The following is a 115,343-nucleotide window of genomic DNA, read 5'->3' as shown; positions in this document are numbered from 1 at the left end:
CCCCGGTGCTCGGCGCCGGGCCGGGGGCGGGCGGCTACTGGCCGCCGCCCTTCGCCTTCTTCTCCTCGGAGTCCTGGATCACGGCCTCCGCCACCTGCTGCATCGAAAGGCGCCGGTCCATCGACGTCTTCTGGATCCACCGGAAGGCCGCCGGCTCGGTGAGCCCGTACTCCGTCTGCAGAATCGACTTCGCCCGGTCCACCAGCTTGCGGGTCTCCAGACGCTGCGTCAGGTCCGCGACCTCCGCCTCCAGCGTCTTCAGCTCCGTGAACCGGGAGACGGCCATCTCGATCGCCGGCACCACGTCCGACTTGCTGAACGGCTTCACCAGGTACGCCATCGCGCCCGCGTCCCGCGCCCGCTCCACCAGGTCGCGCTGCGAGAACGCGGTCAGCATGAGCACCGGCGCGATCGACTCCTCGGCGATCTTCTCGGCCGCCGAAATCCCGTCGAGCTTCGGCATCTTGACATCGAGGATCACCAGGTCGGGCCGGTGCTCCCGGGCGAGCTCCACCGCCTTGGCCCCGTCCCCGGCCTCACCGACGACGGTGTAGCCCTCCTCCTCGAGCATCTCCTTGAGGTCGAGACGGATGAGCGCCTCGTCCTCGGCGATGACGACACGCGTGGTGAGCGGAGGCACATGCGACTTGTCGTCGTCATTGACGGGCTGGGGCGACTCGGGGGCGGTCACGGGAGCTCCTTGGTGCTGGCAGATACTGCTGCCATGAGGGTACCCAGCTGCGGTATGGTGATCGGGCAACGGGTACCCGTTGAACTTCGTTTCACAGGATGCCCCGGTAGTCCAGCGGTAGAGACACGGTGCTCAAACCACCGACAGCGTGGGTTCGAATCCCACCCGGGGCACTTTTTCCTTGAATTCCAAGGTCGCAACATCAACGGATGTTGATCACTCGTTCGTGTTAATCGACTGAGATCAGCCGGGCACGTCGGTAATTCTTTCCCGCACAGTCGCCCCCATGTACGACCTGGAAACCCGGCGTCGCGCCCTGGCACTCATAGGCCAGGGCCAGAGCCGCAATGCGGTGAGCGGGCAGACGGGAATCTCCCGCTCGACTCTGCGCGCCTGGACCGTGCGCGCCGAGCCTCTCCTGCGCGGGGGTCTCCCCTGCGCGGCGGTCTCCCCTGCCCGAGATGCCGCCCGCACCCCGGCCCGCCCGAGGAGGCCGGTACGTACGTCTGCCTTCTCGGCCTCTACCTCGGCGACGGCTGCATCAGCTCCACGCACCGCGGCGGTGTCCCCGCTCCGCGGATCATGTGTGCCGACGCCCGGCCCGGGCTGATCGACCTCTGCGAAGCGGCGATGCGGGACCTGCGGCCGGACGACAACGTGTTCCGGGTGCGGGCACCCTCGACCGGCTGGGTGTCGAGGGGAGGTACGCCCACGCGCGCGATGTCTCGATCGCCCGCCGAGCCTCCGTAGCCCTCATGGACCGGCACATCGGCCCCACGTGCTGAGCCCCAGGGGCGAATCGCGGGCCCCCGCCTACTTCGGGCTGTCGTCCTCGCCGATGTGGTGGACGCGGACCAGGTTGGTCGAGCCGGAGACGCCGGGGGGTGAGCCCGCGGTGATGACGACGATGTCGCCGCGCTTGCACAGGCCGAGGCGGAGGAGCTGTTCGTCGACCTGGTCGACCATGGCGTCGGTGGAGTCGACCTGGGGGCCGAGCAGGGTCTGCACGCCCCAGCTGAGGCCGAGTTGGGCGCGGGTGGCCGGGTCGGGGGTGAAGGCGAGCAGCGGGATGGGCGAGCGGTAGCGGGACAGGCGCCGGACGGTGTCGCCGGACTGGGTGAAGGCGACGAGGTAGCGGGCGTCGAGGAAGTCCCCGATCTCGGCGGCGGCGCGGGCCACGGCGCCGCCCTGGGTGCGGGGCTTGCTGCCGGTGGTGAGCGGCGGGAGGCCCTTGGCGAGGAGGTCTTCCTCGGCGGAGGCGACGATGCGGGACATGGTCTTGACGGTCTGGGCGGGGAAGCGCCCGATGCTGGTCTCGCCGGAGAGCATGACGGCGTCGGTGCCGTCGATGATGGCGTTGGCGACGTCGCTGGCCTCGGCGCGGGTGGGGCGCGGGTTGTCGATCATCGAGTCGAGCATCTGGGTGGCGACGATGACGGGTTTGGCGTTGCGCTGGGCGAGTTTGATGGCGCGTTTCTGCACCAAGGGGACCTGTTCCAGGGGCATTTCGACGCCGAGGTCGCCGCGGGCGATGAGGAGTCCGTCGAAGGCGGCCACGATGTCGTCGAGGTGCTCGACGGCCTGGGGCTTCTCCAGTTTGGCGAGGACGGGCAGGGTGCGTCCTTCCTCGCGCATGAGGCGGTGAACCTCGTCGATGTCCTCGCCGGTGCGGACGAAGGAGAGGGCGATGAGGTCGCAGCCGGTGCGCAGGGCCCAGCGCAGGTCGCTGCGGTCCTTGGCGGAGAGGGCGGGGACGGTGACGGCGGTGCCGGGGAGGTTGAGGCCCTTGTGGTCGGAGAGGAGGCCGCCGTCGGTGCACAGGGTGCGGATGCGGGGGCCGTCGATCTCGGTGACCTGGAGGGTGACCTTGCCGTCGTCGATGAGGATGTGGTCGCCGTGGTGCAGGTCGTTGGCGAGGTGGGGGTGGGTGGTGGCGCACTGGTGGTGGTCGCCGGGGGTGTGGGGGTCGGTGCTGAGGGTGAAGGTGTCGCCGGGTTCGAGGAGTACGGGGCCTTCGGTGAAGGTGCCGAGGCGGATCTTCGGGCCTTGAAGGTCGGCGAGGATGCCGATGCTGCGGCCGGTCTCCTCGGCGGCCTTGCGTACGTGGTGGTAGCGCTGTTCGTGGTCGTGGAGGGTGCCGTGGCTGAGGTTGAGCCGGGCGATGTTCATGCCGGCTTCGGCGAGGGCTTTGATCTGCTCGTATGTATCGGTGGCAGGGCCCAGGGTGCAGACGATTTTTGCTCGGCGCATGGTCCGAGCCTAGGCCTTACTTGTGGGTAGACATTCTTTTCCTCGTGACCGCCGAACGACCTTTGTCCGAAGGGCTGTTGACAAGACTTGAATATGTGAGGGGTGCCGCTCTTCTGAGCGGCCGATCTCCGCCGCCGGGGGTTTTCGCCGCGGTTTCCCGGCCATTCGCCGGAAGGAATGGCCGGGCGGTGCCGGATTCCCGGCGTACGGCGCTCGTCTGTGCTTTATCCGGCTCGTTTGCCGAGTTCATTCTTTTCTCCGGCCCGGTGCGGATGTGGCGCGGATGCGGAGTGGGGGCGGCTCGGCGCGCGGGGCGAGGCCGGGTCCTGGCTGCACCGGCCCTCCCGGGCCCTCGGTTTCACAGCCGGGGCGGGTGGAGGGTGAAGCGGGCGTTGACCTGGGCGTGGACGGTCTGGCGCTGGGGTTCGAGGTCGAGCGGGGCGGGTTCCTCCTCCGCGTTGCCGCCGAGGGCGCGGCGGGCTCCGCGGGCGGCGCGGCCGAAGCCGGGCTGGGGCGCGGGGGTTTCGGCGCCGATGTCGGCGAGTTCGAGCAGGGAGTCGAGGGTGGTGCCGAGGGCCTCGGCGTATTCGCGGGCGCGCTGGACGGCCTCGTGGACGGCCTGCCGGCGGGCCTCGCGGTGGGCGGGCGAGTCGGGGTGGAGGTCCCACCAGGGTCCGCCGAGGCGGGTGAGTTCGTTCTCGGCGAGGCGGGTGGTGAGGTCGCCGAGGGCGGTGAAGTCGGTGAGGTGGGCGGTGAGATGGACGCGGCCGTGGTAGGCGCGGACGCGTTCGGTGCGGCCGTGGCGGCTCAGTTCGGGGGTGAGGGAGAAGGCGCCGGTCTCCAGTTTGTGGACGGCGTCCTCATAGCTCCGGACGAGTTCGAGGGTGGCGTTGTTGCGGCGGGTGAGCTGGGCGAGGGCGTCGTGCCGGTCGGTGCCGCGGGCGCTGACGGTGATGTCGAGGCGGGCGACCTCGGGGTCGACTTCGAGCCGCGCCTCACCGCGGACGGCGAGGCGGGGTGCTTCGGGTGTGCCGTGCGGGGGGTGGGTCATGGCGGGCCCTTCTGCCGGTGGGGAGTCGGCGGTCACAGGTGGTGGCGGGGTGGGTCCACTGTGCATCGGCGGGGCGGCGGGGGAGGTCTCCGGCCGGGGATGGTTGCCTGTTCGGTATCGGGAGGGGGTGTTGCGGCGGGTGGGATTGCGCCAGAATCTACGCGCGTTGTGTCCTCGGTGGACGCGGCTGCGTGGTCCGTCGGTACGACTGGGAGTGGAAATGGCGCTCGGCAGAAGGAAGTTCCTGGGCAGTTCGGTCGCGGCAGGCGCGGGGGCGGGCCTGGTGGCCGCCGGCGCCCCGGCGGCGGAGGCGGCAGCGGGGAGCGCGGCGGGCCGCCACGGGCGCGAGCGGCGCTACTCCTTCACCGTGATGGGCACCACGGACCTGCACGGAAACGCCCTGAACTGGGACTACTTCACGGACAAGGAGTACGACGACAAGGACCACAACGACGTGGGCCTGGCGAAGATCTCCACGCTGGTCTCGCAGGTGCGCCGCGAGAAGGGCGCCCGCAACACCCTCCTCATCGACGCGGGCGACACCATCCAGGGCACCCAGCTCTCGTACTACTACGCGCGGGTCGACCCGATCACCGCGCAGCACGGCCCGGTGCATCCGATGGCCAAGGCGATGAACGCGATCGGCTATGACGCGGCGGCGCTCGGCAACCATGAGTTCAACTACGGGATTCCGGTGCTGCGGAAGTTCGAGGAGCAGTGCGATTTCCCGCTGCTCGGCGCCAACGCGCTGGACGCGCGGACCGAGCGGCCCGCTTTCCGGCCGTATGTGATGAAGCGGCTGCGGACGCCCTGCGGCCGGGATGTGCGGGTGGCGGTGCTCGGTCTGACGAATCCGGGGATCGCGATCTGGGACAAGGCCAATGTGCAGGGCAAGATGACCTTTCCCGGTCTGGAGGAGCAGGCGGCGAAATGGGTGCCGAGGCTGCGTTCGATGGGCGCGGACGTGGTGATCGTCTCGGCGCATTCGGGGGCGAGCGGGACCTCGTCGTGGGGTGACCAACTGCCGTATGTGGAGAACGCGGCGGGTCTGGTGGCCGAGCAGGTGCCGGGGATCGACGCGATTCTGGTGGGGCACGCGCACCTCGAGGTACCCGAGTATTTCGTGACGAACAAGGAGACCGGGAAGCAGGTCGTCCTCTCGGAGCCCGCGAAGTGGGGGCAGCGGCTGACGCTCTTCGATTTCGAGGTGGTGTGGTCGCGGGGCCGCTGGGTCGTGGAGAGCGCGGGCGCGAAGGTCCTCAACTCGAACACGGTTCCTGAGGACAAGCGGATCTCCGGGATGCTCACGAAGGAGCACAAGAAGGTCGTCGCCTATGTGAACCAGGTGATCGGCACGAACAAGACGGAGATGTCCTCGGCCGAGGCCCCGTACAAGGATGTGCCGATCATCGATCTGATCAACCACATCCAGGCGGCCACGGTGAAGGAGGCGCTGGCCGGTACGGAGTACGCCGAGCTGCCGGTGCTCTCGCAGGCGGCGTGCTTCTCGCGGGCGGCGGTGATTCCGGGCGGCGAGGTGACGATCCGGGACGTGGCCGGTCTCTACACCTTCGAGAACACCCTGGAGGCGCGGCTGATGACGGGCGCCCAGCTCCGCGCCTATCTGGAGTTCTCCGCGAACTATTTCGTGCAGACCGCCGCCGACGCCCCGGTGGACCCGGCGAAGCTGACGAACGCCGACAACATCCCGGACTACAACTACGACGTGGTGGGCGGCCTCTCGTACGAGATCGACGTGGCGAAGGCCGCGGGGTCGCGGGTGGCGAAGCTGATGTTCGACGGGAAGCCGCTGGACGACAAGGCGGAGTTCGTGCTCGCGGTGAACAACTACCGGGCGAGCGGGGGCGGGAACTTCCCGGGTGTGGCCGGCGCGAAGCAGCTGTGGGCCAATTCGGAGGAGATCCGCAACACGATGATCACCTGGGTGAAGGAGAAGGGCGAGATCGACCCCGCGGAGTTCGCCGCGGTGGAGTGGAAGCTGACCCGGAACGGAACTCCGGTGTTCTGAGCGGGGATCGCGGAATGCGGGGTCGCTGAGTTTCGCGATCGCTGACTTTCGGGGGCGGTGGCTTTCGGGGCGGTGGCTTTCGGGGGGCGGTGGCTCCTCAAGGTCGCCGGCTTGCGAGGGCCGGTCGGCTCTCGGAGGTCTGCGGGTCCCCGGGTTTCGTGTTCCTTCGGATCGCGCGGGTTTCCGGGCGTCCGGTGCTTCGGGTTCTCTCCGGCTCGCGTCCGGCGCGGCAGGCCTCCGGGCTTGCGGCGCGGGGTGGCGAGGCGGGGTGGTGCGGCCGCGGCCGGCAGTTGGGTGGACTGCCGGTCGCGGTCTTTTGTGTGCCCGGACGGAGGCCGGTCGGGGCGGGGGCCGGGAGCCGGTGGCGGGGTGCCGGAGGGGGAGTTGTCCACAGGTGGGTGGGAGCGCACGGGGCGCAGGTATAGGCTTGGCAAAGGCCGGGTAATGACGGCTTCTGCTTGCCTCATCGGCGGGTCGGGGGCCGTGCCTGCGGCACCGGTCCGGTCCGGGCGGGGGCCGGTACGGGGTCACGACCGGGTGCAGGGGCGGGTGCGGTGCAGCGGTTGCCGCTGCCCTGGCGGGAACCATCGGAAGGGTACGACGAGCCGTATGACCGAGCAGAGCAGTCTGACGGGTCCCCCGCCGGGGGGCGGTGAGCAGATCGGCCGACAGGTCGACGAGGCCGAGGAGGTCGCGCTGGCCGTGACCGCGGTCTCCCGCCTCTTCGTGGAGATATCGGCTCGTTCGCTGGCCTCGGTCGACGGGACCCTGACCCTGCCGCAGCTGCGGGCGCTGGTGGTCCTGGAGCGCTGCGGACCGGTGAAGCTGGCGGCGCTGGCCTCGGTCCTCGGGGTCAATCCCTCGACGGCGCTCAGGATGGTGGAGCGGCTGGAGGCCCAGGACCTCGCGCACCGCGCGCCCAATCCGGGCAACCGCCGCGAGGTGGTGCTGCGGATGAGCGCCAAGGGCCAGTCCCTGGTCGACCGGGTGCTGCGGCACCGGCAGCGGGAGATACGCGCCCTGGTGGACCGGCTCCCGGCCGGAGACCGCCCCCAGTTGCTCGCCTCGCTGCATGTGCTGGCGCGGGCGGCGGGCGGGCAGGTGGACGAGGACCCGCTGGACGAGGTGCGCCGGGTCGCCGGTCTCGTCGACGATCCGCTCAATCCCTCGCCGCGGGCGGGGGGTCGGCTGCGTCCCGCGGAGTCCTGAGCGCGGATCCCGCCGACTCGGGCGGGGGGATGGTGACGCCCGGCGGGGCGGTGGGGCTCCCGGCGGACTCGGGCGCGGGCGCGGGCGCGGGTACGGATCCAGGCGCGGGTACGGACCCGGGCGCGGACCCCGTTCCGGTCCCGGAAGCGGATGCGGTCCCAGGCGGCGTCCCGGGCGTCCCGGGTGCGGATGCCGTCGGCTGGTGCAGGCCGAAGCGGGTGAAGGCGGTGCGCTGCGGCAGCGGGTAGGCGGTGGTGCCGGTGAGGGCGTTGAGGATGGTGGCGCTGCGCCAGGCGGCGAGCCCGAGGTCGGGTGCGCCGACGCCGTGGGTGTGCCGTTCGGCGTTCTGTACGTAGATGTTGCTGCCGCCGCGGGTGAGCGCGGGGTCGAGGGCGAGCCGGTAGTGGGCGTCCACGGCGAGGCGCCCCGAGCTGTCGCGTCTCAGGTGGGGTTCGAGGGCGCCGAGGAGCTGGTCGAGGGGGCGTTCGCGGTAGCCGGTGGCGAGGACGACAGCGTCGGTGGTGTGGCGGGTGCGGGTGCCCTGGCGGCCGTGTTCCAGGTGGAGTTCGATGCGGCCGTCGCCGACGCGGCCCGCGGTGCGGACGGTGACGCCGGGGGTGAGGGTGGCGTCCGGCCAGTGGCCGTCGAGGGTGCGCCGGTACAGCTCGTCGTGGATGGCGCCGAGGGTGCCGCTGTCGATGCCCTTGTGGAGTTGCCACTGCCGGGGCAGGAGGCTGTCGCGGGCGGTCTCGGAAAGCTGGTGGAAGTAGCGGGTGTAGTCGGGCGTGAAGTGTTCGAGCCCGAGCTTGGAGTACTCCATGGGCGCGAAGGCCTCGGTGCGGGCCAGCCAGTGGAGTTGTTCGCAGCCGGTGGGCCTGCGTCTGAGGAGGTCGAGGAAGACCTCGGCGCCGGACTGCCCGGAGCCGATGACGGTGACATGGCCCGCGGCGAGGAGCCGGTCGCGGTGGCGGAGGTAGTCCGCGGAGTGCAGCACCAGGGTCCCCGGGGAGTCGGCGAGGGGCCGCAGGGCGCCGGGCAGATTGGGTGCGGTGCCGATGCCGAGGGCGAGGTTCCTGGCGTGGGTGCGGCCGAGCGACTCGGTCTCGCCGTCGGCGCCGAGGCGGGAGTAGTCGACCTCGAAGTGGGCGTGGGCGCTGTCCCAGCGGACGGACTCGACGCGGTGGCCGAAGTGCAGCGCGGGCAGGTGCTCGCTGACCCAGCGGCAGTAGGCGGCGTACTCGGCGCGGTCGATGTGGAAGCGCTCGGCGAAGTAGAAGGGGAACAGCCGCTCGCGGTGGCGCAGATGGCTGAGGAAGCTCCACCGGCTGGCGGGGTCGGCGAGGGTCACCAGGTCGGCGAGGAAGGGGACTTGGAGGGTGGTGCCCTCGATGAGCAGCCCGGGGTGCCAGGCGAAGGCCGGGTTCTGGTCGTAGAAGGCGGTGCTGAGGGTGGTGAGGGGCTGGGCGAGGGCGGCCAGGGAGAGGTTGAAGGGGCCGATGCCGATGCCGACCAGGTCGTGGGGGGCGGTTTCGCTGGTGCTCGTCACGGGAGGTTTCCTTCCACCAGTTTGAGGAGTGCGGCGAGGTCGCCCGGCTGGGTGTGCGGGTTGAGGAGGGTGGCCTTGAGCCAGAGGCGGCCGCCGTGGCGGGCGCGGCCGAGGACGGCGTGCCCCGCGCCGAGCAGGTCCCTGCGTACGGCGGCGAGGGTGCGGTCGTCGATGCCGGTCGGGCGGAACAGGACGGTGCTGAGGGCGGGCTCCGCGCAGAGGGTGAAGCGGGGGTGGGCGGCCACCAGGCGGGCCAGTTCGCGGGCCTGGGCGCAGACGTGGTCGGTGAGGGCGCCGAGTCCTTCGCGGCCGAGCGCGCGCAGGGTGACGGCGATCTTGAGGATGTCGGGGCGGCGGGTGGTGCGCAGCGAGCGCCCGAGGAGGTCGGGCAGCCCGGCCTCGGTGTCGTCGTCGGCGTTGAGGTAGTCGGCGCGGTGGTCGAGGGCGGCGAGCTCGGCGGGGTCGCGGCTGGTGAAGAGTCCGGCGGCGACCGGCTGCCAGCCGAGTTTGTGCAGGTCGAGTGCGGTGGTGTGGGCGCGGTCGAGGCCGGTGAGGAGTCCGCGGTGGCGGGCGCTGAACAGGAGGGCGCCGCCGTAGGCCGCGTCGATGTGCAGGCGGGCGCCGTGCCGGGCGGCGGTGTCGGCGAGCGCGCCGAGGGGGTCGATGAGCCCGGCGTCGGTGGTGCCCGCGGTGGCGGCGGCGAGGAGGTTCGGGTGGCCGTCGAGTCCGGCGAGCGCGGCGCCGAGGGCTTCGGGGCGCAGGGTGCCGTCCGGGGTGGGGACGGTCACCGGCGGGGGCTGGCCGAGGAGCCAGGCGGCGCGGTGCAGGGAGTGGTGGGCGTTGGCGCCGCAGACGAGCTGGACAGGGCCGGGGCCGAGCTCCCGGGCGAGCAGCACGGCGAGTTGGTTGGCCTCGGTGGCGCCGGTGGTGACCAGGGCGTCGGCGGCGGGGTGGACCTCGGCGGCGAGGGCCCGGGTGACGAGGGCTTCGAGGGCGGAGGCGGCGGGGGCCTGGTCCCAGGAGTCCATCGAGGGGTTGAGCGCCGAGGCGGCCAGGTCGGCGGCGGTGGCCACGGCGAGCGGGGGGCAGTGCAGATGGGCGGCGCACAGCGGGTCGGCGGGGTCGGCGGCGCCCTCGGCGACGGCGGTGACGAGGCTGTGCAGGGCGGGGTGGGCGCCGATGCCCTGCTCGGGCAGGACGGTGCCGAGGGCCCGGCGGACGCGGGCGGCCACCGCCTCGGGTCCGCCCGCGGGCAGCGGGCCCTGGCGCCGCAGGGCGCCTTCCTGGAGGGCGGCGAGGACGGTGTCGAGCATCGGGCGCAGGGCGGTCGGGCCTGCGGCCCCTCCGGCGAGAGGCGGCGGGGTGCTCAATGGCGGTCCTTCAGGTGGGGTGCGGGCAGCGGCGCACCAAGCCTGTAGGACCGCCTCGCGGCGCAGGCGCCAAGCGGCGCCGATGCGACCCGAAAGAGGGAAGCGGGAGGGGAGTTGGGGGCGCGGGGGCGGGCGGGCTGCGAGGAGGGCGGTCCGTTCGCGGCGGACGCGACGGCACCCGGCGGCCGACCCGGACGGGACGCCGGGGCCGGGGTCGGAACCGGCCGTACGTCCGAGACGGGCCCGGGCCAGGGCCCGGACCAGGGCCCGGACCAGGGCCCGCACGTCCCGGCCACGGCCGCCTCACCCCAGGTCGGCTCCCCTAGGCCTACGCCGCCTGCCCGCCCCCCTACGCCGCCTGCCCGCCCCCCTACGCCGCCTGCCGCCCCGGCGCCTCCTGGCCGCCCCGGCGCCTCCTGCCGCGGACCGCGCCCCGGACGCCGAAACGACGGACGCCGGAGGCGACTTGCCTACCGCTCCCCCGCAGCCTCCTCCTGCCCTTCTTGCCCCGCCTGCCCTTCCTGCCCCTCCTGCCCCGCCTGCACCCGCAGCGCCCGGTGCAGGTCGTCGAGGCGGTCGGCCAGTTCGCGGCGGAGGGCGGGCAGCAGGTCGTCCGCGCGCAGGCACTGCTCGGCGAGTTCGGCGGTGCGGGGGTCGGCGCGGTGGCCGGGGAAGCCGTGGCGGCCCGCGGCGGAGGCGATGGCCGCGCCGCGGCGGGCGGCGAGGGCGGGCACCTCGGTGAAGTAGCGGGGGACGAAGTCGCGTACCAGATCGGCCTGCTCGGGCTGCCAGAAGCCCTGGGCGGTGGCGGTGAAGAGGTAGTTGGAGAGGGTGTCGTCCTCGAACAGGGCCCGCCAGGCCTCCTGTTTGGCGACCGGGTCGGGCAGTGCGGCGCGGCAGCGGGCGGCGCCCTCCTGGCCGGTGGCGCTCGGGTCCTGGACGAGTTCGGCCTCGATGACGGCGTCGTCCACGGCGCCGAGGACGCACAGGCGGCCGAGGATGCGCCAGCGCAGTTCGGGGTCGAGTTCGGGGCCGCCGGGGACGTTTCCGGAGTCGTACCAGTCGCGGATCACATCGGGCTGGGTGGCGGAGTCGATGGCGTGGCGCACGGCCAGCAGGCGCAGCCCGGGGTGGTCGCCGGTCTCGGTGCGGCGCAGCAGGTCGCGGCAGAGTTCGCCGAGGGTGGCGAGGGCCGCGGGGCGGCGTTCGGCGGGCAGGTAGCGGTCGGCGACCAGACGGCTGAAGGTGAGGACGCCGCTGACGACGGCGAGGTCGCGCTCGTGCGGGAGGTGGGTGCGGGCGGCGTCGAGGTAGGCGGCGGGCGGGAGTTCGCCGTCGCGTACGGCCTCGCGCAGCGCGTTCCACACCACGGCGCGGGTGAGCGGGTCGGGCAGTCCGGCCAGGGCGTCCAGGGCGGTGCGGGCGGAGGCCGGGTCGAAGCGGATCTTGGCGTAGCCGTAGTCCTGGTCGTTGAGGACGAGGAGGGCGGGCGGGGCGCCGAGGTCGCGGGGGGCGCCGGGGATGTCGCTGTCGAAGCGTTCGCGGAGCACCAGGCGGCTGCCGTCGCCGGGGTCGCGGTCGTAGACGCCGACGGCGATGCGGTGCGGGCGGCTGCCCTCGCGGCTGACGGTGAGGGTGGTGCTGCGGGCGTCGACGGGGGTCAGTTCGGGGGTGAGGGTGTCGACGCCGGTGGTGCGCAGCCACTGGGCGGCCCAGCCGTGGATGTCGCGGTCGGTGTGGCCGGCGAGGGAGTCGAGGAAGTCGGCGAGCGAGGCGTTGGCGAACTTGTGCCGGGCGAAGTGGGTGTTGATCCCGGCGAGGAAGTCCTTCTCGCCCATCCAGTGGACGAGTTGGCGCAGGGCGCTGGCGCCCTTGGCGTAGGAGATGCCGTCGAAGTTGAGCAGGGCGGCGGCGCTGTCGTCGACGGCCTCGGGGGCGACGGGGTGGGTGGAGGGGCGCTGGTCGGCGTCGTAGCCCCAGCCCTTGCGGGCGATGGCGAAGTCGGTCCAGGTGCCGGTGTGGCGGGTGGCCTCGGCGAGGACCTGGTAGCCCATGTACTCGGCGAAGGACTCGTTCAGCCAGATGTCGTCCCACCAGGTGAGGGTGACGAGGTCGCCGAACCACATATGGGCCATCTCGTGGGCGATGACCATGCCGCGGGTCTGGCGTTCGGTGTCGGTGACGGCGGAGCGGTAGAGGAACTCGTCGCGGAAGGTGACGAGTCCGGGGTTCTCCATGGCGCCCGCGTTGAACTCGGGGACGAAGGCCTGGTCGTAGGAGTCGAAGGGGTAGGGCTCCTCGAACTTCTCGTGGTAGCGGTCGAAGCAGGCGCGGGTGATGTCGAAGAGCTCGCCGGTGTCGGCGTCGAGGGCGGGGGCCAGGGAGCGGCGGCAGTGCAGTCCGAAGGGGATGCCGCGGTGCTCGGTGCGCACCGAGTGCCAGGGGCCGGCGGCGACGGCGACGAGGTAGCAGGAGAGCGGCAGGGTGGGCGCGGCCTGCCAGCGGCCCTGTTCGTCGCGGGTGGTGAGGGTGTTGCTGAGGACGGTCCAGCCCTCGGGGGCGTTGACCCGCAGCTCGAAGACGGATTTCAGGTCGGGCTGGTCGAAGGCGGCGAAGACGCGCTGTATGTCGTCGAGGAAGAGCTGGCTGTAGACGTAGGTCTCGCCGTCGGCGGGGTCGGTGAAGCGGTGCAGTCCCTCGCCGGTGCGGGAGTAGCGCATCTCGGCGTCGACGGTGAGTTCGTGGGGGCCCGCGGTGAGGGTCAGCGGGAGGCGGTTGCCGTCGAGGGCGGCGGGGTCGAGGGGCTGTCCGTCGAGGGTGGCGGCGCGCAGGGTGACGGGCTTCAGCTCGACGAACGTGTCCGCGTCCGATTGTGCGGTGAAGCGGATGACGGTGCGGGAGTCGAAGGTCTCCTCGCCGCGGTCGAGGTCGAGGTCGACCGTGTACCGGTGGACTTCGAGGAGTTGTGCTCGGGTCTGCGCTTCGTCGCGCGTCAGTACGGACATGGTGGCCATGCTGCCTGATGGTCCCGGCGCGGGAACAGGGGGTTTCACCCGGCGTGCGCGGCGGTGAAGGGACGGGGCCGGGCCGCGGCGGCGGCGCGCGGGGTCAGACGCCGCCCAGGGCTTCGGATCCGGCGGCCCGGCCCGGCCGGGCGGGCGACTCGCGCTGGACGGGGACGCGGGTGTCGGGCCCGGTGGCGAGTTGACCGCGGCGGCGGCGCGGCGGGGCGGTGGGCCGGGTCTCGGGATCGGCGCGCAGCTCGCGCAGTTCCGCTTCGAGGGCGCGGGTGCGCTGGTGGGCCTCGTAGAGGTAGCGGACCTTGGTGCGCAGGGCGAGCGGGTCGATCGGCTTGAGGACGAGGTCGGCGACGCCGAGTTCGTAGGCGTCGGCGGTGAGCGCGGCGTCGGCGCCGAATCCGGTGAGCAGCAGGACGGGGATGTGCTGGGTCTGCTCCAGGCGCCGCAGGTAGCGGACCACGTCGACTCCGCTGACGCCGGGCATGCGGACGTCGAGGACGAGGAGGCCGATGCTGCCGCGCAGGACGTCCTTGAGGGCGGCGTCGCCGCTGGTGGCGCTCCGCACCGGATAGCCGAGCGGGGCGAGGGCGCATTCGAGCGCGTACAGCGTGTCCTCGTGGTCGTCGACGATCAGGATGCTCGCTTGTGTCGGCAAGGCCCGCGTCCCCTCGCTTGGGTGTCCGGCGCCCGGCCGGACGGACGGTGAGTGGGAGAGCACTCAGCGTAGGATGCCCTATTTCCCGGCGTACGCCGAGGGGGTACGGAGGTGAAGGTGCGCGGCCCGGCGCGACGCGCGCCGTGTGCGCCCCTTCTCAACGGGGCCTGGATCACGGGCGGTTGGCGCCCCGACCTGCGGGCGAGGGCCTGAGCGGGGGCCCCGGGGCGGGTCCGCGCGCGGGGCGCACGCCGGGTCCGGGCTCCCCCGGATCCCGGCCCGGTTCGGGTACTGGACCCCGGGGGCCGGGGGCGCTCGGGGACCGCGGGCGTGGGTCCGGTGGGTCCGGTGAGTCCGGTGGATCCGGTCAGTCCGCGGTGGCGGCCGTACGGGAGGCCCCGTTGCCGCGGGCGGGCTCCGCCGACTCGGCGTCCGCGATCTGCTCGTGGTGGCGGATGACCTCGGCGACGATGAAGCCGAGGAGCTTCTCGGCGAAGGAGGGGTCGAGCTTCGCGGTCTCGGCGAGCTGGCGCAGGCGCTCGATCTGGCGGGCCTCGCGGGCCGGGTCGGCGGGCGGCAGCTGGTGCAGGGCCTTGAGGCGGCCGACCTGCTGGGTGCATTTGAAGCGCTCGGCCAGTATGTGGACGACCGCCGCGTCGATGTTGTCGATGCTGTCGCGCAGCCGGGTCAGCTCGGCGCGCACCGAGGCGTCGGCCCCGGCCACCGTGTCGAGGGCCCCGGCGCTTTCGGCCTGCTGCGGGTCACGGGAGGTCATGGCCCGACACCCTACGTCGCCCCGGGCGCGGCGTCCGGGGCGTCCGGCTGCTGGACCAGCGGCGGATCGTCCGGGTCGGGAACGGCGTTGCTCCAGCCGCCGGGGACGCTGCGGCCCTGCTGGGCGCGGAAGCGGACCGGGGCCATGCCGACGCGGCGGGTGAAGAGCCGGGAGAAGTAGGCGGGGTCGTCGTAGCCGACCCGGCGGGCGACCGCGGCGACCGGCAGATCGGTGACGGCGAGGAGTTCCTTGGCGCGGCCGAGGCGGATGCCGAGCAGGTAGTCCTTGGGGCTGCACCCGGCGCCGCGCCGTACCGCGGTGCGCAGTTCGGCGGGGGTCATGCCGTGCCGGGCGGCGTGCTCGGCGACCGACAGCGGCTGGAAGGCGTCCGCGGCGAGGGCGGCGAGCACCGGGTCCCCGTCCGGGCCGAGGTCGGCGCGGGCCCGGCGCAGCGCGACGAGGAGTTCGTGCACGGCGGCCGCGGTCTCCACCTCCAGGAGCGGGTTGTCGCGGCGGGCGGCCCGGGTCATCCGGCCGACGACGGCGCGGGCGGCGGCGGGATCGGAGAGGGGGACCACGGGCCGGTCGGGCTCGATGTAGCCGAGTTCGGTGTACGTGGCGGTGGCGGGCCCGGTGAAGTCGACGAAGCACTCGTCCCAGCCGGTGCCGGAGTCCGGGGCGTAGTGGTGGCGGACGCCGGGGGTGAGCCAGAGCAGGGCGGGGGCCTGGACCGGGACGCGGCGGCCGTCGGCGCCCTCGAACCAGCCGCGGCCGGAGCTGAGGACGACGGCGACATGGTGGTCGAGGGTGCGCGGGCCCACCGTGGGCAGGGTGCCGTGCTGGAGGCCTACGCCGAGGCAGACGAGCCCGAGCCGGTAGTGGGCCGGGCTCGGAGTGAAATACCGCATCCAGGTGTGGTACATCCCGCTTCCTCCCTCTCCGGTGCGCGGCCCCGCCGGGTCCATTCTCGCGTGGTGTCCGCTCTGATGGATGGCCGGATTCCGCCGGGGGTTCGCCCGGACGGGCGGCGCCCGGGCCGGAAGCGGAGAACCCGGCACGGAGGCGGGCGGGAAAGCGGGCGGAAGGCGGGCAGGGCCCGGGTCTCCCCGCGCTCCGCCACTGCGCGGAATCCATGTCCCGCCGATCTTTGTCCATGGACCGAGTCGCCGCCAGGGGTGAGGGTGTCCGGTGCGGGACTGCGAGCGAAAGGCGCCAGATGCACGAGTTCAGGGTGGGCGAGGACGACTTCGAGCTGGACGGCCGCCCGCTGCGGCTGCTCTCCGGCGCCCTCCACTACTTCCGGGTCCACGAGAGCCAGTGGGGGCACCGCCTGGCGACGCTGCGGGCCATGGGCCTGAACTGCGTCGAGACCTATGTGCCGTGGAACCTGCACGAGCCGCGCCCCGGCGAGTACCGCGACCTGGACGCGCTCGGCCGCTTCCTGGACGCCGCCCGTCGGGCGGGCCTGTGGGCGATCGTGCGCCCCGGCCCGTACATCTGCGCCGAGTGGGAGAACGGCGGGCTGCCGCACTGGATCACCGGCCCGCTCGGCCCGCGCGCCCGCACCCGGGACGCCGTCTACGGGGCGGCGGTGGCCCGCTGGTTCACCGCGCTGCTCCCGCAGGTCGTCACCCGGCAGGTGGACCGCGGCGGCCCGGTCCTGATGGTCCAGGTCGAGAACGAGTACGGCTCCTACGGCTCGGACGCCCGGTACCTGGCGCAGCTGCGGGACCTGCTCCTGGACCTCGGGGTGAGCGTGCCGCTGTTCACCTCCGACGGCCCCGAGGACCACATGCTCACCGGGGGCAGCGTCCCCGGGGTGCTGGCCACCGCGAACTTCGGCTCCGGGGCGCGCGCCGCCTTCGCGACCCTGCGCAGGCACCGGCCGAAGGGGCCGCTGATGTGCATGGAGTTCTGGTGCGGCTGGTTCGACCACTGGGGCGCCGGACATGCCGTACGCGAACCGGGAGACGCGGCGAAGGCGCTGCGGGAGATCCTGGAGTGCGGCGCCTCGGTGAACCTGTACATGGCGCACGGCGGCACCAGCTTCGGCGGCTGGGCCGGCGCCAACCGGGCGGGCGAGCTGCACGACGGCCGCCTGCTCCCGGACGTCACCTCCTACGACTACGACGCCCCGATCGACGAGTACGGCCGCCCCACCCCGAAGTTCTTCGCCTTCCGCGAGGTGCTCGCCGCGTACGCCGAGGAGCCGCCGCCCGGGCTGCCCCCGGCACCCCCGTCCCTCGGCGCCCCGGTCTCCGTCCCGGTCCGGGAGCGGGTGCCGCTCGCCGAGGTGCTGGCCACGCTCGGCGGCCCCGAGACCGAGGGTCCGCTGCCGCCGAGCTTCGAGGAGCTGGACGTGGACCGCGGACTGGTCCGCTACACGGTACGGGTGCCGGGTCCGCGGCAGCCGTACCCGCTGAGCGCGCCCGGGCTGCGGGACCGCGCGGTGGTGTACGTGGACGGGCGGCGCGCCGGGGTGCTCACCGAGGAGCAGCCGGTGCTGCCGGAGCCGGTCGCGGGCCCCGCCGAGGTGGAGCTGTGGACCGAGTCGCTCGGCCGGGTCGGCTACGGCCCGCGCACCGGCGAGCCCAAGGGCGCCACCGGCGGCCTTCGGCACGAGCGCCAGTTCCTGCACGGGGTGCGGGCCCGCGGGCTGCGTCTGGACGCCTTCGACGCCGCCGAGCGGGTGCGCGCCCTGCCCTTCACGGCGGCACCCGGGGACGGCGCCGCGGGCCTGTACCGGGCGAGCGCCGAGATCCGCGGCGCGGGCGACGCGAGCCTGCGGCTGCCCGGCTGGACCCGCGGCTTCGTCTGGGTCAACGGCTTCTGCCTGGGCCGCTACTGGTCCCTCGGCCCGCAGGACTCCCTGTACGTACCCGGCCCGGTGCTGCGCGAGGGCCCCTGCGAGGTGTGGATCCTCGAACTCGAAGAGGCGGGCGGGGCGGTGGAGTTGAGCGGGGTGAGCGGCCCCGGGAGGTGAACGGGGTCCTCTCCACGGCGAGTAACGGGGTCCTCGGCACGGCGAGTTAGGCGGCGAAGCCGGATCGGCGCGTGAACAGGGTCGCCCGCTCGGCGAGTTGAGGAGGGCGCGGGGCCCGGCAAGGTGAACGAGGCTGTCGGCAGGGCGAGTTGATCGAGCCGCGGGCCGCCCCGCTCACCCGCGGGCCACGCCCGGAGCGCAGTCCCGCTCCACGCACGGGGCCCGGTTCCGACGTACGGAACCGGGCCCTGTCATGGCCTGTGCGGACCGCCCGCGCCGGTTGGTCGGGCCCGGCGCGGGCGGTTTCCCCCGGCGCCCCGGTGGGGCGCCCGAGCGGGGGACCGGCCGGGGCACGGGGCCCCGGCCGGTCCGGGGCGGAGAGCGCCCGAGGAGGTGGGCGCTCTCCGCCGAGGGGGACCGCCGCCGCGGTCCCTCGCGCGGGGCGGGCGGTTGCGGGTCCGCCCGCCCCTGCCGAAGGGTCAGACCTCCCGGACCTCGAAGGCGTCCAGGACGAACTCGGCCGTGCCGTCCTTGCCGGTCTTGCGCAGCCCGACCCAGGCCTCGCCCTTCTCCGGAGCCGTGAACTCGTAGCGGAGCACGGTCGGTTCCGTGGCGGCCGGCAGCTTCCTGCGGTCGAGTTCACGGGCGCCGGGCTCGTCGACGCCGGTGATCCAGGCGTACTGGTCCGCCTTCTCGTTCTCGTAGCGGAAGGAGACCCGGTACCTCCTGCCCGGCTCGAAGCGGACGGTGTGCGGCACCGTGCGGTAGACCAGTCCCTCGTTCTCGCCGCGGGACTTCAGGGACTCGCTGCCCTCGATGACATCGTCGATCGCCTTCCCGTTCCAGCCGCGCTGGGTGTACGGGGCGTGCTTCTGCGCGATATGGGTGCGCGGGTCGGTGCTGTCCCCGGCGTCGCCCTTGACGAAGGGGCCCCAGCCCTGCGGCACCTGCTCGAAGTCCTCGAAGACCAGGGCGCCTTCCTTGGCGGACCGCTGCGCGGGCACCACCCGCACCGCGTCGAAGCGGACCCGGGCCTTGCCCTCCCCCGCGGTCAGGGCGAGTTCGACGGGCCCGCCGCCCTCGGGGACGGTGAACCAGGTGAACAGGCGCTGGAAGCGGGTCTTCTGCTTGCGGTCGGAGGCGACGTAGTTCCCGGCCGTGGAGGTCTCGGTGAAGTTGACCGCGCGCTCGCCGTCCGCGGTGCGCACCTCCAGGGCCGCCCGGCGCCGCTCCCCCGCCTTCTCGCCGACCTCGACCTGTACGGAGGCCGCGTAGCTCCCCGGGGCTAGGCGGCCGAGGGTCTGCGAGACGCTGGCCGCGCCGCCCGCGCCGATGACGAGTTCGTGGTCGCCGCGCTCGCTGCGCACCACCCGGGCCGGGCCCTTCGCGCGCCAGCCGGACAGGTCGCCGGAGTGGAAGCCGGGGTTGCGCACCGGGGTGTGCTGGCCCCAGTCGGCCTCGGCGCCCTCGCGGACCCGGCGCGGGTGCACCACGTAGGGCTGCTTCGCCTCGGCGTCCAGGGTGATCTTCCCGCCGCGCACCCGGGCGTCGGTGACATGGACGCGGCCCTGGTCGGTCAGCCGGTAGACGCTGACGGTGGAGCGGTGCGCCCAGCCGCGGGGCAGCTGCCAGGTGCTGCGGCCGCCCTTCGGGTGGTAGTGGTACAGCTTCTCCGGGTCGGTGGCCCGGCGCGGCTGCCAGGGCAGCAGATAGCTGCCGCCGTCGTAGACGAGACGGCCGTCGGTGGTGATCTTCCGGGTGCCGTCCGCGTCGGAGACGGCGGTGCGGGTGGCGCCGAAGAAGGTGACCTCGTGCGCGCTCCACTTCTTGATCGGCTGCGCCTGGAGGTACTTGGCCGGGAGGGCGTCGGTCCAGATGATCTCGTAGAACTCCGACCAGTCGGTCTTGCCGACCCAGCCCTCGTAGTTGCCCATCCGGCCGTGGCCGAGCAGCGTCGGCCACTTGTCGGCGAAGACGTCCTTCTGGTGGTGGCGTACGAAGCGGATCAGCTGGGAGTTGAGGCCGCGGGAGGTGTCGGCGCCGTAGTCGGGCTCATTGGCCCAGTGCGACCAGACCGAGGAGCGCTCCAGGCCGTGGCCCCACTCGGTGGTGACGATCCAGCCCTGCTCGGCGAGGGCCCGCTGGAGCCGGTCGGAGTTCCAGCCGGACTCGCGGAAGACGTCGATGTAGAGGGTGTTGAGCGCCGGGTCGGTCTGGGCGCGCAGGTCGGCGAAGCGCTTGACGATGTCGCCGGAGACCAGATCGCGGCGGGGGTCGATCCGGTAGGACTGGTCGAGCCAGTCCCACTGCTTGTCCTCCTTGTCGACCAGGGTCTCCGAGAAGGACTCGGCCACCGGGTACGACTCGGTGGCGTTGACGTGCACCGAGAAGTCGCTGTTCCACCTGCGGCCCTCGCGGACCAGGGCGTTCAGCTCGTCGAGTCCGCCCGCGCGCTTGTTGTAGTTGCCCGCGTAGTCGGGGTGCGCCGAGTCGTGGCCCTCGGAGGCGTACCCCTTGATCAGGGTGTACTGCCGCAGCCCGTCGGTGGCCAGGTTGATCCGCTTGACCTCGTCGAGGGTGGCGAGGAAGGGGTTGGTGGCCTGGGAGGCGAAGTTGAAGGGGATGTGGGCGACGACGCGCAGATGCTGGTCCTCGGCGCCGCGCGGGTTGACCATCACGTCCCGGAAGGCGATCGCGGCGTCCTGCCAGTCGACCTTGCCGTCGTCGTTGCGGTCCCCGGTGACGATCACCGCGGCGTAGGGCAGCGGCTCGGTGGCGTCCACCGGCGAGGTGGCCGCGCGGTGCGTCCACTGGCCGGGGGCGAGCTGGGCCTTCACATAGCCCTCGGCGCGGACGGTGCTGTGCCACAGCCGCCCGTTCTCCCAGCTGGTCTTCTCGTCCGTCCGGTCCCAGACGGTGTTGGTCTCGAAGGCGCCGCCGAGCCTGTCGTGGGCGAGCACCGCGTAGGCGCACCCGGCGGGCGCCGCGGCCGGGGTGTCCTTTACGGGCCGTACGAAGGTGTCGCCGCTCCTGGCCTTGTCCAGCTGCACCTTGGCCGCGAGGAGGGTCGCCCCGGGCTGGTCGCTGCGGACGGAGAGCAGGGCGAGCCCGGGGATCTGGAGCGTGCCCACCCGCAGGGCCTCGGTGTCGGCGATCCGGGTCACCCGCCAGTCGACGCGGCGGCCCTCGACCGAGATGCGGACCTCGATCCGGGTGCCGCCCTCGAAGTCGAGCCGGTAGTCGGCGTGGTCGCCGCGCAGCCGGGAGCCGACCTTCGGGGTGTGCTCCTCGCCGTCGACGAGGACGGTGGTGACCTCGTCCTCCTGGCCGTGCAGCACGGCGCGGTCCGCGCGGTCGGTGTAGCTGATGACGCGGGGGAAGCCGGTGGCCACCCGCACCTCCAGCTCACGGGAGCGGATGACACCGTCCGCGGGCGCCGCGGCGGCGGTGCCCCCGAGGCCCCCGAGGGCGACTCCGGCTCCGGCCAGGGCTCCCGCCGCGACCACGGTCCTTCTCCTCGGCGCAAACGTGTCTGACTGCAAGGCACACCCTCCTGAGGATCAACTTCCGTGGCCGTAACCATGCTGCTGACCGGCCGGTCAGGCCCATGGACAAAGGAGGCGCAGGTCTTGGACTAACGTCCGCACCCGCGCGGCGGACCCCGCGGTGAACGGGCGGGGAACGGCACGCGGGCGAAGGGGGCCGGACACGGAACAGGACCCGGAGCGGCACAGCGGCTCCGGGTCCTGCTCGTCGTACGGGTACTGCGGTGCACCAGTGCTGCGGTGGTGCGCGTCCGGTCGAGCGGGTGCTCAGTTCAGCGTGGGCGCCCGCCGGTGGGGGGACGGTGGTGCTGCCGGGTCACAGACCCTGGGCGGCCTCGGCGATGTCCGCGGCGAAGGTCGAGACCTCGGTGTAGACGCCGGGGTAGCCGGGCTGGGCGCAGCCCTGGCCCCAGGAGACGATGCCGACCTGGATGAAGGCGCCGGAGTCGTCCTTGCGGAACATGGGACCGCCGGAGTCGCCCTGGCAGGTGTCGACGCCGCCCTCCTCGATGAGGCCGGCGCAGATCTCCTCGTCCGGGGTCAGGTCGTCGCCGTAGGCGTTGCCGCAGGCGGCGTCGTCCACGAAGGGGACCTCGGCCTTGAGCAGGTAGCGCTGCTGGTCGCCACCCTCCTTGTCGGCACCCCAGCCGGCGACGGTGAAGTCACCCTCGTTGTAGCTGGCGTCGGTGGCGATCTTCAGGGTGGGCTGGTCGATCGGCTTGTCCAGCTTGATCAGGGCCCAGTCCTTGCCCTTGCCGTTGTAGCCGGGGGCCTGCAGGACCTCGGTGGACTGCGCGGTGATCGCGTCGCTGCTCTCCAGGTCCACGACACCACCGGTGGCGGTGATGCTGGTGTCCGGGCCGGAGCCGTCCACACAGTGGGCCGCGGTCAGGACGATGTCCTGCTCGTAGAGTGCGCCACCACAGCCCATCGACAGCCGGACCATGAAGGGGAATTCGCCCTGCTCGGCCGGGGTTCCGCCGACGACGGGCGCCGGAGCGGCCTGGGCGGCGGGCTGAAGGGAGAAGGCGGCGAGCGTGACGGCGCCGGCGGCGAGAAGTCTCTTCGTCGTGCTGATCTTCGTAGAGCGCTTCAACGTTCTTCCTTTCGTGGGGGGTTGAACGCGCCAACAGGCCACGGGCCGCCCGCCTGTGCGTGGGGGTGGCATGGGCCCGTCAAAGCGTTGTTGGATTATGGGGACGCGCGTCACCAAACGACAAGAGGGCAAAAACCAGCCAGCGGCCGGAAAGTGCTCTCGGATACCGTCCCGAATCGGGACGGCTTCGACTCCTGACCGGGGGTGTGTGCATGGCGGACAGCGGACCGGTGGCTCGCGGTTTTCCGCATCTGGACACCGTCCACGCGGCACTGACCGCGCTCTATCGGCGACTTTCGGCCAGCGGCATCCAGGCTTTCGGCCTGAGCGTCGCGCCCTCGGACGTCGCCTTCGACGAGGAGGAGGACCTGCACCTCGGCGCGCAGCGGATCGCGGGCGCGCTGGTGCGGCACTACCGGCTGCCGGACGCCCGCGCCGTGGTGAGCTTCCGGGAGATGACCCACGCCGCCACCGTCGAACTGACCGCGGGGCCCGAGTACTTCATCGAGCTGAACAACCGCTTCCGCGGCCACCGCAGGGACATCGGCGCCGCCCTCGCGCACGAGATCGCGCATGTCCTGCTGCACCGCCTGGACCTGTCCTTCCCGGGCACCCGGGACAACGAGATCCTCACCGACACCGTGACCGCCTACCTCGGCGCGGGCTGGCTGCTGCTCGACGCCTTCCGCGCGGACGCCCTCTCCTCGCAGAAGCTCGGCTACCTCACCCCCGAGGAGTTCGGCTACGTACTCGCCCTGCGCGCCCGGCACTTCGACGAGGACCCCGCGCCCTGGTTCACCAGCCCCCAGGCGTACCCGGCCTACCAGGAGGGCCTGGCCATGGCCCGGCACGAAGGACGCCGCCCCCCGCTCGCGGCGGCCGGCTGGGCCGATCGCCGCCGCTACGCCAGGGACCGCCGCCAGGCCCGGGCGGGCGACCAGCTCACCACCGCCCCCTACCGCTTCGAGGGCCTTGGCCCCGCCTCGGTCTCCTTCGCCTGCCCGGCCTGCTTCCAGCGGATCCGGGTGCCGGTACGGGGCAGGCTGCGCGCCCGGTGCTCCCTGTGCGGCACCGTGCACGACTGCGAGACCTGACCGCGGGCGGCGCCGCTCACCGGGCCCGGGCGGCGGCGCTCACCCGCCCCGGGGCGCCGCCGCTCACTCCCCGCGGGTGGTGCCGCGTTCCAGCTGCCGCTTGAGCGTCGCGAGGGTGTGCCGGATGTTGCCCCGCTGGAAGTCGGCGAAGACCTTGCCGCGGGTGACCGCCTTGTCGAAGCCGTTGGCGAGGAAATCCGGCCAGGAGCGGCGGTCGTCGGTCCAGGTCTCGGTCACCTGGGTGCCGCCGTCCACCGCCTCGAAGCGGTACTCCCAGCTCGCGATCCTGGAGGGCAGCGCGAGGCGCCGGGGCCCGAACGCCCGCACCCGGAAGGCGAACCGCTCCCCCGGCTCGGCGGCGGTGACCACGCACTGGGTCGTCCACTTCACGCCACCGCGCTTGTTGTGCCCGGCGAAACGCAGCCCGACCCTGGTGCCCTGGCCCCATCCCTCGCCCAGCGTGGCGCCCTGGTTCTCCGGGCTCCAGCTCGCCATCCGGCGCGGATCGCTGATCTGCTCGTAGACCTCCTCCGGGTCGAGGGCGATGACGATGCTGTCCGAGACGGTGAAGGTACGCGGCATGTGCGGGGCTCCGATCGTAGGCTGCCGACGTTAGACGGCGGCCCCCACCAGGGGGAGAGCGGAACGGCGAGAGTCACATCACGGAGTGCGGCCAAGGAACGCGGGCACACTGCTGAGGGACATCGGCCCCCAGGACCCGGACGCCTGCGTACGGATGCGCCGCGCTCCGCCGATGACAACCCGCCTCGGCGGCCCGCCGCCCTGGGAGCGGGTGGAGGCGGGTGGAGAGCGGAAGGACCGGGGCGGCCGAGGCGTAGCCGGGACGGCGGCCCGATCCGGCCGTCTCCACCCGCCCGCTCCACCCGGCGCAGCGGCGGGACTTCGGCCCTACTCATCCCGTTCGCTACATTGTTCGCCGCGCCGCCCCACCGGCTCCCGGCCCTGCCCGCCCCGCGAGGCGCAGCGCCCGTCCCGTCCCCGACCCCCGAGGAGCCGCGCGTGGATGCCACAGTCTCCACCTGCTTCCGCCACCCCGAGGTGGAGACCCCTGTCCACTGTGCCCGGTGCCGGCGGCCCGTCTGCCCGGACTGCGTACGGGAGGCCGCGGACGGCCCCCGGTGCGTGGAGTGCTCCGCCGAGGACGAGGGGGCGGCACAGCGGCAGCCGGGTACCGCCTTCGGAGGCGGCGGCCTGCCCGTGGCCGTGGTCACGTACGCGCTGATCGGGCTCAATCTGCTCTTCTTCCTCGGGGAGTTGGTGCGCCCGGAGATCCTGGACCAGTTCGGGATGCTGGGCGCGGGCATGCGGGGTCCGGACGGGGAGCACTACGTGCACCAGGACCCGGTGCCGCCCGGCTTCACGGCGGAGGGCGTGGTCGCGGGCGAGTGGTACCGGCTGCTGACCGGGGCCTTCCTGCACCTCTCCCCCACCGAGGGCCTCTTCGGGATCCTGCACATCGGGCTGAACATGTTCTCGCTGTGGAACATCGGCCGGGTGGTGGAGCTCCAGCTCGGCCGGGTCCGCTATCTCGCCCTGTATCTGCTCTCCGCGCTCGGCAGCTCGGTGCTCGTACTGCTGCTCGCCCCGGACACCGACACGGTGGGCGCCTCGGGCGCGATCTTCGGCCTCGGCGCCGCCTGCTACGTGGTGGGCCGCCGCCTCGGCGCACCCCGCGAGGCGGTGAACCGGATGCTCGGCGGACTCCTGGTGTGGATGCTGGTCTCCGCCGGATTCGCCTCCTGGCAGGGGCACTTGGGCGGGCTGCTGACCGGCGCCCTGGTCGCGGCCGCCTTCGCCTGGGCACCGCGCGCCCGCCGCCTCCCGGTCCAGGGCGCGGCCTGCGCGATCGTCCTCCTCGTCCTCCTCGTCCTGGCCGCCGTGAAGGTGTCCTCGCTGACCGGGTCGGGTGCCGCATGAGACGCACCGGCTGGGCCCTGTTCGCGGTGGCGCCCGTGGCGACGGCGCTGGTCTTCCTCTTCACCCCGGGCTCCGAGGACGGCTCCTCGGGCGGCGGCGCGCACTCCGCCGCGGCCGAACGCGCCCGGGACGACGCCCAGATCGCGAAGCTGCCGCCCGGGCTCGCGGCGCCCGCCAAGAAGGAGATCGCCCAGCAGCTGGTGGCCAGCGCGGAGAACTCCACCCTCGACTGGCGCGGCCAGTACGGCTATATCGAGGACATCGGCGACGGCCGCGGCTACACCGCCGGGATCATCGGCTTCTGCAGCGGCACCCACGATCTGCTCACCCTGGTCGCGCGCTACAGCGAGGACCACCCGGACAACCGGCTCGCCCGCTTCCTGCCCGCCCTGCGCGCGGTCGACGGCAGCGACGCGCACACCGGCCTCGGCCCCGCCTTCACCGCGGCCTGGCGCGCGGAGGCCGCCCGCCCCGCCTTCCGCGCCGCCCAGGACGCCGAACGCGACCGCGTCTACTTCGAGCCCGCCGTCCGCCTCGCCAAACTCGACGGCCTCGGCACGCTGGGCCAGTTCGCCTACTACGACGCCATGGTGCTGCACGGCCCCGGCACCGGCCCGGACGGCTTCTACGGCATCCGCGAGGCCACCCTGGACGAGACCGACCTCCCCTCCCAGGGCGGCAGGGAGAAGGCGTACCTCGACATCTTCCTCGACAAGCGCCGCGCGGCGATGAAGAAGCACCGCTCCGACCGCGACACCAGCCGCATCGACACCGCCGAGCGCCAGTTCCTCTACGACGGCAACCTGGAGCTGCGTACGCCGCTGACCTGGCGGGTGTACGGGGAGGAGTACCGGATTCCCTGACCCGGCGGGCAGGGGCGCGCCGAGTGGCCGAACCGCACCTCCTCACGCCCCAACTCCCCTTTCCCGCACCGGACTTCTGGGATGGTGTCCGCCTGTTTCCGGGCGGGATAGGAGGCGGTGCGGAGGGGGCCGGACGCTCCGCACCGCCCGCCGCCCCCGGAACCTCCACGGCGCCCGCCGTCCGGTCGGGGACGAGGCGGGCGCCGTGGTCGTGGTCCGTACTTCCTTGTACGGCACGTGTGATGCGCGCTGGTGGAGCGGGCCGGGGGCCTCAGACCACCAGCGAGCGGTCGGTGGGGCGGACCGGGCGGGGCAGCGAGCTGACGCCGGTGAGGAACTTGTCGACGCCGCGGGCGGCCGAGCGGCCCTCTGCGATCGCCCACACGATGAGGGACTGGCCGCGGCCCGCGTCACCGGCGACGAAGACGCCGGGGACATTGGTCTCGTAGTCGGCGTCGCGGGCGATGTTGCCGCGCTCGTCGAGGTCGAGGCCGAACTGGGCGACCATGCCGTTGTCCTGGTCGGTGCCGGTGAAGCCCATGGCGAGGGTGACCAGCTGGGCGGGGATGACGCGCTCGGTGCCCGGCTTCTGGGTCGGCTTGCCGTCGACGAACTCGACCTCGATCAGGTGCAGGGACTGCACCTTGCCGTCCTCGTCGCCCTCGAAGTGGGTGGTGGAGACGGAGTAGACCCGCTCGCCGCCCTCCTCGTGCGCGGAGGTGACCTTGTACAGCATCGGGAAGGTCGGCCACGGCTGGTGCGGGGCGCGGTCCTCGCCGGGCCGCGGCATGATCTCCAGCTGGGTGACCGAGGCGGCGCCCTGGCGGTGGGCGGTGCCCACGCAGTCGGCGCCGGTGTCGCCGCCGCCGATGACGACGACGTGCTTGCCCTCGGCGGTGATCGGCGGGGCGACGTAGTCGCCCTCCTGCACCTTGTTGGAGAGCGGCAGGTACTCCATGGCCTGGTGGATGCCGTCCAGGTCCCGGCCCGGCACCGGCAGGTCGCGGGCGGTGGTGGCCCCGGCGGCGACGACCACGGCGTCGTAGCGCTTGCGCAGCTTGGCGGCGTCGAGGTCCCGGCCGATCTCCACCCCGGTACGGAACTTGGTGCCCTCCGCGCGCATCTGCTCGATACGGCGGTTGATGTGCCGCTTCTCCATCTTGAACTCGGGGATGCCGTAGCGCAGGAGCCCGCCGATGCGGTCGGCGCGCTCGAAGACCGCGACGGTGTGCCCGGCCCGGGTGAGCTGCTGGGCGGCGGCGAGGCCGGCCGGTCCGGAGCCGATGACGGCGACCGTCTTGCCGGAGAGGCGCTCCGGGGCCTGCGGGACGACCGAGCCGGTCTCCCAGGCCTTGTCGATGATGGAGACCTCGACGTTCTTGATGGTCACCGCGGGCTGGTTGATGCCGAGCACGCAGGCCGACTCGCAGGGCGCGGGACACAGCCGCCCGGTGAACTCCGGGAAGTTGTTGGTGGCGTGCAGCCGCTCGCCGGCGGCCTCCCAGTCCTCGCGGTAGGCGAAGTCGTTCCACTCGGGGATCAGGTTCCCGAGCGGGCAGCCGTTGTGGCAGAAGGGGATGCCGCAGTCCATGCAGCGGCTGGCCTGCTTCGAGATGATCGGCAGCAGCGAGCCGGGGACGTAGACCTCGTTCCAGTCCTTGACGCGCTCCTCGACCGGACGGGACTGGGCGACCTCGCGGCCGTGGTTCAGAAAGCCCTTGGGATCAGCCATTGGTCGCCGCCTCCATCATCTTCTCGGTGATCTCGGACTCGGAGAGCCCGGCCTGCTCGGCGGCGTCCTTGGCGGCGAGCACTGCCTTGTACGTACTGGGGATGATCTTGGAGAACCGGGCCAGGCTCGCGTCCCAGTCGGCGAGCAGTTTCTCGGCGACGGTGGAGCCGGTCTCCTCCTGGTGGCGCCGCACGGCCTCGTGCAGCCACTGGCGGTCGGTCTCGTCCAGCTCCTCGATCGCGGACTGGTTGCCGGCGTTGACGTTGTCCGGGTCGAGGTCGATGACGTACGCGATGCCGCCGGACATGCCGGCCGCGAAGTTGCGCCCGGTCTGACCGAGGACGACCGCGTGGCCGCCGGTCATGTACTCGCAGCCGTGGTCGCCCACGCCCTCGGAGACGACGGTCGCCCCGGAGTTGCGGACGCAGAAGCGCTCGCCGGTGCGGCCGCGCAGGTACAGCTCGCCGCCGGTGGCGCCGTAGGCGATGGTGTTGCCCGCGATGGTGGAGAACTCCGCGAGGTGGTCGGCGCCGCGGTCCGGGCGGACCACGATCCGGCCGCCGGACAGGCCCTTGCCGACGTAGTCGTTGGCGTCGCCCTCCAGGCGCAGGGTGATGCCGCGCGGCACGAAGGCGCCGAAGGACTGGCCCGCGCTGCCGGTGAAGGTGATGTCGATGGTGTCGTCGGGCAGTCCGCCGCCGCCGAACTTCTTGGTCACCTCGTGGCCGAGCATGGTGCCGACGGTGCGGTTGATGTTGCGGATGGCGATCTGCGCGCGCACCGGCTGGGCGTCGCCCGCGGACTCGGCGGACAGGGCGTCGGCGGCCAGCTTGATCAGCTGGTTGTCGAGCGCCTTCTCCAGGCCGTGGTCCTGGTCGACGAGCTGGTGGCGTACGGCGCCCTCGGGCAGGTCCGGGACGTGGAACAGCGGGGCGAGGTCCAGGCCCTGGGCCTTCCAGTGGTCCACGGCGCGGCTGGTGTCCAGGTGCTCGGCGTGGCCGATGGCCTCGTCGAGGCTGCGGAAGCCCAGCTCGGCGAGGAGTTCGCGGACCTCCTCGGCGATGAACTCGAAGAAGTTGACCACGTACTCGGCCTTGCCGGAGTAGCGCTCGCGCAGCGTCGGGTTCTGGGTGGCGATGCCGACCGGGCAGGTGTCCAGGTGGCAGACGCGCATCATGATGCAGCCGGAGACCACGAGCGGCGCGGTGGCGAAGCAGTACTCCTCGGCGCCGAGCAGGGCGGCGATGACCACGTCGCGGCCGGTCTTGAGCTGGCCGTCGGTCTGCACGGTGATGCGGTCGCGCAGCCCGTTGAGCAGCAGGGTCTGCTGGGTCTCGGCGAGGCCCAGCTCCCAGGGACCGCCCGCGTGCTTGAGGGAGGTCAGCGGGGAGGCGCCGGTGCCGCCGTCGTGGCCGGAGATGAGGACCACGTCCGCGTGCGCCTTGGAGACGCCCGCGGCGACCGTGCCGACGCCGACCTCGGAGACCAGCTTCACGTGGATGCGGGCCTCGGGGTTGGCGTTCTTCAGGTCGTGGATGAGCTGGGCGAGGTCCTCGATGGAGTAGATGTCGTGGTGCGGCGGCGGCGAGATCAGGCCCACGCCCGGCGTGGAGTGCCGGGTCTTGGCGACCCAGGGGTAGACCTTGTGGCCGGGCAGCTGGCCGCCCTCGCCGGGCTTGGCGCCCTGGGCCATCTTGATCTGGATGTCGTCGGCGTTGACCAGGTACTCGCTGGTCACGCCGAAGCGGCCGGAGGCGACCTGCTTGATCGCCGAGCGGCGCGCGGGGTCGTAGAGCCGGTCCGCGTCCTCGCCGCCCTCGCCGGTGTTGGACTTGCCGCCCAGCTGGTTCATGGCGATGGCGAGGGTCTCGTGCGCCTCCTGGGAGATGGAGCCGTACGACATGGCGCCGGTGGAGAAGCGCTTGACGATCGCGCTGACCGGCTCGACCTCCTCGATCGGCACCGAGGGGCGGTCGGAGGCGAAGCCGAAGAGTCCGCGCAGCGTCATCAGGCGCTCGGACTGCTCGTTGACCCGGTCCGTGTACTGCTTGAAGACGTCGTAGCGGCCGCTGCGCGCCGAGTGCTGGAGGCGGAAGACCGTCTCCGGGTCGAAGAGGTGCGGCTCGCCCTCGCGGCGCCACTGGTACTCGCCGCCGATCTCCAGGGCGCGGTGCGCCGGGGCGATGCCGGTGGCCGGGTAGGCCTTGGCGTGCCGGGCGGCGACCTCCTTGGCGACGACGTCGATGCCGACTCCGCCGATCTTGGTGGCGGTGCCGTCGAAGTACTTGGCGACGAACTCCTCGTCCAGGCCGACCGCCTCGAAGACCTGCGCGCCCCGGTAGGAGGCGACGGTGGAGATGCCCATCTTGGACATCACCTTCAGGACGCCCTTGCCGAGGGCGTGGATGAGGTTGCGGATGGCCTGCTCGGGCTCGGTGCCCGGCAGGAAGGTGCCGGCCCGCACCAGGTCCTCGACGGACTCCATCGCCAGGTACGGGTTGACGGCGGCGGCGCCGAAGCCGATGAGCAGCGCGATGTGGTGCACCTCGCGCACGTCGCCCGCCTCGACGAGCAGGCCGACCTGGGTGCGCTGCTTGGTGCGGATCAGATGGTGGTGGACGGCCGAGGTGAGCAGCAGCGAGGGGATCGGCGCGTGCTCGGCGTCGGAGTGCCGGTCGGAGAGCACGATCAGCCGGGCGCCGGCCTCGATGGCGGCGTCGGCCTCGGCGCAGATCTCGTCCAGGCGGGCGGCGAGGGCGTCCCCGCCGCCGCCGACGCGGTAGAGGCCGGAGAGGGTCGCGGCCTTCATGCCGGGCATGTCGCCGTCGGCGTTGATGTGGATGAGCTTGGCCAGCTCGTCGTTGTCGATCACCGGGAAGGGCAGGGTGACGCTACGGCAGGAGGCCGCGGTCGGCTCCAGGAGGTTGCCCTGCGGACCGAGCGAGGAGTAGAGCGAGGTGACCAGTTCCTCGCGGATGGCGTCCAGCGGCGGGTTGGTGACCTGCGCGAAGAGCTGGGTGAAGTAGTCGAAGAGCAGCCGGGGGCGCTTGGAGAGGGCGGCGATGGGGGTGTCGGTGCCCATCGAGCCGATCGGTTCGGCACCGGCCTTGGCCATCGGGGCGAGCAGCACGCGCAGCTCTTCCTCGGTGTAGCCGAAGGTCTGCTGGCGGCGGGTGACCGAGGCGTGGGTGTGCACGATGTGCTCCCGCTCGGGCAGGTCCTCCAGCTCGATCTCGCCGGTCTCCAGCCAGTCCTCGTAGGGCTGCTCGGCGGCGAGGGCGGCCTTGATCTCGTCGTCCTCGATGATGCGGTGCTCGGCGGTGTCCACCAGGAACATCCGGCCGGGCTGGAGGCGGCCCTTGCGGACGACCTTGGCCGGGTCGATGTCGAGGACGCCGACCTCGGAGCCGAGCACGACCAGGCCCTCGTCGGTGACCCAGTAGCGGCCGGGGCGCAGTCCGTTGCGGTCGAGGACGGCGCCGACCTGGGTGCCGTCGGTGAAGGTGACGCAGGCCGGGCCGTCCCAGGGCTCCATCAGGGTGGCGTGGTACTGGTAGAAGGCCCGCCGGGCCGGCTCCATGGAGGCGTGGTTCTCCCAGGCCTCCGGGATCATCATGAGCACGCTGTGCGGCAGCGAGCGTCCGCCGAGGTGGAGCAGTTCCAGGACCTCGTCGAAGGAGGCCGAGTCGGAGGCGTCCGGCGTGCAGACCGGGAAGGTCCGGGAGAAGTCCTTGCCCTCGCCGAACAGCTCGGAGGCGAGCTGCGACTCGCGGGCCCGCATCCAGTTGCGGTTGCCCTTGACGGTGTTGATCTCACCGTTGTGCGCGACGAAGCGGTACGGGTGGGCCAGCGGCCAGCTCGGGAAGGTGTTGGTGGAGAAGCGGGAGTGGACCAGGGCGATGGCGCTGCCGAAGCGGCGGTCGGACAGGTCCGGGAAGAAGGGCTCCAGCTGACCGGTGGTGAGCATGCCCTTGTAGACGATGGTCCGCGCGGACAGCGAGGGGAAGTACACCCCGGCCTCGCGCTCGGCGCGCTTGCGCAGCGCGAAGGCCTTGCGGTCCAGGGCGATGCCGGTGTTCTCGCCGTCGCCGACGAAGAGCTGCCGGAAGGCGGGCATGGTCGCGTGGGCGATGCTGCCGAGCAGCTCGGGGGCGACCGGCACCTCGCGCCAGCCGAGGACGGTCAGCTCCTCCTCGGCGGCGATGGCCTCGATACGGGCGAGGGCCTCGGCGTTCTCGGCGCGCGGCAGGAAGGCGATGCCGACGGCGTAGGCGCCCTGCTCGGGCAGCTCGAAGTCGGTGACCTCGCGCAGGAAGGCGTCCGGGACCTGGGTGAGGATGCCCGCGCCGTCGCCGGAGTCGGGCTCGGAGCCGGTGGCGCCGCGGTGCTCCAGATTCCGCAGCACCGTGAGCGCCTGCTCGACCAGCTGATGCTCCGCCTTGCCCGTGAGGGTGGCGACGAAGCCGACACCGCAGGCGTCGTGCTCGTTGCGCGGGTCGTACATACCCTGCGCGGCAGGGCGAGCATCCATGTGCGACCAGGCGGTGGCGGCCTGGGGCGAGGAGTGCTGGGACGGCTGGCGCGGCGAACGCATCGGCTCTCCCGTCGTCGTCGTGGCAATGTGCGTGCCGAGGGACGACGTTGGCCCTCTGCGAAATTTCGTGCAGGTTACATGATGGAACGCTTCTCGAAAACCGGATAGTTCATTCCAGCATGCGGACATCGCGCGTGCCATCGCTCGTGCGACCGAGAGGTGTGAGAGGGGCCGGACGGATGGCTGAGCCGACGCGGACCCGGGTGCGGCGCGAGCTTCATTGCCCGCGGTGCTTACGGCTCATGCCCCCGGTTCCCGCGTTCGAAACCGCCTGGTAACAACTACTTATGCAGGGGTCCGTATAGCTCCGCAGCCCCTCATCCTACGGCCGCACCGATCAGATGGCCCAGGGCGTACGTCACACCGGCCGCAGCCCCGCCGAGCGCCAGCTGCCGCAGCCCGCTGTACCACCAGCTGCGCGCGGTCACCGCGGCCACCGCCGCACCGCAGGCGAAGAGACCGGCCAGCGCGAGCAGCAGGGCGGGCCACAGCGAGGTGGCGCCGAGCAGATAGGGCAGCACGGGCAGCAGCGCGCCCAGCGCGAAGGCGCCGAAGGAGGAGAAGGCCGCCACCAGCGGGGAGGGCAGCTCGCCGGGGTCGACGCCGAGTTCCTCGCGGGCGTGGATCTCCAGGGCCTGCTCGGGGTCCTTCGACAGCTGCCGGGCGACCTGCCGCGCCACCGCGGGCTCCACGCCGCGGCCCACGTACAGCGCGGCGAGCTCGGCCTCCTCGTCCTCGGGAAAGGCGCGCAGCTCCCGGCGCTCCACCGCGAGCTCCGCCTCGACCAGCTCCCGCTGCGAGGCCACCGAGGTGTACTCGCCGGCCGCCATGGAGAACGCCCCGGCGGCCAGTCCCGCGAGCCCGGTCAGCGCGATGGCGCCCGGGCCCACGCTGCCGCCCGCGACACCGGTCATCAGCGCCAGATTGGACACCAGGCCGTCCATCGCGCCGAACACCGCGGGCCGCAGCCAGCCGCCGTTGACCTCGCGGTGGGTGTGGTTGTCGCGGTGCGCCGCGTGCGGCGTGGCACCGGTCTCGACGACGGCCATGTGACTTCCCCTTCCGCGCCGGGGCGCTCCCGGTACCACTTCCGGTGGCCCGGCACCCCCGCGACGTCTTCGAAAGTACGCGCGAAAAATCGCTCTCGCCAGCAAGGAAGGCCGTGCTTACCGGGGTGGCGCCCGCCCCCGAAGGCCCCCTCGGGCGGCGGCCGTGCGCGGTACGCGGCGTGCCTGTGCCCTTGATCACGCCGCCGCGGGGCAGTCTTCCCCTGGCGGCGCTCCCGGCACCGGCCGCGCCGCCCCGCCCGACCCCGGCTCCAGGAAGGCCTGACCGTATGACCGCCGTCGTCGTACTCGGCAGCATCAACATGGACCTGACGACCTACGTGGCGCGCGCCCCGCGCCGCGGCGAGACCGTGACGGGGCACGAACTGCGCACCCTGCCCGGCGGCAAGGGCGCCAACCAGGCGGTGGCGGCGGCCCGGGCCGGGGCCTCCGAGGTGGCCATGATCGGGGCGGTCGGCACCGACGCCTACGGGCCCGCGCTCCTCGCCGAGCTCGCGCACAACGGCGTGGACACCGACCTGATGCGCACCGTGGAGGGACCGAGCGGGACCGCGCACATCGTGGTCGACGCGCAGGGCTCCAACGCGATCGTGGTGATCCCCGGCGCGAACGGCACCCTCACCCACCTCCCCCCGGGCGACGAGGCGCTGATCGCCACCGCCGACACCCTGCTGCTCCAGCTGGAGATCCCGATGAGCGGGGTGCTCGCCGCCGCGAAGGCCGCGCACCGGCACACCGTCCGTACCGTGCTGACGCCCTCCCCCGCCCGTGAACTGCCCGCCGAGCTGCTCGCGGTGACCGACCTCCTCGTCCTCAACGAGCGCGAGGCGGCGGCCCTGACCGGCCAGGAGAACCACCGCACCGCCCTGGCCGCCCTGCTGGAGAAGGTCCCCGAGGCGGTGCTCACCCTCGGCGCGGAGGGCTGCCTGTACGCGAGCCGGGAGCACGAGCCGCTGCATGTGCCCGCGCCGAAGGTGGAGGCCGTGGACACCACCGGGGCCGGGGACACCTTCGTGGGCGCGCTGGCGGTGGCGCTCGGCGAGGGGCGGACCATGCCGCAGGCGCTGAGCTGGGCGGTCTGCGCGGCGGCGCTCGCGGTCACCAAGCCGGGGGCGATCGCCGCCATGCCCTTCCGCAGCGAAATCGAGGACGGCGACCTGGGCGGCAGCTGAGCTGCCCGCCAGATCGCCGTCGGCGGCTGCGGCCGGGGCTCAGCCCTTGCCGGAGGAGCCTGCCTTGTCGCCGTTCTTGTCGGTGCTGCCGGTACCGCGCGTGCCGCCGGACGCGCCGGTGCCGTCCCGGCCGGGCTTCTCCCCGGTGGCGGCGGCCTCGGCGGCCCCGGACTTCGCGGTGCCGGGCTCCCCGGTGGCCGACTTCGCGGTGGCGTCGTCGCCCTCCGCCGGAGCGGCGCCCGGCTCGACGATCTCCTCGCGGCCGGGGCGCAGCCGGGCGGAGACCACGATGTAGGCGACCGCGGCGGCGAAGACGAGGATCGCGGTCCAGACGTTCAGGCGCAGGCCGAGGACGTGGTGCGCCTCGTCGACCCGCATGTACTCGATCCAGCCGCGGCCCGCGCAGTAGGCGGCGACGTACAGCGCGAAGGCGCGGCCGTGGCCCAGCTTGAAGCGGCGGTCCGCCCAGATGACCAGCAGTGCGACGCCGATGCACCACAGCGATTCGTAGAGGAAGGTCGGGTGGTAGGTGCCGGGGACGCGGCCGTCGTCGGAGCTGGTGATCTTCAGCGCCCAGGGCAGGTCGGTGGCCTTGCCGTACAGCTCCTGGTTGAACCAGTTGCCCCAGCGGCCCGCGGCCTGCGCGAGGGCGATGCCGGGGGCGACCGCGTCGGCGTAGGCGGGCAGCGGGATGCCCCGGCGGCGGGCGCCGATCCAGGCGCCGACGGCGCCGAGCGAGATGGCTCCCCAGATGCCGAGCCCGCCCTCCCAGATCTTGAAGGCGTCGACCCAGTCACGGCCCTCGCTGAAGTACAGCTGGTAGTCCGTGATCACGTGGTAGAGGCGCCCGCCGACCAGGCCGAAGGGCACCGCCCAGACCGCGATGTCGGCGACGGTTCCGGCGCGCCCGCCCCGGGCGATCCAGCGGCGGTTTCCGATCCAGACGGCGAGGAAGACGCCGAGGATGATGCAGAAGGCGTAGCCGCGCAGCGGGATGGGGCCGAGGTTCAGCACTCCGCGCGAGGGGCTGGGGATGAAGGCAATGTCCATGGCAGGGTCGACGCTACCCTGCCGGGCCGCGGGCACGGGCGCCCACCCGGCAACGGGTCCGTAACGGGCGGCGCCGCGCGGTCGCGGCACCCCCCGCGGGTCTCACGCCTTGTCGGCCTCCTCCACCATCTGCTTGAGCTTGGCCGGGGTCAGCGGGTTGCTCTGGTCGCCGTAGATGTTCCTGCCGTCGAGCAGGATGGTCGGGGTGCCCTGGAAGCCGCTGTCCGTGAAGGCCTGCTGGGACTTCTGCACCCAGCTGTTGTGGCGGCCCTGCTCGACGCAGGCGCGGAAGGCGGGCGTGTCGAGGCCCTCGGCCTTGCCCGCGAGGGTGACGAGGCGGGCGTCGTCGCCGTAGGCGTCCTCGGTCTCGGGGGGCTGGTTCTCGAAGAGGACGTCGTGGTACGCGGCGAACTTCCCGGCGTCCTGGGCGCAGACCGCGGCGTTGGCCGAGCGCCGGGAGCCGCTGCCGCCCATGTTCTTGTCGATGAGCGTGACCAGGTGGTACTCGACCTTGAGCTTTCCGCTCTCCGTCAGCTCGTGCACGGTCCCCCGGAAGGTGTCCTCGAACTGCTTGCAGGCCGGGCAGCGGAAGTCCTCCCAGACCGTCAGTGTGGCCTTCGCCCCGGGCTTGCCGACCGGCACCGCGAGGTTGTCCTTGCCCGCCGCGCCCTTGGGCGCCACCACGGGACCGCTGCTCTCCTCCTTGTCGCCGCCCGCGTTGGCGGCGATCACGCCGATGACCGCGGCCAGCGCGAGGACGCAGATGACGGCGCCGCCGACGATCGTCGTCCGCCGCCGCTTGTCCTGCGCCTTCTGCCGCTCTCGCTCGACGGCCAGCCGCTCGCGGGCGGCGCGCTTTCCCTCAGGCTTGTTCTCGCTCACACCCCGCAAACGAACCGGGGAGGCACCAGCGTGCCTCCCCGGTCCCTGATCCACCCGTACGAGTTACCCGGGCCCGGTGCCGCGCCGGACCCCCGCGGCCAGCTCGGCGGCGAGTTCGCGGACCGCCGCCAGTCCGGCCGCCTCGTCGGGGGCGTCGAGCATCCGCTTGACGAAGGCCGAGCCGACGATGACCCCGTCCGCGAAGCCCGCGACCTCGGCGGCCTGCTCCGCGTTGGAGACGCCGAGGCCGACGCAGACCGGCAGCTCCGTGGTCGCCCGGGTGCGCCGCACCAGCTCCTTCGCCTCGGCGCCGACCGAGGCGCGGGTTCCGGTGACGCCCATCAGCGAGGCCGCGTAGACGAAGCCGGAACCGGCCGCCGTGATGGTGGCGAGCCGGGCGTCCCGGCTGCTCGGGGCGACCACGAAGACGGTGGCGAGGCCGTGCTTGGCGGCGTGCTCCCGCCAGTGCGCCGACTCCTGCACCGGCAGGTCGGGCAGGATGCAGCCCGCGCCGCCCGCCTCGGCCAGCTCGGCGGTGAAGCGCGCGACGCCGTAGCGGTCGACCGGATTCCAGTACGTCATGACGAGGACCGGCTTGCCGGTGGCCGCGTGCGCCTCGCGCACCGTGCGCAGCACATCGGCGATCCGCACCCCGCCGCGCAGCGCGATGTCGTCGGCGGTCTGGATGACCGGGCCGTCGAGCACCGGGTCGCTGTGCGGCAGGCCGACCTCGACGACGTCCGCGCCGCCCGCGAAGGCCGCCTTGACCGCCTCGATGCCGCCGTCCACCGTCGGGAAGCCCGCCGGGAGGTAGGCGATCAGGGCGGACCTGTCCTCGGCCTTCGCCGCCGCGAGGGTCTCCTCCAGGAGTCCGATGGTGCCGCTCACTTCACGTCCCCCTGGATCTCGGCGGGCTCGCTGCCCGCGTCGGCCTCGACCGCCGCGTCGGCGCCCTCGTCGTACAGCCCGAAGTAGCGGGCCGCGGTGTCCATGTCCTTGTCGCCGCGTCCGGAGAGGTTGACGACGAGCAGGGCGTCCGGGCCCAGCTCCCGGCCGACATCCAGCGCCCCGGCGAGGGCGTGCGCGCTCTCGATGGCCGGGATGATGCCCTCGGTCCGGGAGAGCAGCCGCAGTGCCTGCATGGCCGCGTCGTCGGTGACCGCCCGGTACTGGCCCCGCCCGCTGTCCTTGAGGTAGGCGTGCTCGGGTCCGATGCCCGGGTAGTCCAGACCCGCCGAGATCGAGTACGGCTCGGTGATCTGGCCCTCGTCGTCCTGGAGCACGTACGAGCGCGAGCCGTGCAGGATGCCGGGCTCGCCCGCGGTCAGGGTGGCCGCGTGCTCCCCGGTGTCCAGTCCGTGCCCGGCGGGCTCGCAGCCGATCAGGCGCACCGAGGCGTCGGCGAGGAAGGCGTGGAAGAGGCCGATGGCGTTGGAGCCGCCGCCGACGCAGGCGAGCGCGGCGTCCGGCAGCCGCCCGGTGCGCTCCAGGAGCTGGCGGCGGGCCTCGACACCGATCACCCGGTGGAAGTCGCGGACCATGGCGGGGAAGGGGTGCGGGCCCGCGACCGTACCGAAGAGGTAGTGGGTGCGGTCGACGTTGGCGACCCAGTCGCGGAAGGCCTCGTTGATGGCGTCCTTGAGGGTGCGGCTGCCGGACTTCACCGCGACGACCTCGGCGCCGAGCATCCGCATCCGGGCGACGTTGAGGGCCTGGCGCTCGGTGTCGATCTCGCCCATGTAGATGGTGCAGTCGAGGCCGAACAGGGCGCAGGCGGTGGCGGTGGCGACGCCGTGCTGGCCGGCCCCGGTCTCCGCGATGACCCGGGTCTTGCCCATCCGCTTGGTGAGCAGGGCCTGGCCCAGGACGTTGTTGATCTTGTGCGAGCCGGTGTGGTTGAGGTCCTCGCGCTTGAGGAACACCCGGGCGCCGCCCGCCTGTTCGGCGAAGCGCGGCACCTCGGTGAGCGCGCTGGGGCGCCCGGTGTAGTGGACGAGCAGGTCCTCCAGCTCGGCGGCGAAGGCGGGGTCGCCCTTGGCCTTGTCGTACTCGGCGGCCACCTCGTCCACGGCGGCGACCAGCGCCTCCGGGATGAACTTGCCGCCGAAGGCGCCGAAGTAGCCCTCGGCGCTGGGCACTCGGCCCTCGGGATCGGGAAGGAAGAACTCGCTGGGCATGCGCATGCTCCTCGCGGGGCGCACGGCGCCCCGGGATGCTCGGTCGGTCGGTGATCACCGTATGCGCGCACCGGACCGCCCGCGGGGACCTCGGCCGCGCGGGCGCGGGGGCTCGCGGGCGAGGCGGATCACGGGGGCGGACTCAGGGGCGCGCGGGGCGCCCGTGCCATCGCATGCCGTTGACCTGGCCGGGCTCGTCGCCGATCACATAGCGCACCCGGCGGCCGTGCACCCGGCGGGCGGGGGCGCGGCAGCCGCGCGGACGGCAGCCGCGGGCCAGCCGGGCGTACCGGTCGAGGGCGGCCCGACCCGCGCCGGGGCAGGCGAGGGCCATCGGGCCCGCGCTGCCGCGGACCTCTCCCGTGCACCGCCCCGCATCGCGCATCGGCCGGTCAACTCCGCCCGTGGCGCAGCGCCGGGTGGGCGCCCGCGGCGACCAGGTCGGAGACCGCGGCCTTCGGGTCGCGGCCGGTGACCAGGGATTCGCCGACGAGGACGGCGCCCGCCCCGGCGTTGGCGTAGGCGATCAGGTCGTGCGGGCCGCGCACACCCGATTCGGCGATCTTGACGAGCTCGTCCGGGATCTCGGGGGCGACCCGTTCGAAGGTCGACCTGTCGACCTCCAGGGTCTTCAGATTGCGGGCGTTGACGCCGATGACGCGGGCCCCGGCGGCGACCGCGCGCTCGACCTCCTCCTCGTCGTGCACCTCGACGAGCGGGGTGAGGCCGATGGAGCGGGCGCGCTCGACGAGGGAGACCAGCGCCTCCTGGTCGAGGGCGGCCACGATCAGCAGGGCGAGGTCGGCGCCGTGCGCCCGGGCCTCCCACAGCTGGTAGGAGGTGACGATGAAGTCCTTGCGCAGGACCGGGATCTGCACCCGGGCGCGGACCGCCTCCAGGTCGGCGAGCGAGCCGCCGAAGCGGCGCTGCTCGGTGAGGACGGAGATGACGGCGGCGCCGCCCGCCTCGTAGTCGGCGGCGAGGGCGGCCGGGTCGGCGATGGCCGCGAGCGCGCCCTTGGACGGGCTGGAGCGCTTGACCTCGCAGATCACCTGGACGCCCTCGCCGCGCAGCGCGGCCTCGGCGTCCTTGGCCGGCGGGGCGGCCGCGGCGCGCTCCTTGAGCTCATCGAGGCTGACCGCCGCCTGCCGTTCGGCGAGGTCGGCGAGGACTCCTTCGATGATCTCGTCGAGCACACTCACGCGAGCGTTCCCCTCTTCCTGCCGTTCCTGCCGTTGCGGCTGTGCCTGTGCGGGCGCGCAAAGGCCCCTGGTCACTGCGATGGTAGCCGCAGGGAGGCGATGCTCCCGCATTCACCCGGGCGCGGTCCCACTACCTGGACGTCCGCCGCCGCTTCAAGGATGCAGCCAGCCGCCGAAGGGCGAATTCCGGACAACCGTGAACACCAGGGCGAGGGCGCCCACCACCCACATCTGCGCCGGGCGCAGGACGAGGCTGAAGGGGCGCCCGCGGGCCGCGCGGATCATCCACACCACCCAGAGCACGGCGAAGGCCCCGTAGCCGAGGACCGCCAGGGCGTTGTCGGTGAGGGCGGCGCCGAGGTCGCCGTGGGCGAAGGCGTGGGCGCTGCGCAGCCCGCCGCAGCCGGGGCAGTAGACACCGGTGAGGCGCAGCAGCGGGCAGACCGGGTAGTGGCCGGGGTCGTTCGGGTCGACGCGTGCCACATAGCCGAAGGCCGCCACCACCGCCGCGAGCACGCCCGCGGGCACCAGCATGCGCTTCAGGGCGGCGCCGGGCGCCGGGGCGAGGGCGGGCTCGGGTTCAGCGTTCACCCGTGCATTGTGTCCTCTGCGGGGAGCCCGCGCGCGGGGCGGGGCCGCCGGGTGCGCGCGGACGGGCGCCGGGGGCGGGGTGCCCCCGGCCCGCGGGTGTCAGACGGCGGCCTCGGCCTGCGGCTCGGCGGTGGCCTTGGCGGCGGGGGCGGCCGCGGGGGCGTTCTTCGGCTTCGCGCCCAGGCCCATCAGGCTCATGAGGCCGCCGACCACGCCGCCGAGGACGGTGAGCACCATCCCGGCCCAGAAGCCGACGGGCTCCGCCATGACCATGAAGGCACCCGCGACGCAGAAACCGATGAAGGTGATGATGACACCGGTCCAGGCGGCCGGGGTGTGTCCGTGTCCGTGGCTGCTCGCCGACATGACGTGCTCCTTGTTGCTGGGGCGGGGCGGGGCGGGGTGCGTGGTCGTGGTCGAACCCTCGCCGCCCATTGTCCCGTACGCCGGACGCCGATCCGGCGCGGGGTGGCGAAGAGCACGTGCGGCGGGGCGGGTTCAGCCGCTCCGGGTGCCGCGGGTGGGGTCCTCGCCGCGGTCGAGCGCCTTCCACAGCTCCCCCGGGTGGTCCGGGTCGGCGGGGGCGGACCGGCGCGGACGCGGGGCCCCGGAGCGCTCGTACCGGCCGGACATGGCGGGCCAGCCGCTGCCCCAGCGCAGCGCGATCACTCCGGCGAGCAGGATCAGCGCCCCGCCCGCGACCGCGACATAGGGCCAGGCGGTGTGGCTGAGCGACTCGACGGTGGCGGAGGTGTTGCCCGAGGCCTCGGCGGCCTTCTCGTCCAGGGCGCCGCTGTCGGAGGCGCCGAGCAGCGAGGCCGCCACGATGCCGGCGCCGGCGAGCGCGAGCAGCCCGGAGACCAGGTACCGGCCGGTGCGGCGCACGGCGAAGACGGCGACCAGGGCGGCGAGCCCGACGACGGCGAGCGCCGCGGGGAGTCCGGTGACATCGCCGCCCTTCGCGGAGAGCGGGAAGTCGCCGCCCGCGACGGCGGCCGTGCCCTCGGCCCAGCGCTGACGCGAGGCGAGCAGCGTCACGGCGGCACCTCCGGCGCCCGCGAGCAGGGCGACGGCCAGGCTGCGGCGACCGGAGCGGGCGCGCGCCGCGGCTTCGGTTCGGGGGTGGGGTACAGCAGTCACCCCCCCACTATCGCCCCAAGCCGCCCCCGGGCGTCACCCGGGGCGGGCCGGGGGACGCAGATCACTGCGGCGATTTCGTCACATCATGGCCGGAAATCGCGGGTGCCGCCGCGCCTGGGAAGGGCTGGCCGCGCCGGACATACGGAAAGAACCGAACATACGGGAAGAAGGGGACGGCTGTACGTACGGGACCGCGGCCCGAACCCCCGCTACCCGCCGAGCCGTTCCGCGGTGTGCACCGCGCGCAGGACCGCCGCCGCCTTGTTGCGGCACTCGGTGTCCTCGGCGACCGGGTCCGAGTCGGCGACCACCCCGGCGCCCGCCTGGACGTAGGCGGTGCCCTCCCGCAGGACGGCGGTGCGGATCGCGATGGCGGTGTCCGAGTCGCCCGCGAAGTCGAGGTAGCCGACGCAGCCGCCGTACAGTCCGCGGCGGGAGGGCTCCAGCTCGTCGATGATCTGCATGGCGCGCGGCTTGGGGGCGCCGGAGAGGGTGCCCGCGGGGAAGCAGGCGGTGAGGACGTCGAAGGCGGTGCGGCCCTCGGCGACCTGGCCGGTGACGGTCGAGACGATGTGCATCACGTGCGAGTACTTCTCGATCGACATGAAGTCGACCACCTCAACGCTGCCCGGCTCGCAGACCCGGCCGAGGTCGTTGCGCCCGAGGTCGACCAGCATCAGGTGCTCGGCGCGCTCCTTGGGGTCGGCGAGCAGTTCCTCGGCGAGCTGCTGGTCCTCCTGGGGGCTCGCCCCGCGCGGCCGGGTGCCCGCGATGGGGTGCACCATGGCGTGCCCATCCTCGACCTTGACCAGGGCCTCCGGCGAGGAGCCGACCACGTCGAAGCCGTCGAAGCGGAAGAGGTACATGTACGGCGAGGGGTTGGTGGCCCGCAGCACCCGGTAGACGTCGAGCGCGCTCGCCGCGCAGGGCGTCTCGAAGCGCTGCGAGGGCACCACCTGGAAGGCCTCGCCCGCGCGGATGCGCTCCTTGATGTCCTCGACGGCCGCCTGGTAGTCGGTGCCGCCCCAGAGCGCCTGGTACGGGGGCAGTTCGGCGGGCGGCAGGGCCGCGGGCGGCTGCGCGAGCGGGCGGCAGAGGTCGGCCTGCATGGCGTCGAGCCGGGCCACGGCGTCCGCGTACGCCTCGTCCACGCCGGTGTCGAGGTCGTTGTGGTTGATGGCGTTGGCGATCAGCAGGACGGTGCCGTCCCAGTGGTCGAGCACCGCGAGGTCGCTGGTGAGCAGCATGGTCAGCTCGGGCAGCTTCAGGTCGTCGCGCTCGCCGGGGCCGATCTTCTCCAGGCGGCGCACGATGTCGTAGCCGAGGTAGCCGACCATCCCGCCGGTGAAGGGCGGCATGCCGGAGGCGAGGTCGCGCGGGGTGTGCAGCGCCTCGACGGTGGCGCGCAGGGCGGCGAGCGGATCGCCCTCGGCGGGGACGCCGACCGGCGGCACGCCCTCCCAGTGGACCCGGCCGCCGCGCTCGGTGAGCGTGGCGGAGGAGCGCACCCCGACGAAGGAGTAGCGGGACCAGGAGCGGCCGTTCTCCGCGGACTCCAGGAGGAAGGTGCCGGGCCGCTCGGCGGCGAGCTTGCGGTAGAGCGCGAGGGGGGTGTCCCCGTCGGCCAGGAGCTTGCGGCTGACCGGGATGACGCGGCGGTCGGCCGCCAGCTTGCGGAAGGTGTCGAGGTCCATGGCCGCCGACCCTACTGACCGAGCGGCAGGACGTCGGCATCGAAACAGGTGCGGTCGCCGGTGTGGCAGGCGGCGCCCACCTGGTCGACCCGCACCAGGACGGTGTCCGCGTCGCAGTCCAGGGCCACCGACTTCACGTGCTGGACGTGGCCGGAGGTGTCGCCCTTGACCCAGTACTCCCGGCGGCTGCGGGACCAGTAGGTGGCGCGGCCGGTGGTGAGCGTGCGGTGCAGCGCCTCGTCGTCCATCCAGCCGAGCATGAGCACCTCGCCGGTGTCGTACTGCTGGGTGACGGCGGGGACGAGCCCGTCGGCGCCGCGCTTGAGGCGCGCGGCGATCTCCGGGTCGAGCTGGCTGGGCTGCCTGGACGTGGTCATGGGTGCCATTGTGCGCGATCCGCCGGGCCCTTCGGGCGGGCGTCCGCCCGGTGGAACACCCTCGCCGTCCGGGGACGTGGCCGTCTCCCCCGGGCGGCCGTAGGGTTAACGCATGTCCACTCATGCCAAGCGTGAACGACTCCTGCTCGCCGATCTCCTGGAGGCGGCCGGACCCGAGGCGCCGACCCTGTGCGGCGGCTGGCTCACCCGCGACCTCGCCGCCCATGTGGTGGTGCGCGAGCGCCGCCCGGACGCCGCGGGCGGCATCCTGATCAAGCCGCTCGCCGGCCGCCTCGAACGCGTCGAGGGCGAGTTCGCCGGCAAGCCCTACGAGGAGCTGCTGCGGCTGATCCGCAGCGGCCCGCCGCGCTTCTCGCCCTTCGCCCTCAAGCAGGTCGACGAGGCCACCAACATCGTCGAGTTCTATGTCCACGCCGAGGACGTCCGCCGCGCCCAGCCGGACTGGACCGCGCGCAGGCTCGACCCGGTCTTCTCCGACGTCCTCTGGTCGCGTCTGGAGCGCACCGCCCGGGTGGTCGGCCGCAAGGCGCCGACGGGCGTGGTGCTCCGCCGCCCCGACGGCCGGACCGTGGTCGCGCGCAAGGGCGCCCCGGTGGTGACGGTCACCGGCGAGCCAAGCGAGCTGCTGATGTACGTCTACGGGCGCCAGTCCGTGGCGGACGTCCAGCTCGACGGCGAGCCGGAGGCGGTCACCCAGCTGAACGGCGCCAAGGAACTGGGCATCTGAGCCGACCGGCCCGCCGCGCGGGGGTCCCGGCGGCGGGGGCTCAGGACCGGCCGCCCTCGCCCTCGGTGTCCAGGCGCGGGAGCACCCGGTCCAGCCACCGCGGTGTCCACCAGGCCGCCCGGCCCAGCAGGGTCATCACCGCCGGGACCAGCAGGAGCCGTACCACGGTGGCGTCGATCAGCACGCTGACGGCGAGGCCGAGGCCGAGCATCTTGACCACGACGCTGTCGCTGACCAGGAAGGCGGCGAAGACGCTCACCATGATGAGCGCGGCGCAGCTGATCACCCGGGCGGTGATCTCCAGGGCGTGCGCCACGCTCGCCCGCGCCTCGCCGGTGCGCCGCCAGGCCTCGTGGACCCGGGAGAGCAGGAAGATCTCGTAGTCCATGCTCAGGCCGAAGACGATCGCGAACATCATCATCGGCACATAGCTCTCGATCGGCACCTTGCCCGAGACGCCGAGGGCGCCGCCGCCCCAGCCCCACTGGAAGACGGCGACCACCACGCCGTACGAGGCGGCGATCGAGAAGATGTTGAGCACGGCGGCCTTCAGGGCGACCAGGGGCCCCCGGAAGACGAGCAGGATGATCAGGAAGGCCAGCGCCACCACCACCGCGACGATCAGCGGCAGCCGGGCGGCGACCACATCGCGGAAGTCCACCTGGGCGGCGGTGGTCCCGGTGACATAGCCCTGGGCGGGGGTGCCGGAGACCGCCTGCGGCAGGGTCTCGTCGACCAGGCGGTTGACCAGGTCGGTGGTGGTGGCGCTCTGCGGGGAGGCCGTGGAGTACGCGGTCGCGAGGAGGATGTCGCCGTCCCCGGCCGGTTGCGGCTTGGTGATGCTCCGGGCGCCGGGTACGCCGGTGAGCGCCTGCTGCGCCTGGGAGGCCAGCGCCGAACGGTCCCCGGAGGAGACCGCGCTCTGGTCGACGACCACCGTCAGCGGGCCGTTGGAGCCGGGTCCGAAGGCCTCGGACATCAGGTCGTAGGCGCGGCGGTCGGTGAAGGAGGTGGGGTCGGCGCCGTCCCCGATGTGCCCGAGCCGCAGCGAGAACACCGGGACGGCCAGCACCACGACGACCGCGGCACCGGCGGCCAGGAACCACCAGGGGCGGCGCTCCACCCGCCGGGCGTAGCGGTGCCAGGTGCCGTGGCCCTCCGCGGGCCCGCCTTCCGTACGGCCGCCCGCCGCCCCGTCTTCCGTACGGTCACTTGCCATCCCCGTACGGCCGCCCGCCCCGTCTTCCGTACGGTCACCCGCCGCTCCGTCTTCCGTACCGCCCGCCGCCCCCGGTTCGACCTCGGCGATCGGGCGCCGCACCCGGTAGCGGTCGAGGCGCCGCCCGGCGAGGCCGAGGACCGCGGGCACCAGGGTGAGCGCGCCCGCCACGGCGGTCACCACGGTGAGGGCGGCCGCCGCCCCGAGCTTGGCGATGAAGCCGACGCCGGAGACGGCGAGCCCGGTCAGGGCGACGATCACGGTGCAGCCGGAGACCAGGACCGCCCGGCCGCTGGTGGCCACGGCCCGCCCGGCGGCGGTCACCGGGTCCGCGCCGTCCATCAGGTGCTGGCGGTGCCGGGTGAGCAGGAAGAGCGCGTAGTCGATGCCGACGCCCAGGCCGATCATGGTGGCCAGGGTCGGGGAGACGGTGGCGAAGTCGAAGGCGGCGGCGAGCAGTCCGAGGCAGGCGAGCCCGCAGACCACCGCGAGCAGCGCGGTCAGCAGCGGCACCCCGGCGGCGAGCACGCTGCCGAAGCCGACGAGCAGCACCACGATCGCGACCCCGAAGCCGATCAGCTCCGAGACCCGGTCGTCGGCGGCCGGCCGGGCCAGCTCCCCGAGCGGTCCCCCGTACTCGACCTGGGCGCCCGCCTGGCGCAGCGGCTTGACCGCGCTGTCCACGCCGTCGAGGTAGGAGTCGCCGAGGGTGGACGGCTGCACCGCGAAGAGGACGGTGATGTACGCGGTCTTCTTGTCCCCGGAGAGGGGGCCGGTGGAGGAACTGCCGTTCGCGGTGAGCGGGTTCTGCGCGGAGAGCACCTGCGGCAGCTTCGCGAGGGCGCCGACCGCGGTGGACATCTGCGAGCCGAGGCCGGTCAGCGGCGTGCCGGAGTCGTGGACGACGACCTGGCTGCTGTACCCGGCGGCCTGCTTGTCGTGCTTCTGCAGGACGTCGAGGCCCTTCTCCGACTGGACGCCCGGCAGCGTGAAGTTATCCGAGAACTCCCCGCCGAAGGCCCGGTCGAGGGCCCCGAGCGCGAGCAGGGCGAGGAGCCAGGCCACCAGGACGCGCACGAAGTGCCGGGCGCACCACTCGCCGAGGCGCCGCAGCAGTCCCTTCACCGGGCGGTCCGGCGAGGCGCCGCCGCGGGGCGCGGTCGCCTTCACCGCGCCGCTCCGGCCCGGACTCCCGCCCGGGGCAGGCGTGTTCGCCCCCGGCACCGCGGGGTGCGCACCGTCGTCGTCCGTACCATCGCTGCCTCCTCGGCCTGGTGCCGCGCCCGGCCGGTCCGGCGCCCGGGCGCTCGGCCGGGCAGCCGGCCACCCGGGCAACAGATCACCCGATAAAGGGAGATACCGGACGATACAGCGGGTGCGGTGCACCGGCCGCCGACACGAGGGCCCGGGCGGCGGCATCCTGCGGGGCGGTCCGCATCCGCGAGTACGGCGGGGGGCGGGGCGCCGGACGCTCGGGGGCAGGGCGCGGGACGCGGGACGCGCGGGTGCAGGGCGCGCGCGGGCGCGGGACGCGGAAGCCGGAACCGCGGCGCCCGGCCGGAGCCGGATCACCGCGGTTCTGTGGCGGGCGCGTACGAACGGGGTGCGCGGCGGCCCTACCGCGTACGGACGGGTGCCAGGAGGCCCCACCGCGTACGGACGGGTGCGCGGAAGCCCCACCGCGTACGGACGGGTGCCAGGAGGCCCCACCGCGTACGGACGGGTGCGCGGAAGCCCCACCGCGTACGGACGGCTGCGCGGAAGCCCCACCACGTACGGACAGGGACGGCGTACGGGACGCGGGGGTCGCGCCCTAGGCGGACTGCCGCACCGGGGCCCCCGACTCCCGGAGGGCGGATTTCACCTCGCCGATGCGCAGGTCGCCGAAGTGGAAGACGGAGGCGGCGAGCACCGCGTCCGCGCCCGCGTCGACGGCGGGCGGGAAGTCGCCGAGGCGGCCCGCGCCGCCGGAGGCGATGACCGGGATGCCGACGCGGGCGCGGACGGCGCGGATCATCTCCAGGTCGTAGCCGTCCTTGGTGCCGTCCGCGTCCATCGAGTTGAGCAGGATCTCCCCGGCGCCCAACTCGGCCGCCCGGTGGGCCCATTCGACCGCGTCCAGGCCGGTGCCGCGGCGGCCGCCGTGGGTGGTGACCTCGAAGCCGCCGTCCGGGGTCCGGCGGGCGTCCACCGACAGGACGAGGACCTGGCGGCCGAAGCGCTCGGCGATCTCCCGGATGAGTGCGGGGCGGGCGATGGCCGCCGTGTTGACGCCCACCTTGTCGGCGCCCGCGCGCAGCAGCTTGTCCACGTCCTCGGCGGTGCGCACCCCGCCGCCGACGGTGAGCGGGATGAAGACCTGCTCGGCGGTGCGGCGGACCACGTCGTAGGTGGTCTCGCGGTCGCCGGAGGAGGCGGTGATGTCGAGGAAGGTGAGCTCGTCGGCGCCCTCGGCGTCGTAGACCTTGGCCATCTCGACCGGGTCGCCCGCGTCGCGCAGGTTCTGGAAGTTGACGCCCTTGACGACCCGGCCGCCGTCCACGTCCAGGCAGGGGATGACTCGGACCGCCAGCGTCATGGGCGCGGCGCTCCTCGGTCCTCGCGGGCGGCGGGGCGGTAGGCCTCCAGCTCGACCTCGACCAGGACCCGGGAGTCGACGAAGCCCGAGACGACGAAGAGGCTCGCGGCCGGGAGCACCGCCTCGAAGAGCTCCCGGTGGGCGCGGCCGACCGGGTCCACGTCGCGGGCGTGGGTGAGGTACATCCGGGTGCGCACCACGGAGTCGGCGCCGAGGCCGAACTCCGCGAGGGCGTCGAGGGCGTTGGTGAAGGCCGCCTTGGCCTGTTCGTAGGGGTCGCCCTCGCCGTGCAGGACGGTGCCGCTGAAGGCGGTGGTGCCCGCGACCAGGACCCGGTCGCCCGCCTCCACGGCCCGTGCCGAGCCGAAGATCTGCTCCCAGGAGGAGCCGCTGCGTACCCGCCGTGCTGTGCCGGCCATCAGGCCACCGCCTCCAGTGCCTCTTCGAGGGTGAACGCCTTGGCGTAGAGCGCCTTGCCGACGATCGCGCCCTCGACCCCCTGCGGGACGAGTGCGGCGAGCGCCTTCAGGTCCGCGAGCGAGGAGACCCCGCCGGAGGCGACGACGGGGCGGTCGGTCGCGGCGCAGACGTCTTTGAGCAGGTCCAGGTTGGGGCCCTGGAGGGTGCCGTCCTTGGCGATGTCGGTGACGACGTAGCGGGCGCAGCCCTCGGAGTCCAGGCGGGCCAGCGTCCGGTAGAGGTCGCCGCCGTCGCGGGTCCAGCCGCGGCCGCGCAGGGTGGTGCCGCGCACGTCGAGGCCGACGGCGATCTTCTCGCCGTAGGCGGCGATGATCTCGGCGACCCACTCGGGGCGCTCCAGGGCGGCGGTGCCGAGGTTGACCCGGGTGCAGCCGGTGGCGAGGGCCGCGGCGAGCGAGTCGTCGTCGCGGATGCCGCCGGACAGCTCCACCTTGACCCCGTCGGCGGCGAGGCTCTCGGCGACCTCGGCGATCAGGGCGCGGTTGTCGCCGGTGCCGAACGCCGCGTCCAGGTCGACCAGATGGAGCCACTCCGCGCCCGCGCGCTGCCAGGCCTTGGCGGCCTCCAGGGGGGCGCCGTAGGAGGTCTCCGTACCGGACTCGCCGTGTACGAGCCGGACGGCCTGGCCGTCGCGGACGTCGACGGCGGGGAGGAGTTCGAGCGTGGAAGCCATGATCAGAGCGTCTCGATCCAGTTGGTGAGGAGCTGGGCACCGGCGTCGCCGGACTTCTCGGGGTGGAACTGGGTGGCCCACAGGGCGCCGTTCTCGACCGCGGCCACGAAGCGCTCGCCGTGGGTCGCCCAGCTGACCAGGGGCGCGCGGATCGCGGGGTTGCCGGTCTCCAGGGTCCAGTCGTGGACGGCGTAGGAGTGGACGAAGTAGTAGCGGGTCTCGGGGTCGAGCCCGGCGAAGAGCCGGGAGTCGGCGGGCGCCTCGACGGTGTTCCAGCCCATGTGCGGGACGACCTCGGCCTTGAGCGGGCCGACGGTGCCGGGCCACTCGTCGAGGCCCGCGCACTCCTCGCCGTGCTCCACGCCGCGGCTGAAGAGGATCTGCATCCCGACGCAGATGCCGAGGACGGGGCGCCCGCCGGACAGGCGGCGGTCGATGATCCAGTCGCCGCGGGCCGCGGTGAGGCCCTTCATACAGGCGGCGAAGGCGCCGACGCCGGGCACGAGCAGCCCGTCGGCGTTCATCGCGGCCTCGTAGTCGCGGGTGATCTCGACCTCGGCGCCGGCCCGGGCGAGGGCGCGCTCGGCGGAGCGGATGTTGCCGAAGCCGTAGTCGAAGACGACGACCTTGGGTGGCCTCGCGGTGCTCAATTCCATACCTCCAGCCTCATCACCCCGGCGAGCAGGCACATGCCGGCGCCGATCGAGAGCAGGACGATCAGGCTCTTCGGCATCTCCTGCTTGACGAAGGAGTAGATCCCGCCGAGCAGGAACAGACCGACGACGATCAGCAGCGTGGAAAGACCGTTCACAGCGCACCCTTTGTGGAAGGAAGGATTCCGGCGGCGCGCGCGTCGCGCTCGCTGGCGTAGCGCAGGGCCCGTGCCAGGGCCTTGAACTGGCACTCCACGATGTGGTGCGCGTTGCGTCCGTAGGGCACGTGCACATGCAGGGCGACCTGCGCCCGGGCGACGAAGGACTCCAGGATGTGCCGGGTCATGGTGGTGTCGTAGGAGCCGATCATCGGCGCCATGTTCTCAGGCTCGGTGTGCACCAGGTACGGCCGCCCCGAGAGGTCCACGGTGACCTGGGCGAGGGACTCGTCCAGCGGGACCGTGCAGTTACCGAAGCGGTAGATGCCCACCTTGTCGCCGAGGGCCTGCTTGAAGGCGGCGCCGAGCGCGAGGGAGGTGTCCTCGATGGTGTGGTGGGTGTCGATGTGCAGGTCGCCCTCGGTCTTCACGGTGAGGTCGAAGAGGCCGTGGCGGCCGAGCTGGTCGAGCATGTGGTCGAAGAAGCCGACGCCCGTGGAGATCTCGGTGCGCCCGGTGCCGTCGAGGTCGATCTCGACGAGGACGGAGGTCTCCTTCGTGGTCCGCTCGGTGCGTCCGGTGCGGCTCATGCTGTTCCTGCCTCGTCTTCCTTGATCAGTGCGCGCGCCGCGTCGAGGAACGCGTCGTTCTCCTTCGGGGTTCCGGCGCTGACCCGCAGCCTGCCGGGGACGCCGTTGTCCCGCACGAGCACCCCGCGCGCCAGGAAACCCTCCCAGAGCGCGTGCGCCTCCCGCGGCTCGCCGCCCGGGGCGGGGATGCCGAACTGGACGAAGTTGGCGTCCGAGGCGGTGACCTCGTACCCCGCGGCGCGCAGTTCGGTGATCAGGCGGTCCCGCTCGGCCTTCAGCTGCTCGACGTAGCCGAGCAGGGTGTCGGTGTGTTCGAGCGCCGCGAGCGCGGTGGCCTGGGTGATCGCCGAGAGGTGGTACGGCAGCCGCACCAGCTGGACCGCGTCGACGACCGCCGGGTCGGCGGCGAGGTAGCCGAGGCGCAGCCCGGCCGCGCCGAAGGCCTTCGACATGGTCCGGGAGATCACCAGGTGCGGGCGCCCGGCGAGCAGCGGCAGCAGCGAGTCCCCGTGGCTGAACTCCACATAGGCCTCGTCCACGATCACCATCGAGGGCTTCGCGGACTGCGCCGCCTCGTAGAGCGCGAGGACGGTCTCGGCCGGGACCGCGTTGCCGGTCGGGTTGTTGGGCGTGGTCACGAAGACCACGTCCGGCTGGTTCTCGGCGATGGTGCGGGCGGCGCTCTCCGGGTCCAGGGTGAAGTCCCCGGCGCGCGGCCCGGAGATCCAGCCGGTGCCGGTGCCCCGGGCGATCAGCCCGTGCATGGAGTACGAGGGCTCGAAGCCGAGCGCGGTGCGGCCGGGGCCGCCGAAGGCCTGGAGCAGCTGCTGGATGACCTCGTTGGAGCCGTTGGCGGCCCAGACGTTCTCCAGGGCGACCGGGTGCCCGCCGGTGCGGCTGAGGTAGGCGGCGAGCCGGGTGCGCAGCTCCACCGCGTCCCGGTCCGGGTAGCGGTTGAGTCCGCGCGCCGCCTCCCGCACCCGCTCCGCGATCCGCTCGACGAGGGGCTCGGGCAGCGGGTACGGGTTCTCGTTGGTGTTGAGGCGCACTGCTACGTCCAACTGCGGTGCGCCGTAAGGGGACTTGCCGCGCAGCTCGGCGCGGATGGGCAGCGCGTCGATACGGCTGGTGGACTCGCTCACTGGCCCGGCACCTTCCAGTCGCCGTGCTGATCCGGTTCGGCTCCGCCGAAACGCGCCTTGATGGCGGCGCCGTGCGCGGGCAGGTCCTCGGCCTCGGCGAGGGTGACCACGTGGTGCGCCACCTCGGCGAGCGCGTCCCGGCTGTAGTCGACCAGGTGGATGCCGCGTAGGAAGGACTGCACGGACAGGCCCGAGGAGTGGCAGGCGCAGCCGCCGGTGGGCAGCACGTGGTTGGAGCCGGCGCAGTAGTCGCCGAGCGAGACCGGCGACCAGGGGCCGAGGAAGACGGCGCCCGCGTTGCGCACCTTTTCGGCCACCGCGGCGGGCTCGGCGGTCTGGATCTCCAGGTGCTCGGCCCCGTAGGCGTTGACGACCCGGAGGCCCTCCTCGATCCCGTCGACGAGGACGATCGCGGACTGCCGGCCGGCCAGCGCCGGGGCGATCCGGTCCTCGATGTGCTTGCTCGCGGCGACCTGCGGGGCGAGTTCCTTCTCGACCCGGTCCGCGAGCTCGGTGGAGTCGGTGACCAGGACGGCGGCGGCCAGCGGGTCGTGCTCGGCCTGGCTGATCAGGTCGGCGGCCACGTGCACCGGGTCGGCGGTGGCGTCCGCGAGGATCGCGATCTCGGTCGGGCCCGCCTCGGCGTCGATGCCGATCCGGCCGGTGAAGTAGCGCTTGGCGGCGGCGACCCAGATGTTGCCGGGTCCGGTGACCATGTCCGCGGGCGCGCAGCCGTCGTCCTCGCCGGGGCGCTCGGTGCCGTAGGCGAACATCGCGACCGCCTGGGCGCCGCCCGCCGCGTAGACCTCGTCGATGCCGAGCAGCGCGCAGGCCGCGAGGATCGTCGGGTGCGGCAGTCCGCCGAACTCCCGCTGCGGCGGGCTGGCCAGCGCCATCGAGGGCACCCCGGCCTCCTGCGCCGGGACCGCGTTCATGATCACGGAGGAGGGGTACACGGAGCGTCCGCCCGGCGCGTACAGGCCGACGCGGTCCACCGGCACCCACTTCTCGGTCACCGTGCCGCCGGGGACCACCTGGGTGGTGTGGGCCGGGCGGCGCTGGGCGCGGTGCACCAGGCGGGCGCGGCGGATCGACTCCTCCAGGGCGGCGCGGACGGCGGGTTCGAGTCCGGCCACCGCCTCGGTGAGCGCCTCGGCGGGCACCCGGATCCGCTCCAGGCGCACGCCGTCGAATTTCTCCGCGTAGTCGATCAGCGCCGCGTTCCCCCGATGGTGCACGTCCTCGCAGAGGGGCCGCACCTTGTCCAGGGCGGCCGCGACGTCGAAGTCGGCACGGGGCAGCAGGTCGCGCAGGGCGGCGCCCTCCAGGAGGGCCTCGCCGCGCAGATCGATTCGGGAGATCACGTGGCCAATTCTCTCAGACCCGCGAGACCGCCCGTCGCGCCGTTCCACTGGCTGATACACCGCGCCCCGGCAGGTACCGGCACGCTTCGGACAGTGGCCGGAACTCATCCCCCAAAGGTCCCGGAAGATCCCCTTCACCACTAGCGTTCGGCGTTCAAGCGGTCACCGAGCGGGCATGACGCTGGTGGGCCGTACATGTGCGCGGGGCCGCAGCGCGGGAGCCGCCGGACCTCAACCGCCGCACAGCATGGGGGAAGGGACGAGGGTACGTGGTCGACGTCACCGAGGTCGGAGATCCGCCGGACTGGCTGACCGCGGCGGAGATCGGCATGTGGCAGGCCTTCCGCAACGGCAGCGTCTACGACCTGCGCACCCACGACACGGTCGTCGACGACCCGCACGGCGGCCACCCCTGGGGCCCCGAACGCACCGTCCGCGCCCGCATCCTGTGCATGCTGCTGCTCGACGGCCCGCCCCCGCTCTCCGGCCGGGTCTCCTCCCTCAAGCTCCAGGGCCTGCAGATCATCGGCGTCATGGACCTCGCGGGCGGCGTGGTCGATCCGTACGTGGAGATGAAGGGCTGCCGCTTCGAGAAGGAGATCCTGCTGCCCGAGGCGCGGTTCTCCACCCTGCGCATGGTCGACTGCTCGATCCCGCGCCTGGAGGGCGCCCGGCTGCACACCGAGGGCGATCTGCACCTGCCGCGCTGCCGCCTGCACAACGGCATGCGCCTGAGCGACGCCCATATCGGCACCGACCTGCTGCTCAACCAGGCGATCGTCTACCGGGACCGGCGCGGCCGCTCGATCATGGGCGACGGGCTCAACGTCGGCCAGGACCTCCAGGCCGAGATGATGGAGTCGCACGGCGAGCTGAGCCTGCGCGGCGCCCAGGTCGGCGTCTCGCTCAGCCTGCGCGGCAGCCACCTCGCCAACCCCTACGGCCGCCGGGCGCTCAACGCCCCCCAGCTGACCGTGGAACGCAGCCTCTACCTGACCCCGGCCAGCCTCGGCAACACCCTGCAGACCGGCGGCACCCCGGCCCGCGGCACCCGCATCCAGCGCTTCGAGTGCCAGGGCGGACTGCGCCTGGACGACGGCCGGTTCGGCGACGCCGTCGACCTCGACCAGGCCCGCTTCACCCTGGAGAACGACCAGGAACTCTCGCTGCGCCGCATCCAGACCCCCGAGCTGCGCTTCACCTGCGAGCGCCCGCGCCGCGGCCAGGTGGTGCTCTCCGGCGCCAAGGTCGTCAACCTGGTCGACAAGTCGACCAGTTGGCCCGGCGTCGGCGGCCTCCGCCTCGGCGGCTTCACCTACGAGAACCTCGTACCGCGCGGCTCCTTCCCGCTCAGCCGCCGCATCGAGTGGGTCTCCGCGGCCACCGCCGAGTACAACCCCGAGCCCTACGAGAAGCTCGCCACCGTCCTGCGCACCACCGGCGAGGACGCCGACGCCCGCGAGGTGCTCCTCGCCAAGCAGCGCAGACGCCGGGAGACCCTGCCGCTGGCCGGAAAGCTCTGGGGCTACGCCCAGGACTGGACGGTCGCCTACGGATACCGGCCCGGCCGCGCCGCGGTGTGGATGGCGGTGCTCTGGGCGGTCAGCGCCTTCGCCTTCGCGCACGCCCCGCACCCCTCGCTCAAGGGCGAGGAGCACCCGGAGTGGAACGCCGCCCTCTTCGCCCTGGACCTGCTGCTCCCGGTGATCGATCTGGGCCAGGACGGCTACTGGCGGATGAGCGGGGCCTGGCAGTGGGCCTCCACCACGCTGATCCTGCTCGGCTGGATCCTCGCCACGACGGTCGCGGCGGGGGCGACGCGGATGCTGCGGCGGGGCTGACACCCTCCGCAGGGATCGACCGCGTCCGGGCCGACAGCGCGTCCGGGCCGGTCGCCGCCCCCGGTGTCAGGCGCCCGGCGGCGCCGGGGGTGTCTTCACCGTCCTGTGTGGTGTCCGCGGTGTCCGGTGCGTGCTCGCTGGGGGTACCCCCTGCTCGAAGAGCTCGGGGGAGCGCCGGGCGAAGGCTCTCGTAGCGGAGCTGCTCGGGCCTTAGTCCGGTGCGGCGAGAGTGCGTGCCGGGCGCCGCGGGCGCCGTGCGGAACGGTGACGGCACCCCCTAGACCCCGGCCTCCCTGGCGAGTGCCGCGGCCTCGCCCCGGGAGGCGGCGCCCAGCTTGCCCAGGATGTTGGCGACGTGGAACTTCACCGTCGACTCGCTGATGTGCAGCTCGGCGGCGATGGCCCGGTTGCGCAGCCCGCGGGTGAGCAGGCCGAGGACCTCCAGCTCCCGGGGGTGCAGTTCCGCGAGCGGTCCCGGGGCGGGGGCGGTGAGCGGACCGAGCGGGAGCGCTGCGGTGACGGTGGTGCCCCAGCCGGGCTCGGCGTCCACGGTGAGCGTGCCGCCGAGCGCGTCGAGCAGTTCGCCCACCCGGTGCGCGCCGAGCGAGTCCGCGTCGAGCGTGCCGGGCCCGTCGTCGCGGACCACCACCCGCAGCCGGTCCGCCGCGGTGTGCCAGCGCAGGCGGAGGCGGCGCACCCCGTCCTGCTCCAGCATCGCGAGGACGGTGGCCCGGGTGGCGGCGCCCGCGGTGTGGGCGAGGTCGGAGGGGACCGTACGGTCCGGTTCGGGGGCCCGCAGCTCCAGGCGGACGTTGCCGAAGCGCAGCAGCGGACGCAGTTCGGCGGCGCTGCGGGCGAAGGCCTCGCCGAGGCTCTCCTCGGACAGGCCCCGGTCCCACTCGGCGTAGGAGCGCAGGGCGAGCAGCGCGGAGAGGGCGAGTTCGGTGGCGGCCGCGCGGGCCTGGCCGTCCCCGAGTGCGGGCGCGCGCAGGGTGGTGAGCAGACCGGTGAGGGTGGCGGAGTGCGCGGCGGCGAGTTCGGCCATCACCCGGCCGCGCTCGCTGGCGGCGGCCCTGGACCGGCCGAGCTGGGCGGGCTCCGGCGCCAGGGCGCGGCCCAGCTCCCTGGCGGTCACCAGGTCCCAGAGCCGCTGGACCAGCCGGAGGACGGGCGCGGGCAGCGGCTCCCCGGAGACCTCGGCGAGCACCAGCAGGGCACCCGCGCCGCCGGCCTCCCGGGAGGCCACCGCGAGCACCCGGCGCTCCTCGCCCGCCAGCTGTGCGGCGCCCTGCCACGGCCGGTCGACCGGCACGGTGGCGGCCAGCCGCCCCAGCTCGGAGCCGGTGACCCGCGCGGCGAGCTCCCGGTCCCCGGCGGTCTTCAGCGGGGAGTGCGCGCAGTAGCCGCTGAGTGCGGCGGCGGCGCGGTGCGGCACAAGGGCGCCCAGTTCCGACGACAGCCGCCCGAGCGTCCCGCCCAGCGGCGCCCTGAGCACCCGGGTGGCGGCGGCGAGCACGGCGGCCGGGTCGGTCCAGTCGGGGACGGGGACGCGCCCGGTCCCGGCGCCCTCAGGCCCCGCGGCCGGCTCCTCCGCGTGGGCGGCCGACTCCTCCGCATGGTCCATGCCGTCCACCGTAGCCAGGCGCCCCGGGCGGCCGCCTGGCCTTCCGGCCGGGTGGAACCGGCCGTACGACGGGGCGGCCCGCGTCCCGGGCGGGAGCAGGCTGGGTGGCGCAGGCTGGAGAACGGACCCGGCCCCGACCGACCCAGGAGCCCGTCATGCCCGAGGCCATCGCCTTCGCCGAGTACGGCCCGCCCGAGGTACTCGAAGCCGTCTCCCTCCCCCGGCCGGAGCCCGGCCCCGGCCAGGTCCTGGTGGCGGTGCGCGCCGCCGGGGTCAACCCGCTGGACTGGAAGCTCCGCGGCGGCGCCATGGCCGCGGTGATGCCCCTCGCGCTGCCGCATGTGCCCGGACTGGAGCTGGCGGGCACCGTGGACGCGCTCGGCGAGGGCGTCGAGGGCCTCGCCGTCGGCGAGGAGGTCTTCGGCAAGGCGCGGGGTGCCTACGCCGCGTACGCCCTCGCCGAGGCGGACCGGCTCGTCCGGCGCCCGGAGGACCTGGACCCGGTACCGGCCGCGGGCCTGCCCGTCGCCGCCGAGGCCGCCTACCGCGCCCTGGAGCAGCTGCGCCTGACCGGCGGCGAGACCCTGCTGGTGCACGGGGCCGCGGGCGCGGTCGGCAGCATGGCCGCGCAGTTCGCGCGGGCCCGCGGCGCCCGGGTCCTCGGCACCGCGAGCGCTCAGGCGCAGGACCGGGTACGGGAGCTCGGCGCCGAGGCGGTGGTCTACGGCGAGGGCGTGGCCGAGCGGCTGCGGGCCGCGGCACCGGAGGGGGTCGACGCCGCCCTGGACACGTCGGGCGCCGATGTCCTCGGGCTCTCCGCCGCCCTCGCGGGCGGCACCGGGCGCGTGCTGAGCCTCGTCGACCCGGTGGCCGCGGAGCGGCACGGGGTGCGCTTCTCCGCCGGTACCCCCGGGGAGGACCGCACCGCCGCGGCTCTGGAGCAGGTGCTCGTCCTGCACCGCGCGGGCACCCTCGCCCTGCCGGTGCCCGCGACCCTGCCGCTCGCCGAGGCCGCCGAGGCCCACCGCTGGGGCGAACGCGGCGGCTCGGGCGGAAAGCTCCTGCTGCTCGTCGGCTGAGGTCCCGGCCCGCCGGTCGGGTGGGCGTCCGGCGCGCTCGGCGTCCGGGGCCCGGACCTCCTCGTCGGTACGTGCACGACCCGGCCGGGCACACCGCGGAGTCCTGACGCGCGGTCACCCGGACACCTTCCCGGCCGCACGGGCGGGCAGCGGCGCACCGGCGCCGGAAAACCCCTGACCACGAGCGTCCCGCCGCGCCTGCCCCGACCGGCCGCGGGGCATGCCGCGGCCGGGCGTGAGGAAATCGACACCCGGTGCCCTCTGGCACCCCGGCGCCACCGGCTCTTCAATGGTCCACACCATGGCTCTGTTCCGTACGCTGCGCCGCTTGGCACGCACGGTGGCGCCCGCATCGGCGGGACGCGCCGGGCGCCGGTCGCCGGGGCCTCCCCCGGACGAGGAGGTACTCCTCGACGCGCCCGACGCGCTGCTCGGACCCGCGCTCGTCCAGGCCGCCGCGGGCGCCTGGGAGGAGGCGGCGAAACTCCTCGCCACCACCCGGGAGCGGGCCGACTGGGAGCGCCGCGACCGGGTCACCCTGCGCCTCGCCGCCTTCGCGCGCAGCCGCCCGGAGTGGTTCGCCGACTGGCAGGCGGCCGCCCCGCACGACCCGGACATGCTCCTGGTCAAGGCCCAACTCGCCCTGGACCAGGGCTGGCGGTCCCCGGCCAGGGCCGAACTCCTGCGCGCCGTCGGCCCGTTGATCTCCGCCGCCGCCGAGGGGGACGTACGCGATCCGGTGCCCTGGCGGCTCGCCCTCGACCAGGCCCGGGGCAGCAACGACTCGCACACCGCCTTCGAGCTGCTCTGGGAGCAGGCCCTGCGCCGCGCCCCGCACCACTACGGCAGCCATGTGGCGGCCCTGCAGTACCTCTCGGCCGCCTGGTACGGCTCGCACCGCGAGTGCTTCGACTTCGCCGAGCGCGCCGCGCAGGACGCCCACCAGGGCTCGCTGCTGCGCGCCCTCCCGGCCCGTGCCGCCCTCGCCTATCTGACCGGGCCCCCGCCCGGACCGGTGGCGGGACTCTCCTCCCTGGTGCCCCGGGAACGCCTCGACCTCGCGGCCGACCTCGGCATCGAGCTGTCGGCGACCTTCCCGCCGCACGACCCCTGGCACGCCGAGATCCGCAACGTCCTGCTCTGTGTGCTCACCCGGCTCGGCCGCCACCAGGACGCCGCCGAGCAGCTGCGCCTGATCGGCCCGTACGCCACCTCCTTCCCCTGGGACCGGTTCTCCGAGGACCCGCTCGGCCACTTCCTGGGGGTGCGCGAGGCGGCCCTCCGCGAGGCGGCGCGGGAGCGGTCCGGGGGCCGGGGCCGCGGCGCCGGGGGCACCCGCACCGGCCGCCCCTGACCGGGCCGCGGGCGGCGGCGCCGGGGCAGGTCCGCGCGGGAGCGCGCCGGGGCGGGCCAGGTGGGGCAGGTCCTCGTCTAGGCTTGCCCGTCGTGACCACCGTCCGACTGCCGCTCTTCCCGCTCAACTCGGTACTGTTCCCCGGGCTCGTGCTGCCGCTGAACGTCTTCGAGGCGCGCTATCGCGCCATGATGCACGAGCTGGTGAAGATCCCCGAGGACGAGCCGCGCCGCTTCGCCGTCGTCGCCATCCGCGACGGCCACGAGGTCGCCCCGAGCGCCCCCGGCCTGCCCGACCAGACCTCCCCGCCCGAGCGCGGGCCCGCCGCGGGCTTCGGCGCGGAACCGCTCAAGGCCTTCCACTCGGTGGGCTGCATCGCGGACGCGGCGAACGTACGCGAACGCCCGGACGGCAGCTTCGAGGTGCTCGCCACCGGCACCACCCGGGTCCGGATCGACGCGGTGGACGCCTCCGGTCCCTTCCTCATGGCCGACCTGGAGGAGCTTCCCGAGGAGCCGGGCGAGGAGGCGGGCGCGCTGGCTGCCGGGGTGCTGCGCTCCTTCCGCAACTACCAGAAGCAGCTGGCCGGGGCCCGCGAGCGCTCGCTCTCCTCGGCCGCGGAGCTGCCCGACGACCCCTCGGTGGTCTCCTATCTGGTGGCCGCGGCGGCGGTGCTCGACACCCCCACCAAGCAGCGGCTCCTGGAGACCGGGGACATCGCCTCCCGGCTGCGCGCCGAGCTGAAGCTGCTGCGCCGCGAGACGGCGGTCATCCGCCATCTGCCCTCGCTCCCCGCGATCGACCTGACCCGCAACCCGACCAGCCTCAACTGACGAGCAGCCCCGACCGACGAGCAGCGCCGACTCGGGGCGCCGGGAGGACCCGGCCCCGTGCCCGCGAGTGCGGCCCGGAGAGCCATGGCGAAGAAGCCGAAGAAGCAGCAGGGCGGAACCCCGGCCACGGTGGCGCTCACCGAGGCGGGCACCGCCTTCACCGTGCACGCCTACGCCCACGACCCGGCCCACCCCTCCTACGGCGAGGAGGCGGCCGAGGCGATGGGCGTGGCCCCCGAGCGGGTGTTCAAGACCCTGGTGGCCGAGGTGGACGGGGAGCTGACGGTGGCCGTGGTGCCGGTCGCGGGCAGCCTCGACCTGAAGGCGCTCGCCGCCGCGGTCGGCGGCAAGCGCGCCGCGATGGCGGACCCGGCCCTCGCCGAGCGCACCACCGGGTACGTACGCGGCGGCATCTCCCCACTGGGCCAGCGCAAGCGCCTGCGCACCGTCCTCGACGCCTCTGCCGCCGGGCACCCCACGGTCTGCGTCTCGGCGGGACGGCGCGGCCTGGAGGTCGAACTGAGCCCCGGCGACCTGGCGGCGCTGACCGGGGCGGTACTCGCGGAGATCGGGCGGGTCTGAGGGCGGGCGCCGCACGGCCGGGCACAGCCGCTCACGGTGGAGCGAGCACTACCGGTGGCGATGGCGTACGGCCACCGTCACGCGCTGCCTCTTCCGGGCTCTGGAGCGTCTTCGGACGACGTCCGCGCCGACGCTCGCCCGGCCTCGATCCGCGAGACGGCCGCGGCCTCGGTCTGGGCGAACTCCTGCCGGGTGCCGCGCAACCGCCGCAGGGAGCCGGTTGCCTCCGCGAGGGCCGCGGCCACGGGGAGCAGAGTGATGAAGACCAGGCCGCCGTTGATGGACAGCTGGCAGAATGCGGCCGCTCCCGGATCAGCCCCGCTGGCCTTCCCCGGGCCGCCTTCCTCTCCGAGCCAGGTCAGCGCGATCACCGTGCACAGGGCCATGACCACCCCCAGCAGAACCCACATGAAGTACAGGAAGACCGACGGCAGCCCACGGCGCTCCTGCTGTTCGGCCCGCTTCCAGTCCTCGCGAGCCCGCTCCAGACCTGCCTGGTCCTGAGCAGCCGCCATGGCGGCCCGGGCCTGCGCCATACGGCGGTCTCTCTCATCCCGTACGGCCCATACACGCTTCAGCGTCTGATGAACCTCGACTGTCCCGATGGCCCAGATCAACGGCGCCACGGCCGCGACGGCCGTCGCATAGGGCTCGGACATCTCCATGCGCGCAGTATGGCAAGGCCGAGGGAACAGACGGTCGAGAAGATCGCCACGGAGACCGCTGACCGCCCGCGCGCCGTGGGACTCGGCACGGGTCGGAGCGACTCCCCGAGTGGCCGCTCTCCGGCCGTGCGTACGAGCGTCGAGTGACACCCGTGATCTTCGCGGCCTCGCCCCGGCCGGTCTTCGGTGGCTAGGCGCCCTTCACGTCCTGCTGCCGCGGCGGGTTGCCGTCCCCGGGGCCGTAGGCGTACGGGAGTTCCGGCTCGGGGTCGCGGGGGCCGAAGAGGCCGGTGAGGGCGAGGTGGACGGCGAGCGAGGCGATCGGCCAGGCGAGCAGGGCGCCCTTGGCCTTGAGTTCGAGCGGCGCGTCGAAGGTGACGCCCGGGCCGACCTCCTTGGCGTGCCCGATCACGTCCTCGGTGGGGCCGAGCCAGATCCCGAACCGCCAGGCCACCACCGCGCCGAGCAGGCTCCCGGCCATCAGCGCGACCACGAGCGGCACTCCGCCGCGCCTGCGCAGCAGGAAGAGCAGCACTCCGGCGACCGCGCCGAAGCCGATGCCGAGCAGGGTGAAGACCCCGTCGACGCCGATCGCCTGCTCGCCCTCGGAGTCCTTGAGGTAGACCGAGCCGGCTTCCAGCACCAGCGGGACGTGCGGCGCCAGCTGCCACCAGAGCAGCCCCAACAGCAGTCCGCTCACCACCAGGGCGAGCAGCACGACGGCGGCCGCCCGCAGCTCACCGGCGAGGCCGGGGCCCTCGGTGTCCGCGCCGGGCCGCGGCGGGATCGCCGAACTCCCGGCGGGCGGCGCCTGCCAGGGGTCGGAGGGGGGTTGGTGCGGAGGAGTCAACGGAGCGGTCACCCTGCCATCGTGCCAGGCCCGCGCACGGGCCGCGTCACCGGACGGCCGCCCGCCGGTAGGCCCAGGTCGCCGCGGCCAGCGAGGCGACGCCGACCGCGCCGCAGACCAGGAGGTCGAGCGCCACCAGCGCCCAGTCGGGCTCGGCCGCGAAGGTGCGGGAGAAGGCCTCCACGCCGTACGTCGAGGGCAGCAGGTCTCGCGCGTACCGCACGGCGGAGGGCAGCCGCTCCGGCGGCAGCACCCCGAGGAGCAGCGCGGCCGACATGCCGAGCTGGCCGAGCAGGGTGGCGAGTTCGGGGCGCGGGGCGAGCAGCCCGAGGGCGGCGCCGAGCCCGGCGAGCGCGGCGCCCGCGAGCGGGACCACCGCGGCGAGCACCCAGAGGTTCCCCATCGGCAGCCCGAAGAGCGCACAGCCCGTGACGGCGGTGACGAGGGTGCCGGGCACGGTGAAGGAGGCGTACGCGGCGGCCGTGCCGAGCACCACCGCGGCGGGCGGCACCGGCAGCGTCGCGTAGTGGTCGAGCCCGCCGTCGGCGCGCAGCTGCCCGAAGTACTGGGCGAGCAGGTTGAGCGCGACGAAGGCGACGACGAGGACGGAGGAGCCCGCGACCACGGCATGGGCCTCGGCCCCGCCGTCGACCACCCCGCGCATCAGGACCATGATCCCGATGGACTGGAAGGTGGCCACGAAGAGCAGCGGGATACGGGCCACCCGCGCCCGGGAGAGCTGGGCGCGGTAGACCGCGGCGAGCGCGGGCAGCAGCCGGGCGCGCGGCGCGAGCGGCTCGGCCGGGGCCCCGCTCGGCGCCGCCGCCTGCGCGCCCCGGTGCGCGCGGCCGGACAGGATCTCCGCGGGAAGCACACTCACCGGCTGCTCCTCGCCCGGGGCGGGCGGACCGCGGCCCCTGCGCTGCGAGTCATGTCTTCACCAGCCCCTTCAGGTTCCTCGTGTCGCCGCCGAGGGCGAGGTACACATCTTCCAGGCTCGGCGTGGCCAGAGTGAAATCGTCCAGCGCCGAGAAGGCCGCGCCGCCGGTCACCGCGGCGAGGGCGGCCCGCGCCTCGTCCGGGGCGAGCCGCAGCGACCACCGGCGCCCCGACCGTACGGCGATGTCTTGCAGAGCCGCGACCTCCGGTACGTCGAGCGGTGCCTGTTCCCGCCAGACCAGCTCCACCCGCACCTCCCCCGCCACCCGCTCCTTGAGCCCGACCGGGGTGTCGCAGGCGATGACCCGGCCGCGGTCCAGGACGGCGACCCGGTCGAGGACGGTCTCCGCCTCGATGACGTTGTGGGTGACGAGCAGCACGGTGGTGCCGTACTCGGCGCGGCGGCGGTCGACCGCGGCCCACACGGCGCGGCGGGCCACCGGGTCCATGGCGGTGGTCGGCTCGTCCAGGACCAGCAGCGGCCGCTCGGCGACCAGCGCGGAGGCCAGGCAGGCGAGCCGCCGCTGCCCGCCGGAGAGCTTCTTGATCGGCCGGGAGGCCAGCTCGCTCAGGCCCAGTTCGTCGAGTACGGCATCGCGCTCGGCGCGGGCCTCGGCGGCGGTGAGTCCGCGCAGCCGGGCGGTGGTCTCGGCGGCGAGCGCCACGCTCAGCTCGTCGAGGGCGGTGGACTCCTGGCCGAGGTAGGCGAGGATGCGGGCGGCCCGCTCGGGGTGGCGCACGATGTCGTGGCCGAGGATCTCGACGCTGCCCTCGTCGGGGCGCATGAGTCCGGTGAGCTGGCGCACCAGGGTGGACTTCCCGGCGCCGTTCGGGCCGAGCAGCCCGAAGATCTCGCCGCGCCGGATGTCGAAGGTGACCTTGTCGTTGGCGCGCACCGCGGGGGTACCGGGTGCGCCGCGGCGCCCGCGGACCGCCGGGTAGGTCTTCACCAGGTCCCGCACCGCGCACACCGCATCGGCGCCACGGCCGTGCGGGCCTGCCTGTGCCGTGCGGGTACTCACGAAGTACGAGACTACGGGGTCCGGGGGTGCGTACCGCGCCCGGGGCGCCGATCCCGCCCGTAAGGGGCCGATCCGGCGCGGTGGGCGGTGGGCGGGGGTTCGGCCGGGGGGAGGGGGGCCGCCGGGGGGAGGGCCGCCGCCGGGATTCCGGGGGTGGCGGGGCGGTGTGCGGCCGGGAGTCCGGAGGCGGCCGGGCGGTGTGCCGCGGGCCGGGATGCCGCCGGGAGTCCGGGGGCGAGAGGCCGGTGTACCGCGGGGCGAGAGGCCGCCGGGAGTCCAGGGGCGACGGGCCGGTGTACCGCGGGACGAGAGGCCGCCGGGAGCCCAGGCACGACGGGCCGGTGTACCGCGCGGCGAGATGCCTCGGGCCGGGGCGCCCGACGCCGGGCTCCCCCGTGCCGGGGTCCTGCCGCGGGGCGCCGGTCCCGTGCCGGGCTCGGTGTCATTTGTGTGCCGGGTGCTCCGCCTCGGATCCCGGCCGCTCGGCCTTGTGCCCGGGGTGCGGGCCGGATTTCTGACCCGGGTGGGGTCCGGGTTTCTGCCCGGCGGGCTGGCTGGATTTGTCTCCGGCGGGCTGCTCAGGTTTCTGTCCCGGGTGCGGCTCGGGTGCCCGGCCCGGGTGCTCCGAGACGCGCGGGCCCGGCTGGGCGGGGGCGGCGCCTTCGCCCGCGGTCCCCGACTCCGCCGTGCCCGGGCCCTGGGCCTTGGCGGGCCCCGGACGGGGCTCGTGACCGCCGGAGGGGTGCTCCGAGGGGGCCGTGTGCGGGCGGTGGCCCGGGCCGTCGCCGTTGCCCGGCGGGGTGCCGTGGTCCCCGGCTCCGGGCACGTCCACCTGGCGCCAGAAGCCGGCCCGGATCGCGTACCGGTCGTTCTCGTCGATCTGGTCGTCCTTGTGGGCGAGCAGCCCGAACCGGGCGGCGTAGCGCAGCAGTTCGCCGTCGACGCGGTGCGGGATCCGCGGGTACATGGTGGCCAGTACGCGTACCTGCCCGGCGTCCGGCAGCCGCTCCATCCAGCGGCGGGCGAAGACCTGCCCGACCTCGTAGGGGTCGCCGCCGACCGTGGTGATGTCCTCCTCGCGGTCCGCCCAGCGCTGCTCGGCGGAGGTGAGCTGGGCGAGCATCGGCAGGGCCGCGGCGTCCGCGGGCTCGGCGGGTGTGCCCGGGCGGTCCACCCAGCCCCTGTCGGAGGACCAGCGCAGGGTGGCGCTCGGCGGATGCGGTGCCCCCGGCTGTCCCGCGGGCGCCGGGTGGGGGCGCATTCCGGCCAGGTCCTTGGGGGTGGGGACGCCGCGGACGGTGGAGCCGCGCTCGGCGGTGCCACCCGCCGCGGGCGGCTCGGCCGGGTGCGCGGAGCCCTCCTCGCGCGGGCGGTCGGCCGTCTCGGCGGTGCCGAGGGCGGACTCGGGCAACGGCGCGGAGAGGATGGCGGCGATCTCGGGGCGGGCGACCGGCGGGGAGGCGCAGAGACCGCCGACCTCCTTGGCGCGTACCGCCTGGGTGATCCAGGCGCGGTCCAGGACCCGGCGCTCGTCCGCCTCGGCGACCAGGTCCTCGGACTGGTTGTAGTCGCCGTCGGCGGCCTGGACCGCCCACAGGTGGACGGCGACGCCGTGCTCCTTGGCCGACATCATGCCCGGCAGCAGATCGCCGTCGCCGGTCACCAGGACGATGTCCGAGCAGGCGCCGTTGCGGGCCAGCTCGGTCAGCTCGGCGTGCATGGCGGCGTCCACGCCCTTCTGCGCCCAGCGCCCGTCGCTGCGGGTGAGCGCGCCCAGGCGGACCGTCACCCGCGGCATCACCCGCAGCCTGCGGTGTTCCGGCTGGGGTACGCGGTCGGGGGCGCCGTCGAACCAGTAGATCCGCAGCAGCGGCTGCCGGGTGTCGGATTCGGCGCGTTCGCGCAGGCCCTGGATGAGGGCGGAGTGGTCGACGGTGATGCGGGACCTGGAGGGCTCTCCGGCGAGCAGACTCGCCGCGGCGCCCAGCAGGTACCCGGCGTCCACCAGGACGATGCAGCGGTCCACGCGGTCCACCCTCTTTCCCCTGGGGAGTATCCGAAAGGTGCTCCCGAGATCTTCGGTGCCTCACACAGACAACACCAGCGCTCTGCTTCGGGTTTCCTTCGAGTCTGCCCGACTGCGCGGGGCTTAACGGTTCGAACTCGATCTTCGGCGTGGCGCCCGTCCGCCGCCGATGTCCCATCCCTCCTTTCACACAGGGTAATTGTCTGAAATGCGACTGTTTACATCCTATGTGAATGTGGAGGTGGTCCTGGCACTCGGATCACCCCCAGGAGGAAGATCACCATGGCCAAGAACAAGCGAGATCGTAAGCAGCAGAAGAGCAGTCCGGCCGAGCAGGGCAAGGAGCGGGCCGAGCAGTCGTCCATGGAGGCGATGTCGCAGACGCAGCAGCACGCCCAGGGCAGCCCCGCGGACGTGGCCCGCAAGCACCAGCGGCGCTTCGGGCACAACTGACGCCTTCGCGAAGGCGGTTGACGGACGGCAGTACGCAGGAGGGCGGGACGCACCGGATGCGTCCCGCCCTCCTTGGGTACCTGCTCTCCCCTAACCCGCCAGGCAGGACGGGCCGAGCAGCACCTTCAGATCGCCGAAGAGCGCCGGATCGGGGCGGACCCGGTGCCGGTCGAGGCGCAGCACCGTGGTCTTGTGGGCGCCCTGGAGCTTGATGCGCACCTCGCTCTGGCCCTTGTGGTGGCTGAGGATCTCGCCGAGCCTGCCGACCATCGGCGGGGTGACCCGGCCCGAGGGGATGGTGATCACCACGGGGGCGTTGGCCCCGGCGGAGGAGAGGTCGGGGACCTGGAGCTCCATCGCCACCAGGCGCGGCACGTCCTCGCGCTTGTCGAGGCGGCCCTTGACGAAGACCACGGCGTCCTCGACGAGTTGGGTGGAGACCAGCTGGTAGGTCGCCGGGAAGAACATGCACTCGATGGAGCCCGCGAGGTCCTCGACGGTGGCGATCGCCCAGGCGTTGCCCTGCTTGGTCATCTTGCGCTGGAGGCCGGAGATGATGCCGCCGATGGTGACCACCGCGCCGTCCGCGTGCTCGCCGCCGGTGAGCTGGGAGATGGCCGCGTCGGTCTTGTCGGAGAGCACGTGCTCGATGCCGAAGAGCGGGTGGTCGGAGACGTACAGGCCGAGCATCTCCCGCTCCTGGGCGAGGAGATAGGTCTTCTCCCACTCCTCCGCGGAGAACTCCACGTCCAGGCCGAAGCCGGGCTCGCTGGTGTCCTGCTCGCCCATGCCGCCGAAGAGGTCGAACTGCCCCTCGGCCTCCTTGCGCTTGACCTGGACGACATTGTCGATCATCGGCTCGTACTGCGCGGTGAGGCCCTTGCGGGTGTGCCCCATCTCGTCGAAGGCGCCGGCCTTGATGAGTGATTCGGTGGTGCGCTTGTTGCAGGCGACCGCCTCGACCTTGTCGAGGTAGTCCGGGAAGGAGGCGTACTTCCCCTTGGCCTTGCGGCTGCGGATGATCGACTCGACGACGTTGGTGCCGACGTTGCGCACCGCCGAGAGGCCGAAGAGGATCACGTCGTCGCCCTGGGCGGCGAAGTTGGCCACCGACTCGTTGACGTTGGGCGGCAGCACCTTGATGCCCATCCGGCGGCACTCGTTGAGGTAGACCGCGGACTTGTCCTTGTCGTCCCGCACCGAGGTGAGCAGCGCCGCCATGTACTCGGCCGGGTGGTTCGCCTTCAGGAAGGCGGTCCAGTACGAGACGAGGCCGTACGCGGCGGAGTGCGCCTTGTTGAAGGCGTATCCGGCGAAGGGGACCAGGACGTCCCACAGGGCCTGGATCGCCTCGTCGCTGTAGCCCTTCTTGCGGGCGCCCTCCTGGAAGAGGACGAAGTTCTTGGCGAGTTCGTCGGGCTTCTTCTTGCCCATCACGCGGCGCAGGATGTCGGCCTCGCCGAGCGAGTACCCGGCGATGATCTGGGCGGCCTTCTGGACCTGCTCCTGGTAGACGATCAGGCCGTGGGTGACCGCGAGGACCTCTTCGAGGGGCTCCGCCAGCTCCTTGTGGATCGGCGTGATCTCCTGCTGGCCGTTCTTGCGCAGCGCGTAGTTGGTGTGGGAGTTCATGCCCATCGGGCCCGGGCGGTACAGGGCCGAGACGGCGGAGATGTCTTCGAAGTTGTCCGGCTTCATCAGCCGCAGCAGGGAGCGCATCGGCCCGCCGTCGAACTGGAAGACGCCGAGGGTGTCGCCGCGCTGGAGGAGTTCGAAGGTCGTCGGGTCGTCGAGGGGCAGGCTCAGGAGGTCGATGTCCAGGCCCTTGTTGGACTTCACCATCTTGACGGCGTCGTCCATGATCGTGAGGTTGCGCAGGCCGAGGAAGTCCATCTTCAGCAGGCCGAGCGACTCGCAACTCGGGTAGTCCCACTGGGTGATGGTGACGCCGTCGGTGTGCCGCACCCAGACCGGGACGTGGTCGGTGATGGTCTCGCTGGACATGATCACGCCCGCGGCGTGCACGCCCATCTGCCGGACCAGGCCCTCCACGCCGCGCGCGGTGTCGATGACCTTCTTCACGTCGGGTTCGTTCTCGTACATGCCCCGGATCTCGCCCGCCTCGCTGTAGCGCGGGTGCGAGGAGTCGAGGATGCCGGAGAGCGGGATGCCCTTGCCGAGGACGTCGGCAGGCATCGCCTTGGTGAGCCGGTCGCCCATCGCGTACGGGTAACCGAGCACCCGGGCCGAGTCCTTGATGGCGTTCTTGGCCTTGATGGTGCCGTAGGTGCCGATCATGGCGACCTTGTCGGCGCCGTACTTCTCGGTCACGTACCGGATCACCTCGACGCGCCTGCGCTCGTCGAAGTCGATGTCGACATCGGGCATCGAGACGCGCTCGGGGTTGAGGAAGCGCTCGAAGATCAGTCCGTGCGGGATGGGGTCGAGGTCGGTGATGCCCATCGCGTACGCCACGATCGAGCCGGCCGCGGAGCCCCGGCCCGGGCCCACCGCGATGCCGTTGTTCTTGGCCCACATGATGAAGTCGGCGACCACGAGGAAGTACCCGGGGAAGCCCATCGAGATGATGACGTCCATCTCGTAGTCGGCCTGCTTCTGGCGGTCCTCGGGGACGCCGCCCGGGAAGCGGCGGTCCATGCCCCGGCGGACCTCCTCCTTGAACCAGGTGACCTCGGTGAAGCCCTCGGGGATGTCGAACTTCGGCATCAGGTCGCGCTTGTCGAACATCCCGGTGGTGTCGATCTGCTCGGCGACCAGCAGGGTGTTGGCGCAGCCCTCCTGCCAGGCGTCCGAGGAGTCGATGGCGTACATCTCGTCGGTCGACTTGAGGTAGTAGCCGGTGCCGTCGAAGCGGAAGCGGTCCGGGTCGGAGAGGTTCTTGCCGGTCTGGATGCACAGCAGCGCGTCGTGCGCGGTGGCCTCGTGCGAGTAGGTGTAGTGCGAGTCGTTGGTGACCAGCGGGGGGATGCCGAGCTTCTTGCCGATCTCCAACAGGCCGTCGCGGACCCGGCGTTCGATCTCGATGCCGTGGTCCATCAGCTCCAGGAAGTACCGGTCCTTGCCGAAGATGTCCTGGTACTCGGAGGCCGCCTTCAGCGCCTCGTCGAACTGGCCGAGCCGCAGCCGGGTCTGCAGCTCGCCGGAGGGGCAGCCGGTCGAGGCGATCAGGCCCTCGGACCACTGGGAGATGGTCTCCTTGTCCATCCGGGGCCACTTCTGCAGCCAGCCCTCCGCGTACGCGTCCGAGGAGAGCCGGAAGAGGTTGTGCAGACCGGTGGCGTTCGCCGCCCAGATGGTCTTGTGGGTGTAACCGCCGGAACCCGAGACGTCGTCGCGCTTCTGGTGCGGCTGGCCCCACTGGATCTTGCGCTTGGTCCGCCGCGACTCGGGCGCCACATAGGCCTCGATGCCGATGATCGGTGTGACGCCGGCCTTCTTCGCCGAGTGGAAGAAGTCGTAGGCACCGTGCAGGTTGCCGTGATCGCTCATGGCGATGTGCGTCATGCCCATCTCGTTGCAGGCGTTGAACATGTCCTTCAGGCGCGCGGCACCGTCGAGCAGCGAGTACTGCGTGTGCACGTGCAGGTGCGTGAAGGGGGGCTTCCCCGAGGAACCCGGAGAAGAACCTGCGGAACCTGAAGGAGCTGTCGGGGCAGACGTGCCGGTCACTGCGGGGGCCTCCAGCGGAGCGTTCGGTGGCGGTGTGCGGGCGGTCCGGAGGGACAGTGGCGAAGTCTACTGAGGGCCACCGACAACGCGGCCCGGCCGCCGGATCCGGGGCGGACGGGCCCGGGGTGAAGCGGCGTGACGCGGCGGGCACTCGGGCGTACCTTCGTGCGTTGGAACAGGACAGGCACCGGGCAGAGCAGCTGCCCCGGGGCGCGCGCCCGAGGGGCGGGCCCCTCGCCACCCACCGCAGTATCCACCGCACCAGGAGGCATCCAGCGATGTCGGTCCAGCAGCCCGTCGGCGAAGAGCGCGGCGAGCAGATCCTCAGCGTCTTCGACACCGCCTTCGGCGACCTCCTCGCCGCGGACCCGGCCGCGTTCCGGGTGAAGTTCCGGAAGATGGCCTCCTCCGCCTTCGCCTTCTACCGGGGCACCGCCTGCCTCTTCTACCAGGACCTGGAGGCGGAGCGGCGCGGCGGCCCGTACCTGGACGACCGCACCGCGCGGGTGTGGATCCACGGCGATCTGCACGCGGAGAACTTCGGCACCTACATGGACTCCCAGGGCCGGCTGATCTTCAACGTCAACGACTTCGACGAGGCCTATGTCGGCCCCTTCACCTGGGACCTCAAGCGCTTCGCCGCCTCCATCGCCCTCATCGGGTACGCCAAGGCGCTGAGCGACGAGCAGATCACCGAGCTGGTGCGGATCTACGCCACCGCCTACCGGGAGCGGGTGCGGGCGCTCGCCACCGGCGCGAAGAGCGACGAGGTGCCGCCCTTCACCCTGGACACCGCGCAGGGGCCGCTGCTCGACGCGCTGCGCGACGCCCGCTCGCTGACCCGGTTCGGGCTCCTGGAGTCGATGACCGAGATCCGCGAGTTCGAGCGCCGCTTCGCACCGGGCGGCGGGGCGGTCGAGCTGGACGCCGCCACCCGCTACAAGGTCCTCGCCGCCTTCGACGGCTATCTGGAGACGCTGCCCGAGTCCTCGCTGACCCGGCCGGACTCCTACCGCGTCAAGGACGTCGTCGGCCGCCGCGGCATCGGCATCGGCTCGGCGGGCCTGCCCTCGTACAACATCCTCCTGGAGGGCAACAGCGACGCCCTGGAGAACGACGTGGTGATCTACCTCAAGCAGGCGCAGACCCCGGCGGTCTCGCGGCACATCACCGACCCGGCGATCCGCGAGTACTTCCAGCACGAGGGCCACCGCACGGTCATCTCGCAGCGCTCGCTGCAGGCGCACGCCGACCCCTGGCTCGGCTGGACCGAGCTGAACGGCTCCGGCCAGCTGGTCGCCGAGGTCTCGCCCTACGCGGTGGACCTGGACTGGTCCGACATCGACGACCCGGAGGAGATCGCGGCGGTCGTCGCCGACCTCGGCCGGGCCACGGCGACCATGCACTCCGCCGCGGACGACGAGAGCGGCCACTCGGAGCTGGTGCCCTTCTCCACCGAGCGGGCCATCGACGCGGCGATCGCCGGGGACGAGGAGAACTTCCCGGAGCTGCTGGTGGAGTTCGCGCACGCGTACGGCGCCCGGGCCCGCGCGGACCACCAGATCTTCGTCGACCTCTTCCGCAACGGACGCATCCGCGGCGTCTGAGACCCTGGAGGAGAGCCCCGGACGGGCCCCGGGCGGTGAGCCGTGCCGGGGCCGCCGGGAGCCGGGGGCGCCGGGGGTGCGGCCGGGTTCACAGCGACTCTTCACGGCTCTCTTACCGAGGGCCGTGCCACACTCCTCGGCGACAGGACAGGGACCGGCGGGCCCGGAGCAGCTCAGGGCGCGCCCCGCACTACGAGACGGCGAAGACAGCGGTGGAACTCGGTCAGACGGCATTCCGGGCGGTGCGCGCGGCGCTCTTCACGGCGCTGCTCGTGCTGCTCTCCGCCGGCTCCCATGTGCTGCTCACGCGCGCCCCGCTGCCGCTGAGCACGGTGGCGGCGCTCTCCGCGGCCGTCTTCGCCCTCGCCTACGCCTGCGCCGGGCGCGAACGCGGCTTCGCCCGGATCGCCGCCCTGCTGATCCCCCTGGAACTGGCCGCGGACACCGTCTTCACGGCCGGCCAGCACGCCTGTTACGGCGAGGCGGGCGGCCCGGTGACCGGACCGCTGCGCTCCGTCGGCATCGACCTGCTCTGCGGCGGCGCGGTCGGCGCCCCGCTCGCCGGGGTCTCCGACGGCGGCCGGGACGCGGCCGAGATCCTCGCGCGCACCGACCCGGCGGTCCCCTGGCTGCTGCTCGCCGCCCATGTCGGCGTCTCGCTCCTCGCCGCGGCCTGGCTGCGGCGGGGCGAGCGGGCGCTGGTGGAGCTGCTGCGGGCGGCCGCGGTCAGCGGTTTCCGCCCGCTGCTCCTCGCCCTCGGCGCGGGGCGCGCTCCCCGCCGGGCCCCGGCGCCGCGCGGCCGCACGACACCGTGGGCGGCGCCCTTCCGCTCCCGTACCTGGGTGCACTCCGTGGGGCGGCGCGGGCCGCCGTGGGTGGCCGTCTCCCCCGGCTGACCGCGCGGGCCCGGCGCCCGCACACCCACGTATCTCCCCACGGAGCAGACCACTCATGAGCAAGAGGAACAGCAAGGAAGCCAAGCAGGCCGCCCGCGAGCGCATCCGGCTGGAGCGCGAGCGCCAGGCGAAGAAGGACCGGGTGCGGCGGCAGCTGATCGTCGCCGGTACGGTCGTCGGCGTGCTGGCGGCCGCGGGCGGCATCGGCTACGCGGTGGTGCAGAACAACAAGCCCGGCTACTGGGAGACCGCCAAGGACGACCCGCTGGTCAAGCCGGAGAACACCACCGGGGCCAAGGGCACCACCGTGGTCCTCGGCAAGGACAGCGCCGAGAAGACCCTCAAGATCTACGAGGACTCGCGCTGCCCGGCCTGCGCCGAGTTCGAGCAGGTCGTCGGCGCCGAGGTGACCAAGGACGTCGAGGCGGGCAAGTACAGGCTCCAGTACGTCGGGGCCACCTTCATCGACGACGCCGCCACCGGCGAGGGCTCCAAGAACGCGCTCAGCGCCCTCGGTGCCGCGCTGAACGTGAGCAAGGACGCCTTCCTCGACTACAAGACCCAGCTGTACTCGGCGAAGTACCACCCGGACGAGCGGGACGACAAGTTCAAGTCCGACGCCTATCTCCTGAAGGTGGCGGACGCGGTGCCCGCGCTGAAGGGGAACGCCGGTTTCCAGAAGGCGGTGAAGAAGGGCACCTACGACCGCTGGGCGCTGGAGATGTCGAAGCTGTTCCAGGACAACGAGGACGACGTCCAGGGCACGCCCACGCTGGTGATGGACGGCAAGCACGTGACCGGCGCCGACAAGAAGCAGGCGCCCCGCTCGGTGCAGGAGTACCGGACCGCGATCGACGCGGCGCTCAAGGGCTGAGCGAGGCCTCAACGGGGCTGCCGCCGGGGCCGGTTGAGGCCCGGCGCGGCTCCCCCGGGACGCCCGGCGCCCGGTCCCACGGCTGAAGAGTGGGCGAACTCTTGCGGGTTCGCCCACTCTCGGCATGAACCGGTCAGTAATCTGACCGCTCGTGACCCACACCATTGCCGAGAACACCGATGAGGCGCTCACCCCGCGCCGCCGCACCCTCGTCAAGGCGGCCGCCGCAGGCGCCGTCCTCACCCCGCTCGCCCTCGCCGCCGGCCAGGCGCGGGCCGCCGAGGTCCCCCTCTTCCAGCACGGCATCGCCTCCGGCGACCCGCTGCCGGACGGCGTACTGCTGTGGACCCGGCTCACCCCCTCCGCGGAGGCGGTGCCCGGTTCCGGCAAGGGGCCCGCCACCGAGGTGAGTTGGGAGGTCGCCGAGGACAAGGACTTCACCAGGATCGTGACCCGCGGCAGCACCACCAGCCGCCCGGAGAGCGACCACACCGTCAAGGCCGAGGTACGCGGACTGCGCCCGGCCACCGCCTACTGGTACCGCTTCCGCTCGGGCGAGGCCCTCTCCCCCACCGGCCGCACCCGGACCGCCCCGGCACACGACGCGGACACCCCCGGGCTGCGCTTCGGCGTGGTCTCCTGCGCCAACTGGGAGGCCGGGTACTTCTCCTCGTACCGCCACCTCGCCGCGCGCGGGGACCTGGACGCGGTGCTGCACCTCGGCGACTACATCTACGAGTACGGGCACGCCGAGTACCCCACGGACGGGGTGGTGCGCACCCACGTCCCCGCGCACGAGATCATCGGCCTCGCGGACTACCGCACCCGCCACGGCTCCTACAAGACCGACCCCGACCTCCTGGCGCTGCACGCCGCGCACCCGGTGATCGCGATGTGGGACGACCACGAGTTCGCCAACGACGCCTGGGCGGGCGGAGCCGAGAACCACACCCCCGAGTCCGAGGGCGACTGGGCCGCGCGGCAGTCGGCGGCCAAGCAGGCCTACTTCGAGTGGATGCCGGTACGGCCCTCGGTGGCCGGTACCACCTACCGGCGGCTGCGCTTCGGCAAGCTGGCCGATCTGCACCTGCTCGACCTGCGCTCCTTCCGCTCGGAGCAGGTCGGCATCGGCAACGGCGAGGTCGACTCCCCCGAGCGCACCCTCACCGGGCGGAAGCAGCTGGACTGGCTGAAGTCGGGGCTCTCCGCCTCGGACACCGCCTGGCGCCTGGTCGGCACCTCGGTGATGATCTCCCCGCTGGCCTTCGGCTCGCTGCCCGCCGAACTCCTCGCCCCGCTCGCGGAGTTGCTGGGGCTGCCGAAGGGCGGGCTCGCGGTCAACGTCGACCAGTGGGACGGCTACACCCACGACCGGAGCGAGCTGATCGCGCACCTGCGGGACCGCTCGATCCGCAACACCGTCTTCCTGACCGGCGACATCCATATGGCCTTCGCCAACGAGGTGCCGGTGAAGGCCGGTTCGTACCCGCTCTCCGGCAGCGCGGCCACCGAGTTCGTGGTGACCTCGGTGACCTCGGACAACGTCGACGACATCCTGAACGTCCCGGCGAACACGGTCTCCACGGTGGCCGAGGGCGCCATCAAGCTGGCCAACCGGCACATCAAGTGGCTGGACATGGACGCGCACGGCTACGGGGTGCTCGATGTGACCCCCGAGGCCTCGCAGATGGACTACTACGCCCTCTCCGACCGCGCCGACCCCGCCGCGACGGCCTCCTGGACCCGCGGCTACCGCACGCTCAACGGCACCCAGAAGGTGGAGCGCGCGGACTCGCCGGTGCGCTGAGGCACGGGGCCGACTGCCGCCGGGGGCCGGAGGATTCGGCCCCCGGCGGCTCGCCCTCAGAGGCTCGCCAGGAACCCCGCCGCGGTCCGCCAGGTGGCCTCGGCGGCCTCGGCGTCCCAGTCGTCGAGGTCGGGGTCGGTGTAGAGGTGCCCGGCGCCCGGGTAGCGGTAGACCTCCACATCAGCGCCGATCCGGCCCATCCGCAGATACCAGGCGGTGAGCCAGTCGTCGCTCTCGAAGGGGTCGGGCTCGGCGACGTGCAGCTGCACCGGCAGCTCGTCCACCGCGGCGCTCTCGGCGATGTCCGAGGTGCCGTGCAGCAGGAGCAGCCCGCGCGCCTTCTCGTCCCCGAGGGCCAGCGTCTGCGCGACGGAGGCGCCGAAGGAGAACCCGGCGTACACGAGCCCGCGCTCCGAGTAGGGCGCCGCGGCCAGGACCGCGCGCTTGAGCAGCTCCTCGCTGCCGACGCCGTCCTTGAACTCCATCCCCTCCTCGACCGTCCCGAAGGTCCGGCCCTCGAAGAGGTCCGGGGTCCAGACCTGGTGACCTTCGCCACGCAGCCGGTCCGCCGCGGCCCGTACCGCCGGGCGGAGACCGAAGGCCGAGTGAAAAAGCATGATGTTCATGCGCCCATGATGCCGGTTAGGTTCGAGGACATGGACAACGTGCTGCGCCCGCTGATCGTCATCGGTGGTGCGGTCCTGCTGACCCTCCTCGTGGTGTGGCTGGCCGACCGCCTGCTGATGCTCGCCGACGCACGGCACCGCGAGACCCCGCTGTGGGGCCTGCTGCGCCGTGCCCGCCTCCCCTTCCTCTTCACCCTCTGCGCCGGGCTGCTCAGAGGCGCCTACCGGGAGGCGAGGGTCGCCGAGGACCACGCCGCGGGCATCGGCCAGATCCTGACCCTGGTCACCATCGCCTCCACGGCCTGGCTCCTGGTGCGCATCGCCGCCGCGATCGTGGAGTCCTCCTACGCCCGCTACGCCACCATGCACCGCGACCCGGCCCGGGTCCGCCGGGTGCGCACCCAGGTCACGCTGATCCAGCGGGTGGTCTCGGCGGTCGTCGCCGTGGTCGCCGCCGCGGCGATGCTGCTCACCTTCCCGGCCATGCGGACCTTCGGCGCCTCGCTGCTCGCCTCCGCCGGAATCGTCGGCATCGTCGCCGGTGTGGCGGCGCAGTCCACCCTCGGCAACCTCTTCGCCGGGTTCCAGATCGCCTTCGGCGACATGGTCCGCATCGGCGACACCGTGGTGGTCGACGACGAGATGGGCACCGTCGACGAGATCACCCTGACCTATCTGACGGTGCGCACCTGGGACGAGCGCCGGATCACCATGCCGGTCTCCTACTTCACCAGCAAGCCCTACGAGAACTGGTCCCGCGGCGGCACCGAGATGACCGGCACGGTCACCCTGCACCTGGACCACAGCGCCCCGGTGGACAAGCTCCGCACCCGCCTGGAGGAGGTGCTGCGCGAGTGCCCCGCCTGGGACGGCCGCGCCTGGAGCCTCGCGGTGACCGACACCACGCCGAGCACCATCGCGGTACGGGCGCTGGCCACCGCGAAGGACCCGGACGATGTCTGGACGGTCCGCATCACGGTGCGCGAGCAGCTCATCACCTGGCTGACCGAGCACCACCCCTACGCCCTGCCCCGCGTCAACTCCGCGCCCGCGGTCCCGGCCCCGGGCCAGCCCGTACCCGCGGAGTGGCAGCCCGCCCCGGACCGGCACCCGGGCACGGCGCGGTAGCGCAGGACGGCACGGGCAGCCGGAGACGGCACGGGCCCGGGGTCGCGCGCGGGCCGCGCGGGCCCGGCCCCGCCGCGTGAGGACGCGGCCCCTCTCAGCGCATGCTGCGCACGTCGAGATGGCGCAGGACCCGGTCGACGATCTCCGGGTCGGCGCCGGGCTCGCTGCGCGCGGCGAGGATCTCGTGCCGGGCCGCGGAGAGCATCTCGCCGTGCATCCGGCGGGACCACTGCGCCCGCTGCATCCGCTTGCCGTGCGCCTCGCGCCGCTCCTCCTCCGCCATGTCCGGGCTGATCCGTACGCCCATCTCCAGTGCCCGGCGCAGGAGTTGCTCGGTCATCTCCTCGGGGAGGCCCTCCTCCCGCTCCAGTTCGCGCAGGCGCTGACGGGCGGCCTTCGCGGCCCGTACCGCGAGTTCCTTCTCGAACTTCTTCTCCGCCTCGGTGTCCCGGCGCACGTCCAGGGTCCGCACCAGCCAGGGCAAGGTGAGCCCCTGCAGGACGAGGGTGGTCATCACGACGCCGAAGGCGATGAAGATGATCTCGTCGCGGTTCGGGAAGGGCGAGCCGTTGTCCATCTCCAGCGGGATGGCGAGGGCCAGGGCGACCGAGGCCACCCCGCGCATCCCCGACCACCACACGACGACGGTCTCCCGCCAGGTGGTCGGGATGTCCTCGTCGTAGTCGCGGCGGGCGTGCAGCCGCCGGGTGAGCCAGGTGGCGGGCAGCAGCCAGAGCAGCCGGACCAGGATGACCACCCCGGCCACCGCGCCCGCCCAGCCGAGCACCTGGTCCCAGCGGCCGCTCGCGGTGTCCAGGGCGTTGTGGAGTTCGAGGCCGATCAGTCCGAAGGCGACGCCGGTGATCAGGGTGTCGAGCACGCCCCAGAAGGCGCTGCTGGTGAGCCGGGTCATCACATCGTCCGGGTCCACCCCGAACTCCGCCAGATAGAGCGCGGTCACCAGCACGGCGAGCACCCCGGAGCCGTGCAGCTCCTCGGCGAGGATGTACGAGACGTAGGGCACGAGCAGGGTCAGCCCGACCTGGAGCGTGGAGTCGTCGAGCAGGGTCATCAGCTTGTTGGCGACCCAGCCGAGGGCGAGACCGAGGAGCAGCGCGACGACCGCCGAGAGCACCAGGTCCAGGGCTGCGTCCCGGAGCGAGAAGGTGCCGCTCACCGCGGCCGCGATGGCGACGTTGTAGAGCACGATCGCGGTGACGTCGTTGAACAGGCCCTCGCCCTCCAGGATCGAGACCAGCCGCCGCGGCAGTCCCAGCTGACCGGCGACCGCGGTGGCGGCGACCGGGTCGGGCGGCGCCACCAGGGCCCCGAGCGCCACCGCGGCGGCCAGCGGGATGCCCGGCAGTACGGCGTTCGCCACCGCGGCGACGGCGGTGGCGGTCACGAACACCAGGGCGACCGCGAGCAGGAAGATGGGGCGCTTGTTCGCCGCGAACTGCCGCCAGGAGGTGCGCTGTACGGCCGCGTAGAGCAGCGGCGGCAGCAGCGCGGGCAGGATCAGCTCCGGCGGGATCTCCACATTGGGCACGAACTCCAGGAGCGCAAGGACGATGCCGAGCACCGTCATCAGGACCGGCGCGGGCAGCCGCAGCCGCTCCCCGAGCGGCACACTCACCACTGCCCCGAGCAACAGCACGAACAGCAGGGCCATTTGTTCCACGGAACGCTCCGGAGCGGGGTAGATGATCAGCGGCGGTCTCGGCTGATCGCTTTCCAGCAAGTGCGGCCTAAAGCGTGCCACGGGCCCCCGGTTCAACCGGACCAATGCCACCGGGACCCGCGCGCCCCGGCGCGCCCGCGCCCACCGCCCCTCGGGCCCGGCGGCGCTGCCCCGGATGCTGCCCCCGGGGCCCGCCGGGGAGCGGGGAACTCCCGGTACCGTGCGCCGGACCGACCGTCCGGTGTCGAAGGGAGCCTCGTGCGCGCGCACGGCAAGCGGAAGCCGCAGTCCGAGGAGCGGGAAGCGGCGGGCCGCGTCCCCCCGGCGAGCGCTCCGGTCCAGCGGATGCTCGCCCTCCAGCGGACGGCGGGCAACGCCGCCGTCTCCCGCGCCGTCGAGGCGGAGCGCCACGCGCACGGCCCCGGCTGCGGCCACGCCGAACCGGCCGCCGCGCCGGTGCGGCGGCGGGTGACCCAGCAGAGCGTGCAGCGCGCCCCGGCGCCGAGCGTGCAGCGCACGGTCTGGCAGTTCGAACCGGGCTCCAGCTGGACCGACCCGGTCACGGGCCACCAGGCGCGCTGGCAGAGCACCACCGACCCCGAGGACGTCCGCACCTCCGCCCAGCTGGGCATCGACGCCCGGAGCGCTCCCGTGGCGGGCGACACCTACGACGACGCCACCCGGGAGGTGCACAGCAGCGCCAACGCGGACTTCTCCAGGAAGGGCACCGTCTCCGACAAGCGGTACCCGGGGCGCGAACTCCAGGCCCGCCGCGCGCTCGTCGAGGCCAAGCAGCGGATCGCCACGGCCCTGGCCATGCTGGAGGCCGCGGGCGACCAGCCCGGCGGCCCGCTCCTCGCCGCCCTGCACTCCGGCTTCCCGGCCTTCCGGACCGCCTCGCCCCGGCAGATCGCCGAGCTGCTGCCCCGGATCACCGAGGTCGTGCGCCGCATCCGGGCGGGCCTGAACGCCGAGGGCGCGAAGATCGCCCTGGCCGGCAAGGACGCGCAGAGCGACCCCACGGTCCGGGCCTGGGTCGACCCCAGCCCGCGCGACTACCTGACCCGGCTGACCAACCCGGACCAGATGAAGAGCGAGGAGCTGCCGACCATGGACGCGGGCCGCTCCGGGCCGATCCATCTGATGGAGTCCGGCCAGAGCGCCTGGTACCTCGTCCACGAGGCGACCCACCGCTTCGCCGGGACGCTGGACTACCAGTACAGCCCCTACGAGGACGAGTTGAAGGAGGAGTCCTTCGAGGCCGGGATGGCCGGGGCCGTCGGCCCGGGCGAGGCGGCCGAGCGGGACCGCGCGATGATCGGCAAGCGGGCGGTGCGCCCGCCCGGCGAGTACACCGGGCAGCACGAGAGCCAGCCCGCCATGCAGCGCAACTGGTACGCCCTGGGCCGCCGCGCCCTGATGAACGCCGACTCCTACGCCCAGTTCATCCTGACCGCCACCGGCGCCCCGACCCCGCGCACCTGAGGCCCGCGCCACCCCGCCTCCGAGGCCTCCGCCCCGCACGCCTGAGGTCCGTGCCGCCCCGCTTCCGAGGCCTCCGCCCGGCACTCCTGAGGCCCGCACCGCCGCCTCCGCGGCCCGCGCCGTCCGGGGACCCGGCGGACGAACCGGCCCCGAAGTCCCGCCCGCCGCAAGGGACTTCGGGCTCGCTCGGGGCGCGCTCCTCTAGGCTCTGGTGCATGCCGTCCGAGGAGCCCGAGTTCCCCCTGCCCGCGGCCACCCGCGCCTGGGTGCGCGAACAGCTCGCCGAGGGGGAGGAGCTGGTGCGGGCGACCCGGCTGAAGGGCGGCTGGTCCGCCGAGATGCGGCTGCTGCGGCTGCGGGGCCCGGCGGGCGAGCGGGAGTGGGTGCTGCGCTCCTTCGCGCACCCCTTCTTCGTCCGGCACGCCCCCGGGATGCTGCACCGCGAGGCCGCGGTGCTGCGGCTGCTGCGGGACACCGGCATCCCGGTGGCCGACCCCGTGGCCGTCGACCCCGAGGGCCGCCGCTGCGCCGCCCCCTCGCTGCTGATGACCAGGCTGCCGGGGCGGCCCTGCCTCGACGAGTCCGGGGCGGCCGACCGCTCCCGGGCACTGGCCGCGCAGCTGGTCCGCATCCACCGGGTCCGCGCCGAGGGCGGCGACCGGCCCCGCCTCTACGAGCCCTGGACCTCACCGGAGACCGTGCGCCTCCCCGAGTCCGGCACCCGGCCCGCCCTGTGGAACCGCGCCGTCGACGTCCTCCGGGCGCCCCCGCCCCCGTACGAACCCCGCTTTCTGCACCGGGACTTCCACCCCGGCAATGTGCTGTTCGCGCCGGGCGGGGACGGGCGGCCCGGTGCCCGGATCACCGGGGTGGTCGACTGGGTGGAGACCTCCTGGGGGCCTGCCGAGCTGGACCTCGCGCACTGCTCGACCAATCTGGCCCTGCTGTACGGCGCTCCGGCCGGGCTCGGCTTCACCGCGCACTACCTCGACGCGGGCGGCCGCCTCACCGACGACCCCCGGGCCCGCCTGTACTGGCACCTGCTCGACGCGCTCGCCTTCGCCCCGTACGCGGAGAAGGTCGCCGTCCCCTGGCGCGACCTCGGCCGCACCGACCTCACCGAGGAGGTCATGGCGCGGCGCCTGGAGGAGTGGGTGGCGGCGCTCTTCGTGCGGTACGGCTGAGGGGTCCGGCTCGCGCGGCACGGTGCGGGCCCGGCCGCGCGCTCAGGACGACGGGCCGGACCGGGCGGTCCGGGCAGCCCAGTCGCTCAGAGCTTCTTGCGCATCGCCCGGTGCGGGATGCCCGCGTCCGGGAACTCGGGGCCGTAGGCGGTGTAGCCGAGGCGTTCGTAGAAGCCGAGGGCGTGGGTCTGGGCGTGCAGGTCCACCGCGCCGAGGCCCCGGCCGCGGGCCACCTCCTCGATGCCGCGCACCAGGGCCGCGCCCACGCCGAGCCCGCGCGCACGCGCCCGCACCGCGAGCCTGCCGAGCGAGCCCACCCCGGGCTCGCCGCCGGTCTTCGCCTCGGTGCCGGGGCCGTGCAGCAGGCGGCCGGTGCCGAGAGGGGTGCCCTCGGCGTCGCTCGCCAGTACGTGCACGGCGAGGGCGTCCAGGGTGTCGTACTCGATCTCCGGGGCCACGCCCTGCTCGCCGACGAAGACCTCCCGGCGCACCGCGAAGCAGGCCTCGCGCTCGGCGGGCTCGACCGCCTCGCGCACCCGCGGCCCGCTCATGAGCTCTCCGCGCGCACCCGGTCCAGGGCCAGCTGGAGGTCCTCGGGGTAGGCGCTCTCGTACTCGACCCAGCGGGCCTCGCCCGGGTGCTCGAAGCCGAGCCGGACCGCGTGCAGCCACTGGCGTTCGAGGCCGAGGCGTCCGGCCAGGGTCGGGTCGGCGCCGTAGGTCAGGTCGCCCACGCAGGGGTGGCGGTGGGCCGCCATGTGCACCCGGATCTGGTGGGTGCGGCCGGTCTCCAGCTTCACGTCGAGCAGCGAGGCCGCGCGGAAGGCCTCCTGGAGGTCGTAGTGGGTGACCGAGGGCTTGCCGTCCGCGGTGACCGCCCACTTGTAGTCGTGGGTGGGGTGGCGCCCGATGGGGGCGTCGATGGTGCCGCTGGTCGGGTCCGGGTGGCCCTGGACCAGGGTGTGGTAGCGCTTGTCCACGGTGCGCTCGCGGAACTGCTGCTTGAGGGAGCTGTAGGCGTACTCGGACTTGGCGACCACCATCAGCCCGGAGGTGCCCACGTCGAGCCGGTGCACGATGCCCTGGCGCTCGGCGGCGCCGGAGGTCGAGATCCGGTAGCCGGCCGCGGCCAGGCCGCCGATGACGGTCGGCCCGCGCCATCCGGGGCTCGGGTGCGCGGCCACCCCGACCGGCTTGACGATGACCACCACATCGTCGTCGTCGTGCACGATCTCCATGCCCTCCACGGGCTCCGCGACCACCTGCACCGGGGCGGGCGCCTGGGGCATCTCCACTTCCAGCCAGGCACCGCCGTGCACCCGCTCGGACTTGCCGACCGCCGCGCCGTCGACCAGCACCTTGCCTGCCGCGGCCAGCTCCGCCGCCTTCGTACGGGAGAAGCCGAACATGCGCGAGATGGCGGCGTCGACGCGCTCGCCCTCCAGGCCGTCCGGCACGGGCAGGGTGCGGATTTCGGGAATCGTGCTCACCCGTCGAGTATGCCGGACGCCCGCGGGGGTCCTGTCCGGGGAGTCGGGCGCCGGCCGCACCGGCGCGCGCGGGCGGGGCGCGGTCCCTACGGGTCTCGGCCCCCGCGGGCCTCGGACCTGGTGCCCCGGTGCTGGTGGCCCGGTCCTGGTGCCTCAGTCCTTGTGGACGGTGCCGTCCGGGTCGAGGCCGCGGAAGGAGAGCAGCACGATCAGGATGCCGCCGCAGACGATCGCCGAGTCGGCGAGGTTGAAGACGGCGAAGTGCTTGGGCGCGATGAAGTCGACCACGGCGCCCTTGAAGACGCCCGGCGAGCGGAAGATCCGGTCGGTGAGATTGCCGAGCGCGCCGCCGAGCAGCAGTCCGAGCGCCACCGCCCAGGGCAGGCTGTAGAGCTTGCGGGCGAGCCGGATGATCACCACGATCACGGTGGCGGCGATCAGCGTGAAGATCACCGTGAAGGCCTCGCCCATCCCGAAGGCGGCCCCGGGATTGCGCACCGCCTCGAACTGCAGCCACTCCCCGAGGACCTCGACCGAGGCGTGGTGTTCCAGCCGGGCGACCACGATCATCTTGCTGACCAGGTCCAGGAGGTACGCGAGCACCGCCACCGCGAAGAGCACCGCGATCCGGCGCCTGCCGCGCCCGGCCGGGTCCCCGGCGGCTCCGGCCCCGGTGCGCTCCGTGCCCCCGGCGGACGGGGTGGGCTCGGTGCTCTCGGCGGGCTTGTCCGCGGCGGCTTCGGGACTCCGGGCGCCGGGCGCCTCGGGGGGCTGCTCGGCGCCCGAGGCCTCGGGGTTCTCCGGCGTACTGATGATGCGCTCCGCCTCTGCCACGTAAGTCCCTCAATCTGGATGCCCGACCTGGGCACGAGGGTACGGCACCGGGGTACCGGGGAGGGCGCCGAGGAGGGGCGGTGCAGGGCGGCGGACGGGCGCGGGCCCGCCTCAGACCCGGCGTTCCTGCTTCTGCTTGCACTCCACGCAGAGCGTCGCCCGCGGGAACGCCTGCATCCGCGCCTTGCCGATCGGGTTCCCGCAGTTCTCGCAGATGCCGTAGGTGCCCGCCTCGATCCGGTCGAGGGCGCGTTCGGTCTGGAGCAGGACCTCGCGGGCGTTGGCGGCGAGGCCGAGTTCGTGTTCGCGGGTGATGTTCTTCGAGCCGGTGTCGGCGTCGTCCTCGCCCGCCCCGTCCTGGGAGTCCCGCATCAGGCCCACCAGCGACTCCTCGGAGGACTCGATCTCGCTGCGCAGCCGCAGCGCCTCCGCGGTCAGTTCGGCGCGGGCCTCGGCGACCTCCTCCGGAGTCCAGGGATCCTCCCCGGGCCGTACCGCCAGCTCCCCGGGCTCGGCCGCCGTCTGGCGCGCCTGGGGCACCGCGGTCCCGTCCTTGGTGGCCGTACCCCTGTCGCCTGCCGCCTTCTTCGCAACCACCGGCGTGGCTCCCGTCGTCGTCGCGGACTTCTTCGCTGCGGACTTCTTCGCCGCGGTCGTTTTCGCAGTGGTCTTCTTCGCTGCGGACTTCTTGGCGGCTGTCTTGCCGGCCGCGGTCTTCTTCGCGGCCGACTTCTTGGCGGCGGTCTTCTTCGCCGCCGTCTTCTTGGTGACCGCCTTCTCGGCCGACGCCTTCTTCGCGGGGGCCTTCTTCGCCGAAGCCTTCTTCGCGGGAGCCTCGGCCTTCGCGGAAGTCCCGGCCGTCTTCGCCTTCGCCTTCGTCTTCGCGGGGGCCGTACCGGCCCGCTTCCCGGCCGCCGTCCCCTGCGCCGTCGACTTCTCGGAGGTCGACTTCTTCGCCACCATGGCCGCGGCCCCTTCACATATTGTGATCTTGCACGCGAATCGTGCTGGGACGATAAATCGACTCCAGGCCCGCGGCAACGGGGCACGCCGCCCGAGAGGCCCGCCCCGGCGGGGGCCACGGCCGATCTGCCTCCGTTGTGCCCAACTCCCCGCCCGGTAATCCGCCGAGCTGCACGGATCCTCGCCGCCCCGGCCCCCGTACCGCCCCGTATGCCCATTCGGGTCAGGTACGGCCGGACACCTCCCCGCCCGCGGGCACCGCCTCCCGGCGCTCCCCCACCCCCGAAAACCGGTCATGCGCCCCGGGCCGCGGCCCGTACACTGGGCACAGCGAGAAGCGTGGATGGGGACGAGTAACGCCGTACGCAGCCATGAGCGACCCGGGGACGGTGCGAGCCCGGGGGCCTGCCCGACGTGAAGATCACCCCGGAGCCGCCGGAAGAAAGCCGCAGCCGACCCAGTCCGCCGCGGCCGGTAGAACCGGCTTCGCGACCCCAATGAGGGGGCCGTGCGGTGCGCCGCGCGGCCAAGGAGGGTGGTACCGCGGGAGTCCGGGCACGACGGCTCTCGTCCCTCCGACGGAAGGCAGCAGTCCGTTGGAGGAGCATCCCCGTGAAGTCGCCGCAGTCGCCGAATCCGGCCGCCCCGCAGCAGTACCGCCAGGTGCCCGCCCAGGTGGACCTTCCCGCCCTGGAGCACGCGGTGCTCGACTTCTGGCGCGAGCAGAAGGTCTTCGCCAAGTCCCTGGAGCAGTCCGAGGGCCGCCCCGAGTGGGTCTTCTACGAGGGCCCGCCCACCGCCAACGGCATGCCCGGCGCCCACCACATCGAGGCCCGCGTCTTCAAGGACGTCTTCCCGCGCTTCCGCACCATGCGCGGCTACCACGTGGCCCGCAAGGCCGGCTGGGACTGCCACGGGCTGCCGGTGGAGCTGGCCGTGGAGAAGGAGCTGGGCTTCAGCGGCAAGAAGGACATCGAGGCGTACGGCATCGCCGAGTTCAACGCCAGGTGCCGCGAGTCGGTGACCCGGCACACCGACGCCTTCGCCGAGCTGACGACCCGCATGGGCTACTGGGTCGACCTGGACGAGGCCTACCGCACCATGGACCCCGAGTACGTGGAGTCCGTCTGGTGGTCGCTGAAGGAGATCTTCGGCAAGGGCCTGCTCGTCCAGGACCACCGGGTCGCCCCCTGGTGCCCCCGCTGCGGCACCGGCCTCTCCGACCACGAGCTGGCCCAGGGCTACGAGACCGTCGTGGACCCCTCGGTCTACGTCCGCTTCCCCCTCACCTCGGGCCCGCTCGCGGGCGAGGCCTCGCTGCTCGTGTGGACCACCACCCCCTGGACCCTGGTCTCCAACACGGCCGTCGCCGCCCACCCCGGGGTCACCTACGTCGAGGCCACCGACGGCACCGAGAAGGTCGTCGTCGCCGAACCGCTCGTCGAGAAGGCCCTCGGCGAGGGCTGGGAGCCGACCGGCCGCCGCTTCACCGGCGCCGAGATGGAGCGCTGGACCTACGAACGCCCCTTCTCCCTGGTCGAGTTCCCGGAACCGGCGCACTTCGTGGTCAACGCGGAGTACGTCACCACCGAGGACGGCACCGGCCTCGTCCACCAGGCCCCCGCCTTCGGTGAGGACGACCTCAAGGTCTGCCGCGCCTACGGACTGCCGGTGGTCAACCCGGTCAACGCCGACGGCACCTTCCTGGAGTCCCTGGAGCTGGTCGGCGGGCAGTTCTTCAAGAAGGCCGACGAGGCCCTCACCGAGGACCTCGGCACCCGCGGACTGCTCTTCCGCCACCTCCCCTACGAGCACAGCTATCCGCACTGCTGGCGCTGCCACACCGCGCTGCTCTACTACGCGCAGCCCTCCTGGTACATCCGCACCACCGCGGTCAAGGACCGCCTGCTCGCGGAGAACGAGAAGACCAACTGGTTCCCCGACTCGGTCAAGCACGGCCGCTTCGGCGACTGGTTGGAGAACAACATCGACTGGGCGCTCTCCCGCAACCGCTACTGGGGCACCCCGCTGCCCATCTGGCGCTGCGAGGAGGGCCATCTGACCTGCGTCGGCTCCCGCGCGGAGCTGAGCGAGCTGTCCGGCACCGACCAGTCGGCGCTCGACCCGCACCGCCCGTACATCGACGAGGTCGTCTTCCCCTGCCCGCACGAGGGCTGCGCGCTCACCGCGAGCCGCGTCCCCGAGGTCATCGACGCCTGGTACGACTCCGGCTCGATGCCCTTCGCGCAGTGGGGCTACCCGTACAAGAACAAGGAGCTCTTCGAGAGCCGCTACCCGGCGCAGTTCATCTCGGAGGCCATCGACCAGACCCGCGGCTGGTTCTACACGCTGATGGCCGTCGGCACCCTGGTCTTCGACAGGTCCAGCTACGAGAACGTCGTCTGCCTCGGCCACATCCTCGCCGAGGACGGCCGCAAGATGTCCAAGCACCTGGGCAACATCCTCCAGCCGATCCCGCTGATGGACGAGCACGGCGCCGACGCGGTCCGCTGGTTCATGGCCGCGGGCGGCTCCCCCTGGGCGGCCCGGCGGGTGGGCCACGGCACCATCCAGGAGGTGGTCCGCAAGACCCTGCTGACCTACTGGAACACGGTCGCCTTCCAGGCCCTGTACGCCCGCACCTCCGGCTGGGCGCCCACCGCCGCGGACCCGGCCCCGGCCGAGCGCCCGCTGCTCGACCGCTGGCTCCTGTCCGAACTGCACGCCCTGACCGGGCAGGTCACCGTGGCGATGGAGTCCTACGACACCCAGCGCGCGGGCAAGCTGCTCTCCGCCTTCGTCGACGACCTCTCCAACTGGTACGTACGCCGCTCCCGGCGCCGCTTCTGGCAGGGCGACGCGGCGGCGCTGCGCACCCTGCACGAGGTCGTCGAGACGGTCACCCGGCTGATGGCCCCGCTGACCCCCTTCCTCACCGAGCGGGTCTGGCAGGACCTGGTGGTGCCGGTGACGCCGGGCGCCCCGGAGTCGGTGCACCTGGCGAGCTGGCCGGAGGCGGACCCCTCGGCCGTCGACACCGGGCTGTCCCGGCAGATGGCCCTGGTGCGCAGGCTGGTCGAGCTGGGCCGGGCCACCCGCGCCGAGTCGGGGGTCAAGACCCGCCAGCCGCTCTCCCGCGCCCTGGTCGCGGCCGCCGGCTTCGAGTCCCTCTCCCCCGAGCTGCGGGCGCAGATCACCGAGGAGCTGAACGTCTCCTCGGTCGCCGCGCTCTCCGAGGTCGGCGGCTCCCTGGTCGACACCACCGCGAAGGCCAACTTCCGGCCGCTCGGCAAGCGCTTCGGCAAGGGCGTCCAGGACGTCGCCAAGGCGATCGCCGCCGCCGATGCCGCCGCGCTCTCGGCGGCGCTGCGGGCCGGCACCGCGAGCGTGGAGGTCGACGGCGAGACGGTGAGCCTCGCCCCCGAGGAGGTCATCGTCACCGAGACGCCCCGCGAGGGCTGGTCGGTCGCCTCCGACGCGGGCGCCACCGTCGCGCTCGACCTGGAGATCACCGAGGAGCTGCGCCGCGCGGGCCTGGCCAGGGACGCCATCCGCCTGATCCAGGAGGCCCGCAAGAACAGCGGCCTGGACGTCGCGGACCGGATCGCGCTGCGCTGGCGCGCCACCGACCCGGCCGTGGCGAGCGCCCTGTCCGAGCACTCCGGGCTGATCGCCGACGAGGTCCTCGCCACGGACTTCGCCGAGGGCGAGGCGGACGACTCCTACGGCGAGCCCTTCACCGACGAGCCCCTCGGCCTGGGCTTCCGCCTCCGCAAGGCCTGACCGGCCGGGAGCCCCCGACCGGAGCCGAGGCCCGGGCCGCCGCGAAGAAAGTCCGCGGCGCCCCGGGCCTCGGCATTGCGTCCGCCCGCACGCACGTACGGCCCGGCAACGGGCGGCACGGCCCGGCGCGGCACGGCCCGCCCGGCCCGGCACAGAGACGTACGTCCGCACCCGTCCCGTACGGACTGGCGTTCCCGCGCGGCGCCCCCGCCGTTTCGCACACGTACGCCGCTCCTCCCCGCACGCAAAAGGGCAGGGCCCCCGGAAGACCGGGGGCCCTGCCCTGGACGCCTTGCCGACGCCTGTGGCGCGGTGCGGCGCCGCCTAGTTGTCGTCCTCGTCGATGAGGAAGCCGCGCATCGGCGAGGGAGCCTGCTGCATCTGCTGCGGGCTCTGCGGCCGGACCGGCGCCATCGGCTGGGTCATCGCGGGGGACATCTGCTGCTGCCCGCCGTACGAGGGGCCGCCGGACGGGGACGGGGAGTTCCCGCCCATCGTCTGGTTGCCGCCGTAGGAGGGGGCGCTCGCGCCTGCCGGGGCCATGGAGGGCGCCGGGGACGGCGGGAGCGAGGCCGTCGCGGGGGTCCGCGGCGGCGCCAGCGAGTCGTCGGCCTGGGTCTCCAGCTGGCGCAGCTGGCTCTCCAGGTAGGACTTCAGGCGGGTGCGGTACTCGCGCTCGAAGCCGCGCAGGTCCTCGACCTTGCGCTCCAGCGTGGCGCGGGCGGACTCCAGGGAGCCCATCGCGACGCGGTGCTTCTCCTGCGCGTCCCGCTCCAGGGCGTCGGCCTTGGCACGGGCGTCACGCTCCAGACCCTCGGCACGGCTGCGCGCCTCGCCGACGATCTTGTTCGCCTCGGAGCGGGCCTCGGCGATCGCCTGGTCGGCGGTCTGCTGGGCCAGCGAGAGGACACGGGCGGCGCTGTCGCCACCGGGGCCCTGACCGGGGCCGGGCAGCTGCGGGCCGCCGTGGCCGGGGCCACCGGGACCGCCGGGGCCGCCCATGGGTCCGCCCATCGGGCCGCCCTGCTGCTGCATGGGGCCGGGACCGTGCGGGCCGCCCTGGGGACCGCCGGGGCCGTGACCGCCGGGACCGGGGGGCAGCTGCGGAGCGCCGCCCGGCAGCTGGGGCGGGCCGCCCATCTGCTGCTGCTGGTGCGGCGGGACCGGCTGCGGTCCGGATATGGCGGCGGGCACCGGGGCGCCGGGCCGCTCCTGGGGCTCCTGCTTGCGCATCTGCTGCTGCTGTTGGTTCTGGGCGGCAGCACGGGTCGCCGCGGCGAGTTTCGCCCGCAGGTCCTCGTTCTCGCGGAGCAGGCGGTTCAGCTCTGCTTCGACCTCGTCGAGGAAGGCATCGACCTCGTCCTCGTCATAGCCTTCTCGGAGGCGGACGGTCGTGAACTGCTTGTTCCGCACGTCCTCGGGGGTCAACGGCATCTCTTCACCTCAACTGGGTTCCATCGGCGTTCGGCATCCGGCAAGACCGTATCGGGATCATCCCCACTGAACTGGGGGATCGCATCGTTCACATCGCCTTCCCGACAAGGGTGAGGAGGATGTACACGATGATCATCAGAACGAAGAAGGACAGGTCGAGCGCCACGCCCCCGAGACGCAACGGCGGGATGAATCGCCGCAGAAGCTTGAGCGGTGGATCGGTGACAGTGTAGGTGGCCTCAAGTACGACCACCATCGGCTTGCCGGGTTGCCACGAGCGGGCGAACTGGAACACGTAGTCCATGACCAGCCTGAAGATCAGCACGATCAGAAAAACCATCAGCGCGATGTAGAGCACTTCCAGTACCACGCTCATCTCCGCGCGTCCCTCTCCCCTGATGCTCTGGTCCTCGGACCGGTCTACCGGATCTTGCGTCTCAGCTCTGGTTGAAGAACCCGCCCTCTGCGATGCGGGCCTTGTCCTCCGCCGTTACATCGACGTTAGCAGGCGAGAGGAGGAAGACCTTCTGAGTCACTCTTTCAATACTCCCGTGGAGGCCGAAGACGAGTCCGGCGGCAAAGTCGACAAGTCGCTTCGCGTCGGTGTCGTCCATCTCCGTCAGGTTCATGATCACCGGAGTGCCCTCGCGGAAGTGTTCCCCGATGGTACGGGCCTCGTTGTAGGTCCGGGGGTGCAGTGTGGTGATGCGGTAGGGCTCCCGCTCGGACACCACCTTGGGCATGATCACAGGTGCGTTCTTCTCCAGGCTCTGGCGTTCAGGTGTGATGGATGCCACGGGGGCGATTCGCGCCGGACGTCCGGATTCCGCGGAGAGCGAAGAGGACCGGGACGGCTCGCGCTGGGCGGGAGGCGCGACCGCGCGCACCGCTTCCTCGCGCCCAGAGGAATGGGACTGGTGTGACTGATGTGACGATTCATGGCGCCGACGGTCCCGCTCGGGCTCCGGATCAAGCTCGGGTTCGAAGTCGTCGTCGGGGTCGAAGCCCCGGCCGTCGTACCCATCGTCCTCCACGAGGCCGAGGTAGACCGCCATCTTGCGCATCGCGCCGGCCATGCTCTGAGTCCTCCGCTCTGTGGTGGATCGACTGCCACGACCCGGTGAACCAGGTCCGCGATCCACGAGGTGCACCCCGCTTCAACTGCGGGAATGACCATATTTTGTGCTGTGGTCCGACTTCTTGGCGACGTTACCCGAGCCGTGGTCGGACTCCGAGTACCGCCGTACCGACGCGCACATGTGTCGCCCCGGCCGCGACGGCCTGTTCGAGGTCCGCACTCATCCCTGCGGAAACCATGTTCGCAGCCGGATGGGCCGCGCGCATATGGGTTGAGAATTCCATCAGCCGCTCGAACGCCGCCTGTTGCCTGCCCGCATACGGCCCGGTGAGGGGCGCGACGGTCATCAGACCGGCCAGTCGCAGCCCCTCGGCCGAAGCGATCAGCGAGGCCAACTCCTCGATCCCGCCCGCCCCTACGCCACCGCGCTCGCCCCTCTTGTCCTCGTCCGCGTCGAGCGCGACCTGGATCAGGCAGTCCACCGCACGCTCCGCGCGGACGGCCTCCCTGGACAGCGCCGTGACCAGCTTCGGCCGGTCCACGGACTGCACCACATCGGCATAACCGACCACGGAACGCGCCTTGTTGGTCTGCAACTGCCCCACGAAATGCCAACTCAGGGGCAGATCTGCACATGCGGAGGCCTTGGGTCCCGCCTCCTGGTCGCGGTTCTCCGCCACCTCGCGGACACCGAGCCCGGACAGGATCCGCACATCCTCGGCCGGGTAGGTCTTGGTGACCACGATGAGGGTCACCTCCTCCCGCCGCCGGCCCGCGGCCCGGCAGGCCCGGGCGATGCGCTCCTCGACTGCGGCCAGATTTGCGGCCAGTTCGGCCTCGCGGTCGCTCATCCCCACCTCAGTCCAGCCACACATAGCCCGCGAGACGGCCCGTGGTGCCCTCTTTGCGGTACGAGAAATGATCGTCCGACTCCAGGGTGCAGACTGCCGACCGCTGCCGGTCGCGCACCCCGAGCCGTTCCAACTGCGCGTGCACACCGGCCGTGACGTCGACCGCGGGGGTCCCCCAGCTGGTCTCGGCGCGGGCGGCCGGCTCCACCGCGGCGACCTCGGCCCGCATCCGCTCCGGCACCTCGTAGCAGCGTCCGCAGACGGCGGGTCCGGTACGGGCGGTGATCCGCGCGGGTTCGGCGCCGAGCGAGACCATCGCCGCGACCGCCGCCGGAACGATTCCCTTGACCATGCCCGGCCGCCCGGCGTGGGCCGCCGCGACGACCCCGGCCACCGGATCGGCGAGCAGTACGGGGGTGCAGTCGGCGGTGAGCACCGCGAGGGCGAGGCCGCGGCGGGCGGTGACCACCGCGTCCGCCTCGGGGATCTCCTGGTCCGCGGCCCAGGGCCGGTCGACCACCACCGCGGTGTCGCCGTGCACCTGCCGCATCCACACCACCCGCGCGGGGTCCAGGCCGAGCGCGGCGGCGGCGCGCTCCCGGTTGCCGCCGACGGCGGCGGGGTCGTCACCGACCGCGCCGCCGAGGTTGAGCTGAGCGTACGGAGTGGCGCTCACCCCGCCCCACCGGTCGGTGAAGGCGAAGTGGGCGCCACTCGGCGTCTCCGTGTGTGCGGTTATCACTTCAGGAAGTCCGGCACGTCCAGTTCCTCGGCCGCGCTGTCCTGGTAGCGGGCCGGGGGCACCTGCGGGGTGCCCGAGGAACCCGTGGTGGAGGCGGGTGCCGGGGACTCGCTCGCCGGGGCGGGGCTCGCGGGCTCGGCGGCGGGCTCCGGGGTGAGCGGCTTGGACTCCTCACGCGGGGTGACGCTGCCGAGGCCGCCGAAGGCCGGGCGGGTCTCCGCCGGGCGGGAGGGGGCCGCGGACTCCTCGCGCTTGGCCGAGGCCGAGCCGAGGACGCCGTCCCGCTTGGAGGGCGGCTGACCGCCGTCGAAGCCGGCGGCGATGACGGTGACCCGTACCTCGTCGCCGAGGGCGTCGTCGATGACCGCGCCGAAGATGATGTTGGCCTCGGGGTGGGCGGCCTCGCTCACCAGCTGGGCGGCCTCGTTGATCTCGAAGAGGCCGAGGTCGCTGCCGCCGGAGATGGAGAGCAGCACCCCGCGGGCGCCGTCGATGGAGGCCTCCAGGAGCGGCGAGGAGATCGCCATCTCGGCGGCTGCCACCGCGCGGTCGTCGCCCCGGGCCGAGCCGATGCCCATCAGGGCCGAACCCGCCTCCGACATCACGGACTTGACGTCGGCGAAGTCGAGGTTGATCAGGCCGGGGGTGGTGATGAGGTCGGTGATGCCCTGGACACCGGAGAGCAGGACCTGGTCCGCGGACTTGAAGGCGTCGAGGACGCTGACCTGGCGGTCCGAGATGGACAGGAGCCGGTCGTTGGGGATCACGATGAGGGTGTCGACCTCGTCGCGGAGTTCGGCGATGCCGTCCTCCGCCTGGTTCGCCCGGCGGCGGCCCTCGAAGGTGAACGGGCGGGTGACCACGCCGATCGTCAGGGCGCCCAGCGAACGGGCGATGTTGGCCACGACGGGTGCGCCGCCGGTGCCGGTGCCGCCGCCTTCTCCGGCAGTGACGAAGACCATGTCGGCCCCCTTGAGGACCTCCTCGATCTCCTCGCGGTGGTCCTCGGCGGCCTTGCGGCCGACGGCGGGGTTGGCCCCGGCGCCGAGTCCGCGGGTGAGTTCCCGGCCGACGTCGAGCTTGACGTCGGCGTCGCTCATCAACAGGGCTTGCGCATCAGTGTTGATGGCGATGAACTCGACGCCTTTGAGACCGACCTCGATCATCCGGTTGATGGCATTGACACCACCGCCGCCGACACCGATGACTTTGATGACTGCGAGGTAGTTCTGCGGTGCTGCCACGTCGAAGGCCTCTCGCCTCGAGTTACGTGTCGCTGCTTCGCGGTCCTGCGAGCGGCGACTGATGCCGAATGGGACGGTTCGAACGCCGACCCGAACCCTAACGCTGAAGTTTAGGGTTACCAGTGTGTCTCTTGCTGGACTTCATTGACTGTTCCGAGCAGGACACTAAGTCGACGAGCGGCGCGCGTTCAACGAACACGCCGAACCTCCCTCTTTTCTTTTCACCCTATGTGATCAGCCGTTGCGCTGCTCAACCAGGGTGCTGGCCTGCGAGGACGTGCGTCAACTCCGCGATGAGGCAGGGGCGGTGGGAACACTCACATCGAAGTGGTCCGCCTTCGGTGCGGCTTTCAGAAGGGCCGTGAGCGTACGTGCCTTGGCCGCGCTGTTCTCACTGCTTCCCCACCGCACCGTGCGGCCCTTGCTCAACTCCAGCGAGAAGGCGTCGTACGAACTCGCCTTCAGCAGACGGGTCTCACGGGCGACCGCGCCCGGGATGTGCCCGGCGATGCGCACGGCCTCGCGTACCAGCCGGGAGGCGGGGAATCGGCGCAGGCTCGGGGAGTCGGCGGTCGCCAATTCCAGTACGGGCACGCCCTTCGGGGCCCGCTCCCGCTCGGCGAAGCGGACTCCGCCGGCGTCGACTTCGGTGTAGCGGCCGTCCTTTCGGACGAGGAGGACCGCGGTGCGCTCGGTGACCTCGACGGTGAGGGTGTGCGGCCAGGAGCGGCTCACCTCCACCGAGTCGAGGCGCGGGAGCCTCTCGCGCAGCCGCGCCTCGATGGCCTCCGTGTCGACGGAGGCCATCGGGCTGCCCATGGGGAGGGCCGCCGCCTCGCGCACCTGCTCCTGGCTCAGTACGCGGGTGCCGCTCACCCGCGAGTCCTCGGCGCGCAGCCAACTGGAGCCGTACAGCGCCCAGGTGGTGAATCCCGCGAGGAGCACGGTCAGCAGGAGCAGCAGGAGCAGCAGGCGCCGCCGGGTGGACCGGGGCGGGCCGGACCCCGTCTGCTCCTGTTCGGCGGCACCGCGTTCGGCGGTGGTGGGTCCGGCCACGCTCCCCTGCCTTCTGCCGCGCGCGGGGGCGCGGCCGTGTTCCTAGGTCACGCGCTCTGCCGCGACCTGATCGCCTCGTACACCATGCCGACGAGGAGTTCGTCGGCGTCCCGGCGGCCGAACTCCGAGGCGGCACGGGACATCTCGTACAGCCGGTGCGGGTCGGCGAGGACCGGGAGGACGTTGCCCTGCACCCACTGGGGGGTGAGTTCGGCGTCGTCGACCAGGAGTCCGCCGCCCGCCTTGACCACCGGCTGGGCGTTGAGCCGCTGTTCGCCGTTGCCGATGGGCAGCGGGACGTAGGCGGCGGGGAGCCCGACGGCGGAGAGTTCGGCGACGGTCATCGCGCCCGCACGGCAGAGCATCATGTCGGCCGCGGCGTACGCGAGGTCCATCCGGTCCACGTACGGTACCGGTACATAGGGCGGCATTCCCGGCATGTTGTCCACGTGCGGCAGTTCGTTCTTCGGGCCGACCGCGTGCAGGATCTGGATGCCGGAGCGCTGGAGGACCGGGGCGACCTGCTGGACGACCTCGTTGAGCCGCCGGGCGCCCTGGGAGCCGCCGGAGACGAGCAGGGTCGGCAGCTGCGGGTCGAGGCCGAACAGGGCGCGGGCCTCGGGGCGGGCCGCGGCGCGGTCGAGGGTGGCGATGGTGCGGCGCAGCGGGATGCCGATGTAGCGGGCGCCGCGCAGCTTGCTGTCGGGGGTGGAGACGGCGACCTGGGCCGCGTAGCGCGAGCCGATCTTGTTGGCGAGGCCGGGGCGGGCGTTGGCCTCATGGATCACGATGGGCACCCCGAGGCGCTTGGCCGCGAGGTAGCCGGGCAGGGCGACATAGCCGCCGAAGCCCACCACGGCGTCGGCGCGGGTGCGTTCGAGGATCTGCTCGGCGGCCTTGATGGTGCCGCGCAGCCGGCCCGGCACGGTGATGAGTTCCGGGGTGGGCTTGCGCGGCAGCGGAACCGCCGGGATCAGGGCGAGTTCATAGCCGCGTTCGGGCACCAGGCGGGTTTCGAGGCCGCGTTCGGTGCCCAGGGCGGTGATGCCCGTGCTGGGGTCCTGCCTGCGCAGGGCGTCCGCGAGGGCGAGCGCGGGCTCGATGTGACCGGCGGTCCCCCCACCGGCGAGTACGACATGCACCGAAATTCACCGCTCTCCGGACGAACGCGCCCGTGCGCGCCGTCTCATCGTCTTCCATCTGGCGGGCTCCCGGTCCCCCGGAGCGCCCTTTGCCGCAGCCCGCTTTCTACCAAAGACGGCCCCCCAGTGCCCAAGCAGCCTGGGGCCCGTGCTCTGGCGCAGTGCGAGCGCCGCCCGCGCAGCAGGTTCCTCGCGCGCGAAGGCGATGAGGAGCCCGATGGCGAACATGGTCGGCAGCAGGGCCGAGCCCCCGTAGGAGAACAGCGGGAGCGGAACCCCGGCGATCGGCAACAGACCGAGCACCGCACCGATGTTGATCACGGCCTGGGCCGTGATCCAGGTGGTCACACCGCCCGCGGCGTACCTCACGAAGGGTTCCTCCGTGCGTCCGGCCACGCGGATACCCGCATAGCCTAGAGCGGCGAAGAGCACGAGTACGGACAGCGTCCCGGCCAGGCCCAGTTCCTCCCCGGTGATGGCAAAGATGAAGTCCGTGTGGGCTTCGGGGAGTTGGCCCCATTTCTCCACGCTCGCGCCGAGGCCGGAGCCGAAGAAGCCGCCGGAGGCGAGCGCGTAGGTGCCGTGCACCGCCTGCCAGCACTGGTCGTTGGGGCCCGGGTCGGTGGCGAAGAGGCAGCCGAGGCGGCCCATCCGGTTGGGGCTGGTCTTGATGAGGATCGCGCCGATGAGCAGGGCGACCCCGAGAACTCCGGCGAACAGCCTGGTCGGTGCCCCGGCGAGCCAGAGCAGCCCGAAGAGGATGGAGCTGAGGATGATGGCGGTGCCCATGTCGCCGCCGAGCATGATGATGCCGAGCAGCATGAAGGTGACCGGGACCAGCGGCACCAGCATGTGCTTCCACTGGGTCAGCAGGCGCTTGTCGCTCTTGCGGGCGAGCAGGTCGGCGCCCCACAGGACCAGGGCCAGCTTGCCGAACTCGCTGGGCTGGAGCTGGAAGGGGCCGCCGAGCGAGATCCAGTTCTGGTTGCCGTTGACCGCGACCCCTATCCCCGGAACCTGCACCAGGATCATCAGAAAAACCGATCCTGCGAGGATGGGATAGGCGAGGGCGCGGTGCAGTTTCACCGGCATCCGGGCGGCGGCGTACATCAGGATGCTGCCGAGGACCGCCGCCACGAACTGCTTCTTGAAGAAGTAGGCGCCGGGCAGCGAGAGCTGGAGCGCCTTGATCATCGAGGCGGAGTACACCATCACCAGGCCGAGCACGGTGATGAGCAGCGCACTGCCGAAGATCAGGTAATACGCCGTCAACGGCCGGTCCCAGGCCCGCCGGAAGCGCAGATACAGCCGCAGCGCCAGGGGCTCACGCGGGGGGCGCGGACGGCCCGCAGGGACCCGGCGTCCACCGGATCCGCGCACCGGGCGGGCCGGGGCGCGGCCGCCGCTGCGCAGCGCCGCCCCGTCCCCCGCCCGGGAGTCGGGGCCCAGCCACGAAGATGTCACGTTCCCCTCCGAGGTGCCCGGCGCCGCCGGGCCAGGGCGGCCCGGTCAGGCGCTGGCGGCGGGCAGTTCGCGGACCGCTGCCGCGAACGCCTCACCGCGCTTGTTGTAGTTGGTGAACATGTCCATCGAGGCACAGGCCGGTGCCATCAGCACCGTATCGCCCGGCCGCGCGAGGCGTGCCGCCTCCTGGACCGCCGCCGACATCGCTCCAGTGTCGGTCCGTTCGAGGTCGGTCACCGGGACGTCGGGCGCGTGTCGCGCCAGTGCTTCGCGGATCAGCGCGCGGTCGGCGCCGATCAGGACCACCCCGCGCAGCCGCCCGGCCGCGCCCTTGACCAACTCGTCGAAGGTGGCGCCCTTGGCGAGGCCGCCCGCGATCCACACCACATGCGGATACGAGCCGAGGGAGGCCTCGGCGGCATGGGTGTTGGTGGCCTTGGAGTCGTCGACGTAGGCGACCCCGGCCACGTCCGCGACGTGTTCGATGCGGTGGGCGTCGGGGCGGAAGGCCCGCAGCCCCTCGCGTACGGCGGCGGGTTCGACGCCGAAGGCGCGGGCGAGGGCCGCCGCGGCGAGGGCGTTGGCGATGTTGTGCGGGACGCTCGGCCGGACGTCGGTGACCTCGGCCAGCTCCTGGGCCTGCTGCTTGCGGTTCTCGACGAAGGCGCGGTCGACCAGGAGGCCGTCCACCACGCCGAGTTGGGAGGGAGCCGGGGCGCCGAGGGTGAAGCCGATGGCGCGGCAGCCCTCGGCCACCTCCGCCTCGCGGACCAGGTCCTCGGTGGCCTTGTCGGCGGCGTTGTACACGCAGGCGACCTGATTGCCCTCGTAGACCCGGCCCTTGTCGGCCGCGTACGCCTCCATCGAGCCGTGCCAGTCGAGGTGGTCGGGGGCGAGGTTGAGGACGGCGCCGGAGTGGACGGCGAGGCTCGGTGCCCAGTGCAGCTGGTAGCTGGAGAGTTCGACGGCGAGCACGTCGAGGGTGCCGTGCCGCTCCGCGTCGAGGACCACGTCGATGATCGGGGTGCCGATATTGCCGACCGCGGCCGTGCGCAGCCCCGCGGCCTCCAGGATCGAGGCGAGCATCCGGGTCGTGGTGGTCTTGCCGTTGGTGCCGGTGACCGCGAGCCAGGGCGGGGCGCCGGGGCCGCGCAGCCGCCAGGCGATCTCCACGTCGCCGACCACGTCCACGCCCGCCGCGGCCGCCGCCGCGAAGAGCGGGCCGGACGGCTTCCAGCCCGGCGAGGTCACCACCAGCGAGGTGCCCTCGGGCAGGGTCTCGGCGTCGGCGAGGCGTACCGCGACGCCCTCGGCCCGCAGTTCGGCGGCGCGCGCCCGGTGGGTCTCGCTGTCGCCGCCGTCCACCACGGTCACCTTCGCGCCGAAGCCGGCCAGGGCGCGGGCGGCGCTGATGCCGCTCACGCCGAGACCGGCGACGGTGATGTGCTGTCCCTCGAAGGTCACTTCTCGGCTGCCCACCCTGCGTAGAAGAGGCCGAGGCCGACGATCACGCACATGCCCTGGATGATCCAGAAGCGGACCACGACCAGGACCTCGGACCAGCCCTTGAGTTCGAAGTGGTGCTGGAGCGGCGCCATCCGGAAGACGCGCTTGCCGGTCATCCGGAAGGAGCCGACCTGGATCACCACGGACATGGTGATGAGGACGAACAGGCCGCCGAGGAGCGCGAGCAGGAGCTCCGTACGGGAGCAGATCGCGAGGCCGGCGAGGGCGCCGCCGAGGGCGAGCGAGCCGGTGTCGCCCATGAAGATCTTCGCGGGCGAGGTGTTCCACCACAGGAAGCCGAAGCAGGCGCCCATCAGGGCGGAGGCGACCACCGCGAGGTCCAGCGGGTCGCGGACCTCGAAGCAGGCGGCCGGGTTGGTCAGGGTCGCGGCGTTGACGCAGGACTCCTGGTACTGCCAGATCCCGATGAAGGTGTAGGCGCCGAAGACCATCACCGAGGCGCCGGTGGCGAGGCCGTCGAGGCCGTCGGTGAGGTTCACCCCGTTCGACATCGCGAGGATCATGAACAGCGCCCAGACCACGAAGATGACCGGGCCGATGGACCAGCCGAAGTCCGTGACGAAGGAGAGCTTCGTGGAGGCGGGGGTGTTGTTCTGGCTGTCGGCGAACTGCAGGGACAGCACCGCGAAGGCGATGCCGACCATCAGCTGACCGGCCATCTTCGCCTTGGCCCGCAGGCCGAGCGAGCGCTGCTTGACGATCTTGATGTAGTCGTCGAGGAAGCCGACCAGGCCCATGCCCGCCATCAGGAAGAGCACCAGGACACCGGAGAAGGTCGGGTCCTCGCCGGTGATCACCTTCGCGAGCGCGTAGGCGATGAGGGTCGCCAGGATGAAGGCGATACCACCCATGGTCGGGGTGCCGCGCTTGCTGTGGTGCTCGCGCGGGCCGTCGTCCCGGATGAACTGCCCGTATCCCTTGCGGGCCAGGAACTTGATCAGCAGCGGGGTGCCGACCAGGGTCAGGAAGAGCCCGATCACACCCGCGAAGAGGATCTGCCTCATCGGCCGGCGACCTGCCCCTCGGAAGACGCGGCGAAGCCTTCGAGCAGCCCCTCGGCCACCCGCTCCAGGCCGACCGACCTGGATGCCTTCACGAGTACGACGTCCCCCGGCCGCAGCTCGCTGCGCAGTAGATCGATCGCCGCCTGTGCGTCGGACACGTGCACCGACTCCTCACCCCACGAACCCTCGTTGTATGCGCCCATCCGCAGCCAGGCGGCTTCCCTGCCCCCGACAGCCACGAGCTTGCCCACGTTCAGCCGGACGGCGAGCCGCCCGACCGCGTCGTGTTCGGCGAGAGCCTCGTCCCCGAGCTCGGCCATCTGCCCGAGCACCGCCCACGTACGGCCCCCCTCGGCCCGTGAGGCCTCGCCCATCGCCGCGAGCGCGCGCAGCGCCGCTCGCATGGACTCGGGGTTCGCGTTGTAGGCGTCGTTGACCACGGTCACGCCGTCCGGGCGCTCGGTGACCTCCATACGCCAGCGAGAGAGGGAGCCCGCCGCGCACAGCGCGAGGGCGATCTCTTCCGCGGACATGCCCAGTTCATGGGCGACGGCGGCCGCGGCGAGCGCGTTCGACACGTGGTGCTCACCGTACAGGCGCAAGGTCACTTCGCTGCACCCGGAGGGTGTGTGGAGGGCGAAGGACGGCCGCCCGTCGGCGGTCAGCCGCACGTTTTCGGCTCGTACGTCGGCTTCGCCCGCCTCCCCGAAGAGCAGCACCCGCGCCTTGGTGCGGGAGGCCATCGCGCGGACCAGCGGATCGTCGGCGTTGAGGATCGCGGCGCCCTCGGCGGGCAGCGACTCGACGAGTTCGCCCTTGGCCTCGGCGATCTGCGCCCGGCCGCCGAACTCCCCGATGTGGGCGCTGCCGACGTTCAGGACGACACCGATCCGCGGCGGGGTGAGCCCGGCGAGGTAGCGGATATGGCCGATTCCGCGCGCTCCCATCTCCAGTACGAGATAGCGCGTCCCCTCCGTGGCGCTGAGCGCGGTGAGCGGCAGGCCGATCTCGTTGTTGAAGGAGCCCGGCGTCCACACGGTGGGCGCCTTGCGGGTGAGCACCTGGGCGATCAGGTCCTTGGTGCTGGTCTTGCCCGCGGAGCCGGTGACGGCGACCAGGGTGGCGCCGAGCCGCTGCACGACCGTGCGTGCGAGGGCGCCGAGGGCGCTCTGCACGTCCTCGACCACGATCGCGGGCACGCCGACGGGGCGGGCGGCGAGGACCGCCACGGCCCCCTTGGCGACCACCTCGGCGGCGTAGTCGTGTCCGTCGCTGCGGGCGCCCGCGAAGGCGGCGAAGAGCGAACCGGGCTCCACCTCACGGGAGTCCTTCACCACCGGTCCGGTGACTTCGACGGCCGGATCCGGTATGTCGTGGATCTGCCCGCCGACGGCTCTGGCGATCTCGGCGAGGGAGAGGGCGATCAAGAGTTCATCCCTGGGTCTTGTCGATGGCTTCGCGGAGCACCTGGCGGTCGTCGAAGGGGCGGATCACCCCGGCGATGTCCTGGCCCTGCTCGTGTCCCTTGCCCGCGACCAGCACGGTGTCCCCGGGCTCCGCGCGGGCGACTGCGGCCGCGATGGCGGCGGCCCGGTCCTCGAAGACGGCGACGTCGCCCCGCTCGTGGGTGGGCACCTCGGCGGCGCCCGCGATCATGGTGGCGAGGATGGCGAGCGGGTCCTCCGAGCGGGGGTTGTCCGCGGTGAGGATCGCGGTGTCGGCGAGCCGCGCGGCCGCCGCGCCCATCGGCCCGCGCTTGGTCTTGTCGCGGTCGCCGCCGCAGCCGAGCACGATGTGGATCCGGCCCTCGGTCACCTTGCGCAGGGCGCGCAGCACCGACTCGACCGCGTCCGTCTTGTGCGCGTAGTCGACGACCGCGAGGTAGTCCTGGCCCGCGTCCACGCGCTCCAGGCGGCCCGGCACGCCCGGCACCGCGCCCACCCCGGCGGCGGCGCGCTGCGGGTCGAGCCCGGCGACCGCGAGCGTGACGATCGCGGCGAGGGTGTTGGAGACGTTGAAGGGGCCCGGCAGCGGGGCGCGCGCGGCGATGCGCTCGCCCTTCGGGCCGACCACGGTGAACGTCGAGCCCAGCGGCCCGACTTCGACGTCCTCGGCGTGCCAGTCGGCGTCCGGGTGGCCCTCCGCGGAGTACGTGGTGATCGGCACCGAGGCCTCCTTGACCAGGCGCCTGCCGTACTCGTCGTCGAAGTTGACCACGCCCTGCCTGCTGCGCAGCGGGGTGAACAGCTGCGCCTTGGCCTGGAAGTAGTCCTCCATGCCGGAGTGGAACTCCATGTGCTCCGGGCTGAGGTTGGTGAAGACCGCGACGTCGAAGACGCAGGCGTCCACCCGGCCGAGGACCAGGGCGTGGCTGGAGACCTCCATGGCGACCGCCTCGACCCCGCGCTCGCGCATCACCGCGAAGAGGGCCTGCAGGTCGGTGGCCTCGGGGGTGGTGCGCTCGGACTTGATGCGCTCCTCGCCGATGCGCATCTCGACGGTGCCGATGAGTCCGGGGACGCCGCCGGCCGCCTCGTCGAGTCCGCCCTGCACGAGGTAGGCGGTGGTGGTCTTGCCGGAGGTGCCGGTGATCCCGAGCTGCAGCAGGGCGCGCCCGGGGTGGCCGTACACCGTCGCCGCCAGCTCGCCCATCTGGGCCCGGGGGCTGTCGACGACGAGCACCGGCAGCCCGGTCGCGGCGGCCCGCTCGGCACCCGCCGGGTCGGTGAGGACGGCGGCGGCGCCCAGCTGCGCGGCCTGCGGGGCGAAGTCCGCCCCGTGGAAGCGGGCCCCCGGCAGGGCGGCGTAGATGTCACCGGGGCGCACCGCACGGGAGTCGTGGGTGATGCCCGTGACCTCGGCCTCGGCGGGGGACTCGATGCCCAGCTGGGCGGCGAGCGCGCTGAGCGCGGTGGGCTCGGTACGGTCCGGACGAGGCGGCCCCGGGTAGGTCACAGGGGCGGTGTTCTCGGCGGTCCCGGCGGTGTTCTGGGACTGGTCGGCGTGTGGCACGGCGGTAACCGTACCGGCCCCGCCCCCGCCGGAGCGAAGTGATGGGCGCGGCGGAGCAATCGTCTCCTGGCTGCCGCGAGGGTGGAGGTCGTTCGTCGTCACAGGCGATTCCCGGTCGTTCTTTCAGGGTGTGAAGGCTACGGGCAGCCGGGCCGGCTCGGCGCCGGTCGGCGGTACCTGGAGCGTCTTGAGGGCGAATTCCATGACCTTCTTGTAGATCGGCCCGCAGATCTGGCCGCCGAAGTAGCCGCCCTTGGTGGCGTTCTGGATGGCGCAGTAGACGGTGACCCGGGGTTTGTCGGCGGGCGCGAACCCGGCGAAGGAGGAGGTGTAGCCGCGGTAGCGGCCGGTCTCGGGGTCGACGCGGTTGGCGGTGCCGGTCTTGCCCGCGACCCGGTAGCCGGGGATACGGGCCTTGACGCCGGTGCCCTCCTCGTCGTCGACCACCGACTCCAGCATCTTCGCCAGGGTGCCCGCGGTCTTCGCGCTGATGACCCGGGTCGTGCCGGGCTTGGCGACCGGGGTGAACCGGCCGTCGGCGCCGCGGCTGCCGCGCACCAGGCTGGGCTCGATCCGGGTGCCGCCGTTGGCGATGGTCGAGTAGACCGAGGCCGCCTGCATGGCGTTGATGGAGAAGCCCTGGCCGAAGGGGATCGTGTACTGCTGCGAGGTGGACCAGTCGCCGGGGCGGGCGAGGATGCCCGGGGTCTCGCCCGGGAATTCGAGGCCGGTCGGGGCGCCGATGCCGAACTTGCGCAGATAGGAGTGGAGCACCTCGTTGGCCTTGGGCTGCGTGGTGCCCAGCTGGCCGGTGGCGAGGATGGTGCCGATGTTGCTGGACTTGGCGAGCACCCCGTTGAGGGTGAGGTGCCAGGTCGGGTGGTCGATGTCGTCCTGGAAGAGCCGGTCGCCGCGGTGCAGCCGGTTGGGCACCGTGACATGGGTGCCGGGGGTGGCCGCCTTCTCCTCCAGTACGGCCGCCATCGACATGACCTTGGCGGTGGAGCCCGGCTCGTAGGCGTCCTGGACGGCGGCGTTGCCGAGCGAGCCGCCCTTCGCGGAGGAGAGGTCGTTGGGGTCGAAGCCGGGGGCGTTGGCCATCGCGAGGATCTCGCCGGTCCGGGTGTCCTGGACGATGACGTAGCCGCGGTCCGCCTTGGACGTGGCGACCTGCTTGCTGATCGCCTCCTGCGCGGCCCACTGGATGTCCCGGTCGATGGTCAGCTCGACCTCGGAACCGGGCACCGGCGGCTTCTCGGTGCCGCCCGCGGTGGGCACCCGGCGGCCGCCGGACTGGGCGTAGGTGACCTTGCCCTTCTTGCCCGCGAGCTCCTTCTGCAGCTGCTGTTCGAGTCCGCCGCCGCCCTTGCCCTCGGCGTTGACCCAGCCGAGCATCCCCGCGCCGAGGTCGCCGGCCGGGTAGACGCGCTTGCTGCTGGCCTCCTGGAAGACGCCGGAGAGGACGTTGACGGTGCCGTCCCGCTGGGCCCGCTCGGTGAGGGTGGAGCGCAGGTCCTTGATCTGCTTCCAGACCGAGGGCTCCTGGCGGCGGGCGAGGACCACGTAACGCCCCTTGGTGCGCAGCTTCTTCGCGAGCGCCTCGGTCTCCTGGCCGAGGATCGGCCCGAGGAATCCGGCGGCCTGCTCCGGGGCGTCCTGGGTCTCGGTGAACTCCGGCGTGAACATCGAGGGGTCGGCGGTGATGTCGTACGCGTCGTCGCTGAGCGCGAGGGAGACGCCGTTGCGGTCGGTGATCCGGCCGCGTTCGGCGGCGAGCGTGTGCGTGAGGTAGCGGTCCTTCTCGGCCTTGGCCGCGTAGGCGGGGCCGTCCACCGCCTGCACCTGGAGCAGCCGCACCACGAAGACCAGCATGACCAGGGTCAGTCCGAGGCCGACCATGCGCAGCCGGGGCCGGGGGCGGCCGAGCCGGATGGTGCGCGGCGGCGCGGGCTGCCGTCCGCCGCGCGGCTGCCGGGAGCTCTGCTGCGGCGGGCGGGGGCGCCCGCCCTGCCTGCCGCCGGAGCGCTCGGGCCGGGCCGGGCCCGGTACCCGGCGCCGCGGGGGTTGCCTGTCGGTCACGGCGTCACCTGCCGGTGGTCGAGGGTGCGGGCTGGGGGGCGGTGGAGTCTGCGGCCCCCGGACGGCCGCGGGGTGGGGCGGCCGGGGCGGGTTCCGCCGTACGGCTCGGGGCCGGGGCCGTGCGGTTCGGGGTCGCGGTACGGCCCGGGGCGGGGGTGGCGGCGGGCCCCGGAGCGGAGGTGGCGGCGGGAGACGGGGCGGGCGGGCTCGGCACGGTCTGGGGCTTGGGAGCGGGCGGGGCCGCGGACTTCTCGGCGGCGCCGGGCACCCCGCGCAGGCCGCCGTCCGGGGTGAGGAAGACCGGGTCGCCGCCGGGCACCATGCCCAGCTCGCCGGCCCGGCGCTGGAGGGCGCCGGGGGCGGAGTAGCCGTCCACGTCGCGTTCGAGTTCCTGGCGCTCCTCGGTCAGCGAGGTGGTGTCCTTCCTCAGCTCGCTGAGTTCGAAGGAGCCCGCGTTGAGCGAGGAGTTGAGCATCAGCAGGGCGATCAGGCCGCCGCCGAGGAGGACGACCACGAGGAGCACGAAGGGGGTGCGCGCGGCGCCGCTCGGCCGGGTGGGGAAGAGCCCGGCGAAACGCGCCGCCCGGCCCCTGAGTTCGGGTGCTCTGCTCATGCCGCCGCCCTCGCCTTCCCGTCGTCCCGTGCGGACCTTCCGCTCACGCCGCCCCGCCCTCCTCGGGGCGGATGCGCTGCGCACCTCGCAGCCGTGCCGGGGCCGCCCGCCGGTTGGCGGCGACCTCTTCCTCGGTGGGGAGTTCGGCACCGCGGGTCAGCAACTTGAGCCGCGGCTGGTAGCGCTCGGGCACCACCGGGAGCCCGGGGGGCGCGGTACTGGCGGCACCCGCGGCGAAGACCTGCTTGACGAGCCGGTCCTCCAGGGAGTGGTAGGAGAGCACCGCGATGCGCCCGCCGACCGCGAGCGCGCCGACCGCGGCCGGGATCGCCCGCTCCAGTACGGAGAGTTCGCCGTTGACCTCGATGCGCAGGGCCTGGAAGGTGCGCTTGGCCGGGTTGCCGCCGGTGCGCTTGGCGGCCTGCGGCAGGGCGTCGCGGATGAGGGAGACCAGCCGGGCGCTGTTCTCGAAGGGCTCCTTCTCCCGCTCCCGTACGACCATCGAGACGATCCGCTTGGCCTGCTTCTCCTCGCCGTACGCCCGCAGGATCCGCACGAGTTCACCGGGCGGGTAGGTGTTGAGGACCTCGGCGGCGCTGATGCCCGTGCTCTGGTCCATGCGCATGTCCAGCGGGGCGTCCTGGGCGTAGGCGAAACCGCGGTCCGCCTCGTCGAGTTGCATCGAGGAGACGCCGAGGTCGAAGAGGACGCCCTGCACCGCGCGCAGGCCGAGCCGGTCGAGTACGTCGGGGAGTTCGTCGTAGACCGCGTGCACCAGGGTGGCCCGCTCGCCGAAGGGGGCGAGCCGCTCGGCGGACAGGCGCAGCGCCTCCTTGTCGCGGTCCAGGGCGACCAGGCGGGCCTCGGGGAAGGCCGTCAGGAGCGCCTCGCTGTGGCCGCCGAGCCCGAGCGTGCAGTCGACCACCACGGGGGGCTCCCCCGAGGTGCCGCCGAGGGCCGGGGCCAGCATGTCCAGGCAGCGCCGGAGCATCACGGGTACGTGCCGTGCCTGCTCCCCCTGCGGTGCCCGCCCCTCGCCCGGGGCGTCCGGGAGCACCTCGTCCTCGCGCATCGGCCCTCCCGTCTGGCGCCGCGCCCCGGGGGCCGCTCGGCGTCCTCGCCCTCTGCTTCTGCCGCGCTCCCGGGCGGCGCACGCGCGGTCCGGTCCCGCCCTCCCCCGGCCGCTCGCCGGAGGGCGCCCCCGTACGGAAGGGGAACGCACCGCCCGCGCCGGGAAACGGCGCCGGCCGGACGGGAGGGGTGGAGGCCGGGCCGTACGTGTACGTGCCGCGCACGCGGATGAGCCCCGGTGAACGGGGCCTCCAGGGGGCGTCCGAGCCGCAGGAAACCCTCTCGCCTGCCGCTTCGCGTCACTTTAGTCCACACTGTCTTGCGGTCAATCAACTGGCCCGCGCGTGGCGGGAGCTGTGCGCGGGCTGTGCCCGGACCGTGCCGCCCGGGGTGGTGCGCGGGGGCGCGGCCGGTGCCCTGCTCACCCGTGCGGGTGAGCAGGGCGGAGACCTGTGGGTTAGCTCACAGGAGCGGTCAATGGCGCTCTTTGTCCCGTCCCGCGACGGGCCCGGCCGGGGGCGGCCGGATAGATTCGACGCCATGTCGACTCATGCGCCTTCCGCGTCCACCGCATCCTCAGCGTCCTCCGCGGGTTCTCCCGCCCAGGCCTCCGCGAGCGGCGGGGGCGCGGCCCCCGGCTCCGCCGTGACGGACCGCCTCGTCGAGTCCAACCGCCGCTACGCCACCGAGTTCACCGACCCCGGCATGGACGCCCGGCCCGTGCTCAAGGTCGCCGTCGTCGCGTGCATGGACGCCCGCCTCGACCTGCACGAGGCGCTCGGCCTCTCGCTCGGCGACTGCCACACCATCCGCAACGCGGGCGGCGTGGTCACCGACGACGTGATCCGCTCCCTGACCATCAGCCAGCGCGCGCTCGGCACCCGCGGTGTGGTCCTCATCCACCACACCAACTGCGGCCTGGAGAGCCTGACCGAGGAGTTCCGGCACGAGCTGGAGATGGAGGTGGGCCAGCGCCCGTCCTGGGCGGTGGAGTCCTTCCGCGATGTCGACCAGGACGTCCGCCAGTCCATGCAGCGGGTACGCACCTCGCCGTTCCTGGTCTCGACCGAGGACGTGCGCGGATTCGTGTTCGACGTGCACACCGGCCTGCTGCGCGAGGTCGACCCGGTCTGAGCCGACCGGAGAGCGGGCGAAGGCGTCCGGCCGAACGACCGAGGGTGACCGGCCGGACGCGTTCGCGTACCGGCGATCGGCAGCAAAAGCTGGCATATCGGCGCCAGTTGTCCACAGGCGAGTGACACGAACCGGTAACGGCATCAAGAATGCTGGGGTGGCACCGCGGGGAACTTCCCGTCCTCGGTGTCCGTGTATGGGGTGGGGCCGGTTCGCGTCACGCGGCGTCGGCCCGCAAATGGTTTCCCCGCTCCTTCGCGGGCGGGGAAAAGCGAGGAGGGCCGGTTGACGACCTATGAGGATCGAGCGAGCCTCACTGACCTGACGGCGACGGCGGAACGCATCCGCGCGTCGGTGGAAGGCGTGATCGAGGGCAAGCCGGAGGTCGTACGGCTCTCGCTGACGGTGCTGCTCGCCGAGGGGCACCTGCTCATCGAGGATGTGCCGGGCGTCGGCAAGACGATGCTGGCCAAGGCGCTGGCCCGCTCGGTGGACTGCTCGGTGCGGCGCATCCAGTTCACCCCGGACCTGCTGCCCTCGGACATCACCGGGGTCTCGGTCTGGGACCAGCAGCGCCGGGACTTCGAGTTCAAACCGGGCGCGATCTTCGCCCAGATCGTCATCGGCGACGAGATCAACCGCGCCTCGCCGAAGACCCAGTCGGCGCTCCTGGAGTCGATGGAGGAGCGCCAGGTCACCATCGACGGGCAGAGCTACGAACTCCCCGATCCCTTCATGGTCGTCGCCACCCAGAACCCGGTGGAGATGGAGGGCACCTACCCCCTGCCGGAGGCCCAGCGCGACCGCTTCATGGCCCGGGTGTCCATGGGCTATCCGAGCGCGGACGCCGAGCTGCAGATGCTCGACGTGCACGGCGGGCCCTCCCCACTCGACGACCTCCAGCCGGTGGCGCACGCCCACGAGGTGGCCAAGCTGATCGAGGCGGTGCGCACCGTGCACGTCGCCGAACAGGTCCGGCGGTACGCCGTCGAGCTGGTCGCCGCCACCCGGGGCCACCCCGACCTGCGCCTCGGCGCCTCGCCCCGCGCCACCCTGCACCTGGTGCGCGCGGCCCGGGCCGCCGCCGCCCTCGCCGGGCGCGAGTACACCCTCCCCGACGACCTCCAGGCCCTCGCGGTGCCGGTCCTCGCGCACCGGCTGCTGCCCACCGCCCAGGCCCAGTTGAACCGCCGCAGCGCCGAGCAGGTGGTGCACGAGATCCTGGGCCGCGTCCCGGTGCCCGCCGCGGCGCCGGGCGCCGGATTCCCCGCCGGCGGCCGTCCGCCGCTGCCGCGCCACCAGCCCCACGGCGCCAGGAGGCCGTGATGTCCGCCCCGGCTGCCCCGGCGGCCCAGGAGAGCGCACCGGGGCCCGGGGAGCAGCGGCTGCGCGCCGCCTTCTCCGGGCTCACCACCCGGGGGCGCTCCTTCCTCGCCGCGGGCCTCGCGGCCGGGGTGTGCGCCTATGTGCTGGGCCAGAGCGACCTGTTGCGGGTCGGGCTGCTGCTCGCCTCCCTGCCGGTGGTCTGCGCGCTGGTCCTCTTCCGCACCCGCCACCGGGTGACCGGCAGCCGCCGCCTCTCCCCCGCCCGGGTCTCCGCGGCCTCCGAGGCGCGGGTCCACCTCCGGGTGGAGAACGTCTCCCGGCTGCCCACCGGCCTGCTGATGCTCCAGGACCGGGTGCCCTACGTCCTCGGCCCCCGGCCCCGGTTCGTCCTGGACCGCATGGAGCCCGGCGGGCGGCGCGAAGTCGCCTACCGGGTACGGTCCGACCTGCGCGGCCGCTATCCGCTCGGCCCGCTCCAGCTGCGCCTGACCGACCCCTTCGGCATGTGCGAGCTGACCCGCTCCTTCTCCACCCAGGACATCCTCACCGTCGTCCCGCAGGTGGAGGCGCTGCCCCCGGTGCGCCTGACCGGCGAGGCGAAGGGGTACGGCGAGGGCAGGCTGCGCGCGCCCGCCCTCTCCGGGGAGGACGACGTCATCCCGCGCGGCTACCGGCACGGCGACGACATACGCCGGGTGCACTGGCGTTCCACCGCGCGGCACGGCGAGTTGATGGTGCGCCGGGAGGAGCAGCCGCAGCAGTCCCGCTGCACCGTCCTGCTCGACACCCGCGGCTCCGCCTTCTACGGGGCGGGCCCCGGCTCGGCCTTCGAGTGGGCGGTCGCCGGGGCCGCCTCCACCGTGCTGCACCTGCTCGAACGCGGCTTCGCCGCACGGCTGCTGACCGACACCGGCGCCTCGGTGCCGCGCTCGGGCGCCGAGGCCACCCAGACCGGCCAGGACAGCGCCGAGGCGGCCGGGCTGATGCTGGACACCCTCGCGGTGGTCGACCACTCCGAGTCCCCGGGCCTCTCGCTCGCCTACGACCAGCTGCGCGGCGGGCCCGGCGCGGGCGACGGCAAGGAGGGCCTTTTGGTGGCCTTCTTCGGAGACGTGGACGAGGAGCAGGCCGCGGTGATCGCCCGGATGTGCCGGCGCAGCGGCGCCGCCGTCGCCTTCGTCCTGGACAGCGCGGACTGGGCCCGCGAACACGAGCCCGGCTACCCGGACCTGGTCCCCGCGGGCCGCTCCTGGGACGAGGAGCGGCTGCGGCTGCTGCGGCACTCCGGCTGGACGGTGGTGCCGGTGCGACCGGGCGCCGCGATGGCGGCGATGTGGCGCCAGGCCGACGAACTGCGCGGCGCGGCCGGTACGGCGGCCGGGGCACCGGGAGGCGCGGCATGAGCGGACGCACCCGGCTGGCGCTGTGCGCGGCGGCGGCCACCCTGCTCGCCTCCTGCGCCCTGCTGCCGCTTGTCGAGCGGTCGACCTGGATCCTCCAGGCGGCGGCCCTCGTCCTGATCCAGACCACGGTGGGCGCCCTCGCCCGCCGCGCCCCGCTGCCGAGGCCCGCGACGACCGCCGTCCAGGCCCTGGTCAGCCTGATGCTCCTGACGCTCTTCTTCGCCGGTGCCCAGGCGGTGGCCGGGGTGATCCCCACCCCCGCGGCCCTCGGTGAACTCGGCAGCCTCCTCCAGGCCGGCTCGGACGACATCAGCCGGTACTCGATACCGGCCCCGCTGACCGAGGGCATCCGGCTGATGCTGGTCGGCGGCGTCCTGGTGGTCGGCCTGGTGGTCGACACCCTCGCCGTCACCTACCGCAGCGCCGCGCCCGCCGGGCTCCCGCTGCTCGCCCTGTACTCGGTGGCCGCGGGCCTCTCCGAGGGCGGCGCGGGCTGGCTGTGGTTCCTCCTCGCCGCCGCCGGATACCTCCTGCTGCTGCTCGCCGAGGGCCGCGACCGGCTGGCCCAGTGGGGCCGCGTCTTCAGCGGCGGCCCCCGCGGACCGGGCGGCTCCCCCGCGGCGGCCGAGAGCACCGCGATCGCGCCGGTACGCACCGGCCGCCGCATCGGCATGGTGGCGCTCGGCGTCGCCCTGGTGGTGCCGCTCGCCCTGCCCGGCCTGGACGGCGGGCTGGTGGACCCGGCGCGCGGCAAGGGCGAGGGGCCGGGCAGCGGCGGCACCATCTCGGCGGTCAACCCGGTGGTCTCGCTGCAGAACAACCTCAACCAGGACGAGGACCGCGAGGTGCTGACCTACCGCACCGACGGCGCCCAGTCGCAGCCCCTCTATCTGCGCATCGTCGCGCTCGACGACTTCGACGGGAAGTCCTGGAAGCCCGCGGTCCGCCGCATCTCGGACGTGCCCTCGCCGCTGCCCGCCCCGGTGGGCCTCGCCGCCGGAGTGCGCAGCACCGAGCTGAACACCCGTATCACCGCCTCCGGTTCCTACGCCCAGGGCTGGCTGCCGATGCCCTACCCGGCCACCAACGTCCGTATCGACGGCGACTGGCGCTTCGAACCGGTGGGGCGCACCGTCCTCGGCGACGGCGGGCAGACCACCCGCGGCAAGGAGTACCTCGTCTCCAGCCTGGCCGTGGAGCCGACGCCCTACCAGCTCGCCCAGGCCCCGGCGCCCTCCCCCGGTCTGGCGGAGGAGTTCACCGAGGTGCCCGACTCGCTGCCCCCGATCGTGGCGCGCACCGCCCGCGAGGTCACCCGGGGCGCCGCCGACGACTACGAGGCCGCGGTCAAGCTCCAGGACTGGTTCGCCGTCAACGGCGGCTTCACCTACGACACCTCGGTCCAGGCGGGCAGCGGCACCCAGGCCATCGCCCGCTTCCTGAAGGACAAGGAGGGCTTCTGCGTCCACTTCTCCTTCTCGATGGCCGCGATGGCCCGCACCCTCGGGATCCCGGCCCGGGTCGCGGTGGGCTTCACCCCGGGCTCCCCGCAGTCGGGCGGCGCCATGTCGGTCGGCCTGCGGGACGCGCACGCCTGGCCGGAGCTGTACTTCGAGGGCGTGGGCTGGACCCGTTTCGAACCGACGCCCTCGCGGGGCTCGATCCCCGAGTACGCCCAGAGCCAGACACCCGGCAGCCCTCCGCAGCCGGACGAGGAGCCCGCCCCGTCCGCCTCCGAGGAGCCCTCGGCCGCGCCCTCCGCGCCGGAGAGCTGCCCGCCGGACCAGCGCAAGGCCGGCACCTGCTCCGGGGTCCCGGAGGCCTCCACCGGCTCCGGCGGCGGCTCGGGGCCGAGCGCCCTGCCCGAGATCCTGCTGCTCGGCCTCGGCGGACTGCTCCTCCTCGGGCTGCCGCTGACCCCGATGCTCTGGCGCAGGCGCACCAGAGCCAGGCGGCTCGGACCGGCCCGCTCCTCCCCCGTGCTGGCGGGCGCGGACACCCTGCGGGTCTGGGACGAGGTCCAGGACAGCGCCTGGGACTACGGCATCCCGCCCGACGCCTCGCTCACCCCGCGGCGCGCGGCCGAACGCATCGTGCGCGGCATGCACCTGGAGGGCGAGGCGGCCGGCGCCGTGAGCAGGGTCGCGGCCGCCGTGGAGCAGACCCTCTACGCCCCGAGCCCCGAGCCGGTGCCGGGCCTGACCGAGGACGCGCGCCGCCTGGGCGCGGCCCTCGGCGCCTCCGCCGGAAGAGGCGCCCGCCTGCGCGCCCTGCTGCTGCCCCGCTCCAACGCCCGGCTCGGCCACGCCCTCGCGGACCACTGGCGCGGCCTCCGCTCCCGTACGAGCGGGATCCTGCCGCGGCGGCCCGGCGGGCGTACGGCCGGGGCGGCCGCAAAGGCCACCGGGTCCGAGGGCGGCTGAGCGGTCGGGGGAACCGGACCTCAGAGCCCGGGCCCCTGGACCTCGGAGGCCGGGACCTCAGACGGGCCCAGCGCCCGGAGCCGGGACCTCAGAGCCCCGGAACCCGGGCCCAGCGCCCGGAGCCGGGGCGGGACTTCAGCCGGACCGGCCCGGCGCCTCCGAGGCGCGTGCGGTGCCCGACGGGGGAACCAGGGCGCTGTGAACGGGACGGCCTCGGGGCGTCATGAGCCGGATCGGCCGGGGCCCGTGAAACTGCCCGGCCCCGGATACGCCTGAGGGGTGACCGGTCGGCCGGTCACCCCTCGGATCCGTACTGGTGCCGCCCGCGGGGGGCGGCGAAGACTCAGTGGCCCTGTTCGTCGCGGCGGCGCTGCCAGCGCTGCTCGATGCGGTCCATCACGGAGCGGCGCTGGCGGGACTGGCGCCGCGCGCTGCCGCCGCCCCGGGTGCCGGATCCGGACTGCTGTTGCTGCTCGCCCGGCTTGGGTGCCTTGCGCCAGCCGGTGACGGCGAGCACCGCACAGCCCAGCATGACGAGGAAGCCCACCACGCTGATCCAGATCTGCTGGGCGACCATACCGGCCATGAGGAGCGCGATACCCACCAGGAAGCCTGCGACCGCCTGGTAGACCCGTCGCCGGGTGTACGTACGCAGCCCGCTTCCCTCAAGCGCTGTCGCGAACTTGGGATCTTCGGCGTACAGCGCTCGCTCCATCTGCTCGAGCATTCGCTGCTCGTGCTCTGAGAGCGGCACGGAGTCCTCCTCATCGTGCAGTCGCCGGGGGCGACCGGGGGTCCCCTTCAGGATAGGCAGGGAATCGCCCCCGTGAAACCCGCCCCTCTACGCCAACTTCGCCATACCGGACCGCCATGGAGACCGGACCCGCTGAAGCCGTCATTCCCCAGCGGCCGGTCCGTCATGCCGGACCGTCAGGGCCTGTCTCTCGGATCTCGCCGGGGCGGCCGGGCGCCGACGCGAACGCCGACGGCGACCCGCCAGGATCCGAGAGGCAGGCTCCTGCACCGATCATACGGCGCCCGGGCCCTCAGCGGAGGGGCTGTGGCGTACTCCATCCACCGCTTCGTCGCTGATCAGCCCCCGGGGCCGGGGCGGCGGGACCGGAATCCGGGCTCTCACTCACCCTGCGTCACTTGCTTCACTCCGAGCACATGCAGCTGCGTGGCCACGGAGCGGAAGGCGGGCAGCTCGGCGGCGGCCGCCTCCAGCTGGAGCAGGGCGTCCAGGGCGCCGGGCTCGGTGTCCACGAGCGCGCCGGGGACCAGGTCGGCGAAGACCCGCACCCCGTGCACGGCGCCGACGCCGATGCCCGCCTCCTCGGCGAGCGCGGTGAGCTGTTCGGGGGTGAAGCGGCGGGGCACCGGGTCGCCCTCGCCCCAGCGGCCCTCGGTGTCGGTGAGGGCGCGCCGCGCCTCCTTGAAGTGCCCGGCGAGGGCGCGGGCGAGCACCGCGCCGCCGAGCCCCGCGGCGAGCAGGCTCAGGGTGCCCGCCTCGCGCAGCGCCCCGGTGACATTGCGCAGGCCCTCGGCGGGGTCGTCCACGTACTCCAGGACGCCGTGGCACAGGACCGCGTCGTACCCCTCGCGCTCCACCACCTCGAAGAGGCCGTGGGCATCGCCCTGGACGCCGCGCACCCGCTCGGCGACGCCCTCCTCGGCGGCCCTGCGCTCCAGGGCGAAGAGGGCGTTGGGGCTCGGGTCGACGACGGTGACCCGGTGGCCGAGGCGGGCGACCGGCACCGCGAAGTGGCCGCTGCCGCCGCCGGTGTCGAGGACGTCGAGCGCCTTGCGGCCGGTGGCTGCGACCCGGTCGTCGAGGGCTTCGCGCAGCACGTCCCAGACCACGGCGGTTCTCAGTGCGGCGCGGGGGCGCATCGGGTCCGGCACGGCTTTGACTCCTCGGCGCGGCACCGCCCCCGAAGGGCGGAGCGATGGGCTGCTTGCGGCCGGCTCACGGGGTCCGCGGCGCGGCAGGGGTGCCAGCCTATTGCCTCGGCCGCAGCGCCCGT

The 115,343-nt window shown here is 73.2% G+C and carries 91 protein-coding genes, 1 tRNA gene and 1 pseudogene; 27 read left to right on the top strand and 66 right to left on the bottom strand.

The features are described 5' to 3' along the window. Positions 1-34 precede the first annotated feature (34 nt). Entirely contained in the window at positions 35-691 is a 657-nt protein-coding gene (locus tag MID12_RS26375; protein WP_263171168.1) for an ANTAR domain-containing response regulator, read from the bottom strand. 100 nt (positions 692-791) lie between these two features. Between MID12_RS26375 and MID12_RS26370 the strand changes: the two genes are divergently transcribed. Then, a tRNA-Leu gene (locus MID12_RS26370) sits at positions 792-864 on the top strand. 640 nt (positions 865-1,504) lie between these two features. Here MID12_RS26370 and pyk read toward each other — a convergent pair. Next, on the bottom strand, positions 1,505-2,941 hold the full coding sequence (gene pyk, locus MID12_RS26365) for a pyruvate kinase (RefSeq protein ID WP_263171167.1): 1,437 nt from the start codon (positions 2,939-2,941) through the stop codon (positions 1,505-1,507). 358 nt (positions 2,942-3,299) lie between these two features. Beyond that, positions 3,300-3,992 carry an SIMPL domain-containing protein gene (locus tag MID12_RS26360; RefSeq protein WP_263171165.1) on the bottom strand — a complete coding sequence of 231 codons (693 nt, stop codon included), beginning with the start codon at positions 3,990-3,992 and terminating at the stop codon, positions 3,300-3,302. 220 nt (positions 3,993-4,212) lie between these two features. Between MID12_RS26360 and MID12_RS26355 the strand changes: the two genes are divergently transcribed. Both MID12_RS26355 and MID12_RS26350 read left to right on the top strand, forming a co-directional pair. After that, a complete protein-coding gene (locus tag MID12_RS26355; RefSeq protein WP_263171162.1) occupies positions 4,213-6,021 on the top strand; it encodes a bifunctional metallophosphatase/5'-nucleotidase in 1,809 nt (602 codons plus the stop codon). A 609-nt stretch (positions 6,022-6,630) separates the two neighbouring features. Next, entirely contained in the window at positions 6,631-7,230 is a 600-nt protein-coding gene (locus tag MID12_RS26350) for a MarR family winged helix-turn-helix transcriptional regulator (RefSeq protein WP_052482645.1), read from the top strand. On the opposite strand, the gene MID12_RS26345 is transcribed toward MID12_RS26350, so the two are convergent. From MID12_RS26345 to MID12_RS26320, 6 genes are all read right to left on the bottom strand, one after another. Next, complete coding sequence (locus MID12_RS26345) at positions 7,181-8,776, bottom strand: lysine N(6)-hydroxylase/L-ornithine N(5)-oxygenase family protein (RefSeq protein WP_263171161.1); 1,596 nt, start codon at positions 8,774-8,776, stop codon at positions 7,181-7,183. The two genes, MID12_RS26350 and MID12_RS26345, sit on opposite strands and share 50 nt — an antisense overlap. Then, positions 8,773-10,089 (bottom strand): pyridoxal phosphate-dependent decarboxylase family protein, encoded by a 1,317-nt coding sequence (locus MID12_RS26340; RefSeq protein WP_052482644.1) that lies wholly within the window; start codon positions 10,087-10,089, stop codon positions 8,773-8,775. The genes MID12_RS26345 and MID12_RS26340 overlap by 4 nt, the downstream gene beginning before the upstream one ends. 527 nt (positions 10,090-10,616) lie before the next feature. Then, a complete protein-coding gene (gene pepN, locus MID12_RS26335; protein ID WP_263171158.1) occupies positions 10,617-13,151 on the bottom strand; it encodes an aminopeptidase N in 2,535 nt (844 codons plus the stop codon). Positions 13,152-13,254: 103 nt separating this feature from the next. Beyond that, entirely contained in the window at positions 13,255-13,821 is a 567-nt protein-coding gene (locus tag MID12_RS26330) for a two-component system response regulator (RefSeq protein WP_040254505.1), read from the bottom strand. Positions 13,822-14,188: 367 nt separating this feature from the next. Continuing rightward, on the bottom strand, positions 14,189-14,596 hold the full coding sequence (locus MID12_RS26325; RefSeq protein ID WP_052482643.1) for a chorismate mutase: 408 nt from the start codon (positions 14,594-14,596) through the stop codon (positions 14,189-14,191). 11 nt (positions 14,597-14,607) lie between these two features. Then, complete coding sequence (locus tag MID12_RS26320; RefSeq protein WP_263171154.1) at positions 14,608-15,519, bottom strand: helix-turn-helix domain-containing protein; 912 nt, start codon at positions 15,517-15,519, stop codon at positions 14,608-14,610. 293 nt (positions 15,520-15,812) lie between these two features. Here MID12_RS26320 and MID12_RS26315 point away from each other — a divergent pair, with 293 nt between their 5' ends. After that, complete coding sequence (locus MID12_RS26315) at positions 15,813-17,579, top strand: glycoside hydrolase family 35 protein (RefSeq protein ID WP_263171151.1); 1,767 nt, start codon at positions 15,813-15,815, stop codon at positions 17,577-17,579. A gap of 479 nt (positions 17,580-18,058) precedes the next feature. Here MID12_RS26315 and MID12_RS26310 read toward each other — a convergent pair whose 3' ends face one another. After that, a complete protein-coding gene (locus tag MID12_RS26310) occupies positions 18,059-21,085 on the bottom strand; it encodes an endo-alpha-N-acetylgalactosaminidase family protein (RefSeq protein WP_263171149.1) in 3,027 nt (1,008 codons plus the stop codon). A gap of 355 nt (positions 21,086-21,440) precedes the next feature. Beyond that, positions 21,441-22,220: a S1 family peptidase gene (locus MID12_RS26305; RefSeq protein WP_397914717.1), complete on the bottom strand. Its 780-nt coding sequence runs from the start codon at positions 22,218-22,220 to the stop codon at positions 21,441-21,443. 212 nt (positions 22,221-22,432) lie between these two features. On the opposite strand from MID12_RS26305, the gene MID12_RS26300 reads away from it, so the two are divergent. Then, on the top strand, positions 22,433-23,314 hold the full coding sequence (locus MID12_RS26300) for a hypothetical protein (RefSeq protein ID WP_263171147.1): 882 nt from the start codon (positions 22,433-22,435) through the stop codon (positions 23,312-23,314). Positions 23,315-23,377: 63 nt separating this feature from the next. On the opposite strand, the gene MID12_RS26295 is transcribed toward MID12_RS26300, so the two are convergent. Further along, positions 23,378-23,896: an SRPBCC family protein gene (locus MID12_RS26295; protein ID WP_263171145.1), complete on the bottom strand. Its 519-nt coding sequence runs from the start codon at positions 23,894-23,896 to the stop codon at positions 23,378-23,380. A gap of 438 nt (positions 23,897-24,334) precedes the next feature. Here MID12_RS26295 and MID12_RS26290 point away from each other — a divergent pair, with 438 nt between their 5' ends. Next, the gene (locus MID12_RS26290; RefSeq protein WP_263171143.1) at positions 24,335-25,252 is read left to right on the top strand and encodes a rhomboid family intramembrane serine protease; all 918 of its coding nucleotides are present in this window, start codon (positions 24,335-24,337) and stop codon (positions 25,250-25,252) included. After that, complete coding sequence (locus tag MID12_RS26285; protein ID WP_263171140.1) at positions 25,249-26,115, top strand: chitosanase; 867 nt, start codon at positions 25,249-25,251, stop codon at positions 26,113-26,115. Before MID12_RS26290 ends, MID12_RS26285 begins: the two co-directional genes overlap by 4 nt. A 271-nt stretch (positions 26,116-26,386) precedes the next feature. Here the strand turns inward: MID12_RS26285 and MID12_RS26280 are convergent, their stop codons facing one another. The 3 genes from MID12_RS26280 to MID12_RS26270 all read right to left on the bottom strand — a co-directional run bounded on the left by MID12_RS26280 (position 26,387) and on the right by MID12_RS26270 (position 33,490). After that, entirely contained in the window at positions 26,387-27,847 is a 1,461-nt protein-coding gene (locus MID12_RS26280) for a glutamate synthase subunit beta (RefSeq protein WP_040254490.1), read from the bottom strand. Then, positions 27,840-32,441 carry a glutamate synthase large subunit gene (gene gltB, locus MID12_RS26275; protein ID WP_263171138.1) on the bottom strand — a complete coding sequence of 1,534 codons (4,602 nt, stop codon included), beginning with the start codon at positions 32,439-32,441 and terminating at the stop codon, positions 27,840-27,842. Before gltB ends, MID12_RS26280 begins: the two co-directional genes overlap by 8 nt. A 317-nt stretch (positions 32,442-32,758) precedes the next feature. Then, complete coding sequence (locus MID12_RS26270; protein ID WP_040254487.1) at positions 32,759-33,490, bottom strand: VIT1/CCC1 transporter family protein; 732 nt, start codon at positions 33,488-33,490, stop codon at positions 32,759-32,761. A gap of 287 nt (positions 33,491-33,777) precedes the next feature. Here MID12_RS26270 and rbsK point away from each other — a divergent pair, with 287 nt between their 5' ends. Beyond that, positions 33,778-34,680, top strand: coding sequence for a ribokinase (gene rbsK / locus MID12_RS26265; RefSeq protein ID WP_040254484.1), 903 nt, complete (start codon positions 33,778-33,780; stop codon positions 34,678-34,680). A 39-nt stretch (positions 34,681-34,719) separates the two neighbouring features. Here the strand turns inward: rbsK and lgt are convergent, their stop codons facing one another. From lgt to hisI, 11 genes are all read right to left on the bottom strand, one after another. Then, positions 34,720-35,730 (bottom strand): prolipoprotein diacylglyceryl transferase, encoded by a 1,011-nt coding sequence (lgt, locus tag MID12_RS26260; protein WP_263171131.1) that lies wholly within the window; start codon positions 35,728-35,730, stop codon positions 34,720-34,722. Positions 35,731-35,832: 102 nt separating this feature from the next. Beyond that, positions 35,833-36,612, bottom strand: a complete 780-nt coding sequence (locus tag MID12_RS26255; protein WP_263171129.1) for a DsbA family protein — start codon at positions 36,610-36,612, stop codon at positions 35,833-35,835. A gap of 63 nt (positions 36,613-36,675) precedes the next feature. After that, positions 36,676-37,500, bottom strand: a complete 825-nt coding sequence (gene trpA / locus MID12_RS26250) for a tryptophan synthase subunit alpha (RefSeq protein ID WP_040254478.1) — start codon at positions 37,498-37,500, stop codon at positions 36,676-36,678. Then, positions 37,497-38,789 carry a tryptophan synthase subunit beta gene (gene trpB, locus MID12_RS26245; protein ID WP_040254476.1) on the bottom strand — a complete coding sequence of 431 codons (1,293 nt, stop codon included), beginning with the start codon at positions 38,787-38,789 and terminating at the stop codon, positions 37,497-37,499. The genes trpA and trpB overlap by 4 nt, the downstream gene beginning before the upstream one ends. Before the next feature lie 142 nt (positions 38,790-38,931). Next, positions 38,932-39,174: a tryptophan biosynthesis modulator TrpM gene (gene trpM / locus MID12_RS26240; protein ID WP_263171124.1), complete on the bottom strand. Its 243-nt coding sequence runs from the start codon at positions 39,172-39,174 to the stop codon at positions 38,932-38,934. A 7-nt stretch (positions 39,175-39,181) separates the two neighbouring features. Continuing rightward, positions 39,182-39,991, bottom strand: coding sequence for an indole-3-glycerol phosphate synthase TrpC (gene trpC, locus MID12_RS26235; protein ID WP_040254474.1), 810 nt, complete (start codon positions 39,989-39,991; stop codon positions 39,182-39,184). A 153-nt stretch (positions 39,992-40,144) separates the two neighbouring features. After that, the gene (locus tag MID12_RS26230) at positions 40,145-40,525 is read right to left on the bottom strand and encodes a DUF2752 domain-containing protein (protein WP_078845504.1); all 381 of its coding nucleotides are present in this window, start codon (positions 40,523-40,525) and stop codon (positions 40,145-40,147) included. A 156-nt stretch (positions 40,526-40,681) separates the two neighbouring features. Beyond that, on the bottom strand, positions 40,682-40,948 hold the full coding sequence (locus MID12_RS26225) for an HGxxPAAW family protein (RefSeq protein ID WP_040254469.1): 267 nt from the start codon (positions 40,946-40,948) through the stop codon (positions 40,682-40,684). Between the two features lie 132 nt (positions 40,949-41,080). Then, positions 41,081-41,722 (bottom strand): TIGR02234 family membrane protein, encoded by a 642-nt coding sequence (locus MID12_RS26220; RefSeq protein ID WP_040254467.1) that lies wholly within the window; start codon positions 41,720-41,722, stop codon positions 41,081-41,083. A gap of 209 nt (positions 41,723-41,931) precedes the next feature. Beyond that, complete coding sequence (locus MID12_RS26215) at positions 41,932-43,416, bottom strand: anthranilate synthase component I (RefSeq protein WP_040254465.1); 1,485 nt, start codon at positions 43,414-43,416, stop codon at positions 41,932-41,934. A gap of 11 nt (positions 43,417-43,427) precedes the next feature. Further along, positions 43,428-43,793, bottom strand: a complete 366-nt coding sequence (gene hisI / locus MID12_RS26210; RefSeq protein ID WP_040254463.1) for a phosphoribosyl-AMP cyclohydrolase — start codon at positions 43,791-43,793, stop codon at positions 43,428-43,430. Between the two features lie 112 nt (positions 43,794-43,905). On the opposite strand from hisI, the gene MID12_RS26205 reads away from it, so the two are divergent. Next, positions 43,906-44,541: a TIGR03085 family metal-binding protein gene (locus tag MID12_RS26205; protein WP_040254461.1), complete on the top strand. Its 636-nt coding sequence runs from the start codon at positions 43,906-43,908 to the stop codon at positions 44,539-44,541. A gap of 40 nt (positions 44,542-44,581) precedes the next feature. On the opposite strand, the gene MID12_RS26200 is transcribed toward MID12_RS26205, so the two are convergent. The 9 genes from MID12_RS26200 to hisD form a co-directional block, all read right to left on the bottom strand. Beyond that, complete coding sequence (locus MID12_RS26200) at positions 44,582-46,930, bottom strand: MMPL family transporter (RefSeq protein WP_263171116.1); 2,349 nt, start codon at positions 46,928-46,930, stop codon at positions 44,582-44,584. 643 nt (positions 46,931-47,573) lie between these two features. Further along, on the bottom strand, positions 47,574-48,338 hold the full coding sequence (hisF, locus tag MID12_RS26195; protein WP_040254457.1) for an imidazole glycerol phosphate synthase subunit HisF: 765 nt from the start codon (positions 48,336-48,338) through the stop codon (positions 47,574-47,576). Continuing rightward, positions 48,335-48,757, bottom strand: a complete 423-nt coding sequence (locus MID12_RS26190; protein WP_040254455.1) for a Rid family hydrolase — start codon at positions 48,755-48,757, stop codon at positions 48,335-48,337. The genes hisF and MID12_RS26190 overlap by 4 nt, the downstream gene beginning before the upstream one ends. After that, positions 48,757-49,491, bottom strand: coding sequence for a bifunctional 1-(5-phosphoribosyl)-5-((5-phosphoribosylamino)methylideneamino)imidazole-4-carboxamide isomerase/phosphoribosylanthranilate isomerase PriA (gene priA / locus MID12_RS26185; RefSeq protein WP_040254453.1), 735 nt, complete (start codon positions 49,489-49,491; stop codon positions 48,757-48,759). Before priA ends, MID12_RS26190 begins: the two co-directional genes overlap by 1 nt. A 2-nt stretch (positions 49,492-49,493) precedes the next feature. Then, a complete protein-coding gene (gene hisH / locus MID12_RS26180) occupies positions 49,494-50,147 on the bottom strand; it encodes an imidazole glycerol phosphate synthase subunit HisH (protein ID WP_040254451.1) in 654 nt (217 codons plus the stop codon). Beyond that, positions 50,138-50,302 (bottom strand): hypothetical protein, encoded by a 165-nt coding sequence (locus tag MID12_RS26175; protein ID WP_040254448.1) that lies wholly within the window; start codon positions 50,300-50,302, stop codon positions 50,138-50,140. Before MID12_RS26175 ends, hisH begins: the two co-directional genes overlap by 10 nt. Next, on the bottom strand, positions 50,299-50,892 hold the full coding sequence (gene hisB / locus MID12_RS26170) for an imidazoleglycerol-phosphate dehydratase HisB (protein ID WP_263171109.1): 594 nt from the start codon (positions 50,890-50,892) through the stop codon (positions 50,299-50,301). The genes MID12_RS26175 and hisB overlap by 4 nt, the downstream gene beginning before the upstream one ends. Then, positions 50,889-52,034: a histidinol-phosphate transaminase gene (locus tag MID12_RS26165; RefSeq protein WP_263171106.1), complete on the bottom strand. Its 1,146-nt coding sequence runs from the start codon at positions 52,032-52,034 to the stop codon at positions 50,889-50,891. Before MID12_RS26165 ends, hisB begins: the two co-directional genes overlap by 4 nt. Then, positions 52,031-53,398, bottom strand: a complete 1,368-nt coding sequence (gene hisD, locus MID12_RS26160; protein WP_263171103.1) for a histidinol dehydrogenase — start codon at positions 53,396-53,398, stop codon at positions 52,031-52,033. Before hisD ends, MID12_RS26165 begins: the two co-directional genes overlap by 4 nt. Before the next feature lie 329 nt (positions 53,399-53,727). Between hisD and MID12_RS26155 the strand changes: the two genes are divergently transcribed. Next, positions 53,728-55,239 (top strand): oxidoreductase, encoded by a 1,512-nt coding sequence (locus MID12_RS26155; RefSeq protein WP_237283113.1) that lies wholly within the window; start codon positions 53,728-53,730, stop codon positions 55,237-55,239. A 277-nt stretch (positions 55,240-55,516) separates the two neighbouring features. Here MID12_RS26155 and MID12_RS32325 read toward each other — a convergent pair whose 3' ends face one another. Then, entirely contained in the window at positions 55,517-56,863 is a 1,347-nt protein-coding gene (locus MID12_RS32325; RefSeq protein ID WP_317633407.1) for a LuxR C-terminal-related transcriptional regulator, read from the bottom strand. 155 nt (positions 56,864-57,018) lie between these two features. Between MID12_RS32325 and MID12_RS26145 the strand changes: the two genes are divergently transcribed. The 4 genes from MID12_RS26145 (at position 57,019) to ybaK (ending at position 60,711) form a co-directional block, all read left to right on the top strand. Next, a complete protein-coding gene (locus tag MID12_RS26145) occupies positions 57,019-57,942 on the top strand; it encodes an NADP-dependent oxidoreductase (RefSeq protein WP_263171101.1) in 924 nt (307 codons plus the stop codon). Between the two features lie 301 nt (positions 57,943-58,243). Continuing rightward, positions 58,244-59,296, top strand: coding sequence for a hypothetical protein (locus tag MID12_RS26140; protein WP_263171097.1), 1,053 nt, complete (start codon positions 58,244-58,246; stop codon positions 59,294-59,296). Positions 59,297-59,388: 92 nt separating this feature from the next. Beyond that, positions 59,389-60,129: an LON peptidase substrate-binding domain-containing protein gene (locus MID12_RS26135; RefSeq protein WP_263171094.1), complete on the top strand. Its 741-nt coding sequence runs from the start codon at positions 59,389-59,391 to the stop codon at positions 60,127-60,129. A gap of 84 nt (positions 60,130-60,213) precedes the next feature. Beyond that, a complete protein-coding gene (ybaK, locus tag MID12_RS26130) occupies positions 60,214-60,711 on the top strand; it encodes a Cys-tRNA(Pro) deacylase (RefSeq protein ID WP_040254433.1) in 498 nt (165 codons plus the stop codon). A 77-nt stretch (positions 60,712-60,788) separates the two neighbouring features. On the opposite strand, the gene MID12_RS26125 is transcribed toward ybaK, so the two are convergent. The 5 genes and pseudogenes from MID12_RS26125 to MID12_RS26105 form a co-directional block, all read right to left on the bottom strand. Next, positions 60,789-61,376 (bottom strand): hypothetical protein, encoded by a 588-nt coding sequence (locus MID12_RS26125; protein WP_145945176.1) that lies wholly within the window; start codon positions 61,374-61,376, stop codon positions 60,789-60,791. A gap of 190 nt (positions 61,377-61,566) precedes the next feature. Beyond that, positions 61,567-62,238, bottom strand: a complete 672-nt coding sequence (locus MID12_RS26120; protein WP_263171091.1) for a hypothetical protein — start codon at positions 62,236-62,238, stop codon at positions 61,567-61,569. A 34-nt stretch (positions 62,239-62,272) separates the two neighbouring features. Beyond that, positions 62,273-63,106 (bottom strand): ABC transporter permease, encoded by an 834-nt coding sequence (locus MID12_RS26115; protein ID WP_411577007.1) that lies wholly within the window; start codon positions 63,104-63,106, stop codon positions 62,273-62,275. A 49-nt stretch (positions 63,107-63,155) separates the two neighbouring features. Then, positions 63,156-64,187 (bottom strand): ABC transporter ATP-binding protein, encoded by a 1,032-nt coding sequence (locus tag MID12_RS26110; protein ID WP_078845244.1) that lies wholly within the window; start codon positions 64,185-64,187, stop codon positions 63,156-63,158. A gap of 790 nt (positions 64,188-64,977) precedes the next feature. Continuing rightward, positions 64,978-66,213, bottom strand: a pseudogene (locus MID12_RS26105) (NYN domain-containing protein); the annotation flags it as partial. 282 nt (positions 66,214-66,495) lie between these two features. On the opposite strand from MID12_RS26105, the gene MID12_RS26100 reads away from it, so the two are divergent. Next, positions 66,496-66,666 carry a hypothetical protein gene (locus MID12_RS26100; protein WP_163011136.1) on the top strand — a complete coding sequence of 57 codons (171 nt, stop codon included), beginning with the start codon at positions 66,496-66,498 and terminating at the stop codon, positions 66,664-66,666. A 90-nt stretch (positions 66,667-66,756) separates the two neighbouring features. Here the strand turns inward: MID12_RS26100 and dnaE are convergent, their stop codons facing one another. Next, positions 66,757-70,356, bottom strand: coding sequence for a DNA polymerase III subunit alpha (dnaE, locus tag MID12_RS26095; protein WP_257786952.1), 3,600 nt, complete (start codon positions 70,354-70,356; stop codon positions 66,757-66,759). Between the two features lie 278 nt (positions 70,357-70,634). On the opposite strand from dnaE, the gene MID12_RS26090 reads away from it, so the two are divergent. The 4 genes from MID12_RS26090 to MID12_RS26075 all read left to right on the top strand — a co-directional run bounded on the left by MID12_RS26090 (position 70,635) and on the right by MID12_RS26075 (position 75,540). Next, entirely contained in the window at positions 70,635-71,963 is a 1,329-nt protein-coding gene (locus MID12_RS26090) for a DUF2252 domain-containing protein (protein WP_040254422.1), read from the top strand. A 212-nt stretch (positions 71,964-72,175) separates the two neighbouring features. After that, a complete protein-coding gene (locus tag MID12_RS26085; RefSeq protein WP_263171084.1) occupies positions 72,176-72,859 on the top strand; it encodes a hypothetical protein in 684 nt (227 codons plus the stop codon). A 55-nt stretch (positions 72,860-72,914) separates the two neighbouring features. After that, complete coding sequence (locus MID12_RS26080; protein WP_263171082.1) at positions 72,915-73,733, top strand: DsbA family protein; 819 nt, start codon at positions 72,915-72,917, stop codon at positions 73,731-73,733. A gap of 151 nt (positions 73,734-73,884) precedes the next feature. Further along, positions 73,885-75,540 carry an alkaline phosphatase D family protein gene (locus MID12_RS26075; protein WP_263171079.1) on the top strand — a complete coding sequence of 552 codons (1,656 nt, stop codon included), beginning with the start codon at positions 73,885-73,887 and terminating at the stop codon, positions 75,538-75,540. Positions 75,541-75,596: 56 nt separating this feature from the next. Here MID12_RS26075 and MID12_RS26070 read toward each other — a convergent pair whose 3' ends face one another. After that, on the bottom strand, positions 75,597-76,166 hold the full coding sequence (locus MID12_RS26070) for a dienelactone hydrolase family protein (protein WP_263171074.1): 570 nt from the start codon (positions 76,164-76,166) through the stop codon (positions 75,597-75,599). Positions 76,167-76,196: 30 nt separating this feature from the next. Between MID12_RS26070 and MID12_RS26065 the strand changes: the two genes are divergently transcribed. Then, positions 76,197-77,294, top strand: a complete 1,098-nt coding sequence (locus MID12_RS26065; protein ID WP_040254416.1) for a mechanosensitive ion channel family protein — start codon at positions 76,197-76,199, stop codon at positions 77,292-77,294. Positions 77,295-77,388: 94 nt separating this feature from the next. On the opposite strand, the gene MID12_RS26060 is transcribed toward MID12_RS26065, so the two are convergent. Beyond that, entirely contained in the window at positions 77,389-78,975 is a 1,587-nt protein-coding gene (locus tag MID12_RS26060; RefSeq protein ID WP_040254415.1) for a Na+/H+ antiporter, read from the bottom strand. 258 nt (positions 78,976-79,233) lie between these two features. Here MID12_RS26060 and MID12_RS26055 point away from each other — a divergent pair, with 258 nt between their 5' ends. Continuing rightward, positions 79,234-80,460, top strand: a complete 1,227-nt coding sequence (locus MID12_RS26055) for a hypothetical protein (RefSeq protein ID WP_263171071.1) — start codon at positions 79,234-79,236, stop codon at positions 80,458-80,460. A 215-nt stretch (positions 80,461-80,675) separates the two neighbouring features. Beyond that, on the top strand, positions 80,676-81,644 hold the full coding sequence (locus MID12_RS26050) for a phosphotransferase family protein (RefSeq protein ID WP_263171067.1): 969 nt from the start codon (positions 80,676-80,678) through the stop codon (positions 81,642-81,644). 86 nt (positions 81,645-81,730) lie between these two features. On the opposite strand, the gene MID12_RS26045 is transcribed toward MID12_RS26050, so the two are convergent. The 4 genes from MID12_RS26045 to MID12_RS26030 all read right to left on the bottom strand — a co-directional run bounded on the left by MID12_RS26045 (position 81,731) and on the right by MID12_RS26030 (position 84,930). Further along, complete coding sequence (locus MID12_RS26045) at positions 81,731-82,195, bottom strand: GNAT family N-acetyltransferase (protein WP_263171065.1); 465 nt, start codon at positions 82,193-82,195, stop codon at positions 81,731-81,733. Then, entirely contained in the window at positions 82,192-83,133 is a 942-nt protein-coding gene (locus MID12_RS26040) for an RluA family pseudouridine synthase (protein WP_040254408.1), read from the bottom strand. Before MID12_RS26040 ends, MID12_RS26045 begins: the two co-directional genes overlap by 4 nt. Positions 83,134-83,286: 153 nt before the next feature. Beyond that, positions 83,287-83,967, bottom strand: a complete 681-nt coding sequence (gene lspA, locus MID12_RS26035; protein ID WP_263171061.1) for a signal peptidase II — start codon at positions 83,965-83,967, stop codon at positions 83,287-83,289. 111 nt (positions 83,968-84,078) lie between these two features. Then, positions 84,079-84,930 carry a TraR/DksA family transcriptional regulator gene (locus MID12_RS26030; protein ID WP_263171059.1) on the bottom strand — a complete coding sequence of 284 codons (852 nt, stop codon included), beginning with the start codon at positions 84,928-84,930 and terminating at the stop codon, positions 84,079-84,081. Positions 84,931-85,542: 612 nt separating this feature from the next. Between MID12_RS26030 and ileS the strand changes: the two genes are divergently transcribed. After that, positions 85,543-88,713, top strand: a complete 3,171-nt coding sequence (gene ileS, locus MID12_RS26025; RefSeq protein ID WP_263171056.1) for an isoleucine--tRNA ligase — start codon at positions 85,543-85,545, stop codon at positions 88,711-88,713. A 324-nt stretch (positions 88,714-89,037) separates the two neighbouring features. On the opposite strand, the gene MID12_RS26020 is transcribed toward ileS, so the two are convergent. The 16 genes from MID12_RS26020 to rsmH form a co-directional block, all read right to left on the bottom strand. Next, on the bottom strand, positions 89,038-90,147 hold the full coding sequence (locus MID12_RS26020; protein WP_168537670.1) for a DivIVA domain-containing protein: 1,110 nt from the start codon (positions 90,145-90,147) through the stop codon (positions 89,038-89,040). A gap of 88 nt (positions 90,148-90,235) precedes the next feature. Next, the gene (locus tag MID12_RS26015) at positions 90,236-90,523 is read right to left on the bottom strand and encodes a YggT family protein (RefSeq protein WP_040254400.1); all 288 of its coding nucleotides are present in this window, start codon (positions 90,521-90,523) and stop codon (positions 90,236-90,238) included. A 61-nt stretch (positions 90,524-90,584) separates the two neighbouring features. Then, positions 90,585-91,223, bottom strand: coding sequence for a cell division protein SepF (locus MID12_RS26010; protein ID WP_040254398.1), 639 nt, complete (start codon positions 91,221-91,223; stop codon positions 90,585-90,587). 133 nt (positions 91,224-91,356) lie between these two features. Beyond that, positions 91,357-92,076, bottom strand: coding sequence for a YggS family pyridoxal phosphate-dependent enzyme (locus tag MID12_RS26005; protein ID WP_040254397.1), 720 nt, complete (start codon positions 92,074-92,076; stop codon positions 91,357-91,359). Between the two features lie 7 nt (positions 92,077-92,083). Then, the gene (gene pgeF, locus MID12_RS26000) at positions 92,084-92,815 is read right to left on the bottom strand and encodes a peptidoglycan editing factor PgeF (protein WP_397914909.1); all 732 of its coding nucleotides are present in this window, start codon (positions 92,813-92,815) and stop codon (positions 92,084-92,086) included. Then, the gene (gene ftsZ, locus MID12_RS25995; protein ID WP_040254394.1) at positions 92,815-94,062 is read right to left on the bottom strand and encodes a cell division protein FtsZ; all 1,248 of its coding nucleotides are present in this window, start codon (positions 94,060-94,062) and stop codon (positions 92,815-92,817) included. Before ftsZ ends, pgeF begins: the two co-directional genes overlap by 1 nt. 282 nt (positions 94,063-94,344) lie before the next feature. Beyond that, positions 94,345-95,118, bottom strand: a complete 774-nt coding sequence (locus MID12_RS25990; protein WP_263171045.1) for a cell division protein FtsQ/DivIB — start codon at positions 95,116-95,118, stop codon at positions 94,345-94,347. Positions 95,119-95,165: 47 nt separating this feature from the next. Continuing rightward, on the bottom strand, positions 95,166-96,260 hold the full coding sequence (gene murG, locus MID12_RS25985; protein WP_040254390.1) for an undecaprenyldiphospho-muramoylpentapeptide beta-N-acetylglucosaminyltransferase: 1,095 nt from the start codon (positions 96,258-96,260) through the stop codon (positions 95,166-95,168). A 6-nt stretch (positions 96,261-96,266) separates the two neighbouring features. Beyond that, positions 96,267-97,640: a putative lipid II flippase FtsW gene (gene ftsW / locus MID12_RS25980; protein ID WP_040258348.1), complete on the bottom strand. Its 1,374-nt coding sequence runs from the start codon at positions 97,638-97,640 to the stop codon at positions 96,267-96,269. 129 nt (positions 97,641-97,769) lie between these two features. Then, the gene (gene murD, locus MID12_RS25975) at positions 97,770-99,188 is read right to left on the bottom strand and encodes a UDP-N-acetylmuramoyl-L-alanine--D-glutamate ligase (protein WP_263171041.1); all 1,419 of its coding nucleotides are present in this window, start codon (positions 99,186-99,188) and stop codon (positions 97,770-97,772) included. After that, entirely contained in the window at positions 99,185-100,255 is a 1,071-nt protein-coding gene (mraY, locus tag MID12_RS25970) for a phospho-N-acetylmuramoyl-pentapeptide-transferase (protein ID WP_040254386.1), read from the bottom strand. The genes murD and mraY overlap by 4 nt, the downstream gene beginning before the upstream one ends. Next, on the bottom strand, positions 100,252-101,682 hold the full coding sequence (locus tag MID12_RS25965; protein WP_040254384.1) for a UDP-N-acetylmuramoyl-tripeptide--D-alanyl-D-alanine ligase: 1,431 nt from the start codon (positions 101,680-101,682) through the stop codon (positions 100,252-100,254). The genes mraY and MID12_RS25965 overlap by 4 nt, the downstream gene beginning before the upstream one ends. Positions 101,683-101,686: 4 nt before the next feature. After that, positions 101,687-103,327: a UDP-N-acetylmuramoyl-L-alanyl-D-glutamate--2,6-diaminopimelate ligase gene (locus tag MID12_RS25960; RefSeq protein WP_263173467.1), complete on the bottom strand. Its 1,641-nt coding sequence runs from the start codon at positions 103,325-103,327 to the stop codon at positions 101,687-101,689. A 63-nt stretch (positions 103,328-103,390) separates the two neighbouring features. Continuing rightward, positions 103,391-105,346 (bottom strand): peptidoglycan D,D-transpeptidase FtsI family protein, encoded by a 1,956-nt coding sequence (locus MID12_RS25955; protein WP_263171037.1) that lies wholly within the window; start codon positions 105,344-105,346, stop codon positions 103,391-103,393. A gap of 4 nt (positions 105,347-105,350) precedes the next feature. Next, positions 105,351-105,959, bottom strand: coding sequence for a hypothetical protein (locus tag MID12_RS25950; protein WP_040254380.1), 609 nt, complete (start codon positions 105,957-105,959; stop codon positions 105,351-105,353). A gap of 43 nt (positions 105,960-106,002) precedes the next feature. Next, a complete protein-coding gene (gene rsmH, locus MID12_RS25945) occupies positions 106,003-107,031 on the bottom strand; it encodes a 16S rRNA (cytosine(1402)-N(4))-methyltransferase RsmH (RefSeq protein WP_263171031.1) in 1,029 nt (342 codons plus the stop codon). 476 nt (positions 107,032-107,507) lie between these two features. Between rsmH and MID12_RS25940 the strand changes: the two genes are divergently transcribed. The 4 genes from MID12_RS25940 (at position 107,508) to MID12_RS25925 (ending at position 113,316) form a co-directional block, all read left to right on the top strand. Next, positions 107,508-108,164: a beta-class carbonic anhydrase gene (locus tag MID12_RS25940; protein WP_078845243.1), complete on the top strand. Its 657-nt coding sequence runs from the start codon at positions 107,508-107,510 to the stop codon at positions 108,162-108,164. Positions 108,165-108,449: 285 nt separating this feature from the next. After that, positions 108,450-109,490 carry an AAA family ATPase gene (locus MID12_RS25935; protein WP_040254377.1) on the top strand — a complete coding sequence of 347 codons (1,041 nt, stop codon included), beginning with the start codon at positions 108,450-108,452 and terminating at the stop codon, positions 109,488-109,490. Continuing rightward, positions 109,490-110,893, top strand: coding sequence for a DUF58 domain-containing protein (locus MID12_RS25930; RefSeq protein ID WP_052482636.1), 1,404 nt, complete (start codon positions 109,490-109,492; stop codon positions 110,891-110,893). Before MID12_RS25935 ends, MID12_RS25930 begins: the two co-directional genes overlap by 1 nt. Next, complete coding sequence (locus tag MID12_RS25925; protein WP_263171025.1) at positions 110,890-113,316, top strand: DUF3488 and transglutaminase-like domain-containing protein; 2,427 nt, start codon at positions 110,890-110,892, stop codon at positions 113,314-113,316. The genes MID12_RS25930 and MID12_RS25925 overlap by 4 nt, the downstream gene beginning before the upstream one ends. 343 nt (positions 113,317-113,659) lie before the next feature. Here the strand turns inward: MID12_RS25925 and MID12_RS25920 are convergent, their stop codons facing one another. Together MID12_RS25920 and MID12_RS25915 are read right to left on the bottom strand one after the other, a co-directional pair. After that, positions 113,660-114,070, bottom strand: a complete 411-nt coding sequence (locus tag MID12_RS25920; RefSeq protein ID WP_040254373.1) for a DUF3040 domain-containing protein — start codon at positions 114,068-114,070, stop codon at positions 113,660-113,662. A 380-nt stretch (positions 114,071-114,450) separates the two neighbouring features. Then, positions 114,451-115,221: a methyltransferase gene (locus MID12_RS25915; RefSeq protein WP_040254371.1), complete on the bottom strand. Its 771-nt coding sequence runs from the start codon at positions 115,219-115,221 to the stop codon at positions 114,451-114,453. Positions 115,222-115,343: the final 122 nt, after the last annotated feature.

It is taken from the genome of Streptomyces sp. SCSIO ZS0520, from assembly GCF_025643355.1.
GTDB classification, from domain to species: Bacteria; Actinomycetota; Actinomycetes; order Streptomycetales; family Streptomycetaceae; genus Streptomyces; species Streptomyces physcomitrii.
Note: the sequence above shows the minus strand (reverse complement) of the source record. Positions and strands in the feature narration are given on the sequence as shown.

Bases quoted from the DNA above. Each gene is read 5' to 3' on its own strand.
- pyk (WP_263171167.1), bottom strand. From the start codon at position 2,941: ATGCGCCGAGCAAAAATCGTCTGCACCCTGGGCCCTGCCACCGATACA.
- MID12_RS26360 (WP_263171165.1), bottom strand. From the start codon at position 3,992: ATGACCCACCCCCCGCACGGCACACCCGAAGCACCCCGCCTCGCCGTC.
- MID12_RS26355 (WP_263171162.1), top strand. From the start codon at position 4,213: ATGGCGCTCGGCAGAAGGAAGTTCCTGGGCAGTTCGGTCGCGGCAGGC.
- MID12_RS26350 (WP_052482645.1), top strand. From the start codon at position 6,631: ATGACCGAGCAGAGCAGTCTGACGGGTCCCCCGCCGGGGGGCGGTGAG.
- MID12_RS26340 (WP_052482644.1), bottom strand. From the start codon at position 10,089: ATGCTCGACACCGTCCTCGCCGCCCTCCAGGAAGGCGCCCTGCGGCGC.
- pepN (WP_263171158.1), bottom strand. From the start codon at position 13,151: ATGTCCGTACTGACGCGCGACGAAGCGCAGACCCGAGCACAACTCCTC.
- MID12_RS26325 (WP_052482643.1), bottom strand. From the start codon at position 14,596: ATGACCTCCCGTGACCCGCAGCAGGCCGAAAGCGCCGGGGCCCTCGAC.
- MID12_RS26320 (WP_263171154.1), bottom strand. From the start codon at position 15,519: ATGTACCACACCTGGATGCGGTATTTCACTCCGAGCCCGGCCCACTAC.
- MID12_RS26315 (WP_263171151.1), top strand. From the start codon at position 15,813: ATGCACGAGTTCAGGGTGGGCGAGGACGACTTCGAGCTGGACGGCCGC.
- MID12_RS26300 (WP_263171147.1), top strand. From the start codon at position 22,433: ATGGCGGACAGCGGACCGGTGGCTCGCGGTTTTCCGCATCTGGACACC.
- MID12_RS26295 (WP_263171145.1), bottom strand. From the start codon at position 23,896: ATGCCGCGTACCTTCACCGTCTCGGACAGCATCGTCATCGCCCTCGAC.
- MID12_RS26285 (WP_263171140.1), top strand. From the start codon at position 25,249: ATGAGACGCACCGGCTGGGCCCTGTTCGCGGTGGCGCCCGTGGCGACG.
- MID12_RS26280 (WP_040254490.1), bottom strand. From the start codon at position 27,847: ATGGCTGATCCCAAGGGCTTTCTGAACCACGGCCGCGAGGTCGCCCAG.
- gltB (WP_263171138.1), bottom strand. From the start codon at position 32,441: ATGCGTTCGCCGCGCCAGCCGTCCCAGCACTCCTCGCCCCAGGCCGCC.
- MID12_RS26270 (WP_040254487.1), bottom strand. From the start codon at position 33,490: ATGGCCGTCGTCGAGACCGGTGCCACGCCGCACGCGGCGCACCGCGAC.
- rbsK (WP_040254484.1), top strand. From the start codon at position 33,778: ATGACCGCCGTCGTCGTACTCGGCAGCATCAACATGGACCTGACGACC.
- lgt (WP_263171131.1), bottom strand. From the start codon at position 35,730: ATGGACATTGCCTTCATCCCCAGCCCCTCGCGCGGAGTGCTGAACCTC.
- trpB (WP_040254476.1), bottom strand. From the start codon at position 38,789: ATGCCCAGCGAGTTCTTCCTTCCCGATCCCGAGGGCCGAGTGCCCAGC.
- trpM (WP_263171124.1), bottom strand. From the start codon at position 39,174: ATGCGCGATGCGGGGCGGTGCACGGGAGAGGTCCGCGGCAGCGCGGGC.
- MID12_RS26230 (WP_078845504.1), bottom strand. From the start codon at position 40,525: ATGCTGGTGCCCGCGGGCGTGCTCGCGGCGGTGGTGGCGGCCTTCGGC.
- MID12_RS26225 (WP_040254469.1), bottom strand. From the start codon at position 40,948: ATGTCGGCGAGCAGCCACGGACACGGACACACCCCGGCCGCCTGGACC.
- MID12_RS26215 (WP_040254465.1), bottom strand. From the start codon at position 43,416: ATGGACCTCGACACCTTCCGCAAGCTGGCGGCCGACCGCCGCGTCATC.
- hisI (WP_040254463.1), bottom strand. From the start codon at position 43,793: ATGACCACGTCCAGGCAGCCCAGCCAGCTCGACCCGGAGATCGCCGCG.
- MID12_RS26205 (WP_040254461.1), top strand. From the start codon at position 43,906: ATGTCCACTCATGCCAAGCGTGAACGACTCCTGCTCGCCGATCTCCTG.
- hisF (WP_040254457.1), bottom strand. From the start codon at position 48,338: ATGACGCTGGCGGTCCGAGTCATCCCCTGCCTGGACGTGGACGGCGGC.
- MID12_RS26190 (WP_040254455.1), bottom strand. From the start codon at position 48,757: ATGGCCGGCACAGCACGGCGGGTACGCAGCGGCTCCTCCTGGGAGCAG.
- priA (WP_040254453.1), bottom strand. From the start codon at position 49,491: ATGGCTTCCACGCTCGAACTCCTCCCCGCCGTCGACGTCCGCGACGGC.
- hisH (WP_040254451.1), bottom strand. From the start codon at position 50,147: ATGGAATTGAGCACCGCGAGGCCACCCAAGGTCGTCGTCTTCGACTAC.
- hisB (WP_263171109.1), bottom strand. From the start codon at position 50,892: ATGAGCCGCACCGGACGCACCGAGCGGACCACGAAGGAGACCTCCGTC.
- MID12_RS26155 (WP_237283113.1), top strand. From the start codon at position 53,728: ATGTGGCAGGCCTTCCGCAACGGCAGCGTCTACGACCTGCGCACCCAC.
- MID12_RS32325 (WP_317633407.1), bottom strand. From the start codon at position 56,863: ATGGACCATGCGGAGGAGTCGGCCGCCCACGCGGAGGAGCCGGCCGCG.
- MID12_RS26145 (WP_263171101.1), top strand. From the start codon at position 57,019: ATGCCCGAGGCCATCGCCTTCGCCGAGTACGGCCCGCCCGAGGTACTC.
- MID12_RS26140 (WP_263171097.1), top strand. From the start codon at position 58,244: ATGGCTCTGTTCCGTACGCTGCGCCGCTTGGCACGCACGGTGGCGCCC.
- ybaK (WP_040254433.1), top strand. From the start codon at position 60,214: ATGGCGAAGAAGCCGAAGAAGCAGCAGGGCGGAACCCCGGCCACGGTG.
- MID12_RS26125 (WP_145945176.1), bottom strand. From the start codon at position 61,376: ATGGAGATGTCCGAGCCCTATGCGACGGCCGTCGCGGCCGTGGCGCCG.
- MID12_RS26100 (WP_163011136.1), top strand. From the start codon at position 66,496: ATGGCCAAGAACAAGCGAGATCGTAAGCAGCAGAAGAGCAGTCCGGCC.
- MID12_RS26090 (WP_040254422.1), top strand. From the start codon at position 70,635: ATGTCGGTCCAGCAGCCCGTCGGCGAAGAGCGCGGCGAGCAGATCCTC.
- MID12_RS26080 (WP_263171082.1), top strand. From the start codon at position 72,915: ATGAGCAAGAGGAACAGCAAGGAAGCCAAGCAGGCCGCCCGCGAGCGC.
- MID12_RS26070 (WP_263171074.1), bottom strand. From the start codon at position 76,166: ATGAACATCATGCTTTTTCACTCGGCCTTCGGTCTCCGCCCGGCGGTA.
- MID12_RS26065 (WP_040254416.1), top strand. From the start codon at position 76,197: ATGGACAACGTGCTGCGCCCGCTGATCGTCATCGGTGGTGCGGTCCTG.
- MID12_RS26050 (WP_263171067.1), top strand. From the start codon at position 80,676: ATGCCGTCCGAGGAGCCCGAGTTCCCCCTGCCCGCGGCCACCCGCGCC.
- MID12_RS26045 (WP_263171065.1), bottom strand. From the start codon at position 82,195: ATGAGCGGGCCGCGGGTGCGCGAGGCGGTCGAGCCCGCCGAGCGCGAG.
- MID12_RS26030 (WP_263171059.1), bottom strand. From the start codon at position 84,930: ATGGTGGCGAAGAAGTCGACCTCCGAGAAGTCGACGGCGCAGGGGACG.
- MID12_RS26020 (WP_168537670.1), bottom strand. From the start codon at position 90,147: ATGCCGTTGACCCCCGAGGACGTGCGGAACAAGCAGTTCACGACCGTC.
- MID12_RS26015 (WP_040254400.1), bottom strand. From the start codon at position 90,523: ATGAGCGTGGTACTGGAAGTGCTCTACATCGCGCTGATGGTTTTTCTG.
- MID12_RS26010 (WP_040254398.1), bottom strand. From the start codon at position 91,223: ATGGCCGGCGCGATGCGCAAGATGGCGGTCTACCTCGGCCTCGTGGAG.
- MID12_RS26005 (WP_040254397.1), bottom strand. From the start codon at position 92,076: ATGAGCGACCGCGAGGCCGAACTGGCCGCAAATCTGGCCGCAGTCGAG.
- mraY (WP_040254386.1), bottom strand. From the start codon at position 100,255: ATGAGGCAGATCCTCTTCGCGGGTGTGATCGGGCTCTTCCTGACCCTG.
- MID12_RS25950 (WP_040254380.1), bottom strand. From the start codon at position 105,959: ATGAGCAGAGCACCCGAACTCAGGGGCCGGGCGGCGCGTTTCGCCGGG.
- rsmH (WP_263171031.1), bottom strand. From the start codon at position 107,031: ATGCGCGAGGACGAGGTGCTCCCGGACGCCCCGGGCGAGGGGCGGGCA.
- MID12_RS25940 (WP_078845243.1), top strand. From the start codon at position 107,508: ATGGCGCTCTTTGTCCCGTCCCGCGACGGGCCCGGCCGGGGGCGGCCG.
- MID12_RS25930 (WP_052482636.1), top strand. From the start codon at position 109,490: ATGTCCGCCCCGGCTGCCCCGGCGGCCCAGGAGAGCGCACCGGGGCCC.
- MID12_RS25925 (WP_263171025.1), top strand. From the start codon at position 110,890: ATGAGCGGACGCACCCGGCTGGCGCTGTGCGCGGCGGCGGCCACCCTG.